General features: G+C 59.5%; 102 protein-coding genes and 3 pseudogenes. 57 read left to right on the plus strand and 48 right to left on the minus strand.

What is annotated here, in order from left to right; translation table 11 throughout:
* The first annotated feature begins 95 nt into the window (after positions 1-95).
* Positions 96-716, plus strand: coding sequence for a LysE family translocator (locus ACWKWE_RS24980; RefSeq protein WP_483852008.1), 621 nt, complete (start codon positions 96-98; stop codon positions 714-716).
* Positions 717-795: 79 nt separating this feature from the next.
* Here ACWKWE_RS24980 and metK read toward each other — a convergent pair whose 3' ends face one another.
* Both metK and ACWKWE_RS24990 read right to left on the minus strand, forming a co-directional pair.
* A complete protein-coding gene (gene metK, locus ACWKWE_RS24985) occupies positions 796-1,986 on the minus strand; it encodes a methionine adenosyltransferase (protein WP_341961421.1) in 1,191 nt (396 codons plus the stop codon).
* 20 nt (positions 1,987-2,006) lie between these two features.
* Positions 2,007-3,002 carry an ArsR/SmtB family transcription factor gene (locus ACWKWE_RS24990; protein ID WP_483852009.1) on the minus strand — a complete coding sequence of 332 codons (996 nt, stop codon included), beginning with the start codon at positions 3,000-3,002 and terminating at the stop codon, positions 2,007-2,009.
* A gap of 258 nt (positions 3,003-3,260) precedes the next feature.
* On the opposite strand from ACWKWE_RS24990, the gene tkt reads away from it, so the two are divergent.
* The 9 genes from tkt (at position 3,261) to ACWKWE_RS25035 (ending at position 13,147) form a co-directional block, all read left to right on the plus strand.
* A complete protein-coding gene (gene tkt, locus ACWKWE_RS24995; RefSeq protein WP_166595704.1) occupies positions 3,261-5,258 on the plus strand; it encodes a transketolase in 1,998 nt (665 codons plus the stop codon).
* A gap of 144 nt (positions 5,259-5,402) precedes the next feature.
* Positions 5,403-6,452 carry an erythrose-4-phosphate dehydrogenase gene (epd, locus tag ACWKWE_RS25000; protein ID WP_166595703.1) on the plus strand — a complete coding sequence of 350 codons (1,050 nt, stop codon included), beginning with the start codon at positions 5,403-5,405 and terminating at the stop codon, positions 6,450-6,452.
* A gap of 16 nt (positions 6,453-6,468) precedes the next feature.
* The gene (locus ACWKWE_RS25005; RefSeq protein ID WP_483852010.1) at positions 6,469-7,632 is read left to right on the plus strand and encodes a phosphoglycerate kinase; all 1,164 of its coding nucleotides are present in this window, start codon (positions 6,469-6,471) and stop codon (positions 7,630-7,632) included.
* A gap of 28 nt (positions 7,633-7,660) precedes the next feature.
* Positions 7,661-7,888 (plus strand): putative periplasmic lipoprotein, encoded by a 228-nt coding sequence (locus tag ACWKWE_RS25010; RefSeq protein ID WP_166595701.1) that lies wholly within the window; start codon positions 7,661-7,663, stop codon positions 7,886-7,888.
* A 99-nt stretch (positions 7,889-7,987) separates the two neighbouring features.
* Positions 7,988-8,311 carry an MliC family protein gene (locus ACWKWE_RS25015; protein ID WP_483852011.1) on the plus strand — a complete coding sequence of 108 codons (324 nt, stop codon included), beginning with the start codon at positions 7,988-7,990 and terminating at the stop codon, positions 8,309-8,311.
* A 124-nt stretch (positions 8,312-8,435) separates the two neighbouring features.
* On the plus strand, positions 8,436-9,500 hold the full coding sequence (gene fba, locus ACWKWE_RS25020; protein WP_093468420.1) for a class II fructose-bisphosphate aldolase: 1,065 nt from the start codon (positions 8,436-8,438) through the stop codon (positions 9,498-9,500).
* Positions 9,501-9,814: 314 nt separating this feature from the next.
* Complete coding sequence (locus ACWKWE_RS25025) at positions 9,815-10,834, plus strand: PdxA family dehydrogenase (RefSeq protein WP_166595699.1); 1,020 nt, start codon at positions 9,815-9,817, stop codon at positions 10,832-10,834.
* A 74-nt stretch (positions 10,835-10,908) separates the two neighbouring features.
* Positions 10,909-11,787, plus strand: coding sequence for an alpha/beta fold hydrolase (locus tag ACWKWE_RS25030; RefSeq protein ID WP_483852012.1), 879 nt, complete (start codon positions 10,909-10,911; stop codon positions 11,785-11,787).
* 91 nt (positions 11,788-11,878) lie between these two features.
* Positions 11,879-13,147, plus strand: coding sequence for an MFS transporter (locus ACWKWE_RS25035; protein WP_483852013.1), 1,269 nt, complete (start codon positions 11,879-11,881; stop codon positions 13,145-13,147).
* Between the two features lie 80 nt (positions 13,148-13,227).
* Here the strand turns inward: ACWKWE_RS25035 and ACWKWE_RS25040 are convergent, their stop codons facing one another.
* From ACWKWE_RS25040 to cdhC, 3 genes are all read right to left on the minus strand, one after another.
* On the minus strand, positions 13,228-13,704 hold the full coding sequence (locus ACWKWE_RS25040) for a thioesterase family protein (RefSeq protein ID WP_483852014.1): 477 nt from the start codon (positions 13,702-13,704) through the stop codon (positions 13,228-13,230).
* Between the two features lie 165 nt (positions 13,705-13,869).
* Positions 13,870-14,835: an L-carnitine dehydrogenase gene (locus ACWKWE_RS25045; protein ID WP_483852015.1), complete on the minus strand. Its 966-nt coding sequence runs from the start codon at positions 14,833-14,835 to the stop codon at positions 13,870-13,872.
* Between the two features lie 153 nt (positions 14,836-14,988).
* Positions 14,989-15,876: a 3-dehydrocarnitine:acetyl-CoA trimethylamine transferase CdhC gene (gene cdhC, locus ACWKWE_RS25050; protein WP_166595694.1), complete on the minus strand. Its 888-nt coding sequence runs from the start codon at positions 15,874-15,876 to the stop codon at positions 14,989-14,991.
* A gap of 336 nt (positions 15,877-16,212) precedes the next feature.
* Between cdhC and ACWKWE_RS25055 the strand changes: the two genes are divergently transcribed.
* The gene (locus ACWKWE_RS25055) at positions 16,213-17,172 is read left to right on the plus strand and encodes a GlxA family transcriptional regulator (RefSeq protein ID WP_483852016.1); all 960 of its coding nucleotides are present in this window, start codon (positions 16,213-16,215) and stop codon (positions 17,170-17,172) included.
* Between the two features lie 72 nt (positions 17,173-17,244).
* Here the strand turns inward: ACWKWE_RS25055 and ACWKWE_RS25060 are convergent, their stop codons facing one another.
* Together ACWKWE_RS25060 and ACWKWE_RS25065 are read right to left on the minus strand one after the other, a co-directional pair.
* Positions 17,245-17,667 carry a DUF3010 family protein gene (locus ACWKWE_RS25060; RefSeq protein ID WP_166595692.1) on the minus strand — a complete coding sequence of 141 codons (423 nt, stop codon included), beginning with the start codon at positions 17,665-17,667 and terminating at the stop codon, positions 17,245-17,247.
* Positions 17,668-17,715: 48 nt separating this feature from the next.
* Positions 17,716-18,120, minus strand: coding sequence for a lysozyme inhibitor LprI family protein (locus ACWKWE_RS25065; protein ID WP_166595691.1), 405 nt, complete (start codon positions 18,118-18,120; stop codon positions 17,716-17,718).
* Between the two features lie 228 nt (positions 18,121-18,348).
* On the opposite strand from ACWKWE_RS25065, the gene ACWKWE_RS25070 reads away from it, so the two are divergent.
* From ACWKWE_RS25070 to etfB, 6 genes are all read left to right on the plus strand, one after another.
* On the plus strand, positions 18,349-19,326 hold the full coding sequence (locus ACWKWE_RS25070) for a dipeptidase (RefSeq protein WP_166595690.1): 978 nt from the start codon (positions 18,349-18,351) through the stop codon (positions 19,324-19,326).
* A gap of 74 nt (positions 19,327-19,400) precedes the next feature.
* Positions 19,401-19,931, plus strand: a complete 531-nt coding sequence (locus ACWKWE_RS25075; protein ID WP_166595689.1) for a DUF5943 domain-containing protein — start codon at positions 19,401-19,403, stop codon at positions 19,929-19,931.
* 15 nt (positions 19,932-19,946) lie between these two features.
* Positions 19,947-22,007 (plus strand): dimethylglycine demethylation protein DgcA, encoded by a 2,061-nt coding sequence (gene dgcA, locus ACWKWE_RS25080; RefSeq protein ID WP_166595688.1) that lies wholly within the window; start codon positions 19,947-19,949, stop codon positions 22,005-22,007.
* A 112-nt stretch (positions 22,008-22,119) separates the two neighbouring features.
* A complete protein-coding gene (dgcB, locus tag ACWKWE_RS25085) occupies positions 22,120-24,066 on the plus strand; it encodes a dimethylglycine demethylation protein DgcB (protein ID WP_483852017.1) in 1,947 nt (648 codons plus the stop codon).
* A complete protein-coding gene (gene etfA, locus ACWKWE_RS25090; RefSeq protein WP_483852018.1) occupies positions 24,066-25,286 on the plus strand; it encodes an electron transfer flavoprotein subunit alpha in 1,221 nt (406 codons plus the stop codon). The genes dgcB and etfA overlap by 1 nt, the downstream gene beginning before the upstream one ends.
* Positions 25,276-26,079: an electron transfer flavoprotein subunit beta gene (gene etfB, locus ACWKWE_RS25095; RefSeq protein ID WP_483852019.1), complete on the plus strand. Its 804-nt coding sequence runs from the start codon at positions 25,276-25,278 to the stop codon at positions 26,077-26,079. Before etfA ends, etfB begins: the two co-directional genes overlap by 11 nt.
* A gap of 48 nt (positions 26,080-26,127) precedes the next feature.
* On the opposite strand, the gene ACWKWE_RS25100 is transcribed toward etfB, so the two are convergent.
* On the minus strand, positions 26,128-26,643 hold the full coding sequence (locus ACWKWE_RS25100) for a hypothetical protein (protein WP_483852020.1): 516 nt from the start codon (positions 26,641-26,643) through the stop codon (positions 26,128-26,130).
* A 1,031-nt stretch (positions 26,644-27,674) separates the two neighbouring features.
* A complete protein-coding gene (gene gbcA, locus ACWKWE_RS25105) occupies positions 27,675-28,973 on the minus strand; it encodes a glycine-betaine demethylase subunit GbcA (protein WP_166595684.1) in 1,299 nt (432 codons plus the stop codon).
* Positions 28,974-29,304: 331 nt separating this feature from the next.
* Between gbcA and gbcB the strand changes: the two genes are divergently transcribed.
* Positions 29,305-30,405: a glycine-betaine demethylase subunit GbcB gene (gbcB, locus tag ACWKWE_RS25110; protein ID WP_166595683.1), complete on the plus strand. Its 1,101-nt coding sequence runs from the start codon at positions 29,305-29,307 to the stop codon at positions 30,403-30,405.
* Positions 30,406-31,018: 613 nt separating this feature from the next.
* Here gbcB and ACWKWE_RS25115 read toward each other — a convergent pair.
* The 4 genes and pseudogenes from ACWKWE_RS25115 to ACWKWE_RS25130 all read right to left on the minus strand — a co-directional run.
* Positions 31,019-32,104: pseudogene (locus tag ACWKWE_RS25115) on the minus strand (methyl-accepting chemotaxis protein); the annotation flags it as partial.
* Positions 32,105-32,644 (minus strand): annotated as a pseudogene (locus tag ACWKWE_RS25120) (MCP four helix bundle domain-containing protein); the annotation flags it as partial.
* A 217-nt stretch (positions 32,645-32,861) separates the two neighbouring features.
* Positions 32,862-33,734, minus strand: coding sequence for a methyl-accepting chemotaxis protein (locus tag ACWKWE_RS25125; protein WP_444860670.1), 873 nt, complete (start codon positions 33,732-33,734; stop codon positions 32,862-32,864).
* Positions 33,717-34,487, minus strand: a pseudogene (locus ACWKWE_RS25130) (MCP four helix bundle domain-containing protein); the annotation flags it as partial. The gene ACWKWE_RS25125 and the pseudogene ACWKWE_RS25130, both read right to left, overlap by 18 nt.
* 321 nt (positions 34,488-34,808) lie before the next feature.
* Between ACWKWE_RS25130 and ACWKWE_RS25135 the strand changes: the two are divergent.
* A complete protein-coding gene (locus ACWKWE_RS25135) occupies positions 34,809-35,042 on the plus strand; it encodes a hypothetical protein (protein ID WP_166595680.1) in 234 nt (77 codons plus the stop codon).
* Complete coding sequence (locus ACWKWE_RS25140; RefSeq protein ID WP_166595679.1) at positions 35,039-35,341, plus strand: cell division protein ZapA; 303 nt, start codon at positions 35,039-35,041, stop codon at positions 35,339-35,341. Before ACWKWE_RS25135 ends, ACWKWE_RS25140 begins: the two co-directional genes overlap by 4 nt.
* A gap of 154 nt (positions 35,342-35,495) precedes the next feature.
* On the opposite strand, the gene ACWKWE_RS25145 is transcribed toward ACWKWE_RS25140, so the two are convergent.
* The gene (locus ACWKWE_RS25145) at positions 35,496-36,536 is read right to left on the minus strand and encodes a threonine aldolase family protein (protein ID WP_166595678.1); all 1,041 of its coding nucleotides are present in this window, start codon (positions 36,534-36,536) and stop codon (positions 35,496-35,498) included.
* Between the two features lie 114 nt (positions 36,537-36,650).
* Here ACWKWE_RS25145 and ACWKWE_RS25150 point away from each other — a divergent pair, with 114 nt between their 5' ends.
* The 13 genes from ACWKWE_RS25150 (at position 36,651) to ACWKWE_RS25210 (ending at position 51,900) form a co-directional block, all read left to right on the plus strand.
* Positions 36,651-37,394 (plus strand): TraX family protein, encoded by a 744-nt coding sequence (locus ACWKWE_RS25150; protein ID WP_483852021.1) that lies wholly within the window; start codon positions 36,651-36,653, stop codon positions 37,392-37,394.
* A 263-nt stretch (positions 37,395-37,657) separates the two neighbouring features.
* Positions 37,658-38,872: an alanine transaminase gene (alaC, locus tag ACWKWE_RS25155; protein ID WP_483852022.1), complete on the plus strand. Its 1,215-nt coding sequence runs from the start codon at positions 37,658-37,660 to the stop codon at positions 38,870-38,872.
* Between the two features lie 764 nt (positions 38,873-39,636).
* Positions 39,637-40,890, plus strand: coding sequence for a serine hydroxymethyltransferase (locus ACWKWE_RS25160; RefSeq protein WP_166595675.1), 1,254 nt, complete (start codon positions 39,637-39,639; stop codon positions 40,888-40,890).
* 15 nt (positions 40,891-40,905) lie between these two features.
* The gene (locus ACWKWE_RS25165; protein ID WP_062385335.1) at positions 40,906-42,156 is read left to right on the plus strand and encodes a sarcosine oxidase subunit beta family protein; all 1,251 of its coding nucleotides are present in this window, start codon (positions 40,906-40,908) and stop codon (positions 42,154-42,156) included.
* A gap of 20 nt (positions 42,157-42,176) precedes the next feature.
* On the plus strand, positions 42,177-42,491 hold the full coding sequence (locus ACWKWE_RS25170; protein ID WP_166595674.1) for a sarcosine oxidase subunit delta: 315 nt from the start codon (positions 42,177-42,179) through the stop codon (positions 42,489-42,491).
* A complete protein-coding gene (locus ACWKWE_RS25175) occupies positions 42,488-45,508 on the plus strand; it encodes a sarcosine oxidase subunit alpha (protein ID WP_483852023.1) in 3,021 nt (1,006 codons plus the stop codon). The genes ACWKWE_RS25170 and ACWKWE_RS25175 overlap by 4 nt, the downstream gene beginning before the upstream one ends.
* Before the next feature lie 156 nt (positions 45,509-45,664).
* Positions 45,665-46,297, plus strand: coding sequence for a sarcosine oxidase subunit gamma (locus ACWKWE_RS25180; RefSeq protein ID WP_166595672.1), 633 nt, complete (start codon positions 45,665-45,667; stop codon positions 46,295-46,297).
* A gap of 129 nt (positions 46,298-46,426) precedes the next feature.
* A complete protein-coding gene (gene purU / locus ACWKWE_RS25185) occupies positions 46,427-47,284 on the plus strand; it encodes a formyltetrahydrofolate deformylase (protein ID WP_166595671.1) in 858 nt (285 codons plus the stop codon).
* A 155-nt stretch (positions 47,285-47,439) separates the two neighbouring features.
* Positions 47,440-48,639, plus strand: a complete 1,200-nt coding sequence (gene fdhA, locus ACWKWE_RS25190; RefSeq protein ID WP_166595670.1) for a formaldehyde dehydrogenase, glutathione-independent — start codon at positions 47,440-47,442, stop codon at positions 48,637-48,639.
* Positions 48,640-48,787: 148 nt separating this feature from the next.
* Complete coding sequence (locus ACWKWE_RS25195) at positions 48,788-49,213, plus strand: DUF350 domain-containing protein (RefSeq protein WP_178115728.1); 426 nt, start codon at positions 48,788-48,790, stop codon at positions 49,211-49,213.
* Positions 49,214-49,222: 9 nt separating this feature from the next.
* The gene (locus tag ACWKWE_RS25200) at positions 49,223-49,891 is read left to right on the plus strand and encodes a DUF1190 domain-containing protein (protein WP_166595668.1); all 669 of its coding nucleotides are present in this window, start codon (positions 49,223-49,225) and stop codon (positions 49,889-49,891) included.
* A gap of 11 nt (positions 49,892-49,902) precedes the next feature.
* Positions 49,903-51,057 (plus strand): glutathionylspermidine synthase family protein, encoded by a 1,155-nt coding sequence (locus ACWKWE_RS25205; protein ID WP_483852024.1) that lies wholly within the window; start codon positions 49,903-49,905, stop codon positions 51,055-51,057.
* A gap of 186 nt (positions 51,058-51,243) precedes the next feature.
* Positions 51,244-51,900, plus strand: a complete 657-nt coding sequence (locus tag ACWKWE_RS25210; RefSeq protein WP_483852025.1) for a DUF1190 domain-containing protein — start codon at positions 51,244-51,246, stop codon at positions 51,898-51,900.
* A 7-nt stretch (positions 51,901-51,907) separates the two neighbouring features.
* Here ACWKWE_RS25210 and ACWKWE_RS25215 read toward each other — a convergent pair whose 3' ends face one another.
* Both ACWKWE_RS25215 and ACWKWE_RS25220 read right to left on the minus strand, forming a co-directional pair.
* Positions 51,908-52,582 (minus strand): anti-sigma factor, encoded by a 675-nt coding sequence (locus tag ACWKWE_RS25215; protein ID WP_483852026.1) that lies wholly within the window; start codon positions 52,580-52,582, stop codon positions 51,908-51,910.
* Positions 52,579-53,217, minus strand: a complete 639-nt coding sequence (locus ACWKWE_RS25220) for a sigma-70 family RNA polymerase sigma factor (protein ID WP_371928539.1) — start codon at positions 53,215-53,217, stop codon at positions 52,579-52,581. Before ACWKWE_RS25220 ends, ACWKWE_RS25215 begins: the two co-directional genes overlap by 4 nt.
* A gap of 243 nt (positions 53,218-53,460) precedes the next feature.
* On the opposite strand from ACWKWE_RS25220, the gene ACWKWE_RS25225 reads away from it, so the two are divergent.
* Entirely contained in the window at positions 53,461-54,009 is a 549-nt protein-coding gene (locus tag ACWKWE_RS25225) for a DUF2780 domain-containing protein (RefSeq protein WP_166595890.1), read from the plus strand.
* A gap of 531 nt (positions 54,010-54,540) precedes the next feature.
* On the opposite strand, the gene ACWKWE_RS25230 is transcribed toward ACWKWE_RS25225, so the two are convergent.
* Positions 54,541-55,434 carry a 1-acylglycerol-3-phosphate O-acyltransferase, YihG family gene (locus tag ACWKWE_RS25230; protein WP_166595663.1) on the minus strand — a complete coding sequence of 298 codons (894 nt, stop codon included), beginning with the start codon at positions 55,432-55,434 and terminating at the stop codon, positions 54,541-54,543.
* Between the two features lie 195 nt (positions 55,435-55,629).
* Between ACWKWE_RS25230 and rloA2 the strand changes: the two genes are divergently transcribed.
* The 4 genes from rloA2 to creD all read left to right on the plus strand — a co-directional run bounded on the left by rloA2 (position 55,630) and on the right by creD (position 59,766).
* Positions 55,630-56,130, plus strand: coding sequence for a retropepsin-like aspartic peptidase RloA2 (rloA2, locus tag ACWKWE_RS25235; RefSeq protein ID WP_166595662.1), 501 nt, complete (start codon positions 55,630-55,632; stop codon positions 56,128-56,130).
* Between the two features lie 76 nt (positions 56,131-56,206).
* Positions 56,207-56,890: a two-component system response regulator CreB gene (gene creB, locus ACWKWE_RS25240; RefSeq protein ID WP_166595661.1), complete on the plus strand. Its 684-nt coding sequence runs from the start codon at positions 56,207-56,209 to the stop codon at positions 56,888-56,890.
* Positions 56,890-58,305, plus strand: coding sequence for a two-component system sensor histidine kinase CreC (gene creC, locus ACWKWE_RS25245; protein ID WP_483852027.1), 1,416 nt, complete (start codon positions 56,890-56,892; stop codon positions 58,303-58,305). Before creB ends, creC begins: the two co-directional genes overlap by 1 nt.
* Before the next feature lie 87 nt (positions 58,306-58,392).
* A complete protein-coding gene (creD, locus tag ACWKWE_RS25250) occupies positions 58,393-59,766 on the plus strand; it encodes a cell envelope integrity protein CreD (RefSeq protein WP_483852028.1) in 1,374 nt (457 codons plus the stop codon).
* A gap of 196 nt (positions 59,767-59,962) precedes the next feature.
* Here creD and ACWKWE_RS25255 read toward each other — a convergent pair whose 3' ends face one another.
* The 8 genes from ACWKWE_RS25255 to ACWKWE_RS25290 all read right to left on the minus strand — a co-directional run bounded on the left by ACWKWE_RS25255 (position 59,963) and on the right by ACWKWE_RS25290 (position 69,104).
* Entirely contained in the window at positions 59,963-60,577 is a 615-nt protein-coding gene (locus ACWKWE_RS25255) for a glutathione S-transferase family protein (protein ID WP_166595889.1), read from the minus strand.
* A gap of 98 nt (positions 60,578-60,675) precedes the next feature.
* Positions 60,676-60,867 carry a hypothetical protein gene (locus ACWKWE_RS25260; protein WP_483852029.1) on the minus strand — a complete coding sequence of 64 codons (192 nt, stop codon included), beginning with the start codon at positions 60,865-60,867 and terminating at the stop codon, positions 60,676-60,678.
* The gene (locus ACWKWE_RS25265) at positions 60,864-61,997 is read right to left on the minus strand and encodes a PepSY-associated TM helix domain-containing protein (RefSeq protein ID WP_166595657.1); all 1,134 of its coding nucleotides are present in this window, start codon (positions 61,995-61,997) and stop codon (positions 60,864-60,866) included. Before ACWKWE_RS25265 ends, ACWKWE_RS25260 begins: the two co-directional genes overlap by 4 nt.
* 83 nt (positions 61,998-62,080) lie before the next feature.
* Positions 62,081-64,516: a TonB-dependent siderophore receptor gene (locus ACWKWE_RS25270; protein ID WP_483852030.1), complete on the minus strand. Its 2,436-nt coding sequence runs from the start codon at positions 64,514-64,516 to the stop codon at positions 62,081-62,083.
* A gap of 153 nt (positions 64,517-64,669) precedes the next feature.
* Entirely contained in the window at positions 64,670-65,653 is a 984-nt protein-coding gene (locus ACWKWE_RS25275; RefSeq protein ID WP_166595888.1) for a FecR domain-containing protein, read from the minus strand.
* Positions 65,654-65,655: 2 nt separating this feature from the next.
* Positions 65,656-66,174: an RNA polymerase sigma factor gene (locus ACWKWE_RS25280; protein ID WP_483852031.1), complete on the minus strand. Its 519-nt coding sequence runs from the start codon at positions 66,172-66,174 to the stop codon at positions 65,656-65,658.
* Positions 66,175-66,439: 265 nt separating this feature from the next.
* Positions 66,440-67,159: a 3'-5' exonuclease gene (locus tag ACWKWE_RS25285; RefSeq protein ID WP_483852032.1), complete on the minus strand. Its 720-nt coding sequence runs from the start codon at positions 67,157-67,159 to the stop codon at positions 66,440-66,442.
* A gap of 10 nt (positions 67,160-67,169) precedes the next feature.
* The gene (locus ACWKWE_RS25290; protein ID WP_166595653.1) at positions 67,170-69,104 is read right to left on the minus strand and encodes a putative nucleotidyltransferase substrate binding domain-containing protein; all 1,935 of its coding nucleotides are present in this window, start codon (positions 69,102-69,104) and stop codon (positions 67,170-67,172) included.
* Between the two features lie 226 nt (positions 69,105-69,330).
* Here ACWKWE_RS25290 and ACWKWE_RS25295 point away from each other — a divergent pair, with 226 nt between their 5' ends.
* On the plus strand, positions 69,331-69,777 hold the full coding sequence (locus tag ACWKWE_RS25295) for a response regulator (protein ID WP_166595652.1): 447 nt from the start codon (positions 69,331-69,333) through the stop codon (positions 69,775-69,777).
* A 243-nt stretch (positions 69,778-70,020) separates the two neighbouring features.
* On the opposite strand, the gene ACWKWE_RS25300 is transcribed toward ACWKWE_RS25295, so the two are convergent.
* Positions 70,021-72,198 carry a malate synthase G gene (locus tag ACWKWE_RS25300; protein WP_483852033.1) on the minus strand — a complete coding sequence of 726 codons (2,178 nt, stop codon included), beginning with the start codon at positions 72,196-72,198 and terminating at the stop codon, positions 70,021-70,023.
* Between the two features lie 433 nt (positions 72,199-72,631).
* Here ACWKWE_RS25300 and ACWKWE_RS25305 point away from each other — a divergent pair, with 433 nt between their 5' ends.
* Positions 72,632-73,147 (plus strand): ACT domain-containing protein, encoded by a 516-nt coding sequence (locus ACWKWE_RS25305; RefSeq protein ID WP_166595650.1) that lies wholly within the window; start codon positions 72,632-72,634, stop codon positions 73,145-73,147.
* A 261-nt stretch (positions 73,148-73,408) separates the two neighbouring features.
* Here ACWKWE_RS25305 and ACWKWE_RS25310 read toward each other — a convergent pair whose 3' ends face one another.
* The 7 genes from ACWKWE_RS25310 to ACWKWE_RS25340 form a co-directional block, all read right to left on the minus strand.
* Positions 73,409-74,383 (minus strand): serine/threonine protein kinase, encoded by a 975-nt coding sequence (locus ACWKWE_RS25310; RefSeq protein WP_483852034.1) that lies wholly within the window; start codon positions 74,381-74,383, stop codon positions 73,409-73,411.
* 253 nt (positions 74,384-74,636) lie between these two features.
* A complete protein-coding gene (locus ACWKWE_RS25315) occupies positions 74,637-76,565 on the minus strand; it encodes a PhoX family protein (protein WP_483852035.1) in 1,929 nt (642 codons plus the stop codon).
* 105 nt (positions 76,566-76,670) lie between these two features.
* A complete protein-coding gene (locus ACWKWE_RS25320; RefSeq protein ID WP_483852036.1) occupies positions 76,671-77,435 on the minus strand; it encodes a TOBE domain-containing protein in 765 nt (254 codons plus the stop codon).
* 178 nt (positions 77,436-77,613) lie between these two features.
* Positions 77,614-78,876: a hypothetical protein gene (locus ACWKWE_RS25325; protein WP_483852037.1), complete on the minus strand. Its 1,263-nt coding sequence runs from the start codon at positions 78,874-78,876 to the stop codon at positions 77,614-77,616.
* Complete coding sequence (locus tag ACWKWE_RS25330; protein WP_483852038.1) at positions 78,866-79,363, minus strand: glycine-rich domain-containing protein; 498 nt, start codon at positions 79,361-79,363, stop codon at positions 78,866-78,868. Before ACWKWE_RS25330 ends, ACWKWE_RS25325 begins: the two co-directional genes overlap by 11 nt.
* A gap of 56 nt (positions 79,364-79,419) precedes the next feature.
* Entirely contained in the window at positions 79,420-79,554 is a 135-nt protein-coding gene (locus ACWKWE_RS25335; protein ID WP_256665210.1) for a hypothetical protein, read from the minus strand.
* A gap of 209 nt (positions 79,555-79,763) precedes the next feature.
* Complete coding sequence (locus ACWKWE_RS25340; protein WP_483852039.1) at positions 79,764-80,498, minus strand: double zinc ribbon domain-containing protein; 735 nt, start codon at positions 80,496-80,498, stop codon at positions 79,764-79,766.
* Between the two features lie 107 nt (positions 80,499-80,605).
* Between ACWKWE_RS25340 and bioB the strand changes: the two genes are divergently transcribed.
* The 9 genes from bioB (at position 80,606) to ACWKWE_RS25385 (ending at position 91,466) form a co-directional block, all read left to right on the plus strand.
* Positions 80,606-81,661, plus strand: coding sequence for a biotin synthase BioB (gene bioB, locus ACWKWE_RS25345; RefSeq protein WP_166595644.1), 1,056 nt, complete (start codon positions 80,606-80,608; stop codon positions 81,659-81,661).
* A gap of 173 nt (positions 81,662-81,834) precedes the next feature.
* Positions 81,835-83,025: an 8-amino-7-oxononanoate synthase gene (gene bioF, locus ACWKWE_RS25350; RefSeq protein ID WP_483852040.1), complete on the plus strand. Its 1,191-nt coding sequence runs from the start codon at positions 81,835-81,837 to the stop codon at positions 83,023-83,025.
* Positions 83,018-83,749 (plus strand): alpha/beta fold hydrolase, encoded by a 732-nt coding sequence (locus ACWKWE_RS25355; protein WP_483852041.1) that lies wholly within the window; start codon positions 83,018-83,020, stop codon positions 83,747-83,749. Before bioF ends, ACWKWE_RS25355 begins: the two co-directional genes overlap by 8 nt.
* Positions 83,742-84,590: a malonyl-ACP O-methyltransferase BioC gene (gene bioC / locus ACWKWE_RS25360; RefSeq protein ID WP_483852042.1), complete on the plus strand. Its 849-nt coding sequence runs from the start codon at positions 83,742-83,744 to the stop codon at positions 84,588-84,590. Before ACWKWE_RS25355 ends, bioC begins: the two co-directional genes overlap by 8 nt.
* Before the next feature lie 88 nt (positions 84,591-84,678).
* On the plus strand, positions 84,679-85,359 hold the full coding sequence (gene bioD / locus ACWKWE_RS25365) for a dethiobiotin synthase (protein ID WP_166595887.1): 681 nt from the start codon (positions 84,679-84,681) through the stop codon (positions 85,357-85,359).
* A gap of 136 nt (positions 85,360-85,495) precedes the next feature.
* Positions 85,496-85,792: a pyrroloquinoline quinone biosynthesis protein PqqE gene (locus ACWKWE_RS25370; RefSeq protein ID WP_166595640.1), complete on the plus strand. Its 297-nt coding sequence runs from the start codon at positions 85,496-85,498 to the stop codon at positions 85,790-85,792.
* Between the two features lie 366 nt (positions 85,793-86,158).
* A complete protein-coding gene (locus ACWKWE_RS25375; protein ID WP_166595639.1) occupies positions 86,159-87,964 on the plus strand; it encodes a phenylacyl-CoA dehydrogenase in 1,806 nt (601 codons plus the stop codon).
* A gap of 205 nt (positions 87,965-88,169) precedes the next feature.
* Positions 88,170-89,465 (plus strand): GGDEF domain-containing protein, encoded by a 1,296-nt coding sequence (locus ACWKWE_RS25380; protein ID WP_166595638.1) that lies wholly within the window; start codon positions 88,170-88,172, stop codon positions 89,463-89,465.
* 222 nt (positions 89,466-89,687) lie between these two features.
* Positions 89,688-91,466 carry an acyl-CoA dehydrogenase C-terminal domain-containing protein gene (locus ACWKWE_RS25385; RefSeq protein WP_483852043.1) on the plus strand — a complete coding sequence of 593 codons (1,779 nt, stop codon included), beginning with the start codon at positions 89,688-89,690 and terminating at the stop codon, positions 91,464-91,466.
* 247 nt (positions 91,467-91,713) lie between these two features.
* On the opposite strand, the gene ACWKWE_RS25390 is transcribed toward ACWKWE_RS25385, so the two are convergent.
* On the minus strand, positions 91,714-92,622 hold the full coding sequence (locus ACWKWE_RS25390; protein ID WP_483852044.1) for a LysR family transcriptional regulator: 909 nt from the start codon (positions 92,620-92,622) through the stop codon (positions 91,714-91,716).
* A 182-nt stretch (positions 92,623-92,804) separates the two neighbouring features.
* Here ACWKWE_RS25390 and ACWKWE_RS25395 point away from each other — a divergent pair, with 182 nt between their 5' ends.
* Entirely contained in the window at positions 92,805-93,506 is a 702-nt protein-coding gene (locus ACWKWE_RS25395; protein ID WP_483852045.1) for an aminotransferase class III-fold pyridoxal phosphate-dependent enzyme, read from the plus strand.
* A 180-nt stretch (positions 93,507-93,686) separates the two neighbouring features.
* Positions 93,687-93,848 carry a YqaE/Pmp3 family membrane protein gene (locus ACWKWE_RS25400; RefSeq protein ID WP_081564967.1) on the plus strand — a complete coding sequence of 54 codons (162 nt, stop codon included), beginning with the start codon at positions 93,687-93,689 and terminating at the stop codon, positions 93,846-93,848.
* 159 nt (positions 93,849-94,007) lie between these two features.
* Here ACWKWE_RS25400 and ACWKWE_RS25405 read toward each other — a convergent pair whose 3' ends face one another.
* The 12 genes from ACWKWE_RS25405 to ACWKWE_RS25460 all read right to left on the minus strand — a co-directional run bounded on the left by ACWKWE_RS25405 (position 94,008) and on the right by ACWKWE_RS25460 (position 107,122).
* Complete coding sequence (locus ACWKWE_RS25405) at positions 94,008-95,834, minus strand: S9 family peptidase (protein WP_483852046.1); 1,827 nt, start codon at positions 95,832-95,834, stop codon at positions 94,008-94,010.
* Complete coding sequence (gene pqqE, locus ACWKWE_RS25410) at positions 95,800-96,987, minus strand: pyrroloquinoline quinone biosynthesis protein PqqE (protein WP_483852047.1); 1,188 nt, start codon at positions 96,985-96,987, stop codon at positions 95,800-95,802. Before pqqE ends, ACWKWE_RS25405 begins: the two co-directional genes overlap by 35 nt.
* Entirely contained in the window at positions 96,959-97,234 is a 276-nt protein-coding gene (gene pqqD / locus ACWKWE_RS25415; protein ID WP_166595632.1) for a pyrroloquinoline quinone biosynthesis peptide chaperone PqqD, read from the minus strand. Before pqqD ends, pqqE begins: the two co-directional genes overlap by 29 nt.
* Complete coding sequence (gene pqqC / locus ACWKWE_RS25420) at positions 97,231-97,986, minus strand: pyrroloquinoline-quinone synthase PqqC (protein ID WP_483852048.1); 756 nt, start codon at positions 97,984-97,986, stop codon at positions 97,231-97,233. The genes pqqD and pqqC overlap by 4 nt, the downstream gene beginning before the upstream one ends.
* A gap of 55 nt (positions 97,987-98,041) precedes the next feature.
* Complete coding sequence (gene pqqB / locus ACWKWE_RS25425) at positions 98,042-98,953, minus strand: pyrroloquinoline quinone biosynthesis protein PqqB (protein WP_166595630.1); 912 nt, start codon at positions 98,951-98,953, stop codon at positions 98,042-98,044.
* A 119-nt stretch (positions 98,954-99,072) separates the two neighbouring features.
* Positions 99,073-99,147 (minus strand): pyrroloquinoline quinone precursor peptide PqqA, encoded by a 75-nt coding sequence (pqqA, locus tag ACWKWE_RS25430; RefSeq protein ID WP_003422658.1) that lies wholly within the window; start codon positions 99,145-99,147, stop codon positions 99,073-99,075.
* A gap of 174 nt (positions 99,148-99,321) precedes the next feature.
* Positions 99,322-101,757 carry a pyrroloquinoline quinone biosynthesis protein PqqF gene (gene pqqF / locus ACWKWE_RS25435; protein ID WP_483852049.1) on the minus strand — a complete coding sequence of 812 codons (2,436 nt, stop codon included), beginning with the start codon at positions 101,755-101,757 and terminating at the stop codon, positions 99,322-99,324.
* 267 nt (positions 101,758-102,024) lie between these two features.
* Positions 102,025-102,825, minus strand: a complete 801-nt coding sequence (locus ACWKWE_RS25440) for a carbon-nitrogen hydrolase family protein (RefSeq protein ID WP_483852050.1) — start codon at positions 102,823-102,825, stop codon at positions 102,025-102,027.
* Between the two features lie 10 nt (positions 102,826-102,835).
* Positions 102,836-104,530 (minus strand): flavin monoamine oxidase family protein, encoded by a 1,695-nt coding sequence (locus tag ACWKWE_RS25445; RefSeq protein ID WP_483852051.1) that lies wholly within the window; start codon positions 104,528-104,530, stop codon positions 102,836-102,838.
* Between the two features lie 132 nt (positions 104,531-104,662).
* Positions 104,663-105,124 carry an Lrp/AsnC family transcriptional regulator gene (locus ACWKWE_RS25450; protein ID WP_341961515.1) on the minus strand — a complete coding sequence of 154 codons (462 nt, stop codon included), beginning with the start codon at positions 105,122-105,124 and terminating at the stop codon, positions 104,663-104,665.
* 160 nt (positions 105,125-105,284) lie between these two features.
* Positions 105,285-106,052, minus strand: a complete 768-nt coding sequence (locus ACWKWE_RS25455) for a class II aldolase/adducin family protein (protein WP_483852052.1) — start codon at positions 106,050-106,052, stop codon at positions 105,285-105,287.
* 32 nt (positions 106,053-106,084) lie between these two features.
* Entirely contained in the window at positions 106,085-107,122 is a 1,038-nt protein-coding gene (locus ACWKWE_RS25460) for an ABC transporter substrate-binding protein (protein ID WP_256665207.1), read from the minus strand.
* 430 nt (positions 107,123-107,552) lie between these two features.
* Here ACWKWE_RS25460 and ACWKWE_RS25465 point away from each other — a divergent pair, with 430 nt between their 5' ends.
* The 6 genes from ACWKWE_RS25465 (at position 107,553) to ppk2 (ending at position 113,504) form a co-directional block, all read left to right on the plus strand.
* Positions 107,553-108,140, plus strand: a complete 588-nt coding sequence (locus tag ACWKWE_RS25465) for a helix-turn-helix domain-containing protein (protein WP_483852082.1) — start codon at positions 107,553-107,555, stop codon at positions 108,138-108,140.
* A gap of 172 nt (positions 108,141-108,312) precedes the next feature.
* Positions 108,313-109,317 carry a 2-keto-3-deoxygluconate permease gene (locus ACWKWE_RS25470; protein ID WP_483852053.1) on the plus strand — a complete coding sequence of 335 codons (1,005 nt, stop codon included), beginning with the start codon at positions 108,313-108,315 and terminating at the stop codon, positions 109,315-109,317.
* The gene (locus ACWKWE_RS25475; protein WP_483852054.1) at positions 109,314-110,606 is read left to right on the plus strand and encodes a four-carbon acid sugar kinase family protein; all 1,293 of its coding nucleotides are present in this window, start codon (positions 109,314-109,316) and stop codon (positions 110,604-110,606) included. Before ACWKWE_RS25470 ends, ACWKWE_RS25475 begins: the two co-directional genes overlap by 4 nt.
* Positions 110,603-111,604 (plus strand): 4-hydroxythreonine-4-phosphate dehydrogenase PdxA, encoded by a 1,002-nt coding sequence (gene pdxA, locus ACWKWE_RS25480; protein ID WP_483852055.1) that lies wholly within the window; start codon positions 110,603-110,605, stop codon positions 111,602-111,604. The genes ACWKWE_RS25475 and pdxA overlap by 4 nt, the downstream gene beginning before the upstream one ends.
* Before the next feature lie 53 nt (positions 111,605-111,657).
* Positions 111,658-112,428, plus strand: a complete 771-nt coding sequence (locus ACWKWE_RS25485) for a DeoR/GlpR family DNA-binding transcription regulator (protein WP_483852056.1) — start codon at positions 111,658-111,660, stop codon at positions 112,426-112,428.
* Between the two features lie 164 nt (positions 112,429-112,592).
* A complete protein-coding gene (gene ppk2, locus ACWKWE_RS25490) occupies positions 112,593-113,504 on the plus strand; it encodes a polyphosphate kinase 2 (protein WP_341961526.1) in 912 nt (303 codons plus the stop codon).
* A 94-nt stretch (positions 113,505-113,598) separates the two neighbouring features.
* Here ppk2 and ACWKWE_RS25495 read toward each other — a convergent pair whose 3' ends face one another.
* Together ACWKWE_RS25495 and ACWKWE_RS25500 are read right to left on the minus strand one after the other, a co-directional pair.
* Positions 113,599-114,645 carry an FUSC family protein gene (locus tag ACWKWE_RS25495; protein WP_483852057.1) on the minus strand — a complete coding sequence of 349 codons (1,047 nt, stop codon included), beginning with the start codon at positions 114,643-114,645 and terminating at the stop codon, positions 113,599-113,601.
* 34 nt (positions 114,646-114,679) lie between these two features.
* Positions 114,680-115,255 carry a YniB family protein gene (locus ACWKWE_RS25500; protein WP_401150178.1) on the minus strand — a complete coding sequence of 192 codons (576 nt, stop codon included), beginning with the start codon at positions 115,253-115,255 and terminating at the stop codon, positions 114,680-114,682.
* Between the last annotated feature and the right edge of the window lie 88 nt (positions 115,256-115,343).

Below are 115,343 nucleotides of genomic sequence, written 5' to 3' on the forward strand. Positions count from 1 at the left end.
AGTCGAGGCCCTTTTCGCGCCATAGCTGTCCCTTGAGCGGATTTGGGACGAGTGCAAAATGATGTTTCAACCAGCGCCCAATAAGGACAACCATCATGGAGCTGTCGACCCTCGCCGTTTTTATCCCTGCCTGCTTCGCCCTGAACATGGCCCCCGGCCCTAACAACCTCCTGTCGATCAGCAACGCCTCGCGCTACGGATTCGTTCGCGCGTGCACGGGAGGCTTGGGCCGATTGCTGGGCTTCGCGATCATGATCGCGTTCGCTGGGGTTGGCTTGACTGCGGTCCTGCACACCTCGGAATGGCTGTTCCACGCGATCAAGATTCTTGGCGCGGCGTACCTGTTCTACCTCGCCGTTCAGCTGTGGCGTGCGCCGGCGGATTCCCATGTGGATGAAGGAGTGGTGGACGTCGGATCGAGCCGGCTGGCACGTCAGGAATTTCTGGTGGCGATGGGCAACCCCAAGGCGATCCTGCTGTTCACCGCATTTCTGCCCCAGTTTGTCGACCATTCCGCCCCCATCGGTGGCCAATTCGCACAACTGGGCGCGATGTTTCTGGCACTGGAATGCATTGCCATCGGCCTGTACTGCTACATGGGCATTCATGCGCGTCGGCTGTTCGCCAGACCGAGCGGCAAGCGCTTGTTCAACCGCACGTGCGCGGGGTTGTTGGCGGGCGCGGCGTCGTTTCTGTTAGTGGCGCGGCGGGGGTGATGAGTGAGTAAACGAAAAAGCCCCTGACGACTTACATCGTCAGGGGCTTTTCTTGAACGCGCTGTACAGCTAACGCGTATTACAGACCGGCAGCAGCGCGCAGGGCGTCGGCGCGGTCGGTTTTTTCCCAAGTGAACGTGGTGAAGGTGTCTTCGCCCACGGTCTTGGTTTGCGGCGTGCGGCCGAAGTGGCCGTAGGCTGCGGTTTCCTGGTACATCGGGTGCAGCAGGTCGAGCATCTTGGTGATTGCGTACGGACGCAGGTCGAAGTGCTCGCGGACCAGTTGGACGATCTTGTCGTCGCTGATTTTGCCGGTGCCGAAGGTGTTCAGCGAGATTGATGTAGGCTGTGCGACGCCGATGGCGTAGGACACTTGAATCTCGCAACGCTCGGCCAGGCCAGCCGCGACGATGTTTTTCGCCACGTAACGACCGGCGTAGGCTGCCGAGCGGTCGACCTTGGACGGGTCTTTGCCGGAGAACGCGCCGCCGCCGTGACGGGCCATGCCGCCGTAGCTGTCGACAATGATCTTGCGACCGGTCAGACCGCAGTCGCCGACCGGGCCGCCGATGATGAACTGACCCGTCGGATTGATGTGGAACTGGGTGTCTTTGTGCAGCAGGTTGGCTGGCAGCACATGCTTGACGATCAGCTCCATCACGCCTTCACGCAGGTCGGCGTAGGAGACTTCCGGGTTGTGCTGGGTCGACAGCACGATGGCGTCGATACCAACCACGATGCCGTTTTCGTAGCGGCAAGTGACCTGGGATTTGGCATCCGGGCGCAGCCATGGCAGCAGGCCGGATTTGCGCGCTTCAGCCTGGCGCTTGACCAGTTGGTGCGAGAACGCGATAGGCGCAGGCATCAGTTCTGCGGTTTCGTTGCTGGCGTAGCCGAACATCAGGCCTTGGTCGCCCGCGCCCTGATCTTCAGGCTTGGCGCGGTCCACGCCCTGGTTGATGTCAGGGGATTGCTTGCCGATGATGTTCATCACGCTGCAAGTGGCGCCGTCGAAACCGACGTTGGAGCTGGTGTAGCCGATGCCGCTGATCACGTCACGAACGATCTGTTCCAGATCGACCCACGCGCTGGTGGTGACTTCACCGGCGACGATGGCAACGCCGGTCTTGACCAGGGTTTCCACAGCAACGCGTGCGTGTTTGTCCTGGGCAATGATAGCGTCCAGCACCGCATCGGAGATCTGGTCGGCGATTTTGTCCGGATGCCCTTCGGACACGGACTCGGAGGTGAAAAGGGAGTATTCGCTCATCTCGACGATTTTCCTGAGTGTTACCGATGGTGAGTGTTGCCAGATGGCCGCTGAAAGTGGCGGACCTGAATCTGGAAACCATTACGTAAACCTACATACAGACTTTCTCCGGGGACCAGCCCCGCAGCGATGGCCCAACGGGCCAGGTCTTCCTGTTCGAACCCCAACCACAGATCGCCACAGGCCTCCCTGGCCCAGCTCTGGTCGTGGCTGCACAACTCTGTGATCAGCAGGCTTGCGCCCGGTTTCAACAGGTTGGCCAGTTGTTTCAATGCTTCGGCCGGTGCCGCGAAATGATGAAGCACCATATTCAAGACGACGCAGTCACCGAAAACATTAGCGTCCGACAACGCATCGGCCAGCTTCAGCTCGACGTTGTGCAGCGCCTTCTGCTCACAGATGTTACGCGCCAGATCAAGCATGGCCGAGCTGTTGTCCAGCCCCGTGACATGCCGAAAACGCTGCGCCAGATCCGGCAGAAAACCGCCGTCACCGGGGCCGACTTCCACTGCCGTGGCGTCAGGCGCGAAGCTGAGTTTGTCCAGCAGCGACAACAGGCTGTCGCGGTACTGAGGCAGTCCTGCGATCAGGTCCTGCTGGGCACGAAATTTTTCCGCAGTGCGTGCGAAAAAGTCCTGACTGGCGGTGGCGCGCTGGCGATGAACCAGACCGATGCGGGCCTGAACGTCTTCCGGCAGGGCGAGACCGTCGATCTCTTCAAGCAGCGCTGCGTGCAGCTTGCCGCCCACCTGTTCGGTGTGGGGCAGGGCGCGGCGGTAGAAGATCGCGTTGCCTTCGCGACGGGTAGCCACCAGATCGGCCTGGGCCAATACTTTCAAGTGATGGCTCATGCCCGACTGACCCATGGCGAAAATCTGCGCCAACTCCAGCACACCAAAGGAATCGTTGGACAGCGCGCGCAGCACATTGAGCCGCAGCGGATCGCCACCGGCCTTGCACAAGGCAGCCAGTTCGTCGCTTTGATCGTGGTCAAGGGCAGGCGCGTGGAGATTCATAGGGTTGGCAGTCTAGTTATCGACTAGGTCCGCTGCAAGACCAATATCAAAAAGTTTTGATATTGGTGACGAGTGTCAGACGTTGAGCGCCGCGATTACGCCGTTTCAAGGCGCAAGCCGCGCATGGTTGGACGAAAAACGCCTGCAACTCAGGAAAAACGCGCATCAGGCCGCATCTGTCATTGCCCCGAAGCAGTGCCTGAGGGAAAATGGCCGCCTTTTTCAGATCCCACTTCTTTCTGCCCCAGGAGATCAGCGATGCCAAGCCGTCGTGAGCGTGCCAATGCCATTCGTGCACTCAGCATGGATGCCGTGCAAAAGGCCAACAGCGGCCACCCAGGTGCCCCGATGGGCATGGCGGATATCGCTGAAGTCCTTTGGCGCGATTATCTGAAGCACAACCCGAGCAACCCGTCGTTCGCTGACCGTGACCGGTTCATCCTGTCCAACGGCCACGGCTCGATGCTGATCTACTCGCTGCTGCACCTGACCGGATACGACCTGTCGATTGAAGACCTGAAAAACTTCCGTCAACTGCACAGCCGTACCCCGGGTCACCCTGAATTCGGTTACACCCCAGGCGTAGAGACCACCACCGGCCCGCTGGGTCAGGGTTTCGCCAACGCTGTCGGTTTCGCTGTCGCGGAAAAGACCCTGGCGGCCCAGTTCAACCGTCCTGGCCACAATATCGTTGACCACCACACCTACGTGTTCATGGGTGATGGCTGCATGATGGAAGGCATTTCCCACGAAGTCGCTTCGTTGGCGGGCACGCTGCAACTGAACAAGCTGATCGCCTTCTACGACGACAACGGCATCTCCATCGACGGTGAAGTCGAAGGCTGGTTCACCGATGACACGCCGAAGCGCTTCGAGTCCTACGGCTGGCTGGTGATCCGCAACGTCGACGGCCATGACGCCGACGAAATCAAGACCGCCATCGATACCGCTCGCAAGAGCGACAAGCCGACCCTGATCTGCTGCAAGACCACCATCGGTTTCGGTTCGCCGAACAAGCAGGGCAAGGAAGAGTGCCACGGCGCGCCACTGGGCAACGACGAAATCGCCCTGACTCGTGCAGCGCTGAAATGGACCCACGGTCCGTTCGAAATCCCGGCCGACATCTACAAAGAGTGGAACGCCAAGGAAAAAGGCCTGGCGACCGAAGCCGAGTGGGACCAGCGTTTCGCGGCCTATTCCGCTGCATTCCCGACCGAAGCCAACGAGCTGATCCGTCGCATGAGCGGCGAGCTGCCGGCTGACTTCGCTGAGAAATCGGCGGCTTATGTCGCTGAAGTCAACGCCAAAGGCGAGACCATCGCCAGCCGTAAAGCCAGCCAGAACGCCCTGAGCGCCCTAGGCCCGCTGTTGCCAGAGTTCCTCGGCGGCTCGGCTGACCTGGCCGGTTCCAACCTGACCATCTGGAAAGGCTGCAAATCGATCACTGGTGAAGACGCCAGCGGCAACTACCTGCACTACGGTGTGCGTGAGTTCGGCATGGGCGCGATCATGAACGGTATCGCCCTGCACGGCGGCTTCGTGCCGTACGGCGCGACCTTCCTGATCTTCATGGAATACGCCCGCAACGCGGTGCGCATGGCTTCGCTGATGAAGCAACGCACGATCTACGTGTTTACCCACGACTCCATCGGTCTGGGCGAAGACGGCCCGACGCACCAGCCGATCGAGCAACTGACCAGCCTGCGCACCACGCCGAACCTGGACACCTGGCGTCCAGCCGACGCCGTGGAATCGGCGGTGGCCTGGAAGCACGCCATCGAGCGTAGCGACGGTCCTTCGGCGCTGATCTTCTCCCGTCAGAACCTGCCTCACCAGGCACGTGATGCGCTGCAACTGGAGAACATCAACCGTGGCGGTTACGTGCTGCGCGACTGCAACGGCGAGCCGGACCTGATCCTGATCGCCACCGGTTCGGAAATCGGTCTGGCCGTTCAGGCATTCGACAAGCTGACCGCCGACGGCAAAAACGTGCGCGTTGTCTCGATGCCATGCACCAGCGTTTTCGAATCCCAGGACGCTCTATACAAGCAGTCGGTCCTGCCGCTGGAAGTCAGTGCGCGTATCGCCATCGAAGCCGCTCACGCGGACTACTGGTACAAGTACGTCGGTCTGGAAGGCCGCGTGATCGGCATGACCACCTTCGGTGAGTCGGCGCCTGCGAACCTGCTGTTCGAAGAGTTCGGCTTCACGCTGGAGAACGTCATCAGCACGGCTGAAGAGCTGCTGGAAGACTAAGAAGCCTGCGCAATCACTGTAGGAGTGAGCTTGCTCGCGATAGCGGTTTGTCGGTGATGAATTCGTCGACAGATGTACCGCAATCGCGAGCAAGCTCACTCCTACAGGTTCTCTAAACATCACCAAATATTTGAGAACCCCCCCATGCCTCAGTCACGCCCTTATAAAGTCGCCCTCAATGGTTACGGTCGGATCGGCCGCTGCGTGCTGCGCGCGCTGTGCGAGCGAGGTGCGAAGGCGGGCTTTGAAGTGGTGGCGATCAACGACCTGGCCGACATGGCCAGTCTCGAATACCTCACGCGCTTTGATTCCACACACGGCCGGTTTCCCGGCGAAGTGCGGGTCGAAGGCGATTATCTGCACATCAACGATCACGTCATCAAAGTGTTCCGCAGCGCGACGCCGGAAGGCATCGACTGGAACGAGCTGGACGTCGATCTGGTGCTCGAATGCTCGGGCGTCTACAACAGCCGAGCTGATGGCGAACGTTTTCTGTCCGCCCGCGCGCCGCGTGTCCTGTTCTCGCAGCCGATGGCCAGCGAGGCCGATGTCGATGCGACGATCGTCTACGGCATCAATCAGGAAACGCTGACCGGCGACGAGTTGCTGGTGTCCGCAGCCTCCTGCACCACCAACTGCAGCGTGCCGTTGCTGGACCTGCTGAACCGCGAGCTGGGCCTGGAATACGTCACCATCACCACGATTCACTCGGCCATGAACGACCAACCCGTGATTGACGCCTATCATCATGAGGATTTGCGTCGCACGCGCTCGGCCTTCCAGTCGATCATTCCGGTGTCCACTGGTCTGGCGCGGGGCATTGAGCGGCTGCTTCCGGAACTTGCCGGCCGAATTCAGGCCAAAGCAGTTCGTGTGCCGACGGTGAACGTCTCTTGCCTGGACATCACGTTGCAGGTGGCACGTGACACCGACGCGGTCGAGATCAACCGCATTTTGCGTGCGGCCGCCACCAGCGGCCCGCTCAAAGGTTTGCTGGCTTACACCGAATTGCCGCACGCCAGTTGTGATTTCAACCATGACCCTCATTCGGCCATCATCGATGCCAGCCAGACACGGGTCTCCGGCCCGCGACTGGTCAACGTCCTGGCGTGGTTCGACAACGAATGGGGTTTTGCCAACCGAATGCTGGATGTCGCTGATCACTATCTGCGCAGTATCCATAAACAACAGTAAAAACAGGGAACGCCTCATGACCGTGTTGAAGATGACCGACCTCGATCTGCAAGGTAAGCGTGTACTGATCCGCGAAGACCTCAACGTTCCGGTCAAGGACGGTGTCGTCACCAGCGACGCACGCATTCTTGCTTCGCTGCCGACCATCAAACTGGCGCTGGAGAAAGGCGCAGCCGTCATGGTTTGCTCGCACTTGGGTCGTCCGACCGAAGGTGAATTCTCCGCCGAAAACAGCCTCAAGCCCGTTGCCGATTATCTGAGCAAGGCCCTGGGCCGCGACGTGCCGCTGGTGGCTGATTACCTGGACGGCGTCAGCGTCCAGGCCGGCGACATCGTGCTGTTCGAAAACGTGCGCTTCAACAAGGGCGAGAAGAAAAACGCCGACGAGTTGGCGCAGAAGTACGCAGCCCTCTGCGACGTCTTCGTGATGGACGCCTTCGGCACCGCTCACCGCGCTGAAGGCTCGACCCACGGCGTCGCCAAATTCGCCAAAGTCGCTGCGGCCGGTCCTTTGCTGGCCGCCGAACTGGACGCGCTGGGCAAGGCGCTGGGCAACCCGGCCAAGCCGATGGCGGCCATCGTCGCTGGCTCCAAGGTTTCGACCAAGCTGGACGTGCTCAACAGCCTGAGCGAGAAGTGCGATCAACTGATCGTCGGTGGCGGCATCGCCAACACCTTCCTGGCCGCAGCCGGTCACAAGGTGGGTAAATCGCTGTACGAACCGGACCTGCTGGACACCGCCAAAGCCATTGCGGCCAAGGTCAGCGTGCCATTGCCGGTGGATGTAGTGGTTGCCAAAGAGTTCTCGGACAAAGCCGAAGCGACCGTGAAGTTGATCGCCGACGTGGCCGACGACGACATGATCCTCGACATTGGCCCGAAAACTGCCGCCCAATTCGCCGACTTGTTGAAATCTTCCAAGACTATTCTGTGGAACGGCCCGGTGGGCGTGTTCGAGTTCGACCAGTTCGGTGAAGGCACCAAGACGTTGGCCAAAGCGATTGCCGACAGTTCGGCGTTCTCCATCGCAGGTGGCGGCGATACGCTGGCGGCCATCGACAAATACGGTGTGAAGGACGACATCTCTTATATTTCCACCGGTGGCGGCGCGTTCCTCGAATTCGTCGAGGGCAAGGTCCTGCCAGCCGTGGAAATTCTGGAACAACGCGCCAAGGCCTGAATTCCAGGCTGAGGTGAAGGGGAGTGAGATGGTCAAGCCATTACCGCTGTTGATCATGGCGGGTTTGCTGGTCGGCTGCGCGAGCAAGCCCGAAGCCCAGACGGCGCTGAACGCGGCGCCGGAACAGCTTCAGGTCAGTTGCTACCAAGCGGGCTGGCAGGCGGAAACCGTGCCGATCGTGTATAAGCGCGGCGGTCCTGAGGTCTGGGAAAAGTACGAGTTCATGCCCGCTGTAGGGCCGGTAGCCTGTCGCTGAATCTGAACTGACAGCGAACAGAAACATCAGAAACAGAACTGCCCCTGGGTATCGGAACGTTGATGGAAGTCGCGTCCCGCAGGGGTTCCAGGAGTGGTAATGAAAGGCTTGATTGCCCTTGCGACACTGATGCTGCTGGGCGGTTGCGCCAGCATGAAGGCTTCTGAACCCGCTACGCCCTGGACCCATTGGGTTTGTGACAGCAAAGCGGAGATTTACTGGCGCTACGCTGACCCTGCGAAGAAAGAGGTCGATGTGCGTTTGAACCAGAGTGAGCAGGTGTTCCGTTTGCAGGCCGCGCCCGGTGCTTCGGGTGCGCTGTACAGCAACGGGGTCCTGGCGTTCGACAACAAAGGTAGCGATGGCCTGGTCTATTGGGACGCTACCAACGATTTGATCGGTCGGGGCTGTACAGCGCTTTGATGCGCTAAGTGGTTCGACCGATGCAACACCGGGCGGTGATCAGCAGTAACGCCCCTATAATTTGAATAGCCGCCGTTACGGCAGGCACACGCGATTAACGACCCTACCGGGAGAGAGACAGACAATGGCACTTATCAGCATGCGCCAGATGTTGGACCACGCCGCCGAATTCGGCTACGGCGTTCCAGCCTTCAACGTGAACAACCTGGAACAGATGCGCGCCATTATGGAAGCGGCCGACAAGACCGATTCCCCGGTGATCGTTCAGGCCTCGGCCGGCGCGCGTAAATACGCAGGCGCCCCGTTCCTGCGTCACCTGATCCTGGCGGCAATCGAAGAATTCCCGCACATCCCGGTGGTCATGCACCAGGACCACGGCACCAGCCCTGCCATCTGCCAGCGTTCGATCCAACTGGGCTTCAGCTCGGTCATGATGGACGGCTCCCTGCGCGAAGACGGCAAGAGCCCGGCCGACTACGAGTACAACGTCCGCGTCACCCAGGAAACCGTCGCCATGGCTCACGCCTGCGGCGTTTCCGTTGAAGGTGAGCTGGGTGTTCTCGGTTCGCTGGAAACCGGCATGGCCGGTGAAGAAGACGGCGTTGGCGCCGAAGGTCAACTGGATCACAGCCAGATGCTGACCGACCCGGAAGAAGCCGCGGACTTTGTGAAGAAGACTCAGGTTGACGCCCTGGCCATCGCCATCGGCACCAGCCACGGCGCGTACAAGTTCACCAAACCGCCAACCGGCGATATCCTGGCGATCGAGCGCATTAAAGAGATTCACAAGCGCATTCCGAACACTCACCTGGTGATGCACGGTTCGTCGTCCGTTCCTCAGGAATGGCTGAAAATCATCAACGAGTTCGGCGGCGACATCAAAGAAACCTATGGTGTGCCGGTCGAAGAAATCGTTGAAGGCATCAAGCACGGCGTGCGCAAGGTCAACATCGACACCGACCTGCGTCTGGCGTCCACGGGTGCCATCCGCGAGTTCATGGCCAAGAACCCGAGCGAGTTCGACCCGCGTAAATACCTGGCGAAAACCGTTTCGGCCATGCGCGACGTCTGCATCGCCCGTTACGAAGCGTTCGGTACCGCTGGCAACGCCTCCAAGATCAAACCGATCTCCCTGGAGAAGATGTTCGAGCGTTATGCCAAAGGCGAGCTGAACGCCAAGGTCAACTGATCATTATTTGATCGGTCATCGACACGAAGAAGCCCGCAGCGATGCGGGCTTTTTTGTGGCTGGGTTTTGTCGGGCGCGCATCGATTCAAACTGTGGGAGCGAATTTATTCGCGAAGGGGTAGTACATCCACTGCATATCCGTCGTCTGTATCGGCCGATCGCGAATGAATTCGCTCCCACAGGTGAAGGGCACGGCAGCGTTCTGAAACCACACTCCGTGAATCGCCCTGCCACGGTTTGCACGTTGTTGGGGGACAGGGCAGGTCTAGGATGAGGATCACTACAAAAACAAAACCGAACCGGAGAAACACCTGATGAAGCCTCTGATTGGACTTATGCTCGGTGATGTCACAGGCATCGGCCCTGAGCTGGTGGTGAAGCTGCTCTCGACTCCCCTGGCGCGTGAACGGGCTGACGTGGTGATCATCGGTGACGAACGTGTCCTGCAATTGGGGATGCATGACGCAGGCTTGACCATCCCTTACACCGTTATCTCGACCCTCAGCGACGCCGATCACAGCGGCGAAGCCATTCCCTTGCTGGACTTGCACAACGTTGACCCTTCGTTGTTCGAACGCGGCCAGGTCAACGCCGAATCCGGTCGCCTGACCGGCGAAACCCTCAAAGTGATGACCGATCTTGCACTGGCTGGCGAACTCGACGGCATTTGTTTCGCGCCGCTCAACAAGGCAGGCCTGCATCGCGGCGGCTGGAATTACCACGATGAACATCAGATGTTCGCGGCCTGGACCGATCATGTTGGCTACTTCGGCGAAGTGAACATCATCCCGCAGTTTTCCACGTTCCGCGTCACGTCCCATGTCGCGCTGCGCAAAGCGGTCGATATGGTCCAGCCGGATCGCATCGAAGGCGCACTGCAACTGGCTCACGACACCTTGAAAGCGCTCGGTAATCCAGCGCCGCGCATCGGCGTTGCCGCGCTCAATCCGCACAACGGCGAGAACGGCCTGTTTGGCGATGAAGAGATCACGATCATCCGCCCGACCCTCGAAAAACTGCGTGCCAAAGGCTTGGCCAGCGAAGGCCCGTTCCCGTCTGACACTGTGTTCATCAAGGCCCGCAACGGGGACTTCGACGCGGTGGTGATCATGTACCACGACCAAGGCCAGATCGCGACCAAGCTGCTCGGCTTCTCCCAAGGCGTGACCCTGACCGGCGGATTGAAAACGGTCTACGCAACCCCCGCTCACGGCGTGGCCTACGACATCGTCGGCACCGGCAAGGCGGACGTGGGGGCTATGGCTGCGGCTTTCCGCGTCGCCACCGACAACGCGGCTGCCCGCAAACTCAAGCGCGAGGTGGCCACCGCATAAGGACAGGGAATTCACCCGGTTGGTAAAGGACGTTCGTACTCAAGAATAAAACCGATAAGAAAGAGGCTGGCGATATGTTCGAGAATTTCACCAAGACCACCGTCAAAACCAGCGGCGCCGAGATCGTCACCGTCGTCGGCGGCGAAGGACCACCCCTGTTGCTGATGCACGGCAACCCGTTCAATCACCTGTCCTGGCACAAGATCGCGCCGCGTCTGGCCAAGGATTTCACCGTTGTCTGCACCGATTTGCGCGGCTATGGCGACAGCTCCAAACCCGAAGGCGGTGGCGACCATTCGGCTTATTCGTTCCGCTCCATGGCGCAGGATCAGGTCGAAGTCATGCACTCGCTGGGCTTCGAACAGTTCAACGCCGCCGGGCATGATCGCGGCGCGCGTGTGCTGCATCGCATGTGCCTCGATCACCCTGAAAAAGTGCTCAAAGCGGGGTTTGTCGACATGCTGCCGCAGCATCATTTGCTCAATAACGTTACCCGCCAATGGGGCAAGTTCTCCTGGCACTGGTTCTTCATGGCGCAGGATTACCCGACCCCGGAAACCATGATGAACGCCGACCCCGAGTTCTTCATCCTGCGCAAACTCTCGAAAACCGCGCAGGGCACCGCTTTTTTCGGTCCTGAGGCACTGGCCGATTACATCCGCTGTATCAAGAACCCGGCCACCACCCACGCCATGTGCGAAGACTACCGGGCCACATTCGGCATCGATCTGGACATGGACACGGCGGACTTCGACGCAGGCCGCAAGGTGCAAACCCCGTCGCTGATCGTGTGGGGCGAAAAAGGCGGCGTCGGCCGCAATCACAACGCCGCCGAAGTCTGGGGCCGTTACGCGACCAATATCGTGCAGACGGCCACCGTGCCCTCAGGGCATTACCTGCAGGAAGAGTGCCCCGACGAGACCTACGAGGTGTTGCAGGGCTTCTTCAAGTAAGTCGCAGTTGTCAGCAGTAGCGACGCGAGCGGTCTGACCCAACCCGGGAAGGCCGCTCGTTCCACGATAAAGATAAGAACAGGTGGAAAAAATGTTACCGACTCATGCGCAAAAGCGCAGGGCGACACTGACCTTCGTGTTGCTTTGCGTCATGGCTTTCATCATGTATGTCGACCGCACCAACCTGGCGGTCGCCGCCCCCACCATCAGTAAAGAGCTGGGTTTCAGCAACACCAACCTCGGCATGATGTTCTCGGCCTTTGCGGTGGCCTACAGCTGCTTCATGATCCCCGGCGGCTGGCTCAGTGACCGCATCGGCTCACGCAAAGCGATGTTGTTGTACGGCGTGATCTGGTCGGTGGCGACGATTGCGACCGGCCTGGTCAGCGGGCTGGTCGTGCTGGTCATTGCCCGATTCGTGGTCGGTATTGGCGAGGCGCCGATCTACCCGACTGCCGCACGGATGATCGCGCGGGCCATTCCCATCACCCAGCGCGGCACGGCCCAAGGCGTGATGCATGCGTCAGGACGACTGGCCAATGCGCTGGCGCCGTTGATCGTGACTTTCCTGATCCTGCAGTTCTCGTGGCGTATGGCATTCATCATTCTGGGTGTGCTGACGCTGATCTACATGTTTGTCATGTACTTCATTCTCGGCGAGTCGAAGAAACAGGTCGAAGCCGTGGTCATGGAGCCGGTTCGTGCACCGACGCCGGTGCATTGGCCGACGATGTTGCGCAAAGTCTGGCCGGCTGCAGCGACCTGTTTCTGTCACGGCTGGGTGTTGTGGTTTTTTCTGAACTGGATTCCATCGTTTTTCACGCAGCGCTACGGGATGGATCTGTCGAAGACCGCGCTGTTTTCCACCTTCGTATTGCTGGGCGGGACGGTTGGTACGGCAGTGGGCGGAATGCTCTCGGATTGGCGGTTCAAGGTGACCGGCAACAAGCTGCGCTCGCGTCGTGATCTGATCATCTTTGGCTTTCTTGCGTCGATCATCGGGCTGATTCCACTGATGTTCACGCAAAACATCTACATCTGTGCGGCAGGCCTGAGCTTTTCGTTCTTCTGCTCGGAGCTGGCGGACTCGCCGTTGTGGGTGATCGGGACGGAGGTCTCTCACGAGCATTCGGCCACCTCCAGCGCGTGCACTTTCTTCGGCATGGCCGTGGCAGGGGCGGTGTCGCCGGTGGTGATCGGCTGGTTGCTGGACGTGACAGGCACCAACTGGATGGCGGCGTTCTCGGCGTCCATCGTCGTGGTGTTGCTGGGACCGGTGCTGGCGATGTTCATCAAGCTGGACGATGAACCGGCTGTCAGCGCCGTTTCACCGCCGACCGGGAAACGGGTGGTGGCATAGATCGTTCATGGCCGTACGGCTCGTAAGCGGAAGCGATTTCACCCATGCCACCGCCGGCGAGCCGCACGGCCACAGGCACATCAGCGTTTCGGTAGCCCGATCACTCGACCGACATACGTCGGAGCCGGTTGGTCGTGCTGCGCTTCACTGAGCAAGCGCAATGCTTCCAGCGATTGCTCACTGAACGGCGCCGATTTGGGACCTGCTGCGAGGTCCACATGCAGCAACATCTGATCGCTGGCCGCCAGTTCTTCGTCGCCCCCCGCTTTGTAGAGGCTGTGATAGAGCTGCACGCGTTTGAGGTCATGAGCAACGATCTGCGTACGCACCTCGACTTCTTCGCCGAGTTTCACTTCGTGCAGGTAGTTGATGTGGGCTTCCAGGGTGAACAGCGAGTTGCCGCTGGCAGCCCGGTCGTCGCTGGCCAAGCCGATACGGTCCATGAACGCGTCGGTGGCGTAGCTGAAGATCAGCAGATAGAACGCATCGCGAAGATGGCCGTTGTAGTCCACCCAATCCTGGAGGATCGGGGTTTTGTGGGTGATCAAAGCGGGCATGGCAAACATCCAGAAAGGTCACAGAGTGGCGGGCTAGCGCGGTCCCCTGTAGGAGCGAATTCATTCACGAGAGGCCGATACACCCGACGCAGATCCATCGTTTGTACCACCGCATCGCGAATAGATTCGCTCCCACAGGTTGCGCGTTATTCAATCAGGCGCTGATCAGTCCTCAAACGCCATCCCGTGCTTGGCCTTGGTGGCTTTCACTGCTTCCAGCACCGCCAGCAGGCAGTCATCGCGATAACGCTCCAGCGCCGAGATGCTGTGCGTGCCGAGCTGATCGCTGGTGCCATCGACCACATCGTCGATCAGCTTGTCGGTCAGCTCAGGCGCTGGCAGGTACGTCCACGGCAGTTGAAGGGCCGGACCAAACTGCGCCATGAAATGCCGCATGCCCGCATCCCCGCCTGCCAGGGTGTAAGTCAGGAACGTGCCCATGAACGACCACCGCAGCCCGGCGCCAAAGCGGATCGCATCGTCGATCTCACCCGTGGTCGCCACGCCATCGTTGACTAAGTGCAGCGCCTCACGCCACAGCGCTTCGAGCAGACGGTCGGCGATGAAGCCCGGCACTTCCTTGCGCACATGCAGCGGGCGCATGCCAAGGGATTCGTACACTTTGATCGCCGCCTGAACGGCTTCGGGTGCGGTGTTCTTGCCGCCGACGACCTCGACCAACGGCAGCAGGTAAACCGGGTTGAACGGGTGACCCACCACGCAGCGCTCAGGGTGGGTCGCGCTTTCGTAGAATTCCGACGGCAGCAGACCCGAGGTGCTGGAGCCGATGATCGCGTCGGGCTTGGCTGCGGCGCTGATCTTGCTGTGCAAATCGAGCTTCAGGTCCAGACGCTCCGGGGCGCTTTCCTGAATGAAATCGGCATCGCGCACGCATTCTTCGATGGTCGCGACGAACTTCAGGCGATCTTGAGAGGCGCCAGCGGCCAGGCCTTTCTGCTCCAGCGCAGGCCAAGCGTTGGCGACGCGTTTGCGCAGGGCGGCTTCGGCACCCGGTGCCGGGTCCCAAGCGACGACGTCCAGGCCGTGGGCAAGGGCGCGGGCAACCCAACCGCTGCCAATGACACCGCTACCCAGCGCGGCGAAGGTTTTGATTTCGGTGATGAAGGTCATGGTGATGTCCTGACAAGAATTCTGTGGTCGATGCGATCAACTGTGGGAGCGAATTCATTCGCGAAGGGGCGATTCAGCCAATACGTCGCCATCGGATGTACTGGCGTCTCGCGAATGAATTCGCTCCCACAGGGAGATAGATGAAACTCGGAGTCAGAAGCGCTTCTTCAGGCCCATCTTCACGCGGCCTTCAGCCGGGGTCATGACCCGAGCACCCATGCGGCTGAGGATTTCGCTGGCGCGTTCGACCAGTGCGCCGTTGCTCGCCAGCACGCCCTTATCCAGCCAGATGTTGTCTTCCAGACCGACCCGCACGTTGCCGCCCAGCAGCACCGCTTGCGCCGCCATTGGCATCTGCATGCGTCCGATCCCGAAACCGGCCCAGACCACGTCCGCTGGCAGGTTGTCGACCATGGCCTTCATTGTGGTGGTGTCCGCCGGGGCGCCCCACGGGATGCCCAGGCACAGCTGGAACAGCGGGTTGTCGAGCAGGCCTTCTTTCATCATTTGCTTGGCGAACCAGAGATGGCCGGTGTCGAAGATTTCCAGCTCGGCCTTCACGCCCAGTTCCTGAATGCGTTTAGCACCTGCACGCAGTTGCGCGGGAGTGGACACATAAATGGTGTCGCCGTCGCCGAAGTTCAGGGTGCCGCAGTCCAGCGTGCAGATTTCTGGCAGCAGCGCTTCGACGTGGGCCAGACGGGCCAGCGGGCCGACGAGGTCAGTGTTCGGGCCGAAATCGGTGGGACGCTCGCCCGGGCCGATTTCCAGGTCGCCACCCATGCCTGCGGTCAGGTTGACGATGATGTCGATGTCCGCTTCACGGATGCGGTCCATGGTCTCGCGGTACAGCTCGACGTCACGACTGAACTTGCCGGTCTGCGGATCACGCACATGGCAATGCACGACGGTCGCACCTGCTTTAGCGGCCTCGACGGCGGCTGCAGCGATCTGTTTCGGGGTGATCGGGACCAGATGGCTTTTCCCGGTCGTGTCGCCAGCACCGGTGAGTGCGCAGGTGATGATGACGTCGTGATTCATGAGTGAGGTTCCTTGCAGGCCAGGGTCGTGTGAGGCGCAGGCTTTTTAGCACCTGCTTTTGAGGTGCAAAGCTACGCAGCCCAAGGCCCCTCAAAACGCACAGCGGCGACAAGCTCTTGCACGGGAGCGACCTGTGTTATTGCCTCGGTGTCTGAACAGGCGTATCTGGTATAAGCACGATCCCTGTAGGCCTTCGCTTGCTCGCGATAGCGATTCTCCGGACACATGTCAGTTGGCTGATACGCCGCTATCGCGAGCAAGCGAAGGCCTACAGGTTACGTGTCGTTTGCCAGATATTTTGCAGCCCCCGCCAAATCCCCAAGGAACGCGCCAACGATGTCCCAGGATTTCTATTTTCTGCTCATGCCCGGTTTCTCCATGATGGGCTTCGTCTCGGCGCTGGAGCCTCTGCGCGTGGCCAACCGGTTTGGGGGCGAGTTGTATCGGTGGCATGTGCTGAGCGCCGACGGCGGGCCGGTGATCGCCAGCAACGGCATGTCGGTGAACGCCGACGCCGCGCTGGAGCCGCTTAAAAAGGGCGCGACGTTGTGCGTCATGGCCAGTGTGGACCCGCTGAAGTGTTACACCTCAACGCTGGAGCACTGGCTGCGACGCCTCGATCTGGAAGGTGTGACGCTGGGAGCCATCGACACCGGCAGTTTCGTACTGGCCGAAGCGGACCTGTTGGACGGCTACCGTTTGACCCTGCATTGGGAAGCGCTCGACGCCTTCAAGGAAACTTATCCGAAGGTGCAAGCGACCCAGGAACTCTTCGAAATCGACCGCCGCCGCATCAGCTCGGCAGGCGGTACGGCCTCCATCGACCTGATGCTCGACCTCATCGGCCAGGCCCACGGCCCGGATCTGGCGATCAAGGTGTCAGAACAGTTCGTGCTGGGCCGCATCCGCCAGCGCAAAGACCACCAACGCATGCAGATCGCCACGCGCTACGGCATCAACAATAAGAAACTGGTGCAGGTGATTGGCGTGATGGAGCAGCACACCGAGCCGCCGCTGAGCACGCTGGAATTGGCCGAAGGCATTCAGGTGACACGCCGCCAACTGGAGCGGCTGTTTCGTCTGCATCTGAATGACACGCCAAGCAACTTTTACCTCGGCCTGCGCCTTGAGAAGGCCCGACAGTTGCTGCGGCAGAGCGACATGAGCGTGCTGGAAGTCAGCATTGCCTGCGGGTTTGAGTCGCCGTCGTATTTCACCCGCAGTTACAAGGCGCGGTATGTGTTGTGCCCGAGGGAGGATCGTGGGCGGGTGGCGCGGGAGCCCAAGGTCGTTTGACTCTGAATTATGGTCAATTATGGCCGCGGGTATAATTTATACCCGCGGCCATAATTGACCATAAATCCCGAATCACTTCCCGCCTTTCATCAACGCCGAACACGCCGCTTTGTACGCCTCATGCTGATATTTATTCAGTCCTGCAGGCAGTTCGAAGTTGTGCTTTTTCATCTGCGCGTTGATGGTCTGGGGCGACAACAGCACGACGTCGCAGTCATCCAGCAGCTGAAAAATCGTTTCGATCTTGAATGTGGTCGGGCCACCTGCGAATTCGCCTTTTTTGCTGCGCTTTTTGATGGCGATGTGGGTGATGGCGTTTTCGTGAATGAAGGTCGAGATTTGACGCCCGAACGCTTTGACGTTGGCGGCTTCGTCATCGTCTTCCAGGGCGATCTTTTTGGTTGCCAGTGGCAGATGTTCAGGCGCGCCGGAGGCGCGAGTGGCGACAGCGAAAATGGCTTCGCTGCCTTTGATTTCTACGCCGCAGATATTCATGTGCTGACCTTGAGTCTGTAAAAGGCGTCAGGGTAGCGCATTCGAACGTCATTCAGACTGGGCGATGCTTTCCAGATACTCAGACCGCTCGTCGCTCGTGCGCGCCAGGCAGTCGTTCTGGCCGATGTTGAATTCTTTGGTGCCAGGCTTGGCAGGGAAGACTTCCACGGCGCAGTCGGCGTCGCGCAGTTTTTTCCAGGCATCCTGGGCGGTTTTCAGCTTGGCGATGAATTCGTTGGCCTGTGCTTTGTTGGCGCCGAACTGGGTATTCACGCGCTCTTGCAGGTTGTCGAAGTTTTCGTCCAGCAGTTTCACCGCCGTGTCGCGGCTGTACACGGAGCATTCCAGGGTCTGTTTGTCCTCGTCCACGCCGTCGCAAGGGGTGGCGTCCGGATTTGCCGCTGCATGTGCGCCTGTCGCGAATAGAGCCAGAGCCAGAAAAATCGTCTTCATTGGGGTTTCCCGATTCAGTGATGTCGGGAATTCTCGCCCAACCCGGCGGCAAAGAACAGTTATCAAACGCAGGCGGCAGATGCATGCGGTCGCCCTTTGTCGTTTCTTGACGCTTTCGGCAATTCCCCTGTCGTTTTTGCACCCGGCTCGTCCGACCCTCAGGCATATGCTGGCCCCAAAGCGCCGGCAGACGTTTCGGCGCGTGATTAACCTAGAGGGGACAGCCTGATGAGCCCAGCCGAATTGCACGCAGACAGCATCGTTATTGACGGTCTGATCATTGCCAAATGGAACCGTGAGCTGTTTGAAGACATGCGTAAAGGTGGCCTGACCATGGCCAACTGCACAGTGTCGGTGTGGGAAGGCTTCAAGCAGACTGTCGACAGCATCGCTGCCAGCCAGAAGCTGATCCGCGAGAACAGCGACCTGGTCATCCAGGTGCGCAACACCGCTGACATCCGCAAGGCGAAAGAGCTGGGCAAGACCGGCATCCTGTTCGGCTTCCAGAACGCCCACGCGTTCGAAGACCAGATCGGCTACGTCGAGATCTTCAAGCAGCTGGGCGTGGGCATCGTGCAGATGTGCTACAACACCCAGAATCTCGTCGGCACCGGTTGCTACGAGCGCGACGGCGGCCTGTCGGGCTTCGGGCGTGAAATCGTCGCGGAAATGAACCGCGTCGGCATCATGTGCGACCTGTCCCACGTCGGCTCCAAGACCTCCGAAGAAGTCATCCTCGAATCGAAGAAGCCAGTGACCTATTCCCACTGCCTGCCTTCGGGTCTGAAAGAACACCCTCGCAACAAATCCGACGCCGAACTGAAGTTCATCGCTGACCACGGCGGCTTTGTCGGCGTGACCATGTTCGCGCCGTTCCTGGCCAAGGGCATCGATTCGACCATCGACGACTACGCCGAAGCCATCGAATACGTGATGAACATTGTGGGCGAAGACGCCATCGGTATCGGCACTGACTTCACCCAGGGTCACGGTCAGGAATTCTTCGAATACCTGACCCACGACAAGGGCTACGCCCGTCGTCTGACCAACTTCGGCAAGATCATCAACCCGCTGGGTATCCGTACCGTCGGCGAGTTCCCGAACCTGACCGAAACCCTGCTCAAACGCGGCCATTCGGAGCGCGTTGTACGCAAGATCATGGGCGAGAACTGGGTTCGTATCCTGGGCGATGTCTGGGGCGAGTAACCCTTTCTACTGAATTCCTCCCTCTCCCGTTCGCGGAGAGGGCATCCAACAAAATTTTCTGGAGTTAAGTTTCCATGGCCAAGATCGCCCCGCAATTGCCAATCGAAGTCGACAGCGAGACCGGTGTCTGGACCTCCGACGCCCTGCCAATGCTGTACGTGCCGCGTCACTTCTTCGTGAACAACCACATGGGCATCGAGGAAGTGCTGGGCGCTGAAGCCTACGCCGAGATTCTGTACAAAGCCGGTTACAAGTCCGCCTGGCACTGGTGCGAAAAAGAAGCCGAATGCCACGGCATCGAAGGCGTCGCGGTGTTTGAACACTACATGAACCGCCTGTCGCAGCGTGGCTGGGGCCTGTTCAAGATCCAGGAAATCGACCTGGATAAAGGCACCTGCAGCGTCAAGCTGGAGCACTCGGCGTTCGTGTACGTCTACGGCAAGGTCGGTCGCAAGGTCGATTACATGTTCACAGGCTGGTTCGCCGGCGCCATGGACCAGATTCTCGCTGCCAAAGGCAGTTCCGTTCGCACTGTAGCCGAGCAGGTTTACGGCGGATCGGAAGAGGGCCACGAAGATGGCCTGTTCGTCGTAAAACCGTTGTAAGCCGAGGACCGTGAGATGGCTTTCGAAGCAATGTTTCAGCCGATTCAAATCGGCAAACTGACAATCCGCAACCGCGTCCTCAGTACCGCGCACGCCGAGGTTTATGCCACCGATGGCGGCATGACCACCGACCGTTACGTGAAGTATTACGAGGAGAAAGCCAAAGGCGGCATCGGCCTGGCCATTTGTGGCGGCTCTTCCAGCGTGGCGATCGACAGCCCGCAAAGCTGGTGGAAGTCGGTCAACCTGGCCACTGACAAGATCATTCCGCACTTCCAAAACCTCGCGGACGCCATGCACAAGCACGGCGCCAAGATCATGATCCAGATTACCCACATGGGCCGTCGCTCCCGTTGGGACGGCGACCATTGGCCGACGCTGATGTCGCCATCGGGTATCCGCGAGCCTGTTCACCGCGCGACCTGCAAGACCATCGAGCCGGAAGAAATCTGGCGCGTGATCGGCAACTACGCCAGCGCTGCAGCCCGCGCCAAGGCCGGTGGCCTGGACGGCGTTGAACTGTCGGCCGTGCACCAGCACATGATCGACCAATTCTGGAGCCCGCGCGTCAACAAGCGTACGGACGAGTGGGGCGGCAGCTTCGAAAACCGCATGCGCTTCGGTCTGGAAGTGATCAAGGCTGTGCGTAAGGAAGTCGGTCCTGACTTCTGCGTGGGCCTGCGTATCTGCGGCGACGAGTTCCACCCGGACGGTCTCAGCCATGAAGACATGAAAGAGATCGCCAAGTATTACGACCAGACCGGCATGATCGACTTCATCGGTGTGGTGGGTTCGGGGTGCGATACGCACAACACCCTGGCCAACGTTATCCCCAACATGAGTTATCCACCGGAGCCGTTCCTGCACCTGGCGGCCGGTATCAAGGAAGTGGTCAAGGCCCCGGTTCTGCACGCCCAGAACATCAAGGACCCGAACCAAGCCACGCGTATTCTGGAAGGCGGTTACGTTGACATGGTCGGCATGACCCGCGCGCACATCGCCGACCCACACCTGATCACCAAGATCAAGATGGGCCAGGTGGACCAAATTCGTCAGTGCGTTGGTGCCAACTACTGCATCGACCGCCAGTATCAGGGTCTAGATGTGCTGTGCATCCAGAACGCCGCGACCTCCCGCGAATACATGGGTGTGCCGCACATCATCGAGAAAACCACCGGCGTGAAACGCAAAGTGGTGATCGTCGGTGCCGGTCCTGCCGGGATGGAAGCAGCGCGTGTGTCGGCCGAGCGTGGCCACGACGTGACCCTGTTCGAGAAGAAGGACGCCATTGGCGGCCAGATCACCACGGCGTCGAAAGCGCCGCAGCGTGATCAGATCGCCGGTATCACCCGCTGGTATCAGCTGGAACTGGCGCGTCTGAAGGTCGATCTGCGTCTGGGCACCGCGGCCGATGTCGCCACCATTCGCGACCTGCGTCCGGATGTGGTGGTGCTGGCAGTGGGCGGTCACCCGTTCATCGAGCAGAACGAGCATTGGGGCGCGGCTGAAGGCCTGGTGGTCAGCAGCTGGGACGTGCTGGACGGCAAGGTTGCGCCGGCCAAGAACGTGCTGGTCTACGACACCATCTGTGAATTCACCGGGATGTCGGTTGCCGACTTCATGGCCGACAAAGGCAGTCAGGTCGAGATCGTCACCGACGACATCAAGCCGGGCGTGGCCATGGGCGGTACGTCGTTCCCCACGTACTACCGCAGCATGTACCCGAAAGAAATCATCATGACCGGCGACATGATGCTGGAGAAGGTCTACCGCGAAGGCGACAAGCTGGTGGCGGTGCTGGAGAACGAATACACCGGCGCCAAAGAGGAGCGGGTGATCGACCAGGTGGTGATCGAGAACGGCGTGCGTCCTGACGAAGAGCTGTACTACGGCCTCAAGGAAGATTCGCGCAACAAGGGTCAGATCGACATCGACGCACTGTTCGCGATCCAGCCTCAGCCGTTGTTGAGCCAGGCGGGTGATGGCTATCTGCTGTACCGCATCGGTGACTGCGTGGCGCAGCGTAATACCCATGCCGCCATCTATGACGCGCTCCGGCTTTGTAAGGATTTTTGACGGCATAGCTGCGAGCTTTGAGCTGCAAGCTTCAAGTTAAAAGCGCTGCGTTCACCGTTGCTCTTTCTTGCAGCTTGCAGCTTGTGGCTTGCACCTCGCAGAGGTGAGTCTGATGTTGAGTACCCTTCTTCCAATCCTGCTGTTCGCCGCCTTGGGCCTTGGTGTCCTCGGCGCCTTGCGGCGGGTGGCCATGTGGCGCAACGGGCGTGCGTCCAAGGTCGATCTGCTGGGCGGCCTGCTGGCCATGCCCAAGCGCTACATGGTCGATCTGCACCACGTGGTCGCGCGGGACAAATACATCGCCAACACCCACGTCGCCACGGCGGGCGGCGCGGTGGCGTCGATCATTCTGGCGATTCTGGTCCACGGTTTCGGCCTGCATAACCGCATTCTCGGTTACGCGCTGCTACTGATGACGGCGGTGATGTTCGTCGGCGCGATCTTCGTTTATATGCGTCGCCGCAACCCGCCTAGCCGCCTGTCGAAAGGCCCGTGGATGCGCCTGCCGAAAAGCTTGCTGGCGTTCTCTGGCTCGTTCTTTCTGGTGACCTTGCCGGTCGCGGGCATCCTCCCGGAAAACTTCGGTGGCTGGCTGCTGGCAATCATCCTGGGGATCGGCGTGCTGTGGGGCGTTTCCGAATTGTTCTTCGGCATGACCTGGGGCGGCCCGATGAAGCATGCCTTCGCCGGTGCGCTGCACCTGGCGTGGCACCGTCGCGCCGAGCGCTTTGGCGGTGGTCGTTCGACCGGCCTGAAACCGCTGGACCTGGCCGACCCGACCGCGCCGCTGGGCGTGGAAAAACCCCAGGATTTCACCTGGAACCAACTGCTGGGCTTCGACGCCTGCGTGCAGTGCGGTAAGTGCGAAGCAGCGTGCCCTGCGTTCGCCGCTGGCCAGCCGCTGAACCCGAAAAAGCTGATTCAGGACATGGTCGTCGGTCTGGCGGGCGGCACTGACGCAAACTTCGCAGGCAGCCCTTATCCAGGCAAAGCAATCGGCGAACACAAAGGCAACCCGCATCAACCCATCGTCAACGGTCTGGTCGATGCCGAAACCCTGTGGTCATGCACCACCTGCCGCGCCTGCGTGGAAGAGTGCCCGATGATGATCGAGCACGTGGACGCCATCGTCGACATGCGCCGCCACCTGACCCTGGAAAAAGGCGCGACCCCGAACAAGGGTGCCGAAGTCTTGGAAAACCTCATCGCCACCGACAACCCGGGCGGTTTTGCGCCGGGCGGCCGGATGAACTGGGCGGCTGACCTGAACCTCAGCCTGATGAGCGACAAGAAGACCACTGACGTGCTGTTCTGGGTCGGTGATGGCGCGTTCGACATGCGCAACCAGCGTACGCTGCGCGCCTTCGTCAAAGTCCTGAAAGCGGCGAAAGTCGACTTTGCAGTACTGGGCCTGGAAGAGCGCGACAGCGGTGACGTGGCCCGTCGTCTGGGTGACGAAGCGACCTTCCAGATGCTCGCCAAACGCAACATTCAGACGCTGTCGAAATACAGCTTCAAACGCATCGTCACCTGCGATCCGCACAGTTTCCACGTGCTGAAAAACGAGTACGGCGCCTTCGACGGCAACTACCTCGTGCAGCACCACAGCACCTACATGGCCGAGCTGATCGGCGGTGGCGCGCTGAATCTGGGCCAGCACAAAGGCTCCAGCGTGACCTATCACGACCCGTGCTACCTGGGACGATACAACGGCGAGTACGAAGCGCCGCGCGACGTGCTCAAGGCGCTGGGTATTGAGGTCAAGGAAATGCAGCGCTCCGGTTTCCGCTCCCGTTGCTGCGGCGGCGGTGGCGGCGCGCCGATCACCGACATTCCGGGCAAACAGCGGATACCCGACATGCGCATGGAAGACATCCGCGAAACCGGCGCCGAACTGGTGGCCGTGGGTTGCCCACAGTGCACCGCGATGCTGGAAGGTGTGGTCGAACCACGCCCGATGATCAAGGACATCGCCGAACTGGTGGCCGACGCGCTGCTCGAAGACGCTGCACCGGTCAAACCGGCACCGACCAAACGTGAACCTGCGGAGGCGCATTGATGAGCGACATTATCCGCCGCGACCCTCGTGCCGAGTGGATCGCTCGCAACCGCTTGCACCCGCTGCACGCCGCCATGCAACCGGCGCAGTCCAGCTGGATGGGACCGAACGGTATCATCCGCAAAAACCTGCATGGCATTGGTTTCATTGGCCCCAACGGCATCAAGCGCATCGACCGCAGTGGCGCACAGCAGGGCGGGACCACGAAGCGTTCGGCTTCCGTTGAAGTGCAATTGCCGCTGCATCAAGTGGCTGATCCGGCGTTTTTCATTGCGGTCGTTCCTGACATGGTCGGCGGTCGCCTGAGCAGCCACGACCGCGACCTGCTGGGCCTGGCCCACAGCCTGGCGGGCAAGGACGGTGCAGTATTGGCGGTCGTCTTCGGTGAGCACAAAGAAAGCGCATTCGATACGGCGGGCGTTGACCGTCTGTTGGTATTGGAAGGCACGGAATTCGCCGGTTACTCACCGGAGCAGCGCGTGCAAGGTTTGCGGGCTGTGGATAACCAGTTCGACCCACGCCACTGGCTGCTGCCTGATAGCCGCACCGGTGGTGGCGAGTTGGGCCGTCGTTTTGCCGCCAGCTTGGGTGAACGCCCGGCCACGCGTGTCTGGCAGATCAAGGATCAACAGGCTACAGGCCGCGCTGGCGCTGGCCGTGAAGATATTTCGCGTGCAGTTTCTCGCCTCATCCTGGCCGCCGCCGAGTGCGCCGAACCGGTCAGCGAGACCCGCCACGAAGCCCTGCCGGTCGAGTTGTCCACAACCATCGCCCGCAGCCTACCGCGCATCGAAGACCTCGGCGCGGTGGCGGTTGACCCTGCACTTATCCCCATGGCCGAAGCGGAATTCATTTTCTCTGGCGGCAATGGCGTGAAAGATTGGGGGCTGTTCCACCGTACTGCTGCTGCGCTGGGCGCCACCGAAGGCGCCTCCCGCGTGGCGGTGGACGATGGCTTCATGACCCGCGATCGCCAGGTCGGCGCATCGGGCACCTGGGTCACGGCCCGGGTTTACGTGGCTGTGGGTATCTCAGGTGCGATCCAGCACTTACAAGGCATCGGCGCGTGCGACAAAGTCGTGGCGATCAACCTTGATCCAACCTGCGACATGATCAAACGTGCTGATTTGTCAGTGATTGGCGAAAGCGCTGAAATCCTCAACGCGCTCATCGAAGCCGTCGAGGCCTACCGGAACGAGGCGAAACGCGATGCAGCCTGACAAAAAACTGCCTGTGGATAAAGCCGCCTTGCACGTCATCAGCCTCGTTTCCATTGGCGCGCACCCGACCTCGGGGCGTCCACGCCGCGCCGAACAGGATGCCCGTGCGGTTGAGCTGGGCCTCCAACTGGCTGGGGATAACTTGCACGTGCTGCACGCCGGCAATGCCGAAGAGCCCGCATTGCGTGCTTACCTCGGCATGGGCCTGAAAGAACTGCACGTCCTCGACCAGCCTCAAGGTGCCGATGCGCTGCCGGGGCTGGCCGATTACGTCCGCGAATCCGGCGTACAGCTGGTGCTGGCGGGCACTCAAGCCGAAACCGGCGAAGGCTCCGGCATGCTGCCCTACCTGCTCGCCGAAAAGCTCGGCTGGCCACTGGTGGTGGGGATGGCTGAAGTGGAGTCCATCAGCAACGGCAGCGCTCAGGTGCTCCAGGCGTTGCCACGGGGTCAGCGTCGCCGCCTGAAGGTTCGTCTGCCGTTTCTCGCCACTGTGGATAACGCCGCGCCGAAACCGCGTCAAAGTGCCTACGGCCCGGCACAACGCGGCACGCTGGACGTGGAAGACATTGAAGTCACCATCGACGAGTTATTCACAGGCGCCGAACTGACCCCGGCCAAACCTCGGCCGAAACGCTTGAAAGTGATCAAGGCGAAGAGCGGAGCGGACCGGATGAAAGCGGCGACGGCAAAAGCCAGCGGCGGCGGCGGGCAAGTGCTTAAAGGCGTAAGCCCCCAGGAAGGCGCTGCGGCGATTTTGAAGCTGTTGGTAGAGGAAGGAGTGGTGCGTTAAGGGCTCTCTCTTCTCACGCAAAAGGCGCCTGTTTGGCGCTTTTTGTGTTTAGAGTTGCAGATCATCCACGGCAACTGTCGGCCCGCTGGACACGATATCGACGATGGTCACATCGAAAACCTTCTCTATCACGTGGCGAGGGCCTTGCTTGAGGCTCCAGGTGAAGAACACCAGACATCCGATCAAGAGGGTGAACGCTCCAGACCCCAAAACGCTCTGTGATGCACCTTTCCAGAATCCTGGTCTGGCCGAGCGGATCTCATTGCTGGCTTTCTCTGAATAAAATTGTCGGAGCCCGTCCACTTCGGAGGCTAGCGACGCCTCGGAAAACGCCTTTACAAGCTTTGCGGCTTGGGTGCGGTAGTTTTCCAGCTGGCAAGGCCCGTTGCTGATGTCGTGGAATGGAACAAGATCTTCGTCCTCTGGATCGGTGCCGTTCTTGTCTTTGAAAGCTTGAATGAACTCAATTTTTTGGCGCTTATAGGCGGCATAAGCCAATTGTCCAAGAATGTCGTCTTCGTCGGCGACCAGCGCGTTGAAAATGTGGTTGTAGCGCGCGTTCATTACGCTTGGGTCCCTTGTCTAAGCTTTCGAGAAGCCGCCCGGAATGCTTCGCTAAGTTCCTCGGTAGTCTTCGGCCTGAAGTTGAAGATTCCTGTCAGCTCCGCAGGCAGTGCGAAAGAGGTTCCTTGTTTACGCTGGGATAGCCGGCGATTCGCTTCGAGAATTACTTTGGGAGAAAAGGGAGTCCATTCGTACATGGGTGAATTCCTCTAGGTTTGCTGTATCGGCAGTCTATGGAATGTGAAGTCATTTGACTGTCAGACGCTTCCGATTCTTGCGCCCTCCAACCTGTCCACATACCCACAATCCCTGTTAACCCACCTGTGGATAAACTGTTCAGCCATTTCTGCAGGCCTTGTATTGCGTGGCTTACAAGTCGAAGGTTAAAAATTAACCGACCTATCTCGCGGTGTTTAAACGGTTTTTTCTCCACAGCCAACTCGAAATTGCGCGCAGTTCTGCCCACATTCTTTGTGCGTGTCTATGTGGATAAGATGTTCGCTATTCTCTACGGGCCCTATAAAACGGGGCTTTAAAGCAATTGTGCAAATATTGATCAATCCGACGTTTCTCTGACGATTAAGCTTTTCAGTTCTCTGGATCTCAGCAGTTAATACTCTTTTCCACAGTCATGAGCTTATTGCGCGAAGTTGCGCACAATCTCTGTTGGCGATTCTGTGGATAAGGTGTTCGCGACCCTCTGTGAGCCATATATTCCGTGCCCTTCGGAGGTTTGATCAAAATATAATCAGCCATGTCTCATTCCCGCCAGGTTAAATAAGTCACGGTTTTTCCTGGTTTTTTGCACAGACGAGATTTGACTTCCCCACAATTGCTGTGGGTTTTGCTGTGGATAAGTTGTTTGCGGATGCTGGAGAGGTGCAGCGGGATGGGTATAACCGAGCTTTGGTGTTTTTTTGATCAAATAAAGCCTGAAGATTCCACCAGGACGTGTAGCAGTCCGGCTTGCTGGCGGAAGCGAGTTGGAAATCGCCACCGCCAGCAAGCGGTGTTGCTATAGGACCACCGGTTTACTCGTGATTAACCGCCACACCCTTCAAATAAGGCGCAGGCTCTGCGCCCATGTTTTCCAGCAGCTTGGCGCTGTACCAGTCGATGAAGTTGACCACGCCGAACTCGTAGGTTTGCGAGTACGGACCTGGCTGGTAGGCGACGGAGTTGATGCCGCGCTGGTTTTCTTCCGCCAGACGACGGTCCTGGTCGTTGGTGGCGTCCCAGACTTCACGCAGGCGCGCGACGTCGTAGTCCACGCCTTCGACGGCGTCTTTGTGCACCAGCCATTTGGTGGTGACCATGGTTTCCTGTGCGCTCAGTGGCCATACGGTGAACACGATGACGTGATCGCCCATGCAGTGGTTCCACGAGTGCGGCAGGTGCAGGATGCGCATCGAGCCCAGATCCGGGTTCTTGATGCGGCCCATGAGTTTCTTGCTGCCTTGCTGGCCGTCCATGGTCATGGACACGGTGCCTTTGAGCAGCGGCATACGCACGATGCGGTTACGCAGGCCGAAGCTCTTGTGCAGGTAAGGGATCTTCTCGGCTTCCCACGCAGCAGCGGATTCAGCGACGTGATCCTTGAATTTCTGGTCGGCGCGCGGATCGTTGGTGTCGTCCCACTCCAGCAGGGTGTTCAACAGCTCAGGGTGCGAACCGCTGCAGTGGTAACACTCGCGGTTGTTTTCCAGCACCAGCTTCCAGTTGGCTTTCTCGATCAAGGTGGTTTGCACCGCCACCTTGGTGTTCTCCATGTCGTACGGTTCCATGTAGTGATTCAGCGTCTGCAGGAACTCGTCGATGGCCGGCGGGTTTTGCGCCAGGCTGATGAAGATGTAGCCGCCGGACACTTTGCAGTGCACAGGCTTGAGGCTGAACTTCTGCATGTCGAAGTCGGCGCCCATTTCGGTGCCCGCATACAGCAGGCGGCCGTCGAGCTCGTAGGTCCACTGGTGGTACGGGCACACCAGTTTGGCGACCTTGCCTTTCTCTTTGGTGCACAGACGCGAGCCGCGGTGGCGGCAGACGTTGTGGAACGCGGCGACGGTGCCGTCAGGCTTGCGCACGACCAGAATCGGGTTCTTGCCGATTTCCAGCGTCAGGAAGTTACCTTTGGCCGGAATCTCGCTGGTCATGCCCGCGATCAGCCATTCCTTTTGAAAGATTTCCTGCATGTCGATTTCAAACAGCCGCTCATCGCTGTAGAAAGGCTGCGGCAGCGAGTAAGTGCGCTCGCGGGTCTGCAGCATTTCGGCGGTTGCCTTGCGTGCGGGTTCCAGCGGATCGCCCAGGCTCAGAGTTGCGGTGACGTCCATCTTTCAAGTCCTCAGGTCGCGGTTTCAGCGGCCTACGAATGTGGCTAATACGGTTGTGTTGTGTGTCTGGCACGCGAGGCGACGGTCTTGGAAGTCGCTCATGTTTATTAGGTAAAAAATCTGTATTCGATTGACGGCGAGTGTGTAGCCGGTCGCGACACGAACCTTATCCATGGGCGACATGGCCGAATCCGTTTCCGACTACGCAGCCCCTATAGATCGGGGCTGGTCGCCATAAGTATGTGAATGTCGCTGATAGGTAAATAGGCGGCTCGTGCGTTACGCAGAATCGCCACCATAAGAGGCCGACAGTCGGCCGTGGAGAGTGAGTATGTCCCAGAGTTTCCTCAGCCCGGTTACCACGCAGACCTGGGCCAATGGCCGCCACCTTGTGCGCGTCGTCAAAGTGATCCAGGAAACCTGGGACGTTCGCACTTTTTGCTTCATGGCCGACCAGCCGATCCTGTTCTTTTTCAAGCCGGGCCAGTTCGTCACCCTGGAGCTGGAAATCGACGGCGTGCCGACCATGCGCTCCTACACCATTTCCAGCTCGCCCTCGGTGCCGTACAGCTTCTCGATCACCATCAAGCGAGTGCCGGGCGGCAAGGTTTCGAACTGGCTTCACGACACCCTGCATGAAGGCCAGGAGCTCGCGGTTCACGGGCCTGTCGGGCTGTTCAACGCCATCGACTTCCCGAACCCGAAGATTTTGTACCTCAGCGGCGGCGTCGGCATCACGCCGGTCATGTCCATGGCGCGCTGGTATTACGACACCAACGCCAACGTCGACATGGTGTTCGTTCACAGCTCCCGTTCGCCAAAAGACATCATCTACCACCGCGAACTTGAGCAGATGGCGTCGCGTATCAATAACTTCTCGCTGCACATCGTCTGTGAGAAGCACGGTCTCGGCGAACCATGGGCCGGTTATCGCGGCTACCTGAACCAAAAGATGCTGGAGCTGATGGCGCCGGACTTCATGGAACGTGAAGTCTTCTGCTGCGGCCCGACCCCTTACATGAACGCCGTCAAGCGCCTGCTGGAAGCCAACGGCTTCAACATGGCCCAGTACCACGAGGAATCCTTCGGAGCGACGCCGCCCGAAGCCCGCGCCGACGCCGTGGAACACGCCGAACAGGCCGCCGACGCGCCGGAAATCGATATTGCCGAACTGCACCAGGTCGAGTTCACCGACACCGGCAAGAGCATCCGCGTGGCGCCAGGCGAAACCGTTCACGCCGCCGCTGCCAAGCTGGGCCTGATGATCCCGAAAGCCTGCGGTATGGGCATCTGCGGGACCTGCAAGGTGATGAAGCTGAGCGGCGAAGTCGAGATGGAACACAACGGCGGCATTACCGACGACGACGTGGAAGAAGGCTACATCCTGTCGTGCTGCAGCATTCCGAAAGGGGATGTGCGGATCGAGTATTGATGAAATAGGTAGCAGCACGGCTTGTCGGCGGTGGCGATTTCGAATGCGCTACCGCCGGCAAGCCGGACTGATACAGGCTTTAGCGAACCAGACTGACCTACATCCACTGTTCCTGAGCTGCCCAACCCTCAGGGATTCCCATTGCCCTCAGTCTTGAGGCGTCTTGTTTTCGCAGCATTGTGATCGCTTTGGTTTTCCAGTGACTCTCAGGGCTGATCAGGCGGGTAAGGTGCGCGAGCATGGTCAGCACCACGTAAAGCCGCTGTGATGGCTGAGGTTGGCTATGTTGAGACCTCGCTATCTTCCAACTTTTAGGGAGCGACGGGCGATGTGCAGGCCGCGCTTTTTCAGTAGTTCCAATTGCTGATCGACGCTGAGGGCGGGTTTGACGAATGGCCTCATGCCACTTTTCTCCAGGCAAAAAAAACCCGCGCGATTTGAGCGTGCTGACCGGGTCAACCTAGGCTTGGCGGGTGTGTTGCGCTGGATCATAGGGACCTCAGGAACGCGGTCAACGTTGAGGTTTCAGCAAAGTGTAACGGGTGGTTTCTCCAGTTTCAGAGGGCGGGAATGTCGCGATGAGCAGCATTCCCTTTCTGGATCTGGAACCCATTTACACCCTGAACCGCGCCACCATCCCGTTCAAATCAACCGCCAGTCGCGACAGTTCGTTGCTGGCTGCGCTGGTCTGGCTGGCGCCGGTGGTGGATTGCGCAGAGAGGTCGCGGATGTTGACCAGGTTGCGGTCCACTTCTCGCGCCACTTGGGCCTGTTCTTCGGCGGCGCTGGCGATCACCAGGTTGCGTTCGTTGATCTCGACCACCGCGGTGTTAATGGTGTCCAGCGCAACGCCTGCGCCTTTGGCGATGTTCAGCGTCGATTCAGCGCGTTCGGTACTGCTGCGCATCGAGTCGACCGCTTTTTCGGTGCCGCCCTGAATACTGCCGATCATGCGTTCGATTTCGCTGGTCGATTGCTGGGTACGGTGGGCGAGGGCGCGCACTTCGTCGGCCACGACGGCAAAACCACGGCCGGCTTCACCGGCACGTGCGGCTTCGATGGCGGCGTTGAGGGCGAGGAGGTTGGTCTGGTCGGCCAGGCCACGAATGACGTCCAACACCTTGCCGATGTCGCGGGATTGCTCGGCGAGGTTGCCGATCAGGGTGGCAGTGCTTTGCACATCTCCGCTCATGCGTTCGATGGCGCTGACGGTTTCCTGCACCAGATCGCGGCCGTCGCTGGCCGAGGTGGTGGCGTTTTTCGATGCTTCGGAGGTGCTGACGGCGTTGCGGGCCACTTCTTCGACGGCGCTGGTCATCTCGTTGACAGCGGTCGCGGCCTGTTCGATCTCGTTGTTTTGCTGGGAAAGGCCACGGGCGCTTTCGTCGGTGACGGCGTTCAGCTCTTCAGCGGCAGACGCCAGTTGAGTCGCGGAACCGGAAATGCGTTGCAGTGTGTCGCGCAGCTTCGATTGCATTTTCAGCATGGCCGTCAACAAGCGACCCGCTTCGTCCGAACCGTCCGCGACAATCGTTGACGTCAGGTCGCCCTCGGCGATTTCTTCGGCGGCCTTGAGCGCAGCACCTATCGGGCGAGTGATGCTGTTGGTCAGCAGCCAGGCGAACAGCAACGTCAGGACCGTCGCAAGGATCAGCAACCCGACCACCATATTGAACGCCATGTTGTATTGCTCGCCCGCAGAGGCGTTGGCGGCGTCAGACTCTTTGCTGTTGATCTCCACCAGCTTCGACAGAACGGCATTCATCTTGTCGGAGTTTTCCTGCAAGTCGACGTTCAACAGCCGGGCGAGTTCTTCCGTTTTTCCGTCTTGGCTGAGGGCGCGCATGCGGTCTTCGAGCTGACGGTACTGGATCAGCAGCTGCTTGAATTCGGCATAGTTGGTTTTTTCGTCCGCGGTCGTCGGCAGCTTTTCATAAACAGCTTGGGCAATACCCATTTGCTGGAAGCGGGATGTCATGGCGTCGAGGGTCTTCTGTTGAACTGCCGGGTCACGGTTGACCAGCAGCCGGAAAGACAGGACGCGTAAGCGCACGCTGGTGTCGATCATCTTGTCCAGGCTGCGAATGCTCGGCACGGTGTTCTTTGCGATTTCGTTGCCTTCAGAGCGAATCTTGCTCATCTGCGTCAACGAGAAGATGCCGAGAAACAACATCAGGGCGCCTATCAGGGCAAAACTGAAAAACGCGCGTGGAGCGATGTTCATGTTGCGCAGTGACATAACCGATCATCCGAGAAATGGGCGCAGACCTGCGCCCTGGCCGTTTTTAAACGAGTCTGGTTACTGCCTATCGGTCGTAAATCCGGGGCCTTGAGCGGATTTGCATTATTTTGAAATAAATAGCTTGCTGTCGATCCGAAGGTTTTCAAACCAGCAGGGACGAAAAAAAGGGGAATACGCATAGGCGCATTCCCCTTTTTTCATTGCTGTCAGCGGCTTACAGGCGGAAGCGGGCGACCATGCCGTTCAGGTCCACGGCCAGACGCGACAGTTCGTTGCTCGCTGCGCTGGTCTGGTTGGCGCCCGTGGCCGATTGGGTCGACAGATCGCGAATGTTGACCAGATTGCGGTCCACCTCGCGAGCCACTTGAGCCTGTTCTTCGGCGGCGCTGGCGATTACCAGATTACGTTCGTTGATTTCCACCACCGCACCGTTAATGGTGTCCAGCGCAACGCCTGCGCCTTTTGCGATGTTCAACGTCGATTCGGCGCGTTCGGTGCTGCTGCGCATCGAGTTGACGGCCTCCTCGGTCCCGCCCTGAATGCTGCCGATCATGCGTTCGATTTCGCTGGTCGATTGCTGGGTGCGGTGGGCGAGGGCGCGCACTTCGTCGGCCACGACGGCAAAGCCACGGCCGGCTTCGCCCGCACGTGCAGCTTCAATGGCGGCGTTGAGGGCCAGCAGGTTGGTCTGGTCGGCGAGACCCCGAATCACGTCCAGGACCTTGCCGATGTCGCGGGATTGCTCGGCGAGGTTGCCGATCAGGGTGGCAGTGCTTTGCACATCTCCGCTCATGCGTTCGATGGCGCTGACGGTTTCCTGCACCAGATCGCGGCCGTCGCTGGCCGAGGTGGTGGCGTTTTTCGATGCTTCGGAGGTGCTGACGGCGTTGCGGGCCACTTCTTCGACGGCGCTGGTCATCTCGTTGACAGCGGTCGCGGCCTGTTCGATCTCGTTGTTTTGCTGGGAAAGGCCACGGGCGCTTTCGTCGGTGACGGCGTTCAGCTCTTCAGCGGCAGACGCCAGTTGAGTCGCGGAGCCGGAAATGCGTTGCAGTGTGTCGCGCAGCTTCGATTGCATTTTCAGCATGGCCGCCAGCAGACGACCGGCTTCGTCATTCCCGTCTACCTGAATGGTGCGGGTCAGATCACCCTCGGCGATTTCCTCCGCCGCTTTCAGCGCAGAGGAGATTGGGCGAGTGATGCTGTTCGTCAGCAGCCAAGCGAACAGCAGCGTCAGCAGAGTGGCAATGATCAACAGCGTGACCACCATCGTGAAGGCCGTCGAATACTGGTTCGAGGCGTCTTTGTTGGTGTCGTTGAGCTGCTGGGTGTTGATTTCCACCAGCTTGCTCAAGACCACGTTCATCTGGTCCGAGTTGGTTTGCAGGTCGTTGTTAAGCAAAGCCGTCAGCTCGTCCAGCTTGTTAGCGCTGCTCAACGATTTCATGCGGTCTTCGAGCTGGCGATAGTCGCCCAGCAGTTTCACGTATTGATCGTACGTCGCCTGCTCTTCAGGGGCGGAGATCAATTTCACATAAACGGCGCGTGCTTCTTCGATCTGCCGGTTACGGGTGGCCAGCAGGTCGAGCGTCTTTTGCTGGGTATCGGCTTCGCGGTTGAGCATCAGACGATAGGACAGGACGCGTAGACGAACGCTGGCCTCGGTCAGCTTATCCAGCGCCTTGATGCTGGGCATGCTGTTGGTGGCCATGACTTCAGTGGCGTCGTTGATCTTGCTCATCTGCGCGAGCGCGAAGATGCCAAGCACCAGCATCAGCAAGCCGATGATGGAGAAGCCGAGAAAAGCACGGGGCGCGATGTTCATGTTGCGAAGGGACATGACTGTTCCTGAATTAGGGCGCGATCCATGCGAAACAAAGGGGAGGTACGAAAAGGAATACTTGCTTATCGGTCAGGCATGCCAAGACTTGAACTGGTTGGTCCATAGTGCGCGCATCTGTCGCAGGCAGGTCGATCTGACGAACAGCAGGAACAAGAGGGGGAAAACGCAGTCAATCAGGTCCGTTATGCGTTTGCGGAATTGAAGCGGTATCTGTGCTTTTTGTGTCGGTGTTGTGGCGTGAATGCCCTGATTTCACTGGTAGCTGAAGTGACTTTTCTTTATCGTACGCGCCCTTTGAAATTTGCCTGAGAAATCAAAATGTTGGAAGCATCTCTAAGCCAGTTGGAAAAACTCGTCGGTGATCTGGTTCAGCAGAATCAGACGCTGCAGAACACGAATGTTCAGCTCGCCGAAGAATTGAAACAAGCCAGGGATGACAACGACAGTTTGCAGTTGAGTCTGCTGGAGCAGGAAGAGAAGCAGGGCGCCACGGCCGCCCGTATTCAGGCGTTGGTTGATCGCGCCACCAGCGCAAGTGCGGTCGGCGCATGATCCTTGACCGCGACACCACCAAGGTCATTTCCATTCTCGGCAACGATTACACGATCAAAGCGCCTGAAGGTCAGGAACAGACGCTGATGGATGCCGTGGTCATGCTCAAGTCGGCCCTGTCCGAGACCAAGCGCAGTTATCCGACGCTGATCGGTGATCGCCTCTTGGTGCTGGCGGCGCTGAACCTGTGTTCGAAGCAGATCGAACTCAAGCAGCAACACGCCGAAGCGCTGAGCCGCTATGAAGACAAGGTCAGTGCGACGGTCGAGGTGATTGAGAAGGTGATTGCGCAGGGGTGAATGCTTCTGCAGAGATTGATCGGTCTGATTGCAGTGATTCCTTGTGGGAGCGAATTCATTCGCGATTGGTAGGTACGTCCGACACATTGATGTCGGCTGTACCCTTTATCGCGAATGAATTCGCTCCCACAGTTATACGGCGCCGTTTCTCGGATCAGGCCCCCATCACCAGACGGATATCCGCGGCCAGCTCGCGCACGCGGGCCTCTTCGGTGTCCCACGAGCACATGAAGCGCGCGCCGCCGCTGCCGATGAAGGTGTAGAACCGCCAGCCCTTGGCGGTCAGTGCGGCAATGGCTGCCTCCGACAGTTGCAGGAATACGCCGTTGGCCTGCACCGGGAACATCAGCTCAACGCCCGGAATGTCCTTGACCAGGTCGGCCAGCAATTGCGCACAGGCGTTGGCGTGGCGAGCGTGTTTGAGCCACGCATCGTTTTCCAGCAGGCCCACCCAAGGAGCCGACAGAAAACGCATTTTCGACGCCAGTTGCCCTGCCTGCTTGCAGCGATAGTCGAAGTCTTCTGCCAGCTTGTGGTTGAAGAACAGAATCGCCTCACCCACTGCCATGCCGTTCTTGGTGCCGCCGAAGCACAGCACGTCGATGCCCGCTTTCCAGGTCAGCTCAGCCGGTGAGCAGCCCAGAAATGCGCAGGCGTTGGCGAAACGGGCGCCGTCCATGTGCAGGTTCAGGCCCAGTTCCTTGCAGGTGTCGCTGATGGCTTTCAGCTCTTCGGGCAGGTAGACGCTGCCGACTTCGGTTGCCTGAGTCAGCGTCACGACACGCGGTTTCGGATAGTGGATGTCGGCGCGCTTGAGCGCGACTTCACGAATCGACGCGGGCGTCAGCTTGCCGTTCTCGCTGCGAGCGGTGAGCAGCTTCGAGCCGTTGGAAAAGAACTCCGGCGCGCCACACTCGTCGGTTTCGACGTGGGCGGTTTCGGAGCAGATGACGCTGTGGTAGCTCTGGCATAACGACGACAGCGCCAAGGAGTTGGCTGCCGTGCCGTTGAAGGCGAAAAACACTTCGCAGTCGGTTTCGAACAACTGGCGGAATTGATCGGCCGCGCGCGCTGTCCATTGGTCGTCGCCGTAGGCACGCTGGTGGCCATGGTTGGCTTGCTCCATGGCCGCCCACGCTTCCGGGCAGATTCCCGAATAGTTGTCGCTGGCAAACTGCTGGCTTTGGTCTGACATGGCCGGTTCCCTGTAATCGAAGGTTGCGACTGTAACCAGATTTCAATGCAGAGGTCATGCATTCTTGCGTCAGAACATTCAGTAAAACGGAGGGCAGCAAATGAGTGAGGCTCGATGACCGAGACGATTTCAGCGGTGCGCCCCGAGCGCGACCGGGCCTTGGACCTGCTCAAGTGGCTGGCAATGCTGAGCATGGTGCTTGATCACCTGCGTTATGTCGGCTGGCATGTCGATGGGCTGTACGTGCCGGGGCGATTGGCGTTTGCGTGGTTCTGTCTGGCGATTGCGGCGAATGTCGGACGCAGCCTTTCGCGCGGGGTGACGCCTCGTCCGGACTGGAAATATCTGACGTGGCTGGCGGTTTTTTCCGTGGTCGCCGAGTTTCCCTATCGGCTGTACATGGCGGGTGAGGTCACTACGCTGAACGTCATGCCGACCTTAGTGCTGGGGCTGCTGGTGGCGCAGGGGGCTGTCGCCCGTTCATGGACGGCGCGCCTTTTAGGTGTCGCCGCGCTCGGTATGGGTGTCGCGTTTGGCCAGCAACTCATGTTCGGGGCCTATGGCGTGTTGCTGCCGACGGCCTTTCTGTTGGTGTTGCGTGGGCCGTTGTGGCTTGCAGTGGTACCGGGGGTGGTCTGCCTGTTGAGCAATGAATGGCCGAAGATCATCGACGGAATGATGTGGGGTGATCCGATTTCGATTGGGGCGTTGATCGCGTGTCTGCTGGGGCCGTTTCTGGGGGTGGCGCTCTTGCGATGGCGACCCGGATTCGGTGTCTGGCCGATGCGCAGGTGGGCGTATCTGATTTATCCGCTGCATTTTCTGGTGTTGCTCGGTGTCCGCAATTTGCTTGTCTGACGCCTTCAACCCCTGACCCCGATTTTGTGGCTGGCAGGTAACCTGTGGGAGCGAATTTATTCGCGAGGCGTGGGTACATCCAATGCGGATTGATCGTCTGCACCATTTTTCGCGAATGAATTCGCTCCCACAGAGGGAAATGCGACAAGGCTGAAGCGGGTATAGACAAACCGCCACCACCGCCCTTATCTTCCGCACCAGGCCACCGCAGTGGCCAGCGTCGCTCGGACGGTTCCGGGCGCTTACGTCTTCTTGAGGTTTCCATGGCTGACCAAGGTTCGCCGCGCCGTTTTGCGCGCATCGATCGACTCCCCCCTTACGTGTTCAACATCACTGCCGAGCTGAAAATGGCTGCTCGTCGTCGTGGTGAGGACATCATCGACCTGAGCATGGGCAACCCCGATGGGGCAACGCCGCCGCACATTGTCGAAAAACTGGTCACCGTCGCCCAACGTGAAGACACTCACGGCTACTCGACTTCGCGTGGCATTCCGCGTCTGCGTCGGGCGATTTCCAGTTGGTACAAAACCCGCTATGAGGTCGACATCGACCCCGAAACCGAAGCCATCGTCACCATTGGCTCGAAAGAGGGCCTGGCGCACCTGATGCTCGCCACCCTCGATCAGGGCGACACGGTGCTGGTGCCGAACCCCAGCTATCCGATTCACATCTACGGTGCAGTCATCGCAGGCGCACAAGTGCGCTCCGTGCCGCTGGTGCCGGGCGTGGATTTCTTCGCCGAGCTGGAAAAAGCCATTCGCGGCTCGATCCCCAAGCCGAAGATGATGATTCTGGGCTTCCCGTCCAACCCGACCGCCCAGTGCGTCGAGCTGGACTTCTTCGAACGCGTCGTTGCGCTGGCCAAACAGTACGACGTGCTGGTGGTGCACGACCTGGCCTACGCCGACATTGTCTACGACGGCTGGAAAGCCCCGTCGATCATGCAGGTGCCGGGCGCCAAGGACATTGCGGTGGAGTTTTTCACCCTGTCCAAGAGCTACAACATGGCGGGCTGGCGCATCGGCTTCATGGTCGGCAACCCCGAGCTGGTCAATGCGCTGGCCCGCATCAAGAGCTACCACGACTACGGCACCTTCACGCCGCTGCAAGTGGCGGCGATTGCGGCACTGGAAGGCGACCAACAGTGCGTGCTGGACATCGCCGAGCAATACCGCCAACGCCGCAACGTGCTGGTCAAAGGCCTGCATGAACTGGGCTGGATGGTGGAGAACCCGAAGGCGTCGATGTACGTCTGGGCCAAGATCCCCGAAGCCTATGCGCATCTGGGCTCGCTGGAGTTCGCCAAGAAGCTGCTGCTCGAAGCCAAGGTCTGCGTTTCGCCGGGTGTCGGTTTTGGTGAATACGGCGACGATCACGTACGTTTCGCCCTGATCGAAAACCAGGACCGGATTCGTCAGGCGGTGCGCGGTATTCGCGGGATGTTCCGGGCGGATGGGTTGCTGCCTGGGAAGATCTAGTTCCTTTGTTGGGGGATTGTCGTGGGGAGCACGGCAATCCCTCGTTGCTTCTACGCGTTATTCCACGTACGTCCAAATCGCATATTCGCTATCCGGGCGTGTTCCTCCCACGGTTCCATGGGTACTGATTTCCTTTCGGACAACATCAAGGTGAGCATGATTGTTGACGACGATTCGATCGCCTTTCGTCAAAGATGTGAACTCCCAATCATGCATCTGGACCACTGTGCCGTTGTCGTTTGGCCGTTTGATTGTCACCAAAATATTCGCCATAGCGCTATCTCCATACATTGCTAAAGGATATCGGATTGCTCGGACACAATAAGCGCTGAGGCTCAGGTCGAAAACTGTCAGAAATGACAGGTTTTGATACCGCTGGTCGGGAGCCTTCCGACCTAAATGATTCAGGGGCGCGATCCCGTGAAAAACATTTGGTCTGATTGCGACATTCGTTATTCCAGAATCCCCGGCTCAGGCTGGGGATTTTTGTTTTTGCACGCGCTCCCCACATACCCTGTAGCAGTCCGGTTCGCCGGCGGTCGCAGGCTCTAGATCGCTGCCGCCGGCAAGCCGGACTGCTACAGAATGTCGGTGTCGCATCCGCGCATCTGCCTCTCCCCGCAAAACCATGTCGTAAACGCGCCTTTGTGTGGCGTGCGTAGGCATCTGGCCTGTCTGCGTCGGCCCTACCATCGCTGCCAAGGGGTGATCCAAAAGCCCCAACACGACAATTCAGGCGCCGCGCCGCCGCTGGGAGAACCGCGATGTTCAGCAAGCAAGACCAAATCCAGGGTTATGACGATGCACTGTTGGCAGCGATGAATGCCGAAGATCAGCGTCAGGAAGATCACATCGAGCTGATCGCCTCGGAGAACTACACCAGCAAGCGCGTCATGCAGGCTCAGGGCAGCGGCCTGACCAACAAATATGCCGAGGGCTACCCGGGCAAGCGTTACTACGGTGGCTGCGAGCACGTCGACAAGGTCGAGCAACTGGCCATCGACCGCGCCAAGCAGCTGTTCGGCGCTGATTACGCCAACGTCCAGCCGCACTCCGGTTCGTCCGCCAATAGCGCCGTTTACCTGGCCCTGCTGCAAGCTGGCGACACCATTCTGGGCATGAGCCTGGCCCACGGCGGTCACCTGACCCACGGCGCCAAAGTCTCGTCCTCGGGCAAGCTCTACAACGCTGTTCAATACGGCATCGACACCACCACCGGCCTGATCGATTACGACGAAGTCGAGCGCCTGGCCGTTGAGCACAAGCCGAAAATGATCGTTGCGGGCTTCTCGGCTTATTCCAAGACCCTGGACTTCCCACGCTTCCGCGCCATCGCTGACAAAGTCGGTGCGCTGCTGTTCGTCGATATGGCCCACGTGGCCGGTCTGGTCGCTGCCGGTCTGTACCCGAACCCGATTCCGTTCGCTGACGTGGTCACCACCACCACCCACAAAACCCTGCGCGGTCCACGTGGCGGTCTGATTCTGGCCAAAGCCAACGAAGAAATTGAAAAGAAACTGAACGCCGCGGTATTCCCGGGCGCTCAGGGCGGCCCGCTGATGCACGTCATCGCTGGCAAGGCCGTGTGCTTCAAGGAAGCCATGGAGCCAGGCTTCAAGGCTTATCAACAGCAAGTGATCGACAACGCCCAGGCCATGGCGCAGGTGTTCATCGATCGCGGTTACGACGTTGTGTCCGGCGGCACCGACAACCACCTGTTCCTCGTCAGCCTGATCCGTCAGGGGCTGACCGGTAAAGAAGCTGACGCCGCTCTCGGCCGTTCGCACATCACCGTGAACAAGAACGCCGTGCCGAACGATCCGCAGTCGCCGTTCGTGACTTCGGGCCTGCGTATCGGCACCCCGGCCGTCACCACCCGCGGTTTCAAAGTTACCCAATGCGTCACGCTGGCCGGCTGGATCTGCGACATTCTCGACAACCTCGGCGATGCCGATGTCGAGGCCAATGTTGCCAGCCAAGTCGCCGCGCTGTGCGCCGATTTCCCGGTTTACCGCTGAGTCAGGAGTCGCACCATGCAGCATTACTCGGGCTTCGGCCTCTTCAAACACTCCCTCAGCCACCACGAAAACTGGCAGCGCATGTGGCGCACGCCGACCCCTAAAAAGGTCTACGACGTGGTCATCGTTGGCGGTGGCGGTCACGGTCTGGCGACCGCGTACTACCTGGCCAAAGAGCACGGCATCACCAACGTGGCCGTGGTCGAAAAAGGCTGGCTGGGCGGCGGCAACACTGCCCGGAACACCACCATCGTGCGCTCCAACTACCTGTGGGACGAATCCGCTCACCTGTACGAACACGCGATGAAACTGTGGGAAGGCCTGTCTCAGGACCTGAACTACAACGTGATGTTCTCCCAGCGCGGCGTCTACAACCTGTGCCACACCCTACAGGACATGCGTGATTCCGAGCGTCGTGTCAGCGCCAACCGCCTGAACGGCGTCGATGGTGAACTGCTCAACGGCAAGCAGGTGGCGGAAGAAATTCCGTACCTGGACTGCTCGAAGAACACCCGTTACCCAATCATCGGCGCGACCGTTCAACGTCGCGGCGGTGTAGCGCGTCACGACGCCGTGGCCTGGGGCTTCGCCCGTGCCGCTGACGCTTTGGGCGTGGACCTGATTCAGCAAACCGAAGTCACCGGTTTCCGTAAAGAGAACGGCGTGTGCATCGGCGTTGAAACCAACAAAGGTTTCATTGGCGCCAAGCGCGTCGGTGTGGTGACAGCCGGTAACTCCGGTCACATGGCCAAGCTCGCAGGCTTCCGTCTGCCGGTCGAGTCGCACCCGCTGCAAGCGCTGGTGTCCGAGCCAATCAAACCGATCATCGACAGCGTGATCATGTCCAACGCCGTTCACGGCTACATCAGCCAGTCCGACAAGGGCGACCTGGTGATCGGCGCGGGTATCGATGGCTGGGTTGGCTACGGTCAGCGCGGTTCGTACCCGGTGATCGAGCACACCATTCAGGCCATCGTCGAGATGTTCCCGGTGCTGTCGCGGGTGCGCATGAACCGTCAGTGGGGCGGCATCGTCGACACCACGCCGGACGCCTGCCCGATCATCTCCAAGACGCCTGTGCCGAACATGTTCTTCAACTGCGGTTGGGGCACCGGTGGCTTCAAAGCGACTCCGGGTTCGGGCAACGTCTTCGCTGCCAGTCTGGCGAAAGGCGAAATGCACCCGCTGGCCAAGCCGTTTTCCATCGACCGTTTCCATAACGGCGCACTCATTGACGAGCACGGCGCTGCCGCGGTCGCGCACTAACCACTCACAGGAGAAATCCCATGCTTCATATCTTCTGTCCTCACTGTGGCGAACTGCGCTCCGAAGAGGAATTCCACGGTTCGGGTCAGGCTCACATTCCGCGTCCACTGGACCCGGCTGCCTGCACCGACGAACAGTGGGGCGACTACATGTTCTTCCGCGATAACCCGCGTGGCCTGCACCACGAACTGTGGATTCACGCCGCCGGTTGCCGTCAGTACTTCAACGCCACGCGTGACACCGTGACTTACGAAATTCTCGAAACCTATCTGATTGGCACCAAGCCACAGTTCGTGAACCCTGTGCCTGCGGTCGGAAAGGGAGACAAAGCATGAGCCAGTCCAATCGTCTGCCCAATGGCGGCCGCATCGACCGCAGCAAGGTCCTGAACTTCAACTTCAACGGCCAGACCTATCAAGGCTTTGAAGGCGACACCCTGGCCGCAGCCCTGCTGGCCAACGGCGTTGACGTCATCGGCCGCAGCTTCAAATATTCGCGTCCTCGCGGCATCTTCGCGGCCGGCTCCGAAGAGCCGAACGCAGTGCTGCAGATCGGCGCGACCGAAGCCACCCAGATCCCGAACGTGCGCGCCACGCAACAAGCGCTGTACTCGGGCCTGGTCGCCACCAGCACCAACGGCTGGCCGAGCGTGAACACCGACATGATGGGGATTCTCGGCAAGGTCGGCGGCAAGCTGATGCCACCGGGCTTCTACTACAAAACCTTCATGTACCCGCAATCGTTCTGGATGACCTACGAGAAGTACATTCGTAAGGCCGCCGGTCTGGGCCGTTCCCCGACCGAAAACGATCCGGACACCTACGACAACATGAACCACCACGCCGACGTGCTGGTGGTTGGCGCAGGCCCTGCTGGCCTCGCGGCGGCACTCGCGGCTGCACGCAGCGGCGCCCGCGTGATCGTGGCTGACGAACAGGAAGAGTTCGGCGGCAGTCTGCTGGATTCCCGCGAAAGCCTCGACGGCAAGCCCGCTGCTGAGTGGGTGGCGACCGTCGTTGCCGAGCTGAAAGGCCTGGCTAACGTCGTTCTGCTGCCACGCGCTACCGTGAACGGCTACCACGACCACAACTTCCTGACCATTCACGAGCGTCTGACCGACCACCTCGGCGACCGCGCACCGATTGGCCAGGTGCGTCAGCGTCTGCACCGCGTTCGCGCCAAGCGCGTCGTGCTGGCGACCGGTACTCACGAACGTCCGCTGGTCTATGGCAACAACGACGTGCCGGGCAACATGCTGGCCGGTGCCGTGTCGACGTATGTCCGCCGTTACGGCGTAGCGCCGGGCAAGAAACTGGTCCTGTCCACCAACAACGACTACGCCTACCGCGTGGCGCTGGACTGGCTCGACGCCGGTCTGCAAGTGGTTGCTGTCGCCGATGTGCGTCACAACCCGCGTGGTGCACTGGTTGAAGAAGCCCGTGCCAAAGGCATCCGCATCCTGACCGGCAGCGCTGTGATCGAAGCTCGCGGCAGCAAGCGCGTCAGCGGTGCCCGCGTGGCCGCGATTGACGTGAAAGCGCACAAAGTCACCAGCCCAGGTGAATGGCTTGATTGCGACCTGATCGCCAGCTCCGGTGGTTACAGCCCGATCGTTCACTTGGCCTCCCACTTGGGCGGCAAGCCGGTCTGGCGTGAAGACATCCTCGGTTTCGTACCGGGTGAAGCCCCTCAGAAACGCGTCTGCGTGGGCGGGATCAACGGCGTTTACGCGCTCGGCGACGCGCTGGCTGACGGTTTCGAAGGCGGCGTGCGCGCAGCCACCGAAGCGGGTTTCCAACCTGTCGAAGGCGTGATTCCGAAAGTGTTGAGCCGCGTGGAAGAGCCTACGTTGGCGATCTTCCAGGTGCCGCACGAGAAGGGCACGTCCCGCGCGCCGAAACAATTCGTCGACCTGCAAAACGACGTTACCGCCGCCGCCATCGAACTGGCGACCCGCGAGGGCTTCGAGTCGGTCGAGCACGTAAAACGCTACACCGCGCTGGGCTTCGGCACTGATCAGGGCAAACTGGGCAACGTCAACGGTCTGGCCATCGCCGCCCGCTCGCTGAACGTCACCATCCCTGAGATGGGCACCACCATGTTCCGCCCGAACTACACGCCGATCACCTTCGGTGCGATTGTCGGTCGTCACTGCGGCCACATCTTCGAGCCGGTGCGCTTCACCGCGCTGCACGCCTGGCACGTCAAGAACGGCGCCGAATTCGAAGACGTCGGTCAGTGGAAACGTCCGTGGTACTTCCCGAAAGCCGGTGAAGACATCCATGCCGCCGTGCGCCGCGAATGCAAAGCCGTGCGCGACAGCGTCGGCCTGCTGGACGCCTCGACGCTGGGCAAGATCGACATTCAAGGCCCGGATGCGCGTGAGTTCCTGAACCGCATCTACACCAACGCCTGGACCAAGCTCGATGTGGGCAAGGCGCGCTACGGCCTGATGTGTAAAGAAGACGGTATGGTTTTCGACGACGGCGTGACCGCTTGCGTCGCTGACAACCACTTCATCATGACCACCACTACGGGCGGCGCTGCACGCGTCCTGCAATGGCTGGAAATCTATCAGCAGACTGAATGGCCGGACCTGAAGGTGTACTTCACCTCCGTGACTGACCACTACGCGACCCTGACCCTTTCGGGCCCGAACAGCCGCAAGCTGCTCAGCGAAGTGACCGACATCGACCTGGATCGCGAAGCCTTCCCGTTCATGACCTGGAAAGAAGGTCTGGTCGGTGGCGTACCGGCGCGTGTGTTCCGGATTTCCTTCACCGGTGAGCTTTCCTACGAAGTGAACATCCAGGCCGACTACGCGATGGGCGTTCTGGAAAAAATCGCCGAAGCAGGCAAGAAGTACAACCTGACCCCGTACGGCACTGAAACCATGCACGTACTGCGGGCCGAGAAGGGCTTCATCATCGTCGGCCAGGACACCGACGGCTCGATGACCCCGGACGACCTCAACATGGGCTGGTGTGTTGGGCGCACCAAACCGTTCTCGTGGATCGGTCAGCGCGGCATGAACCGTGAAGACTGCGTGCGTGATCAGCGCAAGCAACTGGTTGGCCTCAAGCCAATCGACCCGAACAAGTGGCTGCCGGAAGGCGCACAGTTGGTGTTCGACCCTAAACAGTCGATCCCGATGACGATGGTTGGTCACGTGACGTCGAGCTACGCGGCGAACTCGCTGGGTTACTCGTTCGCCATGGGCGTGGTCAAGGGCGGTCTGAAGCGTATGGGCGAGCGTGTGTTCTCGCCGCAAGCGGATGGCAGCGTGATCGAGGCGGAAATCGTTTCCTCGGTGTTCTTCGATCCGAAGGGCGACCGGCAGAACGTGGAGTAAGCCTGCGGGCTTGTTGAAATCCCTGTAGGAGTGAGCTTGCTCGCGATTACGTCAGATCAGACCCAGATGCGGTGACTGACACAATGCATTCGCGAGCAAGCTCACTCCTACAGGGGCCGTGTTCACCGCTATAACAGAATTCAAGACAGGTGCTCTATGACCACAGCCAACGTTTACCAACAGCGGCCAACGACCGACGCTAAAGTCGAGTCGCCTCTGTTTCACGCCGACCTGAAAAGCCTGGTCGGCAAAGGCCGCACCAACCCGGGTGTGGTGCTGCGCGAGAAAAAACTGCTGGGCCACCTGACCATTCGTGGCGATGCCCATGATCCGGCCTTCGCTGCCGGTGTTCACAAAGCGCTGGGCATGGAATTGCCAGGTGCGTTGACGCTGGTTTCCAGCGGCGAGAGTTCGATCCAGTGGATGGGCCCGGATGAGTGGCTGCTGATCGTGCCAACCGGCGAAGAGTTCGCTGTCGAGCAGAAACTGCGTGAAGCGCTGGCCGGCCTGCACATTCAGGTGGTCAACGTGTCCGGCGGCCAATCCATTCTGGAACTGACCGGCCCGAACGTGCGCGACGTGCTGATGAAATCCACCAGCTACGATGTACACCCAAGCAACTTCCCGGTCGGCAAGGCCGTCGGCACGGTGTTCGCCAAGTCGCAACTGGTGATCCGTCGTACGGGCGAAGAAAGCTGGGAACTGCTGATCCGCCGCAGCTTCTCCGATTACTGGTGGCTGTGGCTGCAGGATGCGAGCGCCGAGTATGGCCTTGGGATCGCAGCCTGATTCAGCTTTGATCGTTCCCACGCTCGGCGTGGGAACGCATCCCGGGACGCTCTGCGTTCCATGTGAAGGACGCGGAGCGTCCTGAACTGCATTCCCACGCAGAGCGTGGGAACGATCTGAGGAAAAACTATGAGCCGCGCCCCCGATACCTGGATTCTGACCGCCGACTGCCCCAGCGTGCTGGGCACGGTGGATGCGGTGACGCGCTTTCTGTTCGAGCAGGGCTGCTACGTCACCGAGCACCATTCGTTCGATGACCGGCTGTCCAGCCGCTTTTTCATTCGTGTCGAATTCCGTCAGCCGGACGGTTTCGACGAGGCATCCTTTCGCGCGGGCCTGACCGAACGTGCCGCAGCCTTTGGCATGAACTTCGAGCTGACAGCGCCAAACTACCGCCCAAAAGTCGTGATCATGGTGTCCAAGGCCGATCACTGCCTGAACGACCTGCTCTACCGTCAGCGCATCAATCAACTGTCCATGGACGTGGTCGCCGTGGTCTCCAATCACCCCGATCTCGAACCGCTGGCGCGCTGGCACGATATTCCCTACTACCATTTCCCACTCGACCCCAACGACAAGCCTGCGCAGGAAGCGAAAGTCTGGCAGGTGATCGAGGAATCCGGCGCGGAACTTGTGGTGCTTGCGCGTTACATGCAGGTGCTGTCGCCGGAACTGTGCCGCAAGCTCGATGGCAAGGCGATCAACATTCACCACTCGCTCCTGCCGGGCTTCAAGGGCGCCAAGCCGTATCACCAGGCCTACAACAAGGGCGTGAAGCTGGTCGGCGCGACGGCGCATTACATCAACAATGATCTGGACGAAGGTCCGATCATCGCTCAGGGCGTCGAGGTGGTGGACCACAGTCACTACCCCGAGGACCTGATCGCCAAGGGCCGCGACATCGAAGGCCTGACCCTGGCGCGAGCGGTGGGTTATCACATTGAACGGCGTGTGTTCCTCAACGCCAACAGGACAGTCGTCCTGTAGCTCCAAGCGTTAAGCCACAAGCTACAAGAGGAAAAGCTAGAAAGCTGTAGACCCGTTTCAAGTTGAGGCAGTGGTAGCAGGGCTTTTCTTGCTGCTTGAAGCTTATGGCTTGGAGCTTAGCTGTATCCATAACAACAATTCAGCGAGGTGAAAGCATGTCTGGTAATCGTGGTGTGGTGTATCTCGGCGCAGGCAAGGTCGAAGTACAGAAGATCGACTATCCCAAAATGCAGGACCCGCGTGGGAAGAAGATCGAGCACGGTGTCATCCTGCGCGTGGTATCCACCAACATCTGTGGCTCCGACCAACACATGGTTCGCGGCCGTACAACTGCCCAGGTTGGTCTGGTGCTGGGCCATGAGATCACGGGTGAAGTGGTCGAAAAGGGCACTGGCGTCGAAAACCTGAAGATCGGTGATCTGGTTTCCGTTCCTTTCAACGTCGCGTGCGGCCTGTGCCGTTCCTGCAAAGAGCAACACACCGGCGTGTGCCTGACCGTCAATCCGGGCCGTCCGGGTGGTGCTTACGGCTATGTCGACATGGGCGACTGGACCGGCGGCCAAGCTGAATACGTCCTCGTTCCATACGCTGACTTCAACCTGCTCAAGCTTCCTGATCGCGACAAGGCCATGGAAAAAATCCGTGACCTGACCTGCCTCTCCGACATTCTGCCGACTGGCTACCACGGCGCTGTCACTGCCGGTGTAGGCCCAGGCAGCTCGGTGTACATCGCCGGTGCCGGTCCTGTCGGTCTGGCGGCGGCCGCTTCGGCCCGTCTGTTGGGCGCGGCGGTCGTCATCGTCGGTGACGTGAACCCTGTTCGTCTGGCGCACGCCAAGGCTCAGGGCTTCGAAATCGCTGACCTGTCCACCGACACCCCACTGCACGAACAGATCGCCGCATTGCTGGGCGAGCCTGAAGTGGACTGCGCCGTCGACGCCGTGGGCTTCGAGGCCCGTGGTCATGGTCACGCGGGCGTCAAGGAAGAAGCACCGGCCACCGTGCTCAACTCCCTGATGGGCGTCGTGCGCGTCGCGGGCAAGATCGGTATCCCTGGCCTGTACGTCACTGATGATCCGGGCGCTGTCGATGCTGCCGCGAAAATGGGCAGCCTGAGCATTCGCTTTGGTCTGGGCTGGGCGAAATCCCACAGCTTCCACACCGGTCAGACCCCGGTCATGAAGTACAACCGTCAACTGATGCAAGCCATCATGTGGGACCGCATCAACATCGCTGAAGTGGTGGGCGTGCAGGTCATCAGCCTCGACGACGCGCCACGCGGTTACGGCGAGTTCGACGCAGGCGTTCCGAAGAAATTCGTGATCGACCCGCACAAACTGTTCAGCGCGGCGTAAGCCAGGCGGCAGAGCACCAAAAGGCGACCTTCGGGTCGCCTTTTTTGTGCGCGACGAATGGCGCAAAGCCTCGCGGTGACGCTGTATTCGGCAGATGTTTCATGGTATTAACACGCACCTATTCAACAAGGATGTGAGTGGTTTCATGGTGATCGACGCGCTGAAGATGTCCCTGCAGGGTTACGCTGTTCTCGGCTTCGTGTTGTACCTGATAGGCGCGGTAGCGATCTTTTCGCTCTTCGCCGTCGCCTATACCCGCCTGACCCCCCATGCCGAATTTGCGCTGATCCGCGAGGGCAACACGGCAGCCTCCATCGCGTTGTCAGGCGCGCTGATCGGTTTTGCGATTCCGGTCGCCAGCGTCATCTCCCATTCGATTTCCCTCCTCGACTTTCTCGTCTGGGCGCTGATCGCGTCCGTTGTGCAATTGCTGGTGTTCGGCGGCGTGAGCTTCGTGCTCAAAGGCCTTTCGCGCCGTATCGAAAGCGGTGAGATCGCCGCTGCGGTGTTCGTCGCCGCCATCTCCATCAGCATCGGGCTGCTCAACGCGGCCTGCATGACGCCGTCTGCCTGAGGAGTCGCCATGAAACGCAGCAAAAGCATTCGGCTGGCCGCGCTGGGCAGCCTTTCGCTGGCGTTGACCGCGTGCGACAGCGGCAAGCGCCCGATGAAAACCGTCAGTGAAACCAGGCAATACGAAAACCTCGAAGCCTGCACCAAATCCGGTGTGGCGACAGACGTTTGTATCGACGCGTACACCGCTGCGTATGAGCTGCATCGTAACCGGGCGCCGTCCTACGACAGCTACGCCGATTGTGAAGCGGACTACGACGTCGGTATGTGCACCGAGCGCTCGAACAACGGGCGGATCATGCCGGTCTCCAGCGGTTTTGCCGTGACGACGCAACGCGAAGTGCCCGCCGATGAGCCAGCGACCTCGTCCGGTGGCGGCAGTGGGGGCGGAGGCGGTGGGCATGGCTCGGGCGGCTTCTGGCGCTGGCTCAGTTACGGCGATGACGGTCCGCGTTATTACAGCGAGCCGCTGTACCGTGAGCGTGTCGGGATCGATCAATCGCGGCTGGTTTCGTTGAATCAGCAGCTCAGCGAAGGCAAGACGTTCCCCAAAGCCAAAAACGGGCGCTTCAAGGTCTCCAGTCCTGAGTCGTTCTCCACCAGCGTGAAGCTGTCCGGCGCGGAGCCCATTCGCGTGAGTCGGGGCGGTTTTGGCGCCCGTGGCGGCTCCGGCGGCTGAGGGGGCTTTCGATGAAAAGAATCCGAATCGCCCCGCGCCCGGACTGGCGAGAGACCGCTGAGCAGTTTGGCTTTGGTTTCCACACGTTCGACGGCGAGCCCTATTGGGACGAGTCTGCGTATTACCAGTTCTCGCTGGCGCAGATCGAGAACGACCTGGAGGACCCCACGCGGGAAATCCATGAGATGTGCCTGGACCTCGTCGCACGGGTGGTAGACAGCGAGCAATGGCTCGAAAAACTGGCGATCCCTGCGCAGTACCGCGACTTCGTTCGGCGTTCGTGGAAGGAACGGCAGCCTCATTTATATGGCCGCATGGACCTCAGCTACGACGGCCACGGTCCGGCCAAGTTGTTGGAGACCAACTACGACACGCCGACGTCGTTGTACGAAGCGAGCTTCTTTCAGTACCTGTGGCTCGACCAGCAGATTCAGCGTGGCCAACTGCCCTCTGAGTCGGATCAGTTCAACAGCCTGGAAGAAAAGCTGACTGATCTGTTTCGCGGCTTGCCCATCGAAACCCCGTTTTATTTCTCGTCCGTGAAAGGCTCGGTCGAGGATCGTGGCACGGTGGAATACTTGCGAGACATCGCCCGTGAAGCCGGGCTACAGACCCACCTGATCGACATCGAAGACATCGGCCTGGACACGCGCGGCACATTCGTCGATGAGTCGAACGCACCGATCCGCACGCTGTTCAAACTGTACCCGTGGGAGCACATGTTTCAGGAGGAATTCGGTGCTGCCATCGAGAAGAGTGGCACGCTGTTCATCGAGCCTGCGTGGAAGTCGATCCTCTCGAACAAAGGCGCGCTGGCGCTGCTGTGGGAATTGCACGAAGGGCATCCGAACCTGCTGCCGACCTTCTTCGACGCCGATCCGACTCAGCCACTGGCCAACGGCTGGGTGCGCAAACCGTTCTTCTCCCGCGAAGGCGCCAATATCGACATCCGCACAGACAATGGCCGCAGGGTTTATCAGAACGGCCCTTATGGCTCAGGCCCGAGCGTGCTGCAGAAATTTCACCCGCTGCCCTGTTTCGAGGGCCATTACACCGTCATCGGCAGCTGGATGATTGGCGATCAGCCTGCCGGGATCGGCATTCGCGAGGATGATTCGTTGATTACCAAGGACACCAGCCGCTTTCTGCCGCACATCATTCGATGATTGCGGATGACTGAACAGGGCGACCTTCGGGTCGCCTTTTTTACGTCTGGCGTAGGGCGAAGCCCTGGGCGATGTAAGGCGTTTCTGTGATTGCCTGGGGAATTTTTGATTTCTATTCCCGCTTGTTTCTAGAGGTGTGATCGCGTGCTATTTGTCTGCCCGGTTTTTTCTGGGTGCGGATGCAGCATGTCGATGGGGGCGTTGAAAGCGGGGTTTATCGTGGGGATTGGCATCGGGTTGATTGCCGTGCCCGCCGTGTTGGCCAAGGCGGATTCGGACGCGCAAGCGCCGCGCTGGATTTCCTCAGTGGTCTTCTTCGAAAACGCCAACGCCTGCCAGTGGGCGGGTGTGCCTGCGCAGATTTGCCAATCCGGTTATCGCTCTGCCTACCGCCAGCACGTTCGAATCGCACCGGCTTATCACGACGAAGCCAGCTGTGAGGCCGATTTCGTTCCGGGGGAATGTTTTGTCGGTGGCGTGTCACGTCTGTGGACGCCCTGGCTTTCAGGCTTCTCCCTGATCACCCAGGCGCAATTGCCGACCACCAAAGGGCATGAACCGTTCGCTAACGTCAGTCAGTCGTGGTCGCAGCGATTGCAAGGCGTCGGTGAGGCACCGGAGCCTGCGACACGGGTGCGTTACTTCAGTGAGCCGCTGTACTGGGAGCGTGATCATCAGGGCGGCGCTCGCCTGACGAGCCTGCGAGAAAAACTGCGCAATGGGGAGCGCTTCGCCAACGCCTTCAGCAAACGCCCGCCAGTCCAGTCGGGTTCGGTGTTATGGACCCGTCAGTTGGCGCGGTTTTTCGAGCCGCAACGCCTGATTGACGTTGCGATTCCCTAAGCCGCGCTTACAGCGACGCCAACTGGCCTTTGTACAGAATCGGTCCGGTTGGTTTGCCTGACGGCGAGCCTCCTTTCGGCTCCAGCGTAATCGCCATCGTCGTTTGCCCGCTCAGCAACTTGCGCTGAGCATCGCTCAAGTCCACGCGTCCTTTGCCGTCGTCGGGAATCACGCCCAGCGAGACAGGCACGCCATCCAGCGGAATCGCCCACAGCTCCAGACTGCGGCCCGGATCGACCGAGGCTACGGCCACTGGCTCGACTTTCAGATAGCGTTCGAACGCCTGAACGGTCAGGGCCGGCTGTTGGTCGTTGGCCACCAGTGTGGCGTTGAAGTCCGGTTTGTCGCGGGTGTAGATCACGCCCACGATGATCGCGACCAACAGCGAGCAGGCGACAGCGACCACGCTTATCCAGCTCCAGAACGAGCGTTTTTCCGGCACGTGCAGACGCTGCGGCTCGATGCGCGCGACGATCTGTTGCCACACGCGATCAGGCACCGGTTCTGGCCGCAACTCAGTCGTCAGCCCGATCAGGCTTTCCTGCCACTGAGCGACTTCAGCGCGCAGATTGGGGTCGTCCAGCAGCAGGCTTTCGAAGCGCCTGCGGGCGGTCGAGGGCATCAGGCCGATGGCGTAGTCGGCGGCGAGGGCACGGCGCAATTCAGGCTGAAGGTAATTCATGATTCAAGGCACCTGCGCAGACGCTCCATGCCGCGGCGAATCCACGATTTGACCGTGCCCAGCGGCGCGGCCAGTTGCGTGACCAGATCCCCGTGGGATGCGCCGTGAAAATACGCGGTGATAATCGACTGGCGCTGCATGCCTTCCAAGGTGTCGAGGCAGCGACGCAGCGCCGTGGCATCGCGCAGGCTTTCCATCTGCTCATGAGCCGATGGCGCCTCATCGAACAGGGCTTGCACTTGCTCGTCGGTCAGCGGGTCTTCACGGTGTTTGCGCAGTTGGTCGATGGCCTTGTTGCGCGTGATGCTGACCATCCAGGTCATCGGCGCCGAGAGGCTCGGCTCGTATTGCGACGCGCTGTTCCAAATCCGCACGAAGGCTTCCTGCAACACATCCTCGGCCTGATCGCGATGGCCCATGCAACGCAACGCCACTGCGAACAATTGGCCGGACACCTTGCGGTAGAGGGTTTCGAACGCCCGGCGATTGCCCAGCGAACATTGCGCCAGCAGTTGCCGGAGTTCATCGGCGTCGACAGAAGAGATAAGCGTGCTCCCGGCATGGGTTCGGCGACGGCCACGCAGGTGGCCAGAATGCTGGCAGATTAGTCCAGGTTGAGCCGCAGTTCCATTCACCGTTTTTACTCGCGAAAAGGAATCGGGAGCGCCACCGCCCATCGGGCAGGACAGTGCGCGCGTTTTCGTCCATGCAGGGGATACGTCGCGGCGGATCAACTGGATGCACGGCAAACGCAGATATTTCGCAGGCTCTGCGGATTCTGGCGGGTTTGAACTTCCATCGGGGCAGCGGTCCAACGCGGAGTTACGCCGGCCCCGGCCGGTTCTTTTGCATGCGAGGTTGGCTCAATGAACGTTTCACTGAAAAACGCACGCGGCGCTATTCTGGCGACCCTGATGGCACTGGCGGCAACCCCGGTTTTCGCTTTCAACCTGAACGACGCCGCCAACGCTGTTTCCGGCGCCACCGGCGGCCAGCAGAAAGCCACCGCAGCCCCTGAGGCTGCCGGACTGCTCAACACGCTCGGCACCCAACTGAACGTCACCCCGCAGCAAGCCGTCGGCGGCACCGGCGCACTGCTGGGTCTGGCCAAGAACAAGCTCTCTGGCAATGACTACTCGCAACTGAGCCAGTCCGTCCCCGGCCTTGATCAACTCGCCGGCACCTCTGCACTCGGCAGCCTCGGCGGGTTGGGCGGCATGCTCGGCAACTCCGGTAGCCAATCGGCCGTCAACAACGCACTGGGCAACGTGCAAAGCATGGGCGACGTGACCAAAGCCTTCGGCGCACTGGGCATGGACGGCAACATGGTCGGCCAGTTCGTCCCGGTGATCCTGCAATACCTGAGTCAGCAAGGCGCAAGCGGCTCGGCGCTGTCGGCGTTGGGTGGGGTGTGGGGGGCGAAATGATCGGATCAGTCCTGACCCGATTAACGCCCTGAAACAAAAGAATTTAACGATACGCTTCAGCGGCCGATACGGCTTGGCGATCAATGCGTTGGCTATTTCAGTGACGCCTGACCATTACCAGATTGGTCAGTTTGGCCGTTGACGTAACATGCTGCCAGCGTGAACATACGCCTCAATTGCGCCCGATCCTCTGGTGCTGGCTTAGTCCGGCATTACGTTCGGGCCTTCTTATTTTTGAGACATGGACGTTGTCGAAGCTAGCGCCTCCCAAACCTTTTTGTACGTATGCGCGGTTGGTTGAACTGTTGGCCGAGCGCGGCATGGTTATCAATGATCGGCATCGTGCGCACCGCAAGCTTGCTCAGTTGGGCTATTACCGACTGAGCGGATTCTGGTACCCCGCTCGCACCTTCAAGATGAACGGCTCCAGATCTGAAACATGTGAGGTAACAGGCAGGCCCGTCCGGCTGGAGGCGATGGGGTTCGCCAGTGAGGCCGGATTTCCGCGTTCATCGTTCGGGGGGTGATGCATCAGTTCTTAGCGTGATCCCCACGCAACTCAGCAATCCTCGCGTTTTTCTCGTTCCACAGCCGGTTCACCCAGTCCTGCACGTATTCGCGAAACACCGGGTCGTTTTCGTAATCGCCTCGCCACAGGGCGGGGTCGAGTTCGCGGGTTTTGATGTCGATGATGACCCTTGGCACTTGCCCTGAGATCAAGTCCCAAAAACCGGGAATGCGGTCGCCGGGGTACACGACGGTGACGTCCAGCACGGCGTCCAGCTGTTCACCCATCGCGGCCAGCACGAAGGCCACGCCACCGGCCTTGGGGCGGAGCAGGTAGGAGTGGGGCGACGCCTGTTCCGCGTGTTTGGCGGGTGTGAAACGCGTGCCTTCCAGGTAATTCACGATGGTGACGGGCTGGCGCTTGTACAGCTCGCAGGCCTCCTTGGTGATTTCCAGGTCTTTGCCTTTCAGCTCGGGATTCTTCGCCAGGAACGCCTTGGTGTAGCGCTTCATGAACGGGTAGTCGAGCGCCCACCACGCGAGACCGAGAAACGGCACCCAGACCAGCTCTTTCTTGAGAAAGAATTTGAAGAACGGCGTCCGGCGATTCAACGCCTGCACCAGCGCCGGAATGTCGACCCACGATTGATGATTGCTGATCACCAGATACGACGTGTCGTCGCGCAGGCCCTGGTCGCCGTTGATCTCCCAGCGCGTCGGAATGCACAGCTTGAAGATCAGCTTATTGACCTCGGCCCACGTCTCGGCAATCCACATCACCGCCCACGAACAGCGGTCTCGCATCTCGCTCTGGAACACCAGTTTCAGCAGCGCGAAGACCATCAATGGCCCGAACAGCACCAGGGTGTTGAGCAGAAGCAGGAGCGTGACAGCAATTCCGGTGAGCAGGTGACGCATAAATCACTCAGGGTCGAGGGCAGGGGTGGGCATGATAAGCAGCTTGGTTCAGGTAGCCAAATCCGGCCAGCGCTGACAAATGTTTCACTCGGTTATCTATAGCCTGACTTCTTTCTTTGTAAGCGAACGAACCCCAAAGTTGCGGTCTAAAATCGGGCTCGTGCAACGCCCACCCCATTGCGAGGAACCTGTTACGTGAAATCCCTTCTGGCGCTTCTGTCTCTGCTGGCGTTGCCTGTCATGGCCGCCGAACCGACGTTGTACGGTCGCTACGAGTACATTCAGGTTTCGGAGTTCGGCGAAACCTTCAAGGCCAAGATGGACACCGGCGCGCTCACTGCCTCGTTGTCGGCCAAGGACATCGAGCTGTTCAAGCGGGATGGCGATGACTGGGTGCGCTTCCGTCTGGCCACCAAAGACGCTGATAACAAGGTCTACGAACACAAGGTGTCGCGCATCAGCCGCATCAAAGGCCGGTCCGATGGCGATGATGACGATGAGCCGGTCGATCCGACCAAACGCCCGGTGGTGGACCTGGAGCTTTGCCTCGGCAACGTCAAGCGCACCGTCGAGGTGAACCTTGTAGACCGCAGCCATTTCAACTACCCGTTACTGATCGGCGCCAAGGCCTTGCGTGAATTCGGCGCGGCCGTGAACCCGGCCCGTCGTTACACCGCCGACAAGCCCGAGTGCTGATGAAGCCGTAGCGCCGATTGACGTGCGGACCTGATATCCGGCACCGTTCCGGCTTTACGCCAAGTGCTCGGATGCCATGCCCCACATTCTGATTGTCGAAGATGAAGCCGCCATCGCCGATACCCTCGTCTATGCCTTGCAGGGCGAGGGTTTCACCACCACGTGGCAGACGCTGGGGCTGGCGGCCGTCGAGTATCAGCGCGCGACCCCCGCCGATCTGGTCATCCTCGACATCGGTTTGCCCGATATCAGCGGCTTCGAAACCTGCAAGCAACTGCGCCGTTTCACCGAAGTGCCGGTGATGTTTCTGAGTGCTCGCGATGGTGAAATCGACCGGGTGGTGGGGCTTGAAATCGGCGCCGACGATTACGTCGTCAAGCCTTTCAGCCCCCGGGAAGTCACCGCGCGGGTTCGGGCGATTCTCAAGCGTATGTCACCACGCATCGATCCCTCGGCCTCCAGCAATGGTCATTTTTTGATCGACGCGGATCGCGTGCTCATCACCTATCGCGGGCAACCGCTTGGCCTCACGCGTCACGAATTTCGGCTGTTGCAGTGCTTGCTGGAACAACCCCAGCGGGTATTCAGTCGCGAGCAATTGCTCGACGCGTTGGGCGTGCCCAGCGATGCAGGCTATGAGCGCAGCATCGACAGTCACATCAAGAGCGTGCGCGCCAAACTGCGCATGATTGCGCCCGATGCGGAGCCGATCCAGACCCATCGTGGCTTGGGGTACAGCTACAGCCCGGAGCGTAGCTGATGCGCCTGAGCATCCGGATTTTTCTGGTCTATGCGCTGTTCATCGGCCTGACCGGCTATTTCGTGCTCAGTACCGTGATGAAGGAAGTCCGTCCCGGCGTTCGTCAGTCCACAGAGGAAACCTTGGTCGACACGGCCAACCTGCTGGCCGAAGTGCTTCGTGAGGACGTCAAGAACCGCACTTTGAGCCAGAGCCATTTCCCCGAGGTGTTGAAGGCCTACGGTCTGCGTCAGCCGGGCGCAACGATCTGGGGCTTGCCGAAGAATCAGGTCAACAACCGGGTTTACGTGACCGACGCCAAAGGCATCGTGCTGCTCGACTCCAGCGGCGAAGCGGTGGGGCAGGATTACTCGCGCTGGAACGACGTCTACCTGACCTTGCGAGGCGAGTACGGCGCGCGTTCGACGCGCCTCGATCCACACAACCCGGACTCGTCCGTGATGCACGTCGGCGCGCCGATTCGTGACGGCGGGCAGATCATCGGCGTCGTGACCGTCGCCAAACCTAACAGCTCGCTGCAACCCTATGTGGACCGGACCGAGCGACGCTTGCTCTGGTATGGCGCCGGGCTGGTGGTGTTGGGGCTGTTATTCGCCGCGCTGCTGTCGAGTTGGCTGAGCCACGCCTTACGCCGGCTGACGAGCTACGCGCAGGCTGTGAGTGAAGGGCGACGCGCCGAGCTGCCACATTACCGGGGCGGCGAGCTGGCGCAACTCTCACACGCAGTGGAGCACATGCGCACACAGCTTGAGGGCAAGGCCTACGTCGAACGGTATGTGCATACGCTGACTCACGAGCTGAAAAGCCCGTTGGCGGCCATCCGTGGGGCAGCGGAGTTACTTCACGAAGACATGCCCTCCGAGCAACGTCGGCGTTTCATCAGCAACATCGACAACGAGAGCGCACGGATGCAGCAGTTGATCGAGCGACTCCTGAACCTGGCGATGGTCGAGCAACGCCAGGCGCTGGAAGAGTCTGTCAGCGTACCTGTTGCGGAATTGATCGATGACGTTCTCGCGGCTCAAAGTGGGCGCATTGAGCGCAAACGGCTGAAGATCGAGCAGTCGATTGGGCCGGACGTCAGCGTCACGGGCGAACGTTTTCTGTTACGTCAGGCGTTCGCCAATCTGGTGGAGAACGCGCTGGACTTCACTCCGGGCGAGGGCACATTGCGCTTCTCTGCCGAGCGAGAGGGTGAGCGGCTGCGTGTCAGTCTGTTCAACAGCGCCGAAGCCATTCCCGACTACGCACTGCCTCGCCTGAGTGAGCGCTTTTATTCACTGCCAAGGCCTGACAGCGGCCGTAAAAGCACGGGGCTTGGACTCAATTTCGTTGAGGAAGTGGTGCAGCTGCACGGCGGTGAACTGCACATTGGAAATGTTGAAGGCGGCGTTCTGGTGAGCGTTCTTCTGTAGCCGATCTCCACACAAACTCCACATTCACCCCATCATTCCTCCACACGGGCTTCTCACACTCTTCCTATCGAAAACCGGGAGAGTCACATGAACAAAGGCGTGTCGTTGTACAAACTGGGGATGATCGGGCTGCTGATGCTGCTCTTGTTGATCCCGCTGATGATGATCAACGGGATCATTCAGGACCGGCAGAGTCGGCGCAACGTTGTGATCCACGACATCGCTCGCAGTTCCAGTTATAGCCAGCAACTGACCGGCCCCGTGCTGATCGTGCCGTATCGCAGGACCGTTCAGGCGTCTCGCCGCAGCGAGGTCACTCAACAACGTTACGAGGAGCCTGTCGAAGAGCGAGGGCGGCTGTATTTTCTCCCCGATGAATTCACCCTCAACGGCAAGGTGCAGACCGAGGTGCGCGCTCGGGGTATTTACGAGGCGCGGCTCTACCATGCGACCAACACGATCGCGGGCAATTTCGTTTTGCCTGAACGTTTCGGGTTAGGCGACGAATACAAGAATTACCATTTCGACGAGCCGTTCCTGGCGGTGGGTATCAGCGATGTTCGTGGCATCGAAAATGATCTGAAGCTGAACCTTGACGGCAAGACATTCGATTTCGTGCCGGGCACCGATGTTCCGCTGCTCGGCGAAGGCGTCAGGGTCATGCTACCGGCGGAAGACGGCGCTGAGAAAACGACACTGAATTTCGCCTTCGACCTGCGCCTGCAAGGCACCGGGCAGCTTCAGGTCACGCCCGTCGGCAAATCCAGCCGCGTGGAGCTTTCTGCGGATTGGCCGCACCCCAGCTTCATCGGCAATTTCCTGCCCAGCGCTCGCAACGTGTCCGACACGAATTTCAATGCCACTTGGGAAACCTCATTCTTCTCAACTAATTTGCAGGACATTCTTAATCGCTGCCCGGCGTCGAAAGTCTGCACTGAGCTCACGTCACGCAGCTTTGGCGTCAGCTTCATCTCGCCGGTCGATCAATACCTCAAGGCAGATCGCTCGATCAAATACGCGCTGCTGTTCATCGCGCTGACGTTTGCCGGTTTCCTGCTGTTCGAAGTGCTCAAGGGGCTGGCCGTGCACCCGGTTCAATACGCCCTGGTCGGTGCGGCGCTGGCGCTGTTTTACCTGTTGCTGTTGTCGCTGTCGGAGCACATCGGCTTTGGAGTCGCCTATCTGATCTCGGCAACGGTCTGCGTCGCGCTCATCAGCTTTTATGTCTCCCACGTGCTGGGTAGCGTGGCGCATGGGACGGGGTTCGGCATTGGGCTGGGCACGTTGTACGCGCTGCTTTATGGGTTGCTCAGCGCCGAAGATTACGCATTGCTGATGGGCTCGTTGCTGTTGTTCGGCTTGTTGGTGGTGTTCATGGTGCTGACCCGCAAACTTGATTGGTACGCCATCGCTCAGCGACCGGCCAAACCCGTCGTAGCCTCCTCGGAGGTGGCCCAATGAGTCACTGGCTAGGGTTGCGGGAGGATCAGCGGATGGGCCGTGGGCTTTCCAGGGAAATCGGCCGTTGGCTGACGCTGGATATCTGTGGGAGTGAATGTACACGCGAGAGGCGGGTACATCCGACGGGTTTGCGTGGACCCCACCTTACTTCGCGAATGAATTCGCTGCCACAGGGTCCGCTTGAGCTGCAGAAAGACTAAGCGGGTGGCTGGGTCTCCAGCATCGATGGACGCTGGCTGACCTCGTAATACCAGCTGGCCAGGCGGGGATAGGTGCTGCGCCAGCCCAGGTCGGGTTGGCGGAAGTCCAGATAGCCCAACCCGCTGGCGAGGCTGATCGACGCGATGTCGAAACGCGCACTCAGCTCAGTTACCGCTTCGGTTTCGAAATAGGAAAGCGATCGGGCGATTTTTTCGCTCTGGTTTTCGAGCCAGTCATTCCACTGTTTCTCCTCGGGGCGAAGAAAGGTCTCGTAGCGGATCAATACAGCTGCGTCGAGAATCGCGTCGGCCAGTGACGCCAGTGTCAAGCGTCGCCAGCGCGACGGGCCTTCGCGGGGGATCAGCGGGTTACCGACGTGTTGATGGTCCAGATAGTCGAGGATCACCCGGCTGTCGTGGATGACATTGTCGTCAGCGAGGACCAGCGCGGGGATTTTGCCGGAAGGGTTGTCATGACACACCTCGGCATTGGGATTGACGGGCGTGACATTGACCGGCTTGAGGTGAACTCTCCCTGTCTGTCCCGTTTCGTGGAGCAGAATCAGCACCTTGCGCGAGAACGGCGAGGCCGGGTTGAAATACAGCGTCATGCTGGGGGACATGGACATTCCTCTGAGCGAACTGGACCTAAGACTAGTCAGGGCCAGTGCCCCGCGCAATGTTCTACCGGGTTTCGCTGGATCGGCAGTCAAGCCCGTCGCCGCACCATCAATCCCTTGAGGCTTAACCAGGCCGGAATGCCCATGCCGACCCATGACAGCACGTCCCACGCGCCATCACCCAGCAGCGCGGCGAACAGGCCGGCGGCGGTGAGCGCGGCGATCCATGTCGGTTTGGCGAAAGTCTTCCAGAACCCCGAATGCTTCCTGTGCCGGGTCATGCTGCCTCCACTGCCTGACGAACATTAGCCGTTGTCGCCGCTTTGCGCCGCACCCACCACAGGTACACGCCGCTGCCCAGCACGATGATGGTCAGCACATCCAGCACGCCCCACAGGATTTTCATCGGCATGCCGCCGTAATCGCCGAAGTGGAGCGGTTGCGACAGCAGTAGCGCGTCCATGTACCACGGGCTACTGACGATGGCCGTGACGGTCAGGTCTTTCGCGTCGATCAGCACGGGTGTCAGCAAGTGCGAGGTCAGGTGCGTGTCGCCCTTCATGAACACTGAGTAGTGGTGCTCGCTGGAAAAGCGCGAGCCGGGAAACGCGATAAACGAAGGCTCAGCGCCCGGCACCGTGGTCTTGGCGATGTCCAGTAAGCGCGTGGCGGGTGCGCGGTCGGTCAGCGGCGGTGCGTCCTTGTAGGGCGCGACCATCGCGGCGAGTGAGTCGTTGCGCCATTGCGCGATCACCAGGTCTGCGCAGGCGTTGAGCACGCCGGTGATGCCGACCACGGTGGCCCACGTCAGGGTCACTACACCAATGAGGTTGTGCAGATCGAGCCAGCGCACGCGCGTCGATTTGTTCGGGCGCACGGTGGCGAAATCCAGTCGGCGCATGAACGGCGCATACAGCACTACGCCTGAAATAATCGCTAATACAAAAAGCAGCCCCATGAAGGCGAGTAGCAGCTTTCCGGGCAGCCCGGCGTACATGTCCACATGCAAACGCAGCATCACCATCATGAAACCGCCGTTGGCTGACGGTGTTTCAACCGCTTCGCCGGTGCGGGCGTCGAGCATGAAAGTATGGGTATCGTTGGGGTCGCCACCCGCTGTCTTGCCCATGTACGCATAGATGCCGTTGGGCTCGTCTTCGTCCCAGCCGAAGTATTGGACGACCTCGCCGGGGCGATGGGCTTCGGCGGCTTTTACCAGTTGCTGGAGGTCCATGCGCGGCGTATCGGCGGGCATTTCCTTGATTTCAGGGGCATCGCCGAGCAGGTGATCGATCTCATGATGAAACACCAGCGGCAGGCCGGTGATCGACAGCATCAGCAGAAACAGCGTGCAAATCAGGCTGCTCCACGTGTGGATGAACGACCAGCGGCGGATGGTTTGGCTCTTCATGGGGCGGGTACCGAGTTTAAGCGAAAGCAAAAGGGCCGCTGTTGCGAGCGGCCCTTGTTGTACAGTTTCGAGAGTTTAAACGATTACCATTTGTAGTCCACGCTTGCGAGCACGCTGCGGCGATCACCGAAGTAGCAATAGAAGCCGTCGCACGTGGAAATGTATTCCTTGTCGAACACGTTGTTCGCGTTCACCGAGACGCTCACGCCTTTGAGGGAGTTGTTCATGCGACCGAGGTCGTAATGAACGGCCGCGTCATAGACGGTGTAAGCATTGCTGTGACCGTAGTTCGAGTCAGCAACGAAGCCGTAGCTGCCAATGGCAATGTTGTCGGTTTCGCCGATGTAGCGTGCACCGAAGCCCAGACCGAAGCCGTCGAGCAGCCCGGTATGCCAGGTGTAGTCGCCCCAGATGGAAGCAGCGTTTTCAGGCGTCAGCGGCAGTGGACGGTTCTTGTCCAGCGGATCGGTAACTTTGGTCATCTTGCTGTTGGCGTAGGTGTACGACGCGGTCACTTTCAGGTTGTCGGTGACGTTACCGACGGCTTCCAGTTCGAAACCCCGTACTTTCGCTTCACCCAGAGGACGCTGCACGCCCAGTGTGTCGCTCAGCACGATGTCGCGACGGGTCAGGTCGTAAGCAGCGGCTGTGAACAGCAGGTCGGTGCCCGGAGGCTGGTACTTGATCCCCGCTTCGTACTGCTTGCCAGTGCCCGGCTTGAAGGCGTTGCCATTGGCGCCACCTTGTTCTGCCTGGAACGACTCGGCGTAGGAAACGTAAGGAGTAAAGCCCGAGTCGAAGACATAGCTCAGTGCCGCGTTGCCGGTGAAGGCGCTGTCGGTGCGGTCATCAGACTGATTGGTGTTGTAGAACTTGGACTCGGTCTTGAGCAGGTCTTGACGACCGCCCAGGGTCAGGCGCCAGTTGTCCAGGGCCATCTGGTCCTGAAAGTAGGCACCGACGTCGTCCGTTTTCTGGTTGTAGTTCTGGAACGCCGTGTAAGCGACTTTGCTGAAGTCCTGACCATAGATCGGCGTGATGATGTTGCTGTTTGGCGCGCTGCCGAACAACCACTTGTAGTTGTGGTTGATGCGCTGGTAATCCAGCCCCAGCAGCAAGGTGTGCTTGAGCGCGCCAGTGTCGAAGTCAGCCTGGAAGTTGTTGTCCAGCGCAAACTGGCTCATGTCTTCGTTCACGACGTTGGCGCCGCGGGAAAGTGTGCCGTCGTCCGCCACCGAGCCGAAGAAGCCGCCTGCGGTAATGGTGTGGAATTCCAGATCACTTTTCGTGTAGCGCAGGTTTTGCTTGAACTGCCAGACGTCGTTCAGGCGCGTTTCGAAGGCATAACCCAGTGCGTAATAGGTTTTGTCGTAGTTTTCCCAGTGCGGATCGCCCAGGTTCTCGTGGTATTTCACATGACCGGCGGCCGACGGGTATTTGGTGCCCTGGATCGGCAAGAACTGGCTGGTGCTGCCGGTATCGTCGCGGTTGAACTGGCTGAGGAACGTCAGCTTGGTGTCCGGGTTGATGTTCCACGTCAGGCTCGGCGCAATGTTGTAGCGCTTGTCGTCAATGTGATCGACGGTCGTGCCGCTGTCGCGGACCACACCGCTGACGCGGTATTCAAACGTGTCCGCGTCGTCGATTTTGCCGGTGCTGTCGAAGCTGATCTGCTTGCGGTTGTAGCTGCCGACCTGAGCCTGAATCTCATGGCTGGCTTCAGCTTGCGGGCGACGACTGACCATGTCGATCATGCCGCCCGGAGGCGTTTGGCCGTAAACCGAAGAGGCCGGGCCGCGCAGCACGGCAACGCGCTCCAGGTCCCAGGTTTCCATTTTCGGCATGACGTAGGCGCCTTTCGGCAGCGGCAGGCCATCGAGGAACTGAGTCGGCTCGAAACCGCGGATTTTCAGCCATTCTGCGCGGCTGTCGCTGCCGTAGCTGCTGGCGACCACCCCCGGCATGTAACGCACGGCGTCGTCGAGGTTTTGAACGGCGCGGTCCTGCATTTGCTGGCGCGTGGCAACGGAGATAGAACGCGGTGCCTCGGCCAGCGCGGTATCCGTTTTGGTGCCCGCAGCGGTGCGAGTGGCGGCATAACCCTCAGCCGGACCCCATGCGCTTTCAAACCCGTCCTGGCGACCTTGAATGCTGGTTTCCGGAAGCGCCATCACGCCTTCTGGCGCGGCGATCACGCTGTACGTGCCCGCTGACGTCTGGCTCAGTTGCAGGCCCGTGCCACGCAACGCCTGGGCCATGGCGCCCGGCGCATCGAACTGACCCTGAACCGGCGCCGACGTGCGACCCGCTGCCAGCGACGGGTCCAGCGACAGCGCGACGCCCGCCTGGCTGGCAATCTGGGTCAGAGTCGTGGACAGCGATGCCGCAGGCAGGTTGTACGGACGAACGCTGGCCGCCTGCGAGGCGGCCATGACGTGCGTGCTTGCCAACGGAACGGTCAGAGCAACGGCGACAGCCAACAAGCTCGGTCGCAGAAGGGTTTGAAGCGTGCGGGACATGGGCGGCTCCTGAGTGGAATTGTTCTCAATGCCTATGTGCCGCACGAGATTTCAAAAGTGATAGGGCCGAATCGAAAATAATTTAGATTTACAATTTCGCAGGTTCACCAGGTGTACAAAGGCTAAGCCCTGTGAAAGCGAATTGCCTTTGACCTACAGCTTGCGGGTCTGCCTCGCATCATTGGCCACCACCGTCACCCACCAGTGCGTGCGCGCTTCGATGGCCACGGGCAGGGTGGGCATCAGGGCCTTCAGGGCGAGGTCGGTGTCGTTCAGCGGGAAGCTGCCGGTGATTCTCAGATCAGCCACTTCCGGCGCCACGCTCAAAAAACCTGCCCTGTATCGGCCAATTTCCGCGATGACGTCCTTGAGCGCGGCGTTGTCCACTACGAGCATGCCGCGCATCCACGCGTCTGCACCGGGCGCAATCGCGACCATCGGCCCCAGGCTGTGGCGCTGGATCAGCATTTGCTGACCCTCACGCAAAATCATCTCGTTGTCGGACGCCTGGGGATGAGCCGCCACGGCGGATTGCAGCACGCTCACCAAGGTGCCGTCGTCCCGGCGCTTGACCAGAAATTTCGTACCCAGCGCCCGCATCTGGCCTTCGTCGGTTTCGACGATAAAAGGCCGTGGGTCTTCGTGGCTGCCGGTTTCGACGAAGATTTCGCCTTCCTGAAGAATGACCCGACGTTGTTTGGCGTCGAACTTCACGTCCAAAGCGCTATGGGTGTTGAGTCGAATGAGAGTGTTGTCTGAAAGCCGAATGGTGCGCTGCTCGCCGGTCGCGGTGCGTTGGTCCGCCAGCCAATAATTCATCGGTAAAAAGCGGTCACCCAAGAACAGCGTCAAACCAAGAGCAAGGACAAAACCCGCTACCCCGCGACCGACTTTGCGCATCTGTCGGCCAACGCCTTCACGCGAACGCAGAAGCGCCGAACGGGCAGGCCCGGTGGCGCGTACGAATCGCTGATCGAGCATGCCCAGTTGCGACCATGCCCGGGCGTGTTCTTCGCTGGCGGCGTACCATTTGGCAAACTCTTCCCGCTCGGCTTCGCTGCCTTGTCCGCAGTCCAGGCAAAGCTGCCAGGCGATCGCGGCGTCCAGCACGTGCGATGAAACCGGGCGCGTCGGAATGCTCATATCGGCTCGCCATAGAGGGCGACATAGCACTGACGCATGCCTTGGGCGAGGTATTGCCGGACGCGAGGAACAGAAACGCCGACCTTTTCCGCGATCTCGGCGTGGCTCAGGCCATCCAGACGGTTATAGAGGAACGCTGCCCGCGCCTTGCTCGACAGCTTGCCGAGCATGCGGTCGATGGCTTTGAGGTCTTCGAGGATGAGTTGCTGCTCTTCGAGCGAAGGGTGTTCGGCTTCGGGAATCAGCATCAACTCACTGAGGTAGGCCTGTTCCAGCGCTGCACGCCGGAAGTAATCGAACAGCAGACCCTTGGCGACCTGCACGAGAAATGCCCTGGGTTCGCGCGGCACTTCCAGTTGCTCGCGCCCCAGAAGGCGAATGAAGGTGTCCTGGCTCAAGTCCTCGGCACGGTGCGGGCAGGCGACGTTGCGCTTTAGCCAGGCCAGCAACCAGCTGCGATGGTCGCGATAGAGCGTTCCGACAAGCTGATGTTGAGGACTTTGGAGTGACGACACGTACGCACCGAAGAGAACAAAGTAACTAACGAGAATTATTCGCGATTGTGTCAGAGCGCGTCGGTGCTGGCAATTGGCGCCGATCGGATTGGGCTGAGCGGTTGCTGTAGGAAATGGCGAGAGAGGATGTGCGAAACGAACTGTAGGAGCGAATTCATTCGCAAGGCGGTGGTAGATCCGACCTTCTTTATCGTCTGAAACATCTTTCGCGAATGAATTCGCTCTCACAGGGAAGCACCTGTTCAGCCAGGCGACGTGTTCTCACTCAAAAAGAATGCGACTGCTGCCGACGCCGCCACTTCGCCAGACCTTGCTCAAGCAGCAATGGACTGTCCATTTCCTGCCGTCGCGCATGGCTCATCAGGATCAGCGCCAGTTCGGCCGTGACGAGCGCGTCGGCACTGGCGTGATGGCGCTCCTCGGCATGCAGTCCGAAAAAGCCGGTCCAGTCGTCCAGCCCCGCCTGCCGCAAACAGGCTTGGGGACAAAGCAGGGGTGCGATGTCCGCCACGTCTAAAAACGGGTGCTGCAGCTTGTAGCCGAGGCTTTCCTTTAATGCGCGCCCGAGCATGTGCTGGTCGAAGGGCGCATGAAACGCCAGCATTGGGCTGTCTCCCACGAAGTCCATGAAATCCAGCAGTGCTTCGACCGGCTCGCTGCCCGCCGCAATCGCACTCGGCCCCAAACCGTGGATCAACACGCTGGGACTGAGTTTGTGATCGGGGCGCAGCAGGGTGCGCTCGAATTGCTGACCCAGGTCGATGGCGCCGTCTTCGATCACCACCGCGCCAATCGACAGCACTTCATCGCGGCTCATGTTCAGGCCGCTGGTCTCAAGGTCCATCACTACCCAGCGTTGTTTGCGCAGCGAATCAGCCCTCAGCGCAGCAGCTCGGGGGAGGTTGCTCAACCGCTCTGTCTGTTCGGCAGTGAGATCAGGCGCCTTGGTGCGTTTGGGTGGCTTGAGCCACTGGAACAGGTTCATGGCAAGTCGCTTAGAGTTGGTAACGCAGGGTCAGACTGGATTGCAGGCGCTGTGCCTGTCGGAACGACTCGCGCAGGATGCGACGATCCAGATGATTGAGCACATCCGGGTCGATCCGGTTTGAATACGGCAGGTTTTGTCGGCTCTGCTGTTGGTGCTGCTGCATTCTGGTTTGCTGAATGAAGTGATAGGCCTCTTCATACGCCGCGCCGTCCAGGGGGTCGATCACTTCCTTCGTGACCAGTTGGCGCAGCCGTTCGAGGGTGTTGTTGGCGGCGATGCCGTTCGCCAATGCCAGCAGCCGTGCCCCGTCGACGAAGGGAGTCAGGCCTTGGGTCTTGAGGTCCAGCGTGTCCTTTTCGCTGCCTTTGCGCGCCACGACGAAATCCTTGAAGCGCCCGACTGGAGGCCGCTGGCGCAACGCGTTGTCGGCCAGCATGCGCTGGAAGAGTTTGTTGTCGGCAACCTGCGCCAGAATGCTCTGGCGCAATTGCTCGCCACCGCTTTCGTCGCCCCAGACCACCCGCAGGTCGAAATAAATGCTGGAAGACAGCAGGTTTTCCGGCGTTGCCTCGCGAATGAACGCGCCAAACCGCCGCGCCCATTCGACCCGAGACAGGCAAAGCTCGGGGTTGCTGGCCATGATCCCGCCCTTGCACAGCGCAAAGCCGCACAGCGCCAGACTCTGGTTGATGCGTTCGGCAATCGGCAGCAGACGCCCGCGTATTTCAGCGGCTTCGGCGGCGTCCTTGGCTTCGAACAGAATGCCGTTGTCCTGATCGGTGTACAGCGTCTGTTCGCGGCGGCCTTCGCTGCCGAAACACAGCCAACTGAACGGCACGCCGGGGTCGCCTTTTTCTTCCAGCGTCAGCTCGATGACCCGGCAGACCATGTGGTCGTTGAGCAGCGTGATGATCTGGGTGATCTGTGTCGACGAGGCGCCGTGGGCCAGCATGCGATCCACGAGTTGCACGATGTCGCCGCGCATGTTGCTCAGCGAATCGATACGCGGGGCGCTGCGAATGGTCCGCGCCAAGTGCACCAGGTCCACCCGTTGCAGGGAGAACAAATCGCGCTCGGAGACCACGCCGCACAGGCGCTGATCCTTGACCAGACACACATGGGCAATGTGCCGCTCGGTCATGGCAATGGCGGCGTCGAAGGCGCTGGCGTCGGGACTTAAGTAGAAGGGCGCCTGGATCATGCTGTGCCGGATCGGCCCGCCGAAGTCAGCGTTCACGTCGGCGACCACTTGGCGCAAGTCGCGCAGCGTGAAAATCCCCAAGGGCGCTTTGTCTTCATCAACGATCACGATGCTGCCGACCTGTTGTTCATCCATCTGCTTCACGGCTTCGCGCAGCGGGGTGTCCGGCGAGCAGGTTACGGGGTGACGCATCGCCAATTCGCCCAGGCGGGTGTTCAACGAGTATTGCGTGCCGAGTGTTTCCACGGCCTTCTGCTTTACTTGCTGATTCACCTGTTCAAGCAAGCTGCTGACGCCCCGCAACGCAAAATCTCGAAAGACGCTGGAGAGCGCGAAGAGTTTGATGAAAGCCTGTTTGTTCAGTTGCAGGCAGAACGTGTCTTCGGCCGCCAGATGCTCGGTGCGCGTGGCCCGTTCGCCCAGCAGGGCGGCGAGGGGGAAACATTCGCCGGTGGTGATTTCAAAGGTGGTTTCGGTGCCGCCCTTCGCGGAATGCGGGCGTTCCCCGACGACGCGACCCTGTTTGACGATATAGAAGTGCTCTACTGGCCCATCGCCAGGCTTGATGATGCTCTCATCCGTAGCGTAGAAACGCAGCTGGCACTGTTCCACCAGATAGGCAAGGTGGGCGCTTTCCATCTGATTGAATGGCGGGAATTTTTGCAGGAACTGCATCGTGCCGTGAATGTTTTGCAGCACGGCTGTCTTGCCTGCCTGGGTGAAAGCGTCCGCTTTGCTCATGACCGATACCGCTTGTTTTTATGGCTCCATGGTCGACCGCTTATCGGGCAGTGCCCATTGGACGTAAGTCTTAGGTCGCATAAAAGGCGTTGGAGTGCGAGGGAGCGTGGTGTAAAACCGCATCACGCAGGTGGCCGAAATGGCCAGGCATGAAGCCGACAAAGTGCGCAGCGTATTCAGTCTGTTTGCGCTGTCAGAATGAAGTCGACGGGAAAATGAGACGGGTATGTTCGATCACGACATTTTGAGTGATGAAGAGCGCGAAGCCCTCAATGAGGTCATGATGGCGCCGCCATCACAATCGCCACAACGGGTATTGATCGTCGATGACGACAAGGATGCTCGGGAAATTCTTGCCGAGATCCTCAGCCTCAACGACATCAGCTGCATTACCGCCGCAGGCGGGACCAGTGCCATGCACCTGCTGCAAACCCGACCGTCCATTGCGCTGCTGATCACCGATCTGCGGATGGCGCCGTGCGACGGGCTGGACCTGATCCGACAGGTGAGGGATTCCGACCGCGCTGCCTTGCCGATCATCATCGTCTCGGGCGACGCCCATGTGCGCGACGCCATCGACGCGATGCACCTGAGTGTCGTGGATTTTCTGCTCAAGCCGATTAACACCAAGCAGCTGTTGAGGCTGGTGAAGCGGGAATTGGGGATGTCGTGAAGGTGGAGAGTTCCCTCTGTAGGCGCGAACGACTCAAGTATTGAGGTGCTGCCGGACTTTGTGGGAGCGAATTCATTCGCGAAGCAATTTCACATTCGATGGAGATGCTTCGAATGTGCCGGCCTCTCGCGAATGAATTCGCTCCCACAGGTTGATCTGCATTCTTCAGAGCGACCGCGCAACGATGGGAATAAAAAAGGCGGTGTGTCCTGCGACACACCGCCTTTTTGGTTTGGCGCCCTTTTACAGCCCGTTCTTCGCCTTGAACTCCCGGCGACGGCGGTGCAGCACCGGCTCGGTATAGCCGTTCGGCTGTTTTGTGCCTTCAATCACCAGTTCGACCGCTGCCTGGAAGGCGATGTTGCTGTCGAAGTCCGGTGCCAGTGGGCGGTACAGCGCATCGCTGGCGTTCTGACGGTCCACCACCGGCGCCATGCGCTTGAGGCTTTCCAGCACCTGCGCCTCGCTCACAACGCCATGACGCAGCCAGTTGGCAATGTGCTGACTGGAGATTCGCAGTGTCGCGCGGTCTTCCATCAGGCCAACGTCATTGATATCCGGCACCTTCGAGCAACCCACACCCTGATCGATCCAGCGCACCACGTAGCCGAGGATGCCCTGGGAGTTGTTGTCCAGCTCGTTCTGGATCTCCTCAGGCGTCCAGTTCGTGTTCGGCGCCAGCGGGATGGTCAGAATGTCATCGACCGACGCCGGTGCACGTTGAGCCAGTTCGGCCTGACGGGCGAACACATCGACCTTGTGATAGTGCAGCGCATGCAGGGCGGCCGCAGTTGGCGACGGGACCCATGCCGTGTTGGCACCGGCCAGCGGGTGAGCGATTTTCTGCTCCAGCATCGCGGCCATCAAATCCGGCATGGCCCACATCCCTTTACCGATTTGCGCGCGCCCTTGCAGGCCGCACTTCAAGCCAATATCGACGTTGGAGTTCTCGTAGGCACCGATCCATTTTTCAGCCTTCATCTGCGCCTTGCGCACGACGGGGCCTGCTTCCATGGAAGTGTGAATCTCGTCGCCAGTGCGGTCCAGGAAGCCGGTGTTGATGAACACCACGCGCTCGCTGGCCGCTTTGATGCACGCCTTGAGGTTCACTGTCGTACGGCGTTCCTCGTCCATGATCCCGACTTTCAGCGTGTTGCGCGGCAGGCTCAGCACATCTTCGATGCGACCGAACAGCTCGTTTGTGAATGCCACTTCTTCGGGGCCGTGCATCTTCGGTTTGACGATGTACAGCGAGCCTGCGCGGCTATTGGCGCGCGAGGTGTTGCCCTTGAGGTTGTGGATCGCCGCGAGGCTGGTCAGCAGGCCGTCGAGAATGCCTTCCGGCACCTCATTGCCCTGATTGTCGAGGATGGCGTCGATGGTCATCAGGTGACCGACGTTGCGCACGAACAGCAGCGAACGGCCGTGCAGCGTCACCGGCTCGCCTTTTGGTGAGGTGTAGACGCGGTCCGGGTTCATGGTGCGGGTAAAGCTGGCGCCGCCCTTGGTGACTTCTTCAGACAGATCGCCTTTCATCAGGCCCAGCCAATTGCGGTAGACCACGACTTTGTCGTCAGCATCGACGGCCGCGATGGAGTCTTCGCAGTCCATGATGGTGGTCAGCGCGGCTTCCATCAGCACGTCTTTGATGCCCGCTGCGTCGGTCTGGCCGACAGGGCTGGTGGCGTCGATCTGGATTTCGAAGTGCAGGCCGTTGTGCTTGAGCAGGAGGGCGGTCGGTGCCGAGGCGTCGCCCTGGAAGCCGATCAGTTGCGCGTCGTCACGCAGGCCGGTGTTGCTGCCGCCTTTCAGGCCGACGATCAAAACGCCGTCGACGATCTTATAGCTGGTGGAATCAACGTGGGAGCCCGCGGCCAGTGGCGCCGCCTCGTCCAGGAAGGCTCGGGCGAAGGCGATGACCTTGTCGCCGCGGACCTTGTTGTAGCCTTTGCCTTTTTCAGCGCCGCCAGCTTCAGAGATGGCGTCTGTGCCATACAGCGCGTCGTACAGCGAACCCCAGCGGGCGTTCGATGCATTCAACGCGAAGCGGGCGTTCATCACCGGGACCACCAGTTGCGGGCCGGCCATGGAGGCGATTTCTTCATCGACGTTTTGCGTCGTGATCTGGAAGTCCGCCGCTTCTGGCAGCAGATAACCGATTTCCTGCAGGAACGCCTTGTAAGCAACGGCGTCGTGGGCCTTGCCCGCATTGGACTGGTGCCAGGCATCGATGCGCGCCTGGAAGTCGTCACGTTTGGCGAGCAGGGCTTTGTTCTTCGGTGCCAGCTCGTGGATGAGCGCGTCGGCACCGGCCCAGAACGCCGAGGCTTCAATACCGGTTCCGGGAATGGCTTCGTTGTTCACGAAATCCAGAAGGATCTTGGCGACCTTAAGGCCACCGACTTGAACGTGTTCAGTCATTGCTTGCCTCACTCTGCTCAGCTATCCGCGCCTCTTGGCGCTTTCTTGTTAAAGCCACCGACATCGCTGCTCACCCTCGCCAGAACATGCCTTCGCAGGCGGCTGGGCGTAAGGATTGACGAGCAGGAATGCCGAGTCAGGCATCATCCCAACGTTTATGTAGTGGACGCGGCGGAATACTACATGATGAGTTGCGGCGTGAAAATCAGACTAAATATGTCACCGAACGACTGGTTTTCCACAAATGGTCACGCTGGGGTTACATATGTTCTCAAAAAATAGGCGAATTGTTCCAGATAATTATAAAAACGGTACACAAATCGTTTCCCGAGGAAGCATTCAGGCGCTCCTCCAGCCCTTGCCTATACTTGCCGGGCAGCCGCGCAGGCGCCGAGGTTCGGCCAGCGGACACATAAAGCAGAAGGAGTTCACAGTGCATCAGCTTATCTTTACCGTCACTGCCCCGGACAAACCGGGGCTGGTCGAACAGATCGCCTCGTGCATTGCAAATCACGGTGGCAATTGGCTGGAAAGCCGTATGGCTCATTTGGCCGGTCAGTTCGCGGGCATTGTTCGCGTCGATGTGCCCGCTGAATCGCAAAATGATTTGAGGAGTGCGCTGCAGGGGCTCTCCCACGGTATTCGCGTGCAGTTCGCTGACGTCGGCGGCGAGCCTGTTTCGTACTCGAAACCCATCACTATGGAGTTGGTGGGCAATGATCGGCCGGGGATTGTTCGAGACGTGACTCGCCTGTTGAGCGAGCAGGGCGTTAACGTTGAGCGTCTAGTGACCAGCGTTGAACCGGCGCCCATGAGCAATGAAACGCTTTTCCGCGCCCAGGCACTCTTGGGTCTGCCGGTAAACCTGTCGCTCGATGCGTTGCAGGAACGGCTGGAAACACTGGCGGACGAGCTGATGGTGGAATTGAAGATCAAGTCTGACGACTGAGCCGTCGCACAGTTATCCAGTTTTTCCATGAGCCCGCCTGTGGATAAGCTGCGGATACAGGCGCACAGCCCTTGCCGGCCAACGCTTTGAGAGGGTTGATCAAAAAACCAGCAAATTCAGGGGCTTGTGCACAAATAACGTGAACCAGGCTGTGGATAACCTGCGCAAAAATCGCTGTAAGCCACGGAGGGCGTGGCTTACAGAGGTTTGTTTATTATTTGATCAGTTCGCGCGGGTGCTATCGACCGGTAGGGGCGCTGTTCAAAACAGCTTCAATGGCTCTTCGTTCAGTGCCGCTAGTTGCTCGCGTAGCGCCAGCACTTGATCGCCCCAATAGCGTTCAGTGCCGAACCAGGAAAAGCTGTGGGGGAATGCCGGGTCATCCCAGCGGCGGGCCAGCCAGGCGCTGTAATGCAGCAGGCGCAAGGCGCGCAGCGGTTCGATCAGCGCGAGTTCGCGAGGATCGAAATCGTGAAACTCGTTGTAGCCATCCATCAATTCCGACAGCTGACTCAGACAATCCTGACGGTCTCCGGCGAGCATCATCCAGACGTCCTGCACGGCAGGCCCCATCCGGCAGTCGTCGAGGTCGACGATGTGAAAGATCTCATCGCGGGTCATCATGTTGCCGGGGTGGCAGTCGCCGTGCATGCGGATGTTCTGGTGCGGCGTTGCGGCGTAGGCATCTTCGACACGTTTGAGCAGATCTTTGGCAACCGACGAGTAGGCAGGCAGCAGGCTGCGCGGGATCACGTCATTTTCCAGCAGATAGTTCAGTGAATCGTGGCCGAAGTTCTTCACGCCCAGCGCTTCGCGATGTTCGAACGGGCGAGTGGCGCCGACCGCGTGAATCCTGCCCAGCAGTTGGCCGAGGCGATACAGTTGGTCGAGATTGCCCGGCTCCGGTGCGCGACCGCCACGACGGGGGAAGAGGGTGAAGCGAAAACCGGCGTGTTCGAACAGCGTTTGCCCGTTGTGGATAAGGGGTGCGACCACCGGGATTTCCACTTCGGCCAGTTCGGCGGTGAAGCTGTGTTCTTCGAGAATCGCTTCGTTTGTCCAGCGATTAGGGCGGTAAAACTTGGCAATGAGCGGCTGGCTTTCATCAATGCCAACCTGATAGACGCGGTTCTCGTAGCTGTTGAGCGCGAGAATGCGAGCGTCGCTGACAAAACCGATGCTTTCAACGGCGTCCAGGACAAGGTCGGGTGTGAGTGTCGCAAACGGGTGGGCCATGCTGACTCCTGCGCGCAGCAGGCTGCCGCGTCGGGCCCGTCATGGTAACTCAGGCATGGGATGGCCGACACAACGCGTTATGTGTTCGGGATTGGAGGGCTGCACGAAATGTTGCCGACGCCTCAGTTGAAATTGTGGGAGCGAATTTATTCGCGAAACGGTGGTACATCCGACACTGATCTGTCGACTATCTACCTTCGCGAAAAATTCGCTCCCACAGGTGCGCCTTATACCGCTTGGGGATGGCGCTGCATCACGCGCCGATCACCCCGCCATCCTCGCGTGTGATCACCATCACCGACGACCTTGGTTTGCCATTGGGCAGATGTTCCGGGAAAGTCGAGCCGCCTTTTTCGCCGGGATGCTGAATCCCCACGAACAGCGCTTTCTGGTCTGGCGCAAAACTGATGCCGGTCACTTCGCAACCCACCGGCCCGACCATGAACCGGCGAATCTCGCCAGTGGCAGGGTCGGCGCACAGCATCTGGTTATTGCCCATGCCCGCAAAATCCCCGGTATTCGAGTAATCGCCATCGGTGAGAATCCACAACCGCCCGGCCTTGTCGAAACCTAAACCGTCGGGGCTGTTGAACATGTTCTGCGGGGTGATGTTGCTTGAACCGCCTTGAGGCTTGCCTGCGTGCACCACGGGATTGCCCGCGACCACGAACAGATCCCACGCAAAATCCATTGATGCCGCATCCGAACCTGCTTCCTGCCAGCGCAGTATCTGGCCGTACTGGTTTTTCTCCCGCGGGTTCGGGCCGCCCACTGGCTGGCCTTCCTCGCCACGCTTGACGTTGTTGGTCAGCGTGCAATACACCTGACCGTCCTTGGGGCTGACCACGATCCACTCGGGCCGATCCATTCGCGTCGCTTTAACCACGCTCGCCGCCAGGCGCGCATGAATCAGCACCTCTGCTTGATTGGCAAAGCCGCTCGACGCATCGACCCCGTTCTTGCCATGAGCCAGTTCCACCCACTTACCCTGGCCTTTCGGGTGATCAGGGTTGCTGTCGCCGTTATCGAACTGCGCAACGTACAAGGTGCCGTGATCGAGGATGTCGCGATTAGCTTTCAGGTTCTTGTGATTGACCTTGTCGCGGCTGACGAACTTGTAGATGAATTCGCCGCGCTCGTCGTCGCCCATGTAAACCACCGCGCGGCCATCTTTCGTTTCTGTGATCGCCGCGTTTTCATGCTTGAAACGACCCAGGGCCGTGCGTTTGACAGGCGTTGATTTCGGGTCGAACGGGTCGATTTCCACGATCCAGCCGTGACGGTTGAATTCGTTCGGGTTTTTGGCGATGTCGAAGCGCGGGTCGTGGGGATGCCAGTTCACTTCCTTGCTGGTGGCGACAACGCCGTAGCGCTTGGCAGCGGCATCGAATTGCTGCGCAGGATCACTGCTGCCGAAGCAGTCGGTGAAGTTCTCTTCGCACGTCAGATAAGTGCCCCATGGCGTCTTGCCATTGGCGCAGTTCTGAAAAGTGCCGAGAACGTTCTTACCCGTTTTATCGGCGGCCGTTTTCAGCCACTCGTGTCCCGCCGCCGGGCCGCTAAGGTGAATCGGCGTGTTGCCGTGCACGCGGCGGTTGAATTTCGAGCCTTGCACGAACTTCCACTGGCCACCTTCGCGCTTCACCTCGATCACCGAAACCCCTTCGCTGGCCAACGCCTTGTGCACGTCGTCGGTGGATTGTGGGTCTTTGCCGTGATCGAACAGGTAGCGGTAGTTGGTGTATTCGTTGTTGATGGCCATCAGCGCGCGGGTGGCGTTATTGGCGTCGTCACCGGGAAAGGTGAACAGGCTCATGCCGTCGTTGTTATCGCCGAATTGAAGTTCCTGCGCCTTCGCCGTGCCCTTGCCGGACGGGTCGAAAGCGGGACCGCCCGCGTGAAGAGGCTGACCCCAGCTGATCAGGACGGAAGATGTGTAGCCGGGCGGCAGCGCAATGCTGTCAGCGGAGGAGGAGGCGATGCTGTCGAAGCCAAGCAACGTGCGGTTGACCGCGCTGACACTGGCAGCCATCACACTGCGACTGAGCAGGTTGCCACCCAGGAACATCGCCGCGCCACACAGAGCGCCCGCGCTGATGAAGCCTCGCCGGGTGAGGCCGACGCTGTTTTGCTGCACCAGGGTTTCGAGGTCGGTGGACTGGTGTTCTTCTAATAATTTCATCACGGGCTTCCTGCGGTTTTTGCGCAGACCTTATTCCGCCCGGATGACGCTATTGTGTCCGTCCGATGACGACGCTGGCTCCCGTGTGAGCCTTTTTCAAACGATTTACAGCGGCGTTCCGATCAATACATAAGAGGGCGCGAACTGTACTTTCACGTCGCCCCCCACCTTTAATTTCAAGGTGTTGAGATGATCGGGCTCAGCCACCGCGCACAGAATCTGGCTGCTGGACAGGGCGATTCGTACCTCACTGGGCCCCTCTTCGCCGTCGAGAATCTCGTCGATTTTGCCGATCAGGCAATTGTGTCCAGGTGTTGCTGATTGGTCCGGCGGCAACAACTCCAGCCAACTGGCCTTGATCAGCGCGAACACGTCGGCACCTTTTTCCAGCTCCAGTCGTAGCGTGCTGTCATGGGTGATTTGCGCATCAATGGACAGGCCACCGGCGAGGGTCAATTCGATCATGTCATTGCGACCCGAGGGCGTGATGCTCGCGACCTGGCCGTGCAACTGATTGCGGGCGCTGGTGCGCAGCATCAAACGACTGAGCAGCGCCAAATCGCTCGACTCTTCCGGGGTTTCCAGCAACTGGGTCTGTAGCGCCTGCAAGCGCTGATAAAGACGCAACACTCGCTCGCCTTCCGCCGACAACTTCGCCCCGCCGCCGCCACGCCCACCGACACTGCGCTCTACCAGCGGCTTCAGCGCCAGATTGTTCAGCTCGTCAATGGCATCCCACGCCGCCTTGTAACTCAGCCCCGCACTTTTCGCCGCACGGGTGATGGACCCCTGCTCGGCAATATGCTGCAACAGCGCGATGCGATGGGGGCGACGGACCATGTGTTGCGAGAGCGAGGGCGGTAGGGACATGTCGGGCGGCGTTTGTCTTATGGTGATGAGGGCGGAGTGTAAGCGAAATCTTCAGGGGGATTTGTGGCGAAGAGAAATGTTGTGCAGGCCATCGATCTTGTAGGAGCCCGCTCGTCCGCCAAAGCTGCGCATCTGTCACACGAGAGGCATTGGATGTATCGGCCTCTTGCGAGTGGGTCTAAGGGTCGCGCTTGTGAAGGCAAACAATCCTGATATTCAATATCAGAAAGGCCACGGCAGCAGCTCCGCTTTGAAACATTAGGAATGTCTCAATACCCGGTCTGTCCAAGTGCAATGCGTACAGCAAGGGTACAAGTACCCCAAGCATGATGATGTTAACCAGCAACTGAGGTTTCAACGTCTCGCCTCTTGCGCGTAAATGCGCAACTGCCAGCGAAAGAAACGAGCTCGTGGCGATGAAAAGAATCACAGCCATAAACATCTGCCCGCTGTAATTTACCGTTTTGTCGCCGACAAGTTGGAAAACGTGCTCTCCGATGAGAGTAAATACCAACGCAGTAAGTAACAGCGTGCCGATAACCCATTTAAGCCCGGACCTGTAGAAAGTGCTGGACTGGGTGAGGTGCTGGCTCACTTGAAAACTATGAATTTGCGTCAGAGCGAGCGAAGGGATGAGCAGGATGCCTGTGATGGTCATGAATACGGACAGCTCGGCTACTAGCGAGCTTTCGATTCTTGCGAGTCTTTCCATCAATAAATAGAAGTAAATTTTCTGTCCACTCATCCCGGCGGCTATAGGAAAACCCGTACGGAGGAAGTAGCCAGCGAAGATTTTGCCGTAACGAATAGAAACATAGCGCTGTTGTCGCGACATTTTCAAAAGAAAGAGCAGTGTCATGAGCTCTGTAAGAAAAAAATAAAGCATGGCGCAGTACTTGAAGTCGTCGGTGTCGGAATACTCATACGACAGCATAAGGACCATCGAGCACATCAACGTAATCTTCAGCTTGGTGAGCGTGAAGTGAGTAGCTTTGCCGGTAGCTTCTAAAAACATCTGTAAGAAAGCGTTCGTTGCGATAATCGGAGTCGCCATCATGTACACGAGAGAAATTGACCAAAAGTCTCTTCCGTCCCATTGTTGGGTGCCACTTACTTCGCTTGCTAATTGAACCGCGAGTAAACAGGTGGTCGCAGTCAAAATGCCGACTATCAGAGACAGCGTGAACCCACCTGCAAAAAAATCATGCAAGTCAGAGGGCTGACCAATCAACGATGCCGCTTTATTGCCCGCAGTCGCTAGGACCAAAGGGAAAACAGTCGAGATCACGGACAGCAAGGCGAGTGTGTAGGAAAACATGCCCAAGTCTTCGGGGGCTTTGTGGGCAAGCAGTACGAACACCAGCGATATCCCGCTTAGAGGGATCAGTCGATTCAAGATGAAGGGGGCAAGCGAAGCCTGAACTGACTGGTTATATTTCACTGTTGTCACCCCAGATGGCGGACATCCTGCTGCCGAACTCTATCTCGTGCAGTTCTTGCGTAACGTCGAAAGCTAAATCAAGATTTTGCTTATCAGGCTCCCCACGTATCCCAAAGTAGGGGTAGTGGTGGAAGTAGTAACCGAAGATCTGGAGGCAGTCTCTGAAATATTGACGTGTGTCCAATATGTGATGGTGCCAGATCTCATCCACCTCCAGCATGGGAGGCAAAACGCGAAACTGAGATAAATATTTTTTGTTCAAATACAAAAAATTTTTGTAATACTGGATGGCTATCTCTGCTTCAGCCTCAGACCAAACTCTGCAAGTTAAAGGGTCTTTAGAACAAAGTTTTGTACGGATTAATGAGAAATCAATTTCATTGATGTGATGGACCGCCTCTTCCAAAGTCGGTATGGGAATTTCAGATGCAGGAGCTTTCATACTGTGAGGAAGGGTATTTTCGATCTTTTTGTACTGTCTGTCCACAGGGGCGTCCTTTCGTCGGAGCTGCCAGCAACCTGCTGGCAGCTTTAAACAAGCGGTTACCAGCTACCGCCACCTTGGCAGTGGCCGCCACCGCCACCATTGTTTTTACGAGTGCTCAAAAGTTGTTTAGCTTCTGCTGACAGTTTTTGATCTGGCTTGATGCTTGGTGCTGCTTTTTTAAAAGTTTTCATAGGTCACCATTTTGTTTTGTTGATCAGGAAAAATGCCTGACGAACAATTTATAATTCGGCGCGGAGTGAATCGCAACATCTAGCATTAAAATCAGAAATTCCCTACATACTTGTGTTGAATATACGTAGGGGTTTTCCCGAATTATGATATCGGGCGATTGGAACTATTAGTCAATGCCGGACGACTTGCACCCTTCGCGGGTTCTCTCTCAATCCCCAGGCTTCGCCGTCCGTGCCAGGCAGTACACATCCACCTTCTTCGCCCCGGCACTGATCAACAGCCTCGCCAGCGCATCGGCGGTCGCGCCTGTGGTGAGTACGTCATCAATGAGCGCGACGTGTTGGCCGACGATTTTCGCGGCGTCCGCCAAGGCAAATGCTTCACGCAAGTTACGCTTGCGGGCCTTGGCATCGAGGCCTTGTTGCGCTGGCGTTTCCTTTACGCGTTTGATCAGCCGCTCATCTATCGATAGCCCCAATTGCGACCCCAGCCAGTGCGCGAGCATGGCAGCCTGGTTGTAACCGCGCTGGCGCAGCCTCTTGTGGGCGAGGGGCACGGGAATCATGAAGTCGGGTCGGGCCAAACCTTCGTCGAATCGATGTTGCAAGGTCTGGCCGAGCAATTCTGCGAGCAGCCTGCCCAACGGCCATTTGCCTTGGTGCTTGAAGCGTGTGACCAACGCGTCGATGGGGAAGTCGTAAAGCCACGGCACGATGACTTCGTTGAAGGCCGGGGAGTGTTGCGTGCACTGCGCGCAGGTCAGGCCCTCCATCGGCATGGGCAGTGCGCAGCGGTCGCATTGATCGATCAACCAGGGCAGGTCGCTTTCGCACGGGGTGCAGATTGAGCTGTCTGAATCGGTCTGCTCATCGCATAATAAACAGGTTTGTACGTTTTTTAACCAGATGTAAACCTGATGCCCGTTGTGTGGTTGACAGCGCATGTCGCTTCCTTAACTATGCCGAACATCCGTGTTGCGCCTGTGGACTTTCAGGTTTGGTCGATTGCCGAACCGCCCGGGTACTTGCCAAATACATGAAGGAGCCGCCCATGAGCGCCAGCATCAATGCCACTTTGCGTCACGACTGGACCTTAGCCGAGGTCAGGGCGCTGTTCACACAGCCGTTCAATGACCTGCTGTTTCAGGCGCAAACCGTGCATCGCGCTCATTTCGACGCCAACCGCGTTCAAGTCTCTACCCTGCTGTCGATCAAGACCGGCGCCTGCCCTGAAGACTGCAAGTACTGCCCTCAGTCCGGTCACTACAACACCGGCCTCGAAAAAGAAAAGCTGATGCAGGTCCAGCAAGTGCTGGAAGAGGCCGCTCGTGCCAAGGCCATCGGCTCGACCCGTTTCTGCATGGGTGCTGCCTGGAAACACCCGTCCGCCAAAGACATGCCGTACGTGCTGGAGATGGTCAAAGGCGTGAAAGCCATGGGCCTGGAAACGTGCATGACCCTGGGCAAGCTCGATCAGGACCAGACCAAGGCGCTGGCTGATGCGGGCCTGGACTACTACAACCACAACCTCGATACCTCGCCGGACTTCTATACGAGCATCATCACCACCCGCACCTACAGCGAGCGTCTGCAGACCCTGGCGTACGTGCGAGATGCGGGCATGAAGATCTGCTCCGGCGGCATCCTGGGCATGGGCGAGTCGCTGGACGACCGCGCCAACCTGCTGATCCAACTGGCCAACCTGCCAGAGCACCCGGAGTCGGTGCCGATCAACATGTTGGTGAAAGTTGCCGGTACGCCGCTGGCCAATGCCGAAGACGTCGATCCATTCGACTTCATCCGCATGCTGGCCGTGGCGCGCATCCTGATGCCGCAATCTCACGTGCGCCTCTCCGCAGGCCGCGAAGCGATGAACGATCAGATGCAAGCCTTGGCGTTCTTTGCCGGTGCCAACTCGATTTTCTACGGCGACAAACTGCTCACCACCGCCAACCCGCAGGCTGACAAGGACATGCTGCTGTTCTCGCGTCTGGGCATTCAGCCGGAAGCCCGTGAAGAGCATTCGGACGAAGTGCATCAGGCAGCGATCGAACAGGCGCTGATCGAGCAGAAGAGCAGCGAGATGTTTTACGACGCGGCGGTTTAAGACTGACGCTAGTTCACTGCCTATATACGACCTGTGGCATGCACAAAAACTGTAGGAGTGAGCTTGCTCGCGATTGAGATTTGTCTGTAACACATAACGTGACTGACACACTGCAATCGCGAGCAAGCGCACTCCTACAGGGAAATGCGCATTGCATCTGACCCGAGGCCTGCATGTCTTTCGATCTGAGCGCACGTCTCGCTACCCGTCGTGCCGACCACCTCTACCGCCAACGCCCTCTGTTGCAGAGCCCTCAAGGCCCTGCAGTCGTCGTGGACGGCCAGCCCTTGCTGGCGTTCTGCAACAACGATTACATGGGCCTGGCCAATCACCCCGACGTCGTCGCTGCGTGGAAGGCAGGCGCCGAGCGCTGGGGCGTGGGCGGTGGGGCGTCGCATCTGGTGATCGGTCACAGCACGCCGCACCACGAACTTGAAGAAGCGTTGGCTGACCTCACTGGCCGCCCCCGCGCTCTGCTGTTCTCCAACGGTTACATGGCCAACCTTGGCGCCGTGACCGCGTTGGTGGGGCAGGGCGACACCGTGTTGGAAGATCGCCTCAACCATGCTTCGCTGCTCGATGCCGGTTTGCTGAGTGGCGCACGGTTTTCCCGTTATCTGCACAACGATTCCGACAGCCTGAACACGCGGCTGGAGAAGGCGGTCGGCGATACGCTGGTCGTCACCGACGGCGTGTTCAGCATGGACGGCGACATCGCTGACCTGCCTGCGTTGGCCAAGGTTGCCAAGGCCAAAAACGCCTGGCTGATGGTCGATGACGCTCACGGTTTCGGACCGTTGGGCGCCAACGGCGCAGGGATCGTCGAACACTTCGGCTTGAGCGTGGAAGACGTGCCCGTGCTGATCGGCACCCTCGGCAAATCCTTCGGCACGGCCGGTGCGTTCGTGGCTGGAAGCGAGGAGCTGATTGAGACGCTGATCCAGTTCGCTCGCCCTTACATCTACACCACTAGCCAGCCACCAGCGCTGGCCTGCGCCACCCTGAAAAGCCTTGAGCTGCTGCGTCGCGAGCATTGGCGTCGCGAGCATTTGCAGGCGCTGATCAAGCAGTTCCGAGACGGCGCTCAGGCTATCGGGCTTGAGCTGATGGACAGCTTCACGCCGATCCAGCCGATCCTCATAGGCAGCAGCGACCGAGCCTTGCGTCTGTCACAGATGCTGCGCGAGCGCGGCCTGATGGTCACCGCGATTCGTCCGCCGACCGTTCCCGCAGGCAGCGCGCGTTTGCGGGTCACGCTCTCCGCCGCCCACAGCGAAGCCCAGGTGCAGCTATTGTTGGATGCACTGGAGCAGTGTTATCCGCTGCTGGGAACAGGCGAATCGGTGGAGCCACAACATGCGTGATCGGTTGATCCTGTTGCCGGGCTGGGGGCTTGGCGTAACCCCTCTGGAGCCGTTGGCCGCCGCGTTGCGCGGTCTGGACGAACACCTGCACGTCGAGATCGAGCCGTTGCCGGATCTGGACACTGACGACCTCAATGAATGGCTCGACGAGCTGGACTCGACCCTGCCCGACAACGCCTGGCTGGGCGGCTGGTCCCTCGGTGGCATGTTGGCGGCAGAGTTGGCAGCGCGACGTGGCGAGCGCTGCTGCGGACTGGCGACCTTTGCCAGTAACGTCTGCTTCGTCGCCCGCAGTCAGTGGCCGAGCGCGATGCCGCAAACCGATTTCGACGCGTTCATCGCGGGCTGCGAAGCCGATCCCGAGGCCACCCTAAAGCGCTTCAGTCTTCTGTGCGTGCAAGGTGCTGAAGAGCCGCGCGCACTGTCTCGACAACTCAAGGCGGGTGCGCCTCATGGCACGAGCGTTGGCCTGATCGAGGGCCTCAAATTGCTCGAACAGATGGACACCCGCGCGGCGTTGCAAGCCTATCGCGGCCCGCAATTGCACCTGTTCGGGGGCCTCGATGCGCTGGTGCCTGCCGAAGCGTCGGCTGATCTGCTCAACCTCTTGCCGGACATCGAAGTCGGCGTGATCGAGCAGGCCAGTCACGCGTTTATCCTGGAAAACCCCCATGGCGTGGCTGCGGCGGTCCAGGCTTTTCTACATGAGTCCGGTGATGACTGATCTTTCCCACTGTGCGGTGCTGAAAGCTGTGAAACAGCAACAGGCAAAAATTGAAAACCCTCTACCTGACAAGCGTCAGGTGGCAGCGTCGTTCTCCAAGGCGGCGGCGAGTTACGACAGCGTTGCCGAATTGCAGCGTGCGGTCGGCAATGAGCTGATGTCGCGTTTGCCTGAAACGACGCCCGCTCGTTGGCTTGATCTCGGCAGCGGCACTGGCTATTTCAGTCGTGCGCTGGCTCAACGTTTCCCTCATGGCGAAGGCCTTGCGCTGGACATTGCCGAAGGCATGCTCAATCACGCACGGCCTTTGGGCGGCGCGGATCATTACGTGGTGGGTGATGCCGAAAACCTGCCACTGCGCGACGCCAGCGTTGACCTGATGTTTTCCAGCCTGGCCGTGCAATGGTGCTCGGATTTCTCCTCAGTGTTGTCCGAAGTCCGTCGCGTGCTGAAGCCTGGCGGAGTCTTCGGCTTTGCCAGCCTGTGCGTAGGCACATTGTATGAACTGCGCGACAGTTGGCAGGCGGTGGACGGCATGGTCCATGTGAATCGCTTTCGCGAGTTCGACGAGTATCAACGGTTGTGCGCGGCGAGTGGCTTGCAAGTGCGCAGCCTGAGTGTGTTGCCCCATGTGCTGCATTACCCCGATGTGCGCAGTCTGACTCACGAGCTCAAGGCGCTGGGCGCGCACAACATCAATCCGGGCAGGCCGGGAGGTTTGACTGGTCGGGTGCGGATTCAGGCGTTGATCGACGCCTACGAAACGTTTCGACAGGAAAAAGGCCTGCCTGCGACGTATCAAGTGATTTACGCCGTATTGGAAAAACCGGCGACTGTTTAAAAAGTGACCGGTTTCATGAGCGTCGTTCGTGTGAGCGCTATAGTGAGTGAGCAATAGTTTGAAAAAATCTGAACGGATGGTCGCCAAGATGAGTGCTGCGTATTTCATCGCGGGAACCGACACCGATGTTGGCAAAACCACCGTTGCCACCGGGCTGTTATATGCGGCACGCCAATCCGGGCTGAGCACGGCCGCCGGTAAACCTGTTGCATCGGGCTGCGATGTGAAGCCGAAAGGGTTGCGCAATCCCGATGCCATCGCGTTACGCGCTGAATGTTCGATTCAGTTGACCTACGACGAGGTGAATCCGGTCGCGTTCGAGCCAGCCATTGCTCCACACCTGGCCGCTCGCGAGGCCGGTGTTGCACTGACCGTTGCGTCCCTACTTGGGCCAATGCGCCATATTCTGGAAAAACAGGCTGATTTCACCCTAATCGAAGGTGCGGGTGGCTGGCGGGTGCCACTGGCGGATCAGGCCAATCTTTCTGATCTTGCGGTTGCGCTGGGATTGCCGGTGATTTTGGTGGTGGGCGTGCGTCTTGGCTGCATCAGCCATGCCTTACTGACGGCCGAAGCCATCGCCAATGACGGCCTGCAACTGGCGGGTTGGGTAGCGAACATCATCGACCCGAAGACGTCTCGCCTCGAAGAAAACCTCGCCACCCTGGCCGAGCGCCTGCCTGCGCCCTGTTTAGGGCGCGTGCCGCACATGAAGAAATCGACGCCGGAAATGGTTGCCGAGCATTTGCATTTGGAACTGTTGGATTAGCGGAAACAGCCCGTCTATACCGTGCTGTCTGTGACCTCTATCACAAGGCGCAATGCCATTAGTCTTTTTGCCGAGTGTTTCACGGCCTTTACTGGTTTAATGACGCTGTTCGTTTTATGAACAGAGGATTGTGATCATGCAAATCACGCTGAACAACACGCTGTACCCAGGCCTGAGCGCAATGCAGGTCGGGCAAGATCGTGTCGATCAAGCTGCCACTCAGTTGGCAAGCCCTGGCACCGAAGTGGCGGGTCGCAGCCAGTCCTCGGACTTTCAGCTTGAGCGACTGCGCTCAGTTGACCGCCCTCAGCGTTCCGACATGGCCACGAATGTCGTCGAGCTGACCCAAGGGCGCATTCAGGTTCAGTTGGGCGCGAAAGTCGAGAAAGCTTCCGACGAAGCGCTCGGCACGCTGATCGACACCTTCGCCTGATTATTTGCAAAACCGCTCTTCTGACGCGCACTTCTTGTGCGCGTTTTCGTATGCGCCCCCTTTCTGAATAACGCCCTATCACCCGACTGAATCGCGGCGCTCTGACGTCTGCGTCGCGGGTTTGCTCTACTAAACTCTACTCACTGAATCAGGGGCTCGGAGCCGTGCCGCATGTGCGCGCCCGTGACGACCGTCTCGGCGTCGATGAAAGGTTCGCGGTGCACCCTTGACATCAATTAGACGTAAACGTATGTTTCAAACATCTGTTTGACCATCGAATAAAAAGACATCTCGGTGGAGGGGTAAGTCCCTACAGTGACCCTACGGTCATCCAATTCCAGGATTCATCAGCAGAGGTTTATCGCTATGCCTGACTACAAGGCCCCCTTGCGTGATATTCGCTTCGTTCGTGACGAGCTGCTCGGCTACGAAGCGCACTATCAAAGTCTGCCAGCTTGCCAGGACGCCACGCCTGACATGGTCGACGCCATTCTTGAGGAAGGCGCCAAGTTTTGTGAGCAGGTATTGGCCCCGTTGAACCGTGTCGGTGACACCGAAGGTTGCACCTGGAGCGAGTCCGGCGTTAAGACTCCGACTGGCTTCAAAGAAGCGTACAAACAATTCGTCGAGGGCGGCTGGCCAAGCCTTGCTCACGATGTTGCACATGGTGGCCAAGGCTTGCCTGAGTCGCTGGGTCTGGCCGTCAGTGAAATGGTGGGCGAAGCCAACTGGTCGTGGGGCATGTACCCAGGCCTGTCCCATGGCGCGATGAACACCATCTCCGAGCACGGCACCCCTGAACAGCAAGAGGCTTACCTGACCAAGCTGGTTTCGGGTGAGTGGACCGGCACCATGTGCCTGACCGAACCTCACTGCGGCACCGACCTGGGCATGCTGCGCACCAAGGCCGAACCTCAGGCCGACGGTTCGTACAAAGTCTCGGGCACTAAAATCTTCATTTCCGCTGGCGAACACGACATGGCCGATAACATCGTCCACATTGTGTTGGCCCGCCTGCCTGATGCGCCTGCGGGCACTAAAGGCATCTCGCTGTTCATCGTTCCGAAGTTCCTGCCGGCTGCCGATGGCAGCGTGGGCGAGCGCAACGCGGTGAACTGCGGTTCGCTTGAACACAAGATGGGCATCCACGGCAACGCCACCTGTGTGATGAACTTCGACGGCGCCACCGGCTTCCTCATCGGCCCGCCGAACAAAGGCCTGAACTGCATGTTCACTTTCATGAACACCGCACGTCTGGGTACCGCACTGCAAGGTCTGGCTCACGCTGAAATCGGCTTCCAGGGCGGTTTGAAATACGCCCGTGAACGTCTGCAAATGCGCTCCCTGACTGGCCCAAAAGCGCCGGACAAAGCCGCTGACCCGATCATCGTTCACCCTGACGTACGTCGCATGCTGCTGACCATGAAAGCCTTCGCCGAAGGCACCCGCGCGATGGTGTATTTCACCGCCAAGCAGGTCGACATCGTCAAGTACAGCGACGACGCTGAAGCCAAGAAGCAAGCCGATGGCCTGCTGGCCTTCATGACTCCGATCGCCAAAGCGTTCATGACCGAAGTCGGTTTCGAATCCGCCAACCACGGCGTACAGATCTACGGCGGCCACGGCTTCATCGCCGAGTGGGGCATGGAGCAGAACGTTCGCGACAGCCGCATTTCGATGCTGTACGAAGGCACCACGGGCGTTCAAGCGCTCGACCTGCTGGGTCGTAAAGTACTGATGACCCAGGGCGAAGCGCTGAAGGGCTTCACCAAGATCGTCCACAAATTCTGCCAGGCGCAAGAAGGCAACGAAGCGGTCAACGAATTCGTCACGCCACTGGCCGCACTGAACAAGGAATGGGGCGACCTGACCATGAAGGTCGGCATGGCCGCCATGAAAGATCGCGAAGAAGTCGGCGCTGCATCGGTGGATTACCTGATGTTCTCCGGTTACGTTTGCCTGGCGTACTTCTGGGCTGACATGGCGCGTCTGGCGGCTGAGAAACTGGCTGCGGGCACCGGCGAAGAAGCCTTCTACACCGCCAAGCTGCAGACCGCGCGCTTCTACTTCCAACGCATCCTGCCGCGCACCCGCACACACGTTGCGGCCATGCTGTCGGGCGCGAATAACCTGATGGACATGAACGAAGAGCATTTCGGCCTGGCTTACTGAGTCAGCCGGGTAGCTTTACCTCAAAGCCGCTTGTCTTTCGGGACAAGCGGCTTTTTTGTGAGCGTCATTTTCAAGATGACAAATTAATGACGACAAAAAACAGTGATTTCTCTCACCATTTTCCTCATCAAATGAGTAAAGTGGCCGATACAGGCACAATGCCATTTGATTTGCACTTGCTCCATACGGGTAGGAGACCGTCCTCTTGCTGCGCCCTTCAGCTGCACGCCTTAGCCATTTTCTACCGTCACTGGCGTTGTTGATCGCCGGGCTCGCGGCTGCATACGTGAAGGACTTGAACGTGTTCTTCACCTCACTGTTCAACGTACTGCCCACGTTGGTGCTGTTGCTGGGCGGTGCGTACTGCGGGGTTTACAAGCGTCAGCGCGAACTGTTCCTGATGATCACCGTGTACATCGCCTATTTCCTGCTCGACACCCAGACCGATTACTACCGTGACAATGGAAAAGTCCGAGAGGACGCCGCCGTGGTGTTTCACCTCTGCTGCCTTCTGCTGCCGGTTATGTTCGGGCTGTTCGCCGCTTGGGAAGAACGCACGCATCTGTTGCAGGATCTGGTGGCACGTCTGGCCGTCCTGGTCGCGGTCGGCAGCGTGGCACTGGGGCTGGAGCAGAGTTTCCCGGAAAGCCTCCTCGCCTGGCTCGCCGACATTCGCTGGCCTGCACTGCACGGGGAGTGGATGAGCCTGATCCAGCTTTCCTACGTGACATTCCTGATTGCCTTCGGCGTGCTGATCACTCAGTACATTCGTAAACCTCGGCCGCTGCATGCCGCGCAATTGGTAGGCCTGCTCGGGTTGTTCTGGGCATTGCCGAAAACCTTCATCCTGCCGTTTACGCTGAACATCATGTGCAGCCAGGTCATGCTGATGATTGCTGCAGGTGTGGCACACGAGGCCTATCAAATGGCGTTTCGTGATGAGTTGACCGGATTGCCGGGCCGGCGAGCGCTCAATGAAAGGATGCAGCGTCTGGGGCGCAACTACGTGCTGGCGATGAGTGACGTCGACCACTTCAAGAAATTCAACGACACCCACGGCCACGATGTGGGCGATCAAGTGCTGCGCCTGGTGGCGAGCAAGCTGTCGAAGATCACCAATGGTGGCGGTCGCGCCTACCGCTACGGTGGTGAAGAGTTCGCCATTGTCTTCGCGGGCAAGACGATTGATGAGTGCATGCCGCACCTGGAAGTGATCCGCGAGACCATCGCCAACTACGCCATCCATTTACGTAATCAGGACAACCGTCCTCAGGACGATCTGCAAGGACGCCAACGCCGTGCAGGCTCGCAGGCGTCCACGGTCTCGGTGACGGTCAGTATGGGCGTCGCCGAACGGCTGCCTGAACACCGCAATCCCGAAGAAGTCCTCAAGGCGGCTGACCAGGCGCTTTACGCGGCCAAAGGCGCGGGCCGCAACTGCGTGATTGCGCACGGTCAGACGAACAAACGCGGCGCCGTGCGAATGGCCGCTGCGAGCTAAGACTTCTTCCTTTCCAAGGGTAATCAAAAGCTTCTGCTGCAAGGCAGGGGCTATTTTAGTGTCTTCATTTTTATGTGACTTTAACTTGATAAATGGTCACTACTTGACCCTATGTGTCGCAAATGGTGTTCCTGTACACTCGGCCTCACTGACACATTGATGCTGCACCCTGTCTGCAGCGTCTCTTTCCCCGGGTCTCTGTTGCTGTTTGCGAGGTTTGCCATGGCTGACTACAAAGCGCCGTTACGTGATATGCGCTTCGTCCTCAATGAAGTGTTCGAAGTCTCCAGACTCTGGGCCACGCTGCCAGAGTTGTCCGAAGCAGTGGATGCGGAAACCGTCGAAGCGATTCTTGAGGAGGCCGGCAAGGTCACCAGCAAATCCGTCGCACCGCTCAGCCGTGCCGCTGACGAAGAAGGTTGTCATTGGGCTGATACCGTCGTGACGACACCCAAAGGTTTCGTTCAGGCGTACAAAACTTACGCTGAAGGTGGCTGGGTTGGCGTTGGTGGCAACCCCGAGTTTGGCGGTATGGGCATGCCCAAGGCTGTCTCGGCTCAGGTTGAAGAAATGGTCAACTCGTCGAGCCTGGCGTTCGGCCTGTACCCGATGCTGACGTCCGGCGCCTGCGTGTCGATCAACACCCACGCCAGTGAAGACCTGAAAGCCACGTACCTGCCGAACATGTACGCCGGGATCTGGGCCGGTTCCATGTGCCTGACCGAAGCCCATGCCGGGACCGACCTCGGGATCATTCGCACCAAGGCCGACCCGCAGGCGGACGGTTCCTACAAGATCAGCGGCACCAAGATCTTCATCACCGGTGGCGAACACGATCTGACTGAGAACATCATCCATCTGGTTCTGGCCAAGCTGCCGGATGCGCCTGCGGGGCCGAAAGGCATCTCGCTTTTTCTGGTGCCGAAATTCTTCGTCAATGCCGACGGCAGCCTAGGCGCACGCAACAGCGTTTCCTGCGGTTCCATCGAACACAAAATGGGCATTCAGGCGTCCGCAACCTGCGTGATGAACTTCGATCAGGCTGAAGGCTATCTGGTGGGCGAGCCCAACAAAGGCCTGGCTGCGATGTTCACGATGATGAACTACGAGCGACTGGGCGTGGGCATTCAAGGGCTGTCGTCTGGCGAGCGCTCTTATCAGAACGCCATCGAGTACGCCCGCGACCGCTTGCAGAGCCGCGCACCGACCGGGGTTCAATCCAAAGACACTATCGCCGATCCGATCATTGTTCACCCTGATGTCCGTCGCATGCTGCTGACCATGAAAGCCCTGAATGAAGGTGGTCGTGCGTTTTCCACCTACGTCGCCATGCAGCTGGACACGGCCAAATACAGCGAAGATGACGACGTTCGCCATCGCGCCGACGCGCTCGTCGCGTTGCTGACGCCGGTCGCCAAGGCGTTCCTCACTGACATGGGGCTGGACACTACGGTCCTCGGTCAGCAGGTGTTCGGCGGCCACGGCTACATTCGTGAATGGGGGCAGGAACAGCTGGTCCGCGACGTGCGTATCACCCAGATTTACGAAGGCACCAACGGTATTCAGGCTCTTGACCTGATGGGGCGCAAAATCGTCGCCACCGGCGGGGCGCATTACCGGCTGTTCTCCGACGAAGTTCGGGCATTCATTACGGCGTCTGACGCGTCGCTGAGCGAATTCACCAAACCCCTGAGCGCCGCGCTGACAACCCTTGATGAATTGACTGACTGGGTTCTGGATCGCGCGCGCAGCAACCCGAATGAAATCGGCGCTGCCTCCGTCGAGTACCTGCACGTGTTCGGCTACACGGCGTACGCGTACATGTGGGCCATGTCGGCCAGAGCGGCGCAGGGAAAAGAGGCTCAAGAAGATTTCTACGCCAGCAAAATGGGCACCGCGCGCTTCTATTTCGCGCGCCTGCTGCCGCGTATTCAATCGCTGGCGGCATCGGTTAGGGCGGGCAGCGAGTCGTTGTTCTTGCTGGACGCTGCGCAGTTTTGATGGGGTAGACGTCGTGTAAGCTTTGGCTTACACGACGCGCTGACAATTGGCTCTATCGCGTTATGGGATCCAAAGTTAATCTACACACATGGACGTCGCGCAGGATGCGCAAACAGACAACATGGACACGTAGGGAATGCCTGCCAGGATGGTGGGAAGAAAGGGAAGTCAAAAGGGAAACAGTCTGGAAAACCTCGCTTCGGCGGGGTTTTCTTTTATCTGGCTTTTGTAAATGTCTGACCCCGCCTCAAGCGCCATCCGGCAATACAGGCTTCGGATTCTCCATTTCTTCCAGCACTGACTTCAGCAGCTCCAGCGTGGCTTGCTGTCTTTGCGCATCGCGATACACCAGCCCGATTTGCAGGGGTACTCGTGGTTCGCTTAGCGGCTTCCAGAGCAATTCCGCGTTGTCTTGAATATCCTGCGCCCGGCCCGGCAGCACTGTTGCCAACTTCATGTGCGTGAGACTGTCGAGAATGCCCGCCATGTTATTCAGCTCAGCCTGCACATGCGGACGACGTCCGAGATTGCTCAATTGCGTCTGCCAGATCTGCCGCACCTGAAACTCTTCGCCCAGCAGCAACATCGGCAGCTCAGCCGCTTGGGTCATCGAGACTTTCTTGAATTCCCGCAGTGGATGATTGAAAGGGATGACGAGCTTCAGTTCATCTTCATACAGCAGCATGCCGTGCAACCCCGGTTGGCGGGGCGGCAGGTAGCTGATACCGATGTCCAGCGAGCCGTTGAGCAAGCGGCGCTCGATCTCCATCGCACTCAACTCATAGATCTGCACTACCAGATGCGGGTGTGCCTTGCGCACGTGCTCCAGCATCTGCGGCACCAGGCTTGAGTGCACGGTTTGCATCACGCCAATCGCCAGAGTGCGTTGCGACTGACCTTTGAAGTTGCGCAGTGCATCCCGGGCGCGTTGCATGCCATCGAGTAGCGGGACAGCGTGGTTATAGAGCGTGTGTGCGGCAAGGGTCGGAAGCAGGCGTTTGCTGCTGCGTTCGAACAGGCTGACATCAAGGCTGTGTTCGAGCAGGCGAATCTGCTGTGAAAGCGCGGGTTGTGACAACGACAGACGCTCGGCAGCGCGCCCCACATGGCCTTCTTCATAAACCGCGACGAAATAACGCAGTTGGCGGAAATCCATAAGTCATGCTTATCGAAATGGCTGGAAAATCGAAATGGTCGGTAGAGCGCTCGCGGCATAGTCTACGCCCAACTCATGAGGGTTGCAGGGGCATACGGTGCGATGAGCAGTGTTGTAACAGGCAGCATTTGCATAGGCAAAGCGGAAAACCGGATTCATGGCATTGAACAGGGGCAGCGCCTATGAACCTGTTCAACCGTCAGCGCCAGGCCAGTGCCGAGGGTATCGACGGTGCTGAATCGCTGGCATTGCTGTCACCGCTGGAGCGCCTGCGTCAACGCACGAAGAGCGACGAGGTAGGTTTGTTCTCCGCCGAGCAGGACGCCTATGCGGCGGCCCTCACGCTGGCGCGTCGCTGGGGGGAGCTGTACCGACGGGGCGAGTGCGGCATCGTGGTCGCCAGTGGCGGACGGTTTGATCGGCTGATCGAATCGATGACCGCTGACGTAAGTCGCGTCCCGTTCAACGACCTGTCTGCGATGGAAGCGGCCGTGGACTCACGAACAGTCGCGATCATCCTGGAGCCGATTCAGGGTTCATCCGTCGTCACGCCTGCTTCGCACGCTTACCTGCAAGGCGTGGAAAAACTCTGTCGTGCGCTGAATATTCTGCTGATTCTCAACGAGGCGCGTGGCCCGATTGGGCAGTACGGCGGTGTGTTGTGCGAAGACAGCTACGGTGTGCGCGCCGACATCGTCGTGCTGGGCGACCACTCGAATCGGTGTCCGCGCAGTCCAGCGTTACTGGTTCGTGGCCAGGCCTGCGCCGGTCGGATCGACCAATTGCCGGGCTTCGTGCCAGAGCCGGTGTCGAGCCTTTCGGCGCGACGCCCGCCCGTCATAACCCCCCCACTGACGACCGCGTTCGACGGCCTGATGGCCTGAGCCTAAAACTACCGTCTGGCGTTCCGTACGCTTCGCCCTGCACCAGAAGCACTGGGTGCGGGGCGTTTTTTTGCAGCGGGTAGTGGCTCGATGATATGGGCCGTGGAACCCCTGACTCAACGCAGAGTCGATTAGCTGTGTGGCCTTATCAGGCCATCTTCTTAATCTGGAGCATCACCCATGGACATCATTCGCATCATCATCGCCATCCTGCTGCCACCCCTGGGCGTGTTCCTGCAAGTCGGCTTTGCCGGCGCTTTCTGGCTCAACATTTTGCTGACGCTGCTGGGCTACTTCCCCGGCATCATTCACGCCGTTTACATCATCGCCAGCCGGAAGTAAGCCCTGCACAGGTATTGCGGTGTAAGCCGTAATACCTGTGGGAGCCGCCTTGCTAGCGAAAGCGGTGTCTCAGTCGCCCTAGGCGTCACAGACAGATCGCCTTCGCCAGCACGCCGGCTCCCACAAAAAGTCAGCGTCGCCCGCCTGAAAGCGAGCGCATCACCCTTCCATCACCTTCCGATAAAACGCCCATTCGGTTTCCAGCGCGTGGGCTTGGTTGCTGGCTTTGCGGAAGCCGTGGCGCTCGTCCGGGTAGAAATGCCCTTCAGCGGGGATGCCTTTTTCCAACAGGGCGTTGAGCATGTCGCGTGTCTGGGCGGGAACAACCACGGCATCGAGTTCGCCTTGGAAGAAGATCACCGGCACCTTAATCTGGTCAGCATGTAACAACGGCGTCCGTTCTTTGTAACGGACCATGTCGATGTCCGGATCGCCGATCAGCCAGTCCAGATAATCCGCTTCAAACTTATGCGTCGCCTCGGCGAGCGCGAGGGGATCGCTGACGCCGTAAAGACTCGCGCCTGCGCGGAACACGTTCTTGAACGCCAGTGCACAGAGGGTCGTGTAGCCGCCCGCGCTGCCTCCGCGAATGAACGCGTTATTCGGATCTATCAACCCCTGATTGCCCAGGTATTCGACCACCGCGCAAGCATCCTCCACATCGACTACGCCCCATTCCAGAAACAGCGCCTGCCGATACGCGCGGCCATAGCCGGTGCTACCTCTGTAGTTAAGGTCGGCGACCGCGAAGCCGCGCTGCGTCCAGTATTGAATGCGCGGGTCGAGCACCGGGTAGCAGGCTGACGTAGGCCCGCCGTGGATGAACACCACCACCGGCGGCTTCGTTTCGCCGTTCATGGCCGGGTAGAAGTAGCCGTGTGCTTCCTCGCCACCACTCGGATAGCGCAAGGTTTGCGGACGGCTGATGCGCTCGATTGGAAGCGGCGCGACTCCGCCCGCCAGTACCTGAACGCGCTGGTCGGCGCGACTGATCGCCAGCACCGCAGAAGGGCTGATGGCCGACGCAGCGATGCAATAGAGGTACTGATCGTCCATCGCCAAGCTGCGAAAACGGCTGTAGTCGCTGCCGAATAGGCTCACCGTATTGTCAGCCGAACGGATGCCCAACACGCCCATGCCGTCTTCCGACCATGTGGCGAGGTACGCGCCGTCATTTAACGGCAGCCAGCTTGAACCTCCCAATTGCCAAGGTGCAGGCGCATGGTCGGCTTTCGCCGCTGGCAGAGGCTCAAACCCTTCCAGAGTCTCGACCCACGGTTGCCAGAACCCGGCGCGATCTGTCAGGCAATACAGGCGGCCTTGAGCATCGAAGCGCGGTTGTTGCAGGGCTTCAAGCCCCAATCCGCCCGCCAGACAATGGGCCCGACCCCATGTGGCATCCGCTTGGCGCTCAACGCTCAGGAGCCGGGTCGATGTCCACGGCTGATGCGGGCGCCACCATTCAATCCACGCCAGCCGGGTGCCATCCGGGCTCAGCGTCGGTGATGCGTAGAAATCGGCACCTTCGGCCAGGACTTCGCGCCGGCCATCGATCAGGTCAATCGCTACCAACCGGTGAACGTCTTTTTCCTCCTCGACCGCCAGAATTTGCCCACGAGCGAATCGGACATCGCCGTAGTGCTTGTCACCTTGGGTCAGGGGTAGAGGGGTGCTGGAGTCGAAAGGTTGAACGTAGATCTGCTGATCTGCCTCGTTGACGAACGCCACTGCGTCGTCGGTGAGGCAGAACGATCCGCCGCCATATTCGTAGACCCGACTGCGAACGCTGAAGCCGTCCGGGGTCAGACAGGTGGTGGCGCCTTCGCTCCAGCGCCAGATGCGCGAAGCCGCGTCCTGCGGGCGAAATTCATTCCAGAAAAGGCCGGCGGGACTGACGCTCAGTTCGGCGAAATCGATGCCTGCCGCCACAGCCTGGGCGGCAGAGAACAGGTCAGGATTTTGCGATGAGGCGTGAGTTTCGTTCATTGCGGAAAGCCAGTTGCTCAATGGTCTGGCTAGCATACTCGGCTTCATCGCGCGCTTGGGTGATCAGGCTGTGTTGCGGCGATTTGCTGCATACCGGGTCGGCGTTGCTGGCGTCACCCGTGAGCATGAAGGCCTGACAGCGACATCCGCCAAAGTCCTTCTCTTTCTCATCACACGACCTACACGGCTCGGGCATCCATTCGTACCCGCGAAAGCGATTAAAGCCGAAGGACTCGTACCAAATGTGCTGCATCGTGTGATCGCGCACGTTGGGAAACTGGATCGGCATCTGCCGCGCGCCGTGGCAGGGCAGGGCGGTGCCGTCTGGCGTGACGGTCAGGAACAGATTCCCCCAGCCATTCATGCAGGCTTTCGGACGTTCTTCGTAGTAATCCGGGGTCACGAAGATCAGCTTGACCGGATGATGCTCGGCGGCGAGTTGCACGCGGTATTCGTTGGTGATGCGTTCGGCACGCACCAGTTGATCCTTGGTCGGCAGCAGGCCCACGCGGTTTAGTTGTGCCCAGCCGTAGAACTGGCAGGTGGCCAACTCGACGAAGTCCGCTTCCAGTGCCACACACAGCTCGATGATCTTGTCGATTTTGTCGATGTTGTGCCGGTGGGTGACGAAATTCAGCACCATCGGATAACCGTGCTTTTTCACCGCACGGGCCATCTCCAGCTTCTGCGCGAAGGCTTTTTTCGACCCCGCGAGCATGTTGTTCACTTGCTCGTCACTGGCCTGGAAACTGATCTGAATGTGATCCAGACCGGCCTCTTTGAAGTCGATGATTTTCTGTTCGGTCAGGCCGATGCCAGAGGTAATCAGGTTGGTGTAGAAACCCAGTCGACGGGCCTCGGCGATCAGCTCAGCGAGGTCTTGGCGCACCAACGGCTCGCCACCGGAAAACCCGATCTGCGCCGCGCCCATCTGCCGCGCTTCGGCCATCACCTTGAACCACTGCTCAGTCGTCAGTTCCTGCCCCTGCTTGGCAAAATCCAGCGGGTTGGAGCAATACGGGCATTGCAGCGGGCAACGGTAAGTCAGCTCGGCGAGCAGCCACAGCGGCAGCCCGACCGGAGGCGTAGGCGGAATGTGCACCTTGGATTCAGCTGCCGTGGGCTCAGCCAAGTTCGATCCAGTGTTCGGCACGGGCGACCTCCATGAATTGCTCGACGTCAGTGCCAAGCTCAGGAACACCAGGGAATTTTTCGTCGAGCAACGCAATGATTGCACCGACGCTACGCTGACCGTCGATCAAACCGCCGATCTCGCTGGCGCTCTCGTTCAACTTGATCATCCCTTCCGGGTACAGCAGCACGTGGCCGTTCTGCGCAGGCTCGAACTGGAAGCGATAACCCCGACGCCAGCTTGGCACCTGTTCACGATTGAAGCTCATAGCGCGATTCCTCTATGCCAGACGCGTTGGTCGGTGACGCTGTGGTAGGGCGGGCGGTTCAGCTCGTAGGCCATGGTCATGGCGTCGAGCATGCTCCACAAAATGTCGAGTTTGAACTGCAGGATTTCCAGCATGCGCTGCTGGCCTTCCCAGGTCGTGTAGTGCTGAAGCGTGATTGCCAGACCATGCTCGACGTCGCGACGGGCCTGTCCCAGACGGGTGCGGAAATATTCATAGCCTGCGGGATCGATCCAGGGGTAATGCTGCGGCCAACTGTCGAGGCGCGATTGGTGAATCTGCGGCGCGAACAATTCGGTTAGCGAGCTGCTGGCGGCTTCCTGCCAGTTGGCGCGGCGGGCGAAATTCACATAGGCGTCGACGGCGAATCGTACGCCCGGGAGCACCAATTCTTGCGAACGCAGTTGGTCAGGGTCCAACCCCACGGCTTGACCCAAGCGCAGCCAGGCCTCGATGCCGCCGTCTTCGCCGGGGGCGCCGTCGTGATCGAGAAGGCGCTGAATCCATTCGCGACGAATCTCGCGGTCCGGGCAGTTGGCCAGAATCGCGGCGTCTTTCAGGGGGATGTTCACCTGGTAATAGAAGCGGTTGGCGACCCAGCCCTGAATCTGCTCACGGGAGGCGCGGCCTTCGTACATCGCGACGTGGAACGGGTGATAGATGTGGTAATACGCGCCCTTGGCGCGAAGGGCCTGTTCGAATGCGGCGGGGGACAGTGGCGTTTGCTCACTCATGTCGTCAGTCATCCTCAAGAATAGTGGCAGATCCCACAGGTTGAGCTGCGTTTTCCTACAACTCGATGCTCATGCCATCGAACGCGACTTCAACCTCGCGGCGGGCCAGTTCGGCGCGCTCGGGGGAGTCTTCGTCGAGGATCGGGTTGGTGTTGTTGATGTGAATAAGCACCTTGCGCTGCCGTGGCAGTTTTTCCAGCACTTCCAGCATGCCGCCGGGGCCGTTCTGCGCCAAGTGGCCCATCTCTGTGCCGGTGCGCGTGCCCACGCCGCGACGCTTCATCTCGTCGTCGTCCCACATCGTGCCGTCTACCAACAGACAGTCGGCGCCGCTCATTTTCTCCATGAGGGCGTCGTCCACTTTGCCCAAGCCCGGTGCGTAGAACAGTTTGCCGCCGGTTCGCGTGTCCTCGACCATCAGCCCGATGTTGTCGCCCGGGTGTGGGTCGAATCGGTGAGGCGAGTAGGGCGGAGCTGCGCTGCGTAGAGGAAACGGCGTAAAGCGCAGGTTCGGGCAGGCTGGAATCACAAAGCTGCCTTCCAATTCGATGCGGTTCCAGACCAGTCCACCGTTCCAGTGTTTGAGCATATTGAACAGCGGAAAGCCCGTGCTCAGGTCTTCATGAACCATGTCTGTGCACCAGACCTGATGCGGGCAGCCTTCGCGCAGGCTCAGCAAGCCCGTGGTGTGATCGATCTGGCTGTCCATCAGGATGATCGCGCTGATGCCGGTGTCGCGCAGGCCGCGATTAGGTTGCATCGGCGCGAAGCCTTGCAGCTGTGCGCGGATGTCCGGAGACGCATTGCACAAGACCCAGTTCACGCCGTCATCTGACAAAGCGATGGACGACTGGGTGCGAGCCTGTGCTCGCAAGCTGCCGTCGCGAAAGCCTGCGCAATTGGCGCAGTTGCAGTTCCACTGAGGAAAACCGCCGCCCGCCGCCGAGCCGAGAATCTGGATGTGCATGTGTGCTCCCTACCAAATGAGGCCGCTTGGCCCGAGACGTGCGCGAACGCAGCGTCTGAAAATCTTGAATCCTGTAACAAAAAAGCCCCGGCGAACCGAGGCTTTTCATCGCGCAACAATCAACGGCTTGCGAAGTACATGGTGACTTCAAAGCCGATACGCAGGTCGGTGTAAGCAGGTTTAGTCCACGACATAAGGAACTCCTTCCGGGTGAGTGCAGCGGTGGGTGGGTACATCTTTAGTACACCTGCAAGAGGAGACGTTCAAATGCTTAGGCAGCTATGTTACTAAAAATATCAGCTCTCCGATGATGAAAGTTTGGATAAAGCTTTTTGCATTTCAGGCAATGATCGTACGGCGGAGAGTCGCTATCCGCACGGGTTGGCGCGATTTGACAGCTTGAATACCGGGGTTTGAGACAGCGCTATCCGGTTTGCGATGTCTATCAGGTCCTCTCGATGAAGACGTGCAAATGAATGTTGCAGACGAGCGGCATAGTCGGTGCCATGTCCGGCCATATGAGCCTGCCACAGCATCTCGGCTGATTGTTGAGGGTCCATGCCGGTTGGATCGAGTTGAGCTTGAAGGGCAGTCAGTTGTGCTGGCAGGTCAGCGTGTTCGATCCGCGCGGGCACGTCTTTCATGAATGCTTCGATGTGCTCGACCAACTCACCCACGTTGGCGCTGGGGGATTGCACGCCGAACAGCATCCCGCCTCGCCCGGCAATCTGTCGGAAACCGCTGAATACCGCGTAGCCCAATTGCAACTCGACACGCAGACGCTGGTAGAACGGCCCCTGCACCAGATGAGAGAGAAGTCGCCAGCTCGCCTCGTCTTCGATACTGTTCGTGGGCGTCGGATAGAACATCAGCACAGCATCTTCGGACGATTCCGACGGCTCGATTTGCCAGCGTTGATCGGGCATCTGCGCGGCACCAAGCGTTGGCAGGTTTTCCGGAGTGCCTCGGATGCGCGTCAGAGCGTGAGCCAACGCAGCTTGGTCACTTGGCTGAAATCCCAGGGCCAGCCCTTTCCAGCGTGCCAGGGACCAGACGCCTTGCAGGTCACTTGATTCGCTGGCGCTTGGGCTGTTCAAGAAATGATCAGGCAAGGTCTTGAGCAACTGGCGAATCGGGATGGGCGTTGGCTCATGGGCTAACACCCCGAAACGGGCGAGGGTTTCGTCAGGCGGTTCGCCAAGGTGTGTCAGCGCTTGCTCCAGCACGGCCGGGATCGGATCGGCAAAACCGCTCACTTTGAGTTGCCAGTAAGCGCCGTACGCGTCAAAAGCCAGTGTGACGCCCGCCTGTTGTGCGTCGGCAATGAGAGGCTTGAGGCTGTCCGCGAGCACGCGTTGCAGCTTGGGCTGCGGTGACGGAAGCGTCCAACGCAGGTAAATCGTGGCCTCGCCGGTTGCCGGGAGGGCATCGCTGATGGCCAGCGTGGGTGGCAAAAGCGCAGCGGTTTGAGACGCCTCTTGAGGTCGCAGGAACGGGTTCGGGCTGGGCAGGTGCCAGAGGACGTCAGTGATAGCGGTGGGCGTGATCGGATGCAACAGGGTACTTGGCGTGAGTTGATAGAGCAGCGCGTCAATGGTCTCGGCTTGCAGGCCCGATGGAGCGTGATCGGCGCTGTAATGCCGTGCAAGTGCGAGTGCGTTGCTGACGTCGAGGTGGCGCTGTTGCAGGTACTCGAATTCGTCGAGCAGTGCGTGGTAATTCGCTTTGAAGAATGCCAGCCAATTGAAGACCAGGTCTTGGATTTGCGTGGCACGCACCGACGTTTTCGCGAGCAAGCTCACTCCCACAGGGGACTGCGTACGGTCTGTAGGAGTGAGCTTGCTCGCGATGGGGTTTGTTAGAGCAATCTCGATCTCGAGTAAAACCTGCCCCGCGAACTCATACACGGCCTGAGCCTTCAGTGACTCGATCAGCCCCCGTTCCCGCAGCACCGCCATCAGCCCACCTGGCTGCGCAGTGTTTATCCACGTGCACAAAAAGGCCGTCGCCTGTTCGTGCCCTTGCGGCAGGCTTTCGCACGCAAACATCAGATGCATCCGACGCGGGTCATCTTCGCTCTGGGACTCACGGGGTTGTTCGTGCATCAGTGCAGGCGGTTTCTGCTGTTCGATCCTACGGCCAGCAATGAAAGAGCCGCCAAACGCCATGACCATCGCCTGCAACTCGTCCACCGTCTGCGGCCCGGCAAGGCTCAATGTCATCTGGCCTGCCTGATAAAACCTGCGGTAGAAATCCTGCAACGCCCGCTGAAAGATCGGACGCGGGACGGGCAGGCTGAAACGATTGCCCGCGTGAAACCCACGCAACGGGTGCAGAGGCGACAGAGGTTGAAGCCGTTTCAGTTGATCGCGGGACGCCTCGTCTCGCGACCATGCGATGAACTCTGCGTGCAACACTTCACGCTCGCGCATCTGATCGGCCAGGTTCATGCGCGGATGAGCGAGCATGTCGCACAGCCGTTCCAGCCCACCTGCGAAGGCGGCGGGCCCAAGCTCAAAGAAAAAGTCAGTGGTGCGCTCGCGGGTGCTGGCGTTGACCTGTCCACCGTGGCGCTGAACGTAGGCCATCAGATTCTGGTCTGCGGGAAACCGCTCGGTGCCGAGGAAGAAAAGGTGCTCAAGGAAGTGCGCCAGCCCCGGCCATTGCGCCGGCACATCATGACTGCCCGCCCCCACCCGCAATGCCGCTGCACAACGTTTCAGACGCGGCGCGGAACACAGCACCACGCGCAAGCCGTTGGGCAAGGTCAGGGAACGATGGGTGGTTGGGTCGGGCACCTGCATGAAGATTTCCGCGATAGCGTAGGAGAGTGATTCGTCATGCTAGCGGATTGGGAAGGCTATAGCCTGAACGGCGCGCATTTGTTGACGGCACGCTCCTGAACTGTGGGAGCGCATTTATTCGCGATTGGCCGGTGTGGCCGATACATCTCCCCCGTCTGATCCATATTCGCGAATGAATTCGCTCCCACAGTTGAGTCCGGGTCTGGCTCAAGTTTCGTGGCGCAGGAGCATCTGTAGGATGCGAATCGTGTCAGGCGAAACGGGGGATCAGTCTCTCGCCAATCCCGAATAAAACCCTGGCCGCCGATCCTTGAAGTAGGTATTGATCGCCTGGGACTCGCTCATCACCTGCCGATCCAGGTCCGCAATCACCAACGCCTCGTCCAGACCCGCCAGTCCGACCTGTTTGCCGTCCGGCGCGCAGATGCTGCTCAGTCCGCAGTACTGAATCTCGTCCTCGCTGCCGCAGTAATTCGCGTACACCAGATAGCACTGGTTTTCGAATGCCCTGGCTCGCACCGTCACTTCGCAGACGAAGTCGTAAGGCGCCATGTTGGCGGTCGGCACCAAAATCAGATCAGCCCCCGATAGCGCGAGGCGCCGAGTGTTCTCGGGAAACTCCACGTCATAGCAGATGAGGAATCCCAGCTTCCATCCGTTGAATTCCACCACCGGGAAGTGCTCATCCCCTGCGCTGAACATCGACTTATCCAGCTCGCCATAGAGATGCGTCTTACGGTAATTGCAGAGACGTGCACCTTTAGCGTCGATCAACTGCACAGCGTTGTATACCTGATCCTCGGCACCCAGCTCGGGATAGCCATACAAAATCGCCACGCCGGTTGCCAGAGCGATGGCCGCAATGGCCTGCGCTGCCGGGCCATCGCTGCGTTGCGCGAGCGCGCGCGCTGCCTGAGCGCCGATGTTGTAACCACTGAGAAACATCTCCGGGCACACCAACAACGCAGCACCTTGGGCGGCCGCTTCAATCGCTTGAGTGTTGAGACGTTGCAGATTGCCGCTGATGTCCAGCGGCAGCGGCGGGCATTGATACAAAGCAACGCGCATGGCGGCCTCCTTATTCCGGCAACACGATCGGGCCGATTTCGTGGAACACATCGCCGGGGCCAGGATTCTCGGCGTGAGTCTTGCCGCCGAAGTGGGTCATGATGCCCCACACGGCGTTCAGCGAGGTCTGTACTGCGCCCTCAACCCAGGCCGGGGTCCATGACACGTCATCGCCGGCGATGAAAATGCCGCGCTGTTCGTCAGGCATGTCCTTCTGAATGAAATGCGCGTACATCCGCTGGTTGTAGCGGTAGTGACCCGGCAGCGCACCCTTGAAGGCGCCGAGGAAGTGCGGGTCAGCTTCCCACGATACGGTGATCGGATCTCCGATGATGCGCGCGGCAATATCCACCTTCGGGTAGATCTTTTTCAACGCGCCGAGGGCCAGGCTCACGCGTTTTTCCACAGGGTGCGGCAGCATTTTCAGCGCGTCGCTCATCCACGAGTACGACAGACAAATCACCCCCGGTTTTTCGGTGCCGTTGGAGTAGGTGCCGTTGTCGAACAGATAAGTGCCACGGGTCAGGCGGTCGGTGAGGGTCATGCTCATCAGGTCGCGACCGGTTTCCGGGTCTTTGTCCTTCCAGAACGGACGATCAACCATGACAAAGGTTTTGGACGACTGCATGTAGCGCGTGCGGTCCAGCGCCATCCACATCTTTTGCGAGAACAGCGTTTCTTCGCATTCGATCTGGGTGGTCAGCAGCCAACTTTGGCAGGTCGCCAGCACCGCGTCGTAATGGCGGGTGTCGCCCCAGTTATCGGTGACTGCGAACTTGCCGTCCGCGGCGCGGGCGATGCGTTTGACGCCAGTGCGTGGCGCGCCGTGGTGCAGGGTCGAAAGGCTGGTGCCTTCGGGCCAGTGGGCGCATCGCTCCGGGGCATGACGCCAGATGCCAAGCGGCACTTGCTCGACGCCGCCGACGATCAGGTGCTGGTGATCGTCGCAGTTGGTCATGACCACGCGAAAGATTTCCAACATGGAGTTCGGGAAATCGGAGTCCCAGCCGCCGGTGCCGAAACCCACTTGGCCGAACACTTCGCGGTGGTAGAACGACAGCTTGGCAAATGCCTTGGAGGTGGCCACGAAATCGTAGAACGTGCGGTCATCCCACAGCGGCACGAGCTTGTCCCACAGCTCTTTAAGCCGAGGCACGTCACGATCACGGATGGCTTGCTGAATGTCGGCGAACTGCGCGCCATCTTCCAGTGCGTCGGCCCAGGCGTCAGCCACTTCCTGAAACAGCGCAGGCAAGTCCGACAGCTTCTGGGCGTAATGAGTGGTGCCTTCCAGGTCGATGACCGTGCTGCCCGACGCGGCAGTCAGCGGGTTAGGGAAGGGCCTGGATTCAAGGCCGAGCTTGTCGACGTAGTGATAGAACGCCGTGGAAGACACCGGAAAACGCATGCCGCCCAGCTCGGCGATGATGCCCTCTGCGCCTTCGAACTGCTGCGAGCGCAAACGACCGCCCATTTTCGAGGCTTCATAAACAACCGGTTTGAGGCCGAGCTTCATCAGCTCATAAGCCGCAACCAGCCCGGCAATGCCAGCGCCGACAATTGCCACTTCCTTGCCCAGATTGTCGCTCGGAATGCTGCCCAGTCCGGCTGGATGCTCGATCCAGTCGTCGAAGGCAAAGGGGAAATCCGGACCAAAAATCGTGATCGGTTTTTTGCCGTCGGCGGGGTGGCGATTGTTCTTCATGGCTGACCTTGATCGGCTGTGGCGCGAAAGAGGAAAGTCTAGATAACAGTTGAGACGTTCATAAGACGCAGAGTGTCGTCGTTTTGTAGAGAATTTGTGCGATGTGACGAAGGGGTTGGTCCTAATGACGAATCAGACCGGCTGCCCGCGATCAATCTTGCTGCTGAGGATGATCGACGTCGTGGTTTTCTCCACGCCATCGACACTGCCGATCAGGTCGAGCAACTGGTCCAGTTGTTCGGGGGAGTCGGTGCGCAGCCAGGCCACGTAATCGAATTCGCCACTCACCGCGCACAATTGCTGCACTTGAGCCAGCGCACTCAAGCGACGCAGCACCTCTTTGCCCGAACGTGGTTGAACAGTAATGCCGACATACGCCTGCAAGCCGCCGTCCACCACCCGCTGACTGAGGCGCACGCCGTAACCGGTGATAATCTTTGCCTTTTCCAGACGCGCGAGACGTGACGTGACGGTCGTGCGCGCGATGCCCAACTGGCGGGCCAGGTTGGCGACCGGCTCGCGTGCGTTGATCTGCAGCGCGGCGATCAGTTGGCGGTCGACATCATCAAGGGCAGGTGGGCGTAAATCGGACAAGGGGCGGATCTCCATCGGCAAGCGGGTGATGTTACCCGTTGCCGAGGATGGATGGCAGGCTGCTGCGCCTATAGCGGCCCGGCATGTGCGACGAATCTGCATCGTCTGTACCGGCCTATCGCGAATAAATTCGCTCCCACAGAGGGCGTGTCTGCAGTCGTTAGTTTTTGTAATCCGGCGCAACGCGGTCCAGCATTCTCAGCAATGCGGCCCAGGCGAAATCAATGGAATCCGTGTCGCTCAGCTCGCCTTCCGCCACCCCTTGGCCCGGGGCGTTGAACTGCCGCTCAGTACGCACACGCACGTCCTCGGGCGGCAATCGCAGCGTGCCGCCCGCCTGTGCCGCGATCTGAATCTCGCAGGCCTTCTCCAGGTAATACATCCGCAAAAACGCTTGCTTGACCGTGTTACCGACCGTCAACAAACCATGGTTGCGCAGGATCATCACCGAGTTATCACCCAGGTCGGTAACCAGACGCTGCTGCTCACTAAAGTCCAGCGCAATGCCTTCGTAGTCGTGATAACCGACGCGACCATAAAACTCCATCGAGATCTGGTTCACCGGCAGCAAACCCGCTTCCTGCGCCGCCACCGCGCAACCGGCTTTGGTGTGCGTGTGCAGCACGCATTGGGCATCCTCACGGGCGCGGTGAATCGCGCTGTGAATAACGAAGCCCGCCGGGTTGACCGGGTAATGAGAAGCCTCGACTTTGTTGCCGTCGAGGTCGATCTTCACCAGATTCGACGCCGTGATTTCCTCGAACATCAGCCCGTACGGGTTGATCAGGAAATGATGCTCCGGCCCCGGTATGCGCAGGGACAGGTGGGTGTAAATCAGATCGGTCATCCTGTAATGAGCGATCAGGCGATAGCAAGCCGCTAATTCCTGCCTGAGTTGCCATTCCTGCGGGCTGTACGCGTGTGTCATTTTTCCTCCGATGCTGTCAGTCGCTGGCCCGCTTAGCGTGCGAGCCAGGCGTTCAGACGTTCTTCAAGCTCTTCACCATGATCGACCCAGAACTCGATGTTCAATGGCACGGCCACGGCCATGTTTTGTGGCGAAGTCGGAATCCATGGCGCTTTGCTCGGGTCCAACTTGTCGCTCAAGGCCTTGTTGGTCACGCCGTAGGCAATGGATTGTGAGAATGCCTGCTGCGGCGCGCTGTCGTTGGCGTAGGTGATGAATTTATTCGCCGCGTCTTTGTGCTGTGAGCCTTTGACGATGGTCCAGTAATCCATGCTGTACAGCGAGCCTTTCCAGATCGGCGCCACTTTCAGGCCTTCGCTCGCCGCCACTGCGCCACGGCCGCTGAAGGTGGTGGTCATGACGATGTCGCCCGAGGCCAGCCATTGCATCGGCTGCGATCCGGCTTCCCACCATTGAATGTAGGGCTTGAGCTTGTCCAGCTTGGCGAATGCACGATCGACGCCAGCCGGAGTGGCCAGCACTTTGTAGACATCGGCTGGCGCGACGCCGTCCGCCAGCAGCGCGTATTCGAGGGTGTACATGGCGCCCTTACGCAGGCCGCGCTTGCCGGGGTATTTCTCGGTGTCCCAGAAATCGGCCCAGCTCGACGGCACGGTTTTGACTTTGTCAGTGGCGTACACCAACGGCATGCCCCACACCAGCGCTGCCGAGCCACACTCCTGCTGAGCGCCTTCGATCAATTGTTGGCCGCCCGCGAGCTTTGGCCACTCCAGCTTCTCGAACAGCCCCTCTGCGCACCCGCGTTCAAGGTCTGGCGCTTCGACCTGAACCACGTCCCAGTCCGCATGCCCGGTTTCGGCCATCACTTTGATCTTGGCCATTTCCCCGTTGTATTCGGTCTGCACGACGCCCACACCGGCTTTCTTGGCGAAGGGTTCGAAAATGGTGGTGTTCTGGATTTTCTGCGCGGCGCCGCCGAAGCCGACGATGACCAGATTTTCCGCCGCGAATGCGGACAGGGGGGAAAGCATCAATACCGCACACGCAATTTTCAGGTTCTTACTGTTCATCGACATTTTCCTTTGGCCGTAAGGCTCTTTTTTTCGCAGACGAAGGCGCACACAGGCCGACCCTCTGCTGCACAGGGGTAAACGGACAGAAACAGGCAATGGTGTGAAAAACGGGAACGCTGGACTGCAACTTCGCGACGACTGCATGGACGGTCGCGTGGGGTGTTTCATTATTGTTGTTGACCCGCGAGATGGGAGGCGGGCGTGGCTAGAGACTAATCCACGCTTTCTGAAAAAAGAAGATGGGAATGATTATTTAGTGAAAAAAATAGCTAGATTTTCACAATGAGTAAAAAACAACGGCATGAGCCTCTCAGCGATTAGACTTTTTTCACCTTCAGCCGCTTAAACTGCGCCACGTTTCGCAGACTCAGCACACAGGCATCGGAGCAGCACGATGAGCGACGGAAAAATCAACGACAGCGCCAGGATGGCGGATTCAGTGGCTGATGACCTCACGGCTGGCGAGAGCTTTCTGGGTGAGCGCATTCGTGGCCTGCGCAAGCGACAAGGGCTGACCCTCGCCGAGCTGGCGAAACGGAGTCAGCTGTCAGTGGGCTACATCAGTCAACTGGAGCGCGACCTGTCTCGCCCGTCGGTGGATACCTTGCTGAAAATCGGCCGCTGTCTGGGCGTGAACATTCAGTGGTTTTTCTCTACCAGATCTGAGGCCAGCGAAGCTGATGCCGGGTACGTGGTGCGCAAAGAGAGTCGACAAAACATCCATTACGACGACGGCATCTACGACCAGCTCCTCACGCCAAGCCCCAGTGGTCAGATCGAGATGGTCCATTCGCGATTTCCGCCGGGCGCATACAACCGCACCAGCTACACCCATGAAGGCGAGGAAGTCGGCTATGTGCTGAGCGGCACGTTTGAATTGTGGGTCGGGGAGCGGCACTTCGAGCTTGGCGAAGGCGACAGCTTCCGGTTCTCCAGCAACGAGCCTCATCGCTACGGCAACCCCGGCGAAACCGATGCTGTCGTGCTCTGGGTGATCACGCCCCCAACGTACTGATCTTTCCGGCCGCTCTTTGTTGAAATGCTCAAATCGATCATTTGGCTGATCGATTTGCGCAATTCGCGTCGTTGGAATAAGCTCGCTTGAGCAAGTCGATCACCAAAATGATCATTTCGCTCAAATTCAGATGCTCCAATCGCACGCACTATAAAAACAAAGAGTACCCGCCATGGCCCAGATTCCTATCAAGCGCAGTATCGAACGAGTACCCGGTGGCATGATGATCGTGCCGCTGCTGATCGGCTCCCTCGTCGCGACCTTTCTCCCTGACATGCCGAAATTCTTCGGTTCGTTCACCAATGCGTTGTTCACCGGTTCGCTGCCGATTCTGGCGGTGTTCTACGTGTGCATGGGCGCCAGTATCGACATCAAAGCCACGCCTTATTTGCTGAAGAAAGGCGGGGTGCTGTTCGGCACCAAAGTCGGCACCGCGATTGTGATCGGTGTGATCATGGGTCACTTCCTGGGCGAACAGCCGATTACGTCGGGCATTTTTGCCGGGCTTTCGACCCTCGCGGTCGTGGCCGCGATGAACGACACCAACGGCGGCCTTTATATGGCGTTGATGGGGCAATACGGGCGCTCCGAAGATGTGGGCGCGTACTCGGTGATGTCGCTGGAATCGGGCCCGTTCCTCACCATGGTGACGCTGGGTGTTGCAGGTCTGGCGGCGTTCCCGTGGCCAACGCTGGTCGGTGCGATTCTGCCGCTGTTGCTCGGCATGCTCTTGGGCAATCTCGACCGCGAGATGCGTGACTTCCTGGCCAAGGCCGTGCCGGTGATGATTCCGTTCTTCGCCTTGGCGTTGGGCGCGAGCCTGGACCTGCACAAGGTCTGGCAAGCTGGGCTGCTGGGCATCGGCCTCGGCCTGGCGGTCGTGGTGCTGACCGGCATTCCGTTGTATTTCGCTGACCGCGTGTCGGGTGGTACAGGCGTGGCCGGGGTTGCCGCCGCGAACACGGCGGGCAACGCTGCGGCGGTGCCTGCCCTGGTGGCAGCTGCAAACCCGGTTTACACCGAGGCCGCTAACTCCGCGACGTTGCTGGTCGCCGCGTGCGTCGTGGTCACCGCCGTGCTGTCGCCGATTCTTACGGCCTCTGTCGCCAAACGCTACAAAGAGCGTCACGCTGCAAAAACAGCGGGCGTAAACGCGGAACGGGAGGTCGTTCGATGACATTGTTGATCATTGCCGATGACCTGTCGGGTGCGGCGGATTGCGCGATCGCCTTCGCCGGTGCCGGATTGAGCACGGTGGTGACCCTTGATGCATCCCACGACACGGGCGACGCGAGCGTGATTGCCATCGACACCGACACCCGTCGCTTGTCGATAGCCCAAGCGGGCGAACGCACGTTGACGGCATGGCAGACCCTGCGCAAACCCGGTCAACGTCTGTACAAGAAAATCGACTCGACCCTGCGCGGCAACTGGGCGGCGGAAGTGGCGGCACTACAACCGCAGGCCGGGCTGGCCATCATCGCCCCAGCGTTTCCTGCCACCGGTCGGACAACATTGCGCGGCCAGGTGCTGGTCAACGGTCAGCCGCTTGAAACCACCGACACCTGGAAGCTCGAACACGCCGATCGCTCGGCGGACATTACATCGATGCTGGGCGATGCCGGTCTGAGTGTCGCCAAGCTCTCATTGGACATACTGCGCGGTGATGCAGCTGCGCTGGCGCAACACATCGCCGAAATAGCCCGCAGCGATACCAACGCGCTGATTGTTGATGCCGAAACCACGGAAGACCTGCACACCCTCGCCGTGATAACCGCTCAGATGAGCGAGCCACTGTTTTGGGTGGGTTCCGGTGGGCTGGCCCGCGAGCTGGCTGCACTGCCCAATCTGTTATCGGCTCCGGCCCAAGCACCCACGGCGCCGCGTGAAAAATACGCGCCGACGCTGGTCTTGGTCGGCAGCTTGTCGAGCGTTTCGGAGCGGCAATGCGCCTTGTTGAAAGAGCGCGCAGGTATTGGCGAACTTGTGGTGCCTCCTGCGGTTCTGCGGCAAGGCGCGTCGCACCCCGATTGGGCGGGCTGGGAACTGCGTATTCGTGCATATCTGCGCGGCGGCGACGATTTGTTGCTGCGTATTGGCCGCGACGATGCGTTCAACCCTGCTGAAGGCGCTCAACTCTCGACCCAGCTGGCCGCCATGGTCCGTCCGCATTTCGCCCATGTCGGGGGTCTGGTGGCGACAGGTGGCGAAACAGCCCGCGCCATGCTCGGCGCCGTGGGCATCGGCAGCCTGCAATTGCTCTGTGAAATCGAAGCGGGTGTCGCGTTTGGCCATCCCATTTCAACCCGCGAAGGCCACCGCCCTGGCGTGGTCACCAAAGCCGGTGCGTTCGGCACCGACCATGCGCTGTACGCGGCCTGGCTGCACATGAATAACGCTGTAGAACCTGCGCGATACAGCGCAGAACCTGTCCCGATTCCTGCTTCACAAGGTAAAACATCATGAGTAACTATTTGCCCATCATTGGCATCACCATGGGCGACGCGACTGGCGTTGGCCCGGAAATCATCGTCAAAAGCCTCGTTCACGACGTGGTGTACCAGCAATGCCGCCCGCTGGTGATCGGCGATGCGGGGCGTCTGGAATTGGCCAACGAGATCGTCAAAGGCAGCGTGAAGGTGCGTCGCATCAAAGAAGCGGCCGAAGCGCAATACCAGCCGGGAACCATTGACTGCATCGACCTCAAGCTGATCCCGACTGGGCTGCCGTTCGGCCAGCTGTCGCCGATTGCCGGTGACGCTGCGTTTCAGTACATCGCCCGCGCCGTTCAACTGGCCGAGGCCGGGCAGATCGACGCGATCTGCACCGCGCCGCTTAATAAAGAAGCGTTGCACGCTGGCGGCCACAAATACCCGGGCCACACCGAGATGCTCGCGCACCTGACCAACGTCGACGAAGTGTCGATGATGCTCGTTGCGCCGCACCTGCGCGTCATTCACGTCACCACTCACATCGGCATCATCGACGCGATTCGCAAGATCGAGCCGGGTCTGGTTCAGCGCACGATCGAACGCGGCAACGCGACGTTGATCAAGGCCGGCATCGCCAAGCCACGCATCGGCGTGTGCGGCATCAACCCTCACGCGGGCGAGAACGGCCTGTTCGGTTACGGCGAGGAAGAAGAGAAGATCATCCCGGCTGTGAAGCTGCTGCAAGAGCAAGGTCTGGACGTCACTGGCCCGTTGCCTGCTGACACGCTGTTCTTCCGCGCCGGTCGTGGCGATTTCGACCTCGTGGTGGCGATGTATCACGATCAGGGCCATGGTCCGGTGAAAGTGCTGGGGCTGGAAGCGGGCGTCAACGTGACGGTGGGTCTGGAAGTGATTCGCACGTCCGTGGATCACGGCACCGCATTCGACATCGCCGGTAAGGGCATCGCCGACGAGCGCAGCTTGCTGGAAGCGCTGCGTCAGGGTGCCGAACTGGCCACGCGTCGAGGATGAGGTGTGACGGCGCGGTCGTGTAAGATCACGGCCTTTCCGCAACGAGGCCGCCCATGAAAGCCACCGACCGTCATCGCGCCATTCTCGAATTGGTCCGCGCTCGCGACACCAATGTCGAGCAGTTGAGCGCGGCTTTGGGGGTGTCGGAAGCGACCGTGCGCCGCGACCTGACCATGCTCGCCAAGCAGCGGCATTTGGTTCGCACCCACGGCGGTGCGACCGCGCTGATTGGCGTCCATGAACCGGAAGCCTCCCTCGACGAGCGCAAGTCTGCGCAGCGCGATCAGAAAGACGCCATTGCCAAGGCAGCGGCGATTCATGTCCAGGATGGCGACACCGTGCTGCTCGATGGCGGCACCACGTGCGCGGCGTTGGCGTTGCACTTGTGCTCGCGGCAAAACGTGCACGTCGTCACCAATAACTTGTTGGCCGTGATGACCCTCGCCAATGCGTCGGGCATTCGTTTGACGTTGATCGGGGGCGATCTGCGCGGTTCAAGCATGAGCACGCTTGGTCCACTCGCCGAGCTGACACTCAGCCGTTTGAGCGTCGACAAAGCGTTCATGGGGGCGGATGGCGTGGTCGCTGAATTCGGTCTGTGTGAAGCCAGCGATCAGCAGGCCTATCTCAAGGAATGCATCATCAAACGCGCCGCGCAGGTTTTCGTTCTTGCTGACGCCGACAAACTTGGCCGCGCGCGCCAGCAACACTGGACGCCCATCGAACGGGAGTGGACGCTGATCACTGCGGTCGAGGCGGATGAGTCGTTGCTGGCGCCGTTCAGAGCGGTGCAACAGATCACGGTGGAAACCGCAGGCAATTGAGCGCGTGATGCCTCTGAGGGAGCTGTCTTGCTTAAGGTTGTGTAGCTCTTTCAACTCCTATTTGTAGGACTTTTCCCCGTTGTCACCGCGTTGTCATTCTGCTGTCACCCCCGGCGTGTCTAAATTCGGTCCCTGACCCTTGAATCCACGCCGGGAGCTCTGTCATGACTCTGGATCTATCCGAAACCGCCCGCTACATCCAAGCCGACATCCTCGACAGCTTCGACGAAGAGCTGGAGATGGAATACGACGACGCGCGCCTGGATGGCCTGCTCTCCGATTTGGGCGAGGAAGTGCCGAAAGGCATCGATCGACGCGTGTATTTCCGCGAACTGCTGCGTCTGCAAGGCGAGTTGGTGAAGCTTCAGGATTGGGTTGTCAGCCAGAAGCTCAAAGTCGTTGTCTTGTTCGAAGGCCGCGACGCAGCGGGCAAGGGCGGCGCTATCAAACGCATCACCCAGCGCCTCAACCCACGGGTCTGCCGAGTGGCAGCGTTGACCGCACCGAGCGAACGCGAGCGCACGCAGTGGTATTTCCAGCGCTACGTTTCGCACCTGCCAGCCGCAGGCGAAATGGTCCTGTTCGACCGCAGTTGGTACAACCGCGCAGGCGTCGAGCGCGTCATGGGGTTCTGCAACAACGACGAGTACGAGGAGTTTTTCCGCACCGTTCCCGAGTTCGAAAAAATGCTCGTGCGCTCGGGCATCATCCTCATCAAATACTGGTTCTCGATCACCGACGACGAGCAATATCGCCGCTTCCTCATGCGCATCCACGACCCGCTGAAACAGTGGAAACTGTCGCCAATGGACCTGGAATCCCGCCGTCGCTGGGAAGACTACACCCGCGCCAAGGAAGAAATGCTGACGCGCTCGCACACCGACGTCGCACCTTGGTGGATCGTCGAGGCAGATGACAAGAAGCGCGCGCGTCTGAACTGCATCCATCACTTGCTGGAGCAAATCCCCCGTGGCGAAGTGGAGTCGCCGCAGATCTTGCTGCCAGAGCGCGAATACAACGCCAACTACCTGCGTGCGCCGGTGCCGCGTGACATGGTTGTCCCGTCGGTTTATTGAGTGCCGTTGTAGCCCCATGACTTGCCGGTGGTAGCGATCTGGAAATCGCTGCCGCCGACACGTTTGACGGAAGCAGTGCGTGATGTGTCGCGGCTCAGATCTTCCACTTCTTCGCCGTTTTCGCCAGCCGTTGCTGCAGGCCCTCGATGTTCAGCGCGAGCTGTCGATTCATCAACTGATAACCCAACACGTCTGCCGACACCGCAGGCGCCTCCGGTCCGACCGCCAACGATTCGCTTGGCCGCGCCAGACGCTCTGTAGCACCGCTTTGCAACGCCCTCGCCATGCCGATCAACATTCGCCGAATCCGACGTTGCTCAGCGCTCATGCCCACGTTGCCAAGGTCGGTCGGCCGCAGATTCGACAGGATCTCCAGCGTGCTCAGGCACATCCGGAAATGCCCCTGAATGGCGTCCAGCTCCACCAGCGAAATCTTCACTTCCTTCGACACCGACGGCATCAGCGAGCGTAACTGCAACATCGTCGCGTTGAGTCTGGCCATCAGCTTCAAATGCTCGTCCGCCGCAATCGACTGGTCACTGCTGATACGCTCATACACTTTCGCGCAATCCCGCAAACCGCTGGCCAGGTTGTACCGCCACGAATACACCGCATAGAGCGGCAACGCGAAAGAGAACGCCAGCGCCAAAACGATCCCGATCAGAATATCCACCGTCCGCCACAGCCCGTCTGTAATCGGGTTATCGCCATGCCCTGCGACGATAAACAGCGTGATTGCCGACAACAGCGCCGTGTACCCGCCTTTGCCAATCGCGTGATACGCGAAAAAACCACAGATCAGCGACATGACCACGTACGTCAGCAACGGCATGCCCAGGTAATTCTCCTGCGCCACCACCGCCAATCCCAACGCCGCACCAATCAGCGTCCCGTACGCCCGCTCCACCGACTTCTTGCCGATATTGCCGTGATGCTGCAAACCGCCGATCACAATCAACATCGTCACCGACGCCCACTCGCCGTGGGGCAGATGGATGCCGGTGGTGAGCAGAATGGAGACCAAAAGGCCGACGACAATGCGACCCGCATGGATATAGCGCGCGTGGCGGTAGCGGCGGTAAGGGTCCAGAAGTGGACGGAGGAGGCGGCGGAGGAACAGGGGCAGGGAAGGTGCGTTCATGGGATTACAGACCTCAGCGGGCGTGAATCTATCCTCACGTCAGGCCGGAAATTCGGGTGAGTAACGCTGCAATGTACGTGCTCGCCAAGCCTATGAGAATGATCCCGAGCGGACGCTCCCACCAGTTCTTGATCTCGCCAGGTGGCATCTGCAGCGACAGCACCGTGACGCTTGCGGGCTGGTTGATGACGGCAGTCGCCTGTTCTGGGGGGAGCATCGAACGTAACCAAAGCTCGTCCCTCGCCTTCTTCCGGATCGCAGCAATGTCATTAGAAAGCTGTATGCCAGCTCCGCGGATGTAAGCCCCTGTTGCAATGATGACCATGATTCCGACGAGCATCAGCGTGTCCAGGGTCAAGGGTTGATTGACGTCCAGACGCGGTGTCGCGTCCCACAAAACCTGCAGAAAACTTGTGGCTCGGTACACGATCAAGCTCAGATTCTGCAGTTCGTATCCCAGGCCGTTGAGAAATGAAGCCTTAAGCTGCTCCCCAAAATCGTAAATCGAGAGCACTGCTGCCATCAGCAGTTGAGTGAATCCGATCAGCATCACCGCCAGGCCCAGCCACTTCATGCGGCGCGACTTCTTCATTGCTTCCCAAACTGTCATTTCGTCATGTCCTTGTGTTCATAAAAACTCAGTGTTTTCGCATCCTGCGAGCGATCAGGTGGGATAGCTTCCTCGGCAATAAAAAAGC

This window comes from Pseudomonas salicis (assembly GCF_057128705.1).

Bases quoted from the DNA above. Each gene is read 5' to 3' on its own strand.
- purU (WP_166595671.1), top strand. From the start codon at position 46,427: ATGAGCCGCGCCCCCGATACCTGGATTCTGACCGCCGACTGCCCCAGC.
- ACWKWE_RS25455 (WP_483852052.1), bottom strand. From the start codon at position 106,052: ATGACACACGCGTACAGCCCGCAGGAATGGCAACTCAGGCAGGAATTA.
- ACWKWE_RS25460 (WP_256665207.1), bottom strand. From the start codon at position 107,122: ATGAACAGTAAGAACCTGAAAATTGCGTGTGCGGTATTGATGCTTTCC.
- ACWKWE_RS25005 (WP_483852010.1), top strand. From the start codon at position 6,469: ATGACCGTGTTGAAGATGACCGACCTCGATCTGCAAGGTAAGCGTGTA.
- ACWKWE_RS25470 (WP_483852053.1), top strand. From the start codon at position 108,313: ATGGCCCAGATTCCTATCAAGCGCAGTATCGAACGAGTACCCGGTGGC.
- cdhC (WP_166595694.1), bottom strand. From the start codon at position 15,876: ATGAATCACGACGTCATCATCACCTGCGCACTCACCGGTGCTGGCGAC.
- dgcB (WP_483852017.1), top strand. From the start codon at position 22,120: ATGTTGAGTACCCTTCTTCCAATCCTGCTGTTCGCCGCCTTGGGCCTT.
- ACWKWE_RS25315 (WP_483852035.1), bottom strand. From the start codon at position 76,565: ATGAAATTATTAGAAGAACACCAGTCCACCGACCTCGAAACCCTGGTG.
- pdxA (WP_483852055.1), top strand. From the start codon at position 110,603: ATGAGTAACTATTTGCCCATCATTGGCATCACCATGGGCGACGCGACT.
- ACWKWE_RS25300 (WP_483852033.1), bottom strand. From the start codon at position 72,198: ATGACTGAACACGTTCAAGTCGGTGGCCTTAAGGTCGCCAAGATCCTT.
- ACWKWE_RS25495 (WP_483852057.1), bottom strand. From the start codon at position 114,645: ATGAACGCACCTTCCCTGCCCCTGTTCCTCCGCCGCCTCCTCCGTCCA.
- ACWKWE_RS25175 (WP_483852023.1), top strand. From the start codon at position 42,488: ATGAGCCAGTCCAATCGTCTGCCCAATGGCGGCCGCATCGACCGCAGC.
- ACWKWE_RS25010 (WP_166595701.1), top strand. From the start codon at position 7,661: ATGGTCAAGCCATTACCGCTGTTGATCATGGCGGGTTTGCTGGTCGGC.
- ACWKWE_RS24980 (WP_483852008.1), top strand. From the start codon at position 96: ATGGAGCTGTCGACCCTCGCCGTTTTTATCCCTGCCTGCTTCGCCCTG.
- ACWKWE_RS25395 (WP_483852045.1), top strand. From the start codon at position 92,805: ATGAACCTGTTCAACCGTCAGCGCCAGGCCAGTGCCGAGGGTATCGAC.
- ACWKWE_RS25500 (WP_401150178.1), bottom strand. From the start codon at position 115,255: ATGACAGTTTGGGAAGCAATGAAGAAGTCGCGCCGCATGAAGTGGCTG.
- ACWKWE_RS25070 (WP_166595690.1), top strand. From the start codon at position 18,349: ATGAGCCCAGCCGAATTGCACGCAGACAGCATCGTTATTGACGGTCTG.
- ACWKWE_RS25465 (WP_483852082.1), top strand. From the start codon at position 107,553: ATGGCGGATTCAGTGGCTGATGACCTCACGGCTGGCGAGAGCTTTCTG.
- gbcA (WP_166595684.1), bottom strand. From the start codon at position 28,973: ATGGACGTCACCGCAACTCTGAGCCTGGGCGATCCGCTGGAACCCGCA.
- ACWKWE_RS24990 (WP_483852009.1), bottom strand. From the start codon at position 3,002: ATGAATCTCCACGCGCCTGCCCTTGACCACGATCAAAGCGACGAACTG.
- etfA (WP_483852018.1), top strand. From the start codon at position 24,066: ATGAGCGACATTATCCGCCGCGACCCTCGTGCCGAGTGGATCGCTCGC.
- ACWKWE_RS25030 (WP_483852012.1), top strand. From the start codon at position 10,909: ATGTTCGAGAATTTCACCAAGACCACCGTCAAAACCAGCGGCGCCGAG.
- etfB (WP_483852019.1), top strand. From the start codon at position 25,276: ATGCAGCCTGACAAAAAACTGCCTGTGGATAAAGCCGCCTTGCACGTC.
- ACWKWE_RS25035 (WP_483852013.1), top strand. From the start codon at position 11,879: ATGTTACCGACTCATGCGCAAAAGCGCAGGGCGACACTGACCTTCGTG.
- ACWKWE_RS25340 (WP_483852039.1), bottom strand. From the start codon at position 80,498: ATGCGCTGTCAACCACACAACGGGCATCAGGTTTACATCTGGTTAAAA.
- ACWKWE_RS25215 (WP_483852026.1), bottom strand. From the start codon at position 52,582: ATGAATTACCTTCAGCCTGAATTGCGCCGTGCCCTCGCCGCCGACTAC.
- ACWKWE_RS25445 (WP_483852051.1), bottom strand. From the start codon at position 104,530: ATGAAGAACAATCGCCACCCCGCCGACGGCAAAAAACCGATCACGATT.
- creB (WP_166595661.1), top strand. From the start codon at position 56,207: ATGCCCCACATTCTGATTGTCGAAGATGAAGCCGCCATCGCCGATACC.
- pqqC (WP_483852048.1), bottom strand. From the start codon at position 97,986: ATGAGTGAGCAAACGCCACTGTCCCCCGCCGCATTCGAACAGGCCCTT.
- ACWKWE_RS25205 (WP_483852024.1), top strand. From the start codon at position 49,903: ATGAAAAGAATCCGAATCGCCCCGCGCCCGGACTGGCGAGAGACCGCT.
- fdhA (WP_166595670.1), top strand. From the start codon at position 47,440: ATGTCTGGTAATCGTGGTGTGGTGTATCTCGGCGCAGGCAAGGTCGAA.
- ACWKWE_RS25355 (WP_483852041.1), top strand. From the start codon at position 83,018: ATGCGTGATCGGTTGATCCTGTTGCCGGGCTGGGGGCTTGGCGTAACC.
- bioC (WP_483852042.1), top strand. From the start codon at position 83,742: ATGACTGATCTTTCCCACTGTGCGGTGCTGAAAGCTGTGAAACAGCAA.
- tkt (WP_166595704.1), top strand. From the start codon at position 3,261: ATGCCAAGCCGTCGTGAGCGTGCCAATGCCATTCGTGCACTCAGCATG.
- ACWKWE_RS25150 (WP_483852021.1), top strand. From the start codon at position 36,651: ATGACCGAGACGATTTCAGCGGTGCGCCCCGAGCGCGACCGGGCCTTG.
- ACWKWE_RS25485 (WP_483852056.1), top strand. From the start codon at position 111,658: ATGAAAGCCACCGACCGTCATCGCGCCATTCTCGAATTGGTCCGCGCT.
- metK (WP_341961421.1), bottom strand. From the start codon at position 1,986: ATGAGCGAATACTCCCTTTTCACCTCCGAGTCCGTGTCCGAAGGGCAT.
- ACWKWE_RS25310 (WP_483852034.1), bottom strand. From the start codon at position 74,383: ATGGCCCACCCGTTTGCGACACTCACACCCGACCTTGTCCTGGACGCC.
- ACWKWE_RS25055 (WP_483852016.1), top strand. From the start codon at position 16,213: ATGTCCCAGGATTTCTATTTTCTGCTCATGCCCGGTTTCTCCATGATG.
- epd (WP_166595703.1), top strand. From the start codon at position 5,403: ATGCCTCAGTCACGCCCTTATAAAGTCGCCCTCAATGGTTACGGTCGG.
- bioD (WP_166595887.1), top strand. From the start codon at position 84,679: ATGAGTGCTGCGTATTTCATCGCGGGAACCGACACCGATGTTGGCAAA.
- ACWKWE_RS25390 (WP_483852044.1), bottom strand. From the start codon at position 92,622: ATGGATTTCCGCCAACTGCGTTATTTCGTCGCGGTTTATGAAGAAGGC.
- alaC (WP_483852022.1), top strand. From the start codon at position 37,658: ATGGCTGACCAAGGTTCGCCGCGCCGTTTTGCGCGCATCGATCGACTC.
- ACWKWE_RS25100 (WP_483852020.1), bottom strand. From the start codon at position 26,643: ATGAACGCGCGCTACAACCACATTTTCAACGCGCTGGTCGCCGACGAA.
- ACWKWE_RS25025 (WP_166595699.1), top strand. From the start codon at position 9,815: ATGAAGCCTCTGATTGGACTTATGCTCGGTGATGTCACAGGCATCGGC.
- ACWKWE_RS25290 (WP_166595653.1), bottom strand. From the start codon at position 69,104: ATGAGCAAAGCGGACGCTTTCACCCAGGCAGGCAAGACAGCCGTGCTG.
- pqqF (WP_483852049.1), bottom strand. From the start codon at position 101,757: ATGCAGGTGCCCGACCCAACCACCCATCGTTCCCTGACCTTGCCCAAC.
- bioB (WP_166595644.1), top strand. From the start codon at position 80,606: ATGAGCGCCAGCATCAATGCCACTTTGCGTCACGACTGGACCTTAGCC.
- ACWKWE_RS25385 (WP_483852043.1), top strand. From the start codon at position 89,688: ATGGCTGACTACAAAGCGCCGTTACGTGATATGCGCTTCGTCCTCAAT.
- bioF (WP_483852040.1), top strand. From the start codon at position 81,835: ATGTCTTTCGATCTGAGCGCACGTCTCGCTACCCGTCGTGCCGACCAC.
- ACWKWE_RS25285 (WP_483852032.1), bottom strand. From the start codon at position 67,159: ATGAACCTGTTCCAGTGGCTCAAGCCACCCAAACGCACCAAGGCGCCT.
- ACWKWE_RS25320 (WP_483852036.1), bottom strand. From the start codon at position 77,435: ATGTCCCTACCGCCCTCGCTCTCGCAACACATGGTCCGTCGCCCCCAT.
- ACWKWE_RS25160 (WP_166595675.1), top strand. From the start codon at position 39,637: ATGTTCAGCAAGCAAGACCAAATCCAGGGTTATGACGATGCACTGTTG.
- ACWKWE_RS25400 (WP_081564967.1), top strand. From the start codon at position 93,687: ATGGACATCATTCGCATCATCATCGCCATCCTGCTGCCACCCCTGGGC.
- ACWKWE_RS25170 (WP_166595674.1), top strand. From the start codon at position 42,177: ATGCTTCATATCTTCTGTCCTCACTGTGGCGAACTGCGCTCCGAAGAG.
- creC (WP_483852027.1), top strand. From the start codon at position 56,890: ATGCGCCTGAGCATCCGGATTTTTCTGGTCTATGCGCTGTTCATCGGC.
- ACWKWE_RS25270 (WP_483852030.1), bottom strand. From the start codon at position 64,516: ATGTCCCGCACGCTTCAAACCCTTCTGCGACCGAGCTTGTTGGCTGTC.
- ppk2 (WP_341961526.1), top strand. From the start codon at position 112,593: ATGACTCTGGATCTATCCGAAACCGCCCGCTACATCCAAGCCGACATC.
- ACWKWE_RS25015 (WP_483852011.1), top strand. From the start codon at position 7,988: ATGAAAGGCTTGATTGCCCTTGCGACACTGATGCTGCTGGGCGGTTGC.
- ACWKWE_RS25040 (WP_483852014.1), bottom strand. From the start codon at position 13,704: ATGCCCGCTTTGATCACCCACAAAACCCCGATCCTCCAGGATTGGGTG.
- ACWKWE_RS25125 (WP_444860670.1), bottom strand. From the start codon at position 33,734: ATGCTGAAAATGCAATCGAAGCTGCGCGACACACTGCAACGCATTTCC.
- ACWKWE_RS25335 (WP_256665210.1), bottom strand. From the start codon at position 79,554: ATGAAAACTTTTAAAAAAGCAGCACCAAGCATCAAGCCAGATCAAAAA.
- ACWKWE_RS25045 (WP_483852015.1), bottom strand. From the start codon at position 14,835: ATGACCTTCATCACCGAAATCAAAACCTTCGCCGCGCTGGGTAGCGGT.
- ACWKWE_RS25065 (WP_166595691.1), bottom strand. From the start codon at position 18,120: ATGAAGACGATTTTTCTGGCTCTGGCTCTATTCGCGACAGGCGCACAT.
- ACWKWE_RS25180 (WP_166595672.1), top strand. From the start codon at position 45,665: ATGACCACAGCCAACGTTTACCAACAGCGGCCAACGACCGACGCTAAA.
- gbcB (WP_166595683.1), top strand. From the start codon at position 29,305: ATGTCCCAGAGTTTCCTCAGCCCGGTTACCACGCAGACCTGGGCCAAT.
- ACWKWE_RS25075 (WP_166595689.1), top strand. From the start codon at position 19,401: ATGGCCAAGATCGCCCCGCAATTGCCAATCGAAGTCGACAGCGAGACC.
- ACWKWE_RS25265 (WP_166595657.1), bottom strand. From the start codon at position 61,997: ATGAAGAGCCAAACCATCCGCCGCTGGTCGTTCATCCACACGTGGAGC.
- ACWKWE_RS25145 (WP_166595678.1), bottom strand. From the start codon at position 36,536: ATGTCAGACCAAAGCCAGCAGTTTGCCAGCGACAACTATTCGGGAATC.
- ACWKWE_RS25370 (WP_166595640.1), top strand. From the start codon at position 85,496: ATGCAAATCACGCTGAACAACACGCTGTACCCAGGCCTGAGCGCAATG.
- ACWKWE_RS25165 (WP_062385335.1), top strand. From the start codon at position 40,906: ATGCAGCATTACTCGGGCTTCGGCCTCTTCAAACACTCCCTCAGCCAC.
- pqqD (WP_166595632.1), bottom strand. From the start codon at position 97,234: ATGAGCTTCAATCGTGAACAGGTGCCAAGCTGGCGTCGGGGTTATCGC.
- ACWKWE_RS25230 (WP_166595663.1), bottom strand. From the start codon at position 55,434: ATGCGTCACCTGCTCACCGGAATTGCTGTCACGCTCCTGCTTCTGCTC.
- dgcA (WP_166595688.1), top strand. From the start codon at position 19,947: ATGGCTTTCGAAGCAATGTTTCAGCCGATTCAAATCGGCAAACTGACA.
- ACWKWE_RS25375 (WP_166595639.1), top strand. From the start codon at position 86,159: ATGCCTGACTACAAGGCCCCCTTGCGTGATATTCGCTTCGTTCGTGAC.
- ACWKWE_RS25060 (WP_166595692.1), bottom strand. From the start codon at position 17,667: ATGAATATCTGCGGCGTAGAAATCAAAGGCAGCGAAGCCATTTTCGCT.
- ACWKWE_RS25135 (WP_166595680.1), top strand. From the start codon at position 34,809: ATGTTGGAAGCATCTCTAAGCCAGTTGGAAAAACTCGTCGGTGATCTG.
- creD (WP_483852028.1), top strand. From the start codon at position 58,393: ATGAACAAAGGCGTGTCGTTGTACAAACTGGGGATGATCGGGCTGCTG.
- ACWKWE_RS25210 (WP_483852025.1), top strand. From the start codon at position 51,244: ATGTCGATGGGGGCGTTGAAAGCGGGGTTTATCGTGGGGATTGGCATC.
- ACWKWE_RS25140 (WP_166595679.1), top strand. From the start codon at position 35,039: ATGATCCTTGACCGCGACACCACCAAGGTCATTTCCATTCTCGGCAAC.
- ACWKWE_RS25440 (WP_483852050.1), bottom strand. From the start codon at position 102,825: ATGCGCGTTGCTTTGTATCAATGCCCGCCGCTGCCGCTGGACATCAGC.
- ACWKWE_RS25475 (WP_483852054.1), top strand. From the start codon at position 109,314: ATGACATTGTTGATCATTGCCGATGACCTGTCGGGTGCGGCGGATTGC.
- ACWKWE_RS25295 (WP_166595652.1), top strand. From the start codon at position 69,331: ATGTTCGATCACGACATTTTGAGTGATGAAGAGCGCGAAGCCCTCAAT.
- ACWKWE_RS25200 (WP_166595668.1), top strand. From the start codon at position 49,223: ATGAAACGCAGCAAAAGCATTCGGCTGGCCGCGCTGGGCAGCCTTTCG.
- ACWKWE_RS25405 (WP_483852046.1), bottom strand. From the start codon at position 95,834: ATGAACGAAACTCACGCCTCATCGCAAAATCCTGACCTGTTCTCTGCC.
- fba (WP_093468420.1), top strand. From the start codon at position 8,436: ATGGCACTTATCAGCATGCGCCAGATGTTGGACCACGCCGCCGAATTC.
- ACWKWE_RS25255 (WP_166595889.1), bottom strand. From the start codon at position 60,577: ATGACGCTGTATTTCAACCCGGCCTCGCCGTTCTCGCGCAAGGTGCTG.
- pqqB (WP_166595630.1), bottom strand. From the start codon at position 98,953: ATGCACATCCAGATTCTCGGCTCGGCGGCGGGCGGCGGTTTTCCTCAG.
- ACWKWE_RS25260 (WP_483852029.1), bottom strand. From the start codon at position 60,867: ATGACCCGGCACAGGAAGCATTCGGGGTTCTGGAAGACTTTCGCCAAA.